General features: G+C 40.2%; 99 protein-coding genes and 1 tRNA gene (2 of these 100 running past the window's edge). 75 read left to right on the top strand and 25 right to left on the bottom strand.

Annotated features, from left to right (window positions below; all coding sequences use genetic code 11):
• Nucleotides 1-695, top strand: the 3' portion of a protein-coding gene (gene bshA / locus GSQ84_RS10295; protein ID WP_158797124.1) for an N-acetyl-alpha-D-glucosaminyl L-malate synthase BshA. Its footprint begins 475 nt before the window's first position; the window shows 695 of its 1170 coding nt (coding positions 476-1170); its start codon lies off the left edge, out of view; its stop codon occupies nt 693-695.
• Between the two features lie 89 nt (nt 696-784).
• On the opposite strand, the gene GSQ84_RS10290 is transcribed toward bshA, so the two are convergent.
• Both GSQ84_RS10290 and GSQ84_RS10285 read right to left on the bottom strand, forming a co-directional pair.
• Entirely contained in the window at nt 785-1900 is a 1116-nt protein-coding gene (locus GSQ84_RS10290) for a lactonase family protein (RefSeq protein WP_158797123.1), read from the bottom strand.
• 90 nt (nt 1901-1990) lie between these two features.
• Nucleotides 1991-3562 carry a pseudouridine synthase gene (locus GSQ84_RS10285; RefSeq protein ID WP_158797122.1) on the bottom strand — a complete coding sequence of 524 codons (1572 nt, stop codon included), beginning with the start codon at nt 3560-3562 and terminating at the stop codon, nt 1991-1993.
• Between the two features lie 271 nt (nt 3563-3833).
• On the opposite strand from GSQ84_RS10285, the gene GSQ84_RS10280 reads away from it, so the two are divergent.
• From GSQ84_RS10280 to GSQ84_RS10260, 5 genes are all read left to right on the top strand, one after another.
• Nucleotides 3834-4559, top strand: coding sequence for a lytic transglycosylase domain-containing protein (locus GSQ84_RS10280; RefSeq protein WP_371416356.1), 726 nt, complete (start codon nt 3834-3836; stop codon nt 4557-4559).
• Between the two features lie 218 nt (nt 4560-4777).
• Nucleotides 4778-5149: a hypothetical protein gene (locus GSQ84_RS10275; protein ID WP_158797120.1), complete on the top strand. Its 372-nt coding sequence runs from the start codon at nt 4778-4780 to the stop codon at nt 5147-5149.
• 133 nt (nt 5150-5282) lie between these two features.
• Entirely contained in the window at nt 5283-6209 is a 927-nt protein-coding gene (locus GSQ84_RS10270) for a hypothetical protein (RefSeq protein ID WP_158797119.1), read from the top strand.
• 154 nt (nt 6210-6363) lie between these two features.
• On the top strand, nt 6364-9204 hold the full coding sequence (gene uvrA, locus GSQ84_RS10265) for an excinuclease ABC subunit UvrA (protein ID WP_158797118.1): 2841 nt from the start codon (nt 6364-6366) through the stop codon (nt 9202-9204).
• 10 nt (nt 9205-9214) lie between these two features.
• A complete protein-coding gene (locus GSQ84_RS10260) occupies nt 9215-10699 on the top strand; it encodes an NAD(P)H-hydrate dehydratase (protein WP_158797117.1) in 1485 nt (494 codons plus the stop codon).
• On the opposite strand, the gene GSQ84_RS10255 is transcribed toward GSQ84_RS10260, so the two are convergent.
• The 3 genes from GSQ84_RS10255 to lipA form a co-directional block, all read right to left on the bottom strand.
• Nucleotides 10692-11540 (bottom strand): anti-sigma factor domain-containing protein, encoded by an 849-nt coding sequence (locus GSQ84_RS10255; RefSeq protein ID WP_158797116.1) that lies wholly within the window; start codon nt 11538-11540, stop codon nt 10692-10694. The two genes, GSQ84_RS10260 and GSQ84_RS10255, sit on opposite strands and share 8 nt — an antisense overlap.
• The gene (locus GSQ84_RS10250; RefSeq protein WP_158797115.1) at nt 11541-12092 is read right to left on the bottom strand and encodes an RNA polymerase sigma factor; all 552 of its coding nucleotides are present in this window, start codon (nt 12090-12092) and stop codon (nt 11541-11543) included.
• Between the two features lie 62 nt (nt 12093-12154).
• Nucleotides 12155-13033: a lipoyl synthase gene (gene lipA / locus GSQ84_RS10245; RefSeq protein ID WP_158797114.1), complete on the bottom strand. Its 879-nt coding sequence runs from the start codon at nt 13031-13033 to the stop codon at nt 12155-12157.
• Between the two features lie 200 nt (nt 13034-13233).
• On the opposite strand from lipA, the gene GSQ84_RS10240 reads away from it, so the two are divergent.
• Nucleotides 13234-13638: an OsmC family protein gene (locus tag GSQ84_RS10240; protein ID WP_158797113.1), complete on the top strand. Its 405-nt coding sequence runs from the start codon at nt 13234-13236 to the stop codon at nt 13636-13638.
• On the opposite strand, the gene ytxJ is transcribed toward GSQ84_RS10240, so the two are convergent.
• The 3 genes from ytxJ to GSQ84_RS10225 all read right to left on the bottom strand — a co-directional run bounded on the left by ytxJ (nt 13628) and on the right by GSQ84_RS10225 (nt 15482).
• On the bottom strand, nt 13628-13963 hold the full coding sequence (gene ytxJ / locus GSQ84_RS10235) for a bacillithiol system redox-active protein YtxJ (RefSeq protein WP_371416355.1): 336 nt from the start codon (nt 13961-13963) through the stop codon (nt 13628-13630). The genes GSQ84_RS10240 and ytxJ overlap by 11 nt on opposite strands.
• 278 nt (nt 13964-14241) lie before the next feature.
• Nucleotides 14242-14733, bottom strand: coding sequence for a 6,7-dimethyl-8-ribityllumazine synthase (gene ribH / locus GSQ84_RS10230; RefSeq protein WP_158797112.1), 492 nt, complete (start codon nt 14731-14733; stop codon nt 14242-14244).
• 77 nt (nt 14734-14810) lie between these two features.
• Complete coding sequence (locus GSQ84_RS10225) at nt 14811-15482, bottom strand: tetratricopeptide repeat protein (RefSeq protein WP_158797111.1); 672 nt, start codon at nt 15480-15482, stop codon at nt 14811-14813.
• A 200-nt stretch (nt 15483-15682) separates the two neighbouring features.
• Here GSQ84_RS10225 and GSQ84_RS10220 point away from each other — a divergent pair, with 200 nt between their 5' ends.
• Together GSQ84_RS10220 and GSQ84_RS10215 are read left to right on the top strand one after the other, a co-directional pair.
• Nucleotides 15683-16786 (top strand): DNA replication/repair protein RecF, encoded by a 1104-nt coding sequence (locus tag GSQ84_RS10220; protein ID WP_158797394.1) that lies wholly within the window; start codon nt 15683-15685, stop codon nt 16784-16786.
• Nucleotides 16779-17069 (top strand): DUF721 domain-containing protein, encoded by a 291-nt coding sequence (locus GSQ84_RS10215; protein WP_158797110.1) that lies wholly within the window; start codon nt 16779-16781, stop codon nt 17067-17069. Before GSQ84_RS10220 ends, GSQ84_RS10215 begins: the two co-directional genes overlap by 8 nt.
• Nucleotides 17070-17071: 2 nt before the next feature.
• Here the strand turns inward: GSQ84_RS10215 and GSQ84_RS10210 are convergent, their stop codons facing one another.
• From GSQ84_RS10210 to GSQ84_RS10200, 3 genes are all read right to left on the bottom strand, one after another.
• Nucleotides 17072-17257, bottom strand: coding sequence for a hypothetical protein (locus GSQ84_RS10210; protein ID WP_158797109.1), 186 nt, complete (start codon nt 17255-17257; stop codon nt 17072-17074).
• A gap of 70 nt (nt 17258-17327) precedes the next feature.
• Nucleotides 17328-18047 (bottom strand): FKBP-type peptidyl-prolyl cis-trans isomerase, encoded by a 720-nt coding sequence (locus GSQ84_RS10205; protein WP_158797108.1) that lies wholly within the window; start codon nt 18045-18047, stop codon nt 17328-17330.
• An 81-nt stretch (nt 18048-18128) separates the two neighbouring features.
• Nucleotides 18129-18548 (bottom strand): nucleoside-diphosphate kinase, encoded by a 420-nt coding sequence (locus tag GSQ84_RS10200; protein ID WP_158797107.1) that lies wholly within the window; start codon nt 18546-18548, stop codon nt 18129-18131.
• A gap of 105 nt (nt 18549-18653) precedes the next feature.
• On the opposite strand from GSQ84_RS10200, the gene GSQ84_RS10195 reads away from it, so the two are divergent.
• The 27 genes from GSQ84_RS10195 to GSQ84_RS10065 all read left to right on the top strand — a co-directional run bounded on the left by GSQ84_RS10195 (nt 18654) and on the right by GSQ84_RS10065 (nt 56181).
• Nucleotides 18654-19664: a bifunctional oligoribonuclease/PAP phosphatase NrnA gene (locus GSQ84_RS10195; RefSeq protein WP_158797106.1), complete on the top strand. Its 1011-nt coding sequence runs from the start codon at nt 18654-18656 to the stop codon at nt 19662-19664.
• A gap of 250 nt (nt 19665-19914) precedes the next feature.
• Nucleotides 19915-20916 carry an FKBP-type peptidyl-prolyl cis-trans isomerase gene (locus tag GSQ84_RS10190; RefSeq protein ID WP_158797105.1) on the top strand — a complete coding sequence of 334 codons (1002 nt, stop codon included), beginning with the start codon at nt 19915-19917 and terminating at the stop codon, nt 20914-20916.
• 67 nt (nt 20917-20983) lie between these two features.
• Nucleotides 20984-21751: a TatD family hydrolase gene (locus GSQ84_RS10185; protein ID WP_158797104.1), complete on the top strand. Its 768-nt coding sequence runs from the start codon at nt 20984-20986 to the stop codon at nt 21749-21751.
• 6 nt (nt 21752-21757) lie between these two features.
• Nucleotides 21758-22774: an asparaginase gene (locus tag GSQ84_RS10180; RefSeq protein ID WP_158797103.1), complete on the top strand. Its 1017-nt coding sequence runs from the start codon at nt 21758-21760 to the stop codon at nt 22772-22774.
• A gap of 107 nt (nt 22775-22881) precedes the next feature.
• On the top strand, nt 22882-24297 hold the full coding sequence (locus tag GSQ84_RS10175; protein ID WP_158797102.1) for a rhodanese-like domain-containing protein: 1416 nt from the start codon (nt 22882-22884) through the stop codon (nt 24295-24297).
• A 5-nt stretch (nt 24298-24302) separates the two neighbouring features.
• Complete coding sequence (locus tag GSQ84_RS10170; protein ID WP_158797101.1) at nt 24303-25271, top strand: YpdA family putative bacillithiol disulfide reductase; 969 nt, start codon at nt 24303-24305, stop codon at nt 25269-25271.
• Between the two features lie 81 nt (nt 25272-25352).
• On the top strand, nt 25353-26324 hold the full coding sequence (locus GSQ84_RS10165) for a polyprenyl synthetase family protein (RefSeq protein ID WP_158797100.1): 972 nt from the start codon (nt 25353-25355) through the stop codon (nt 26322-26324).
• Between the two features lie 53 nt (nt 26325-26377).
• A complete protein-coding gene (locus tag GSQ84_RS10160) occupies nt 26378-27829 on the top strand; it encodes a M28 family peptidase (protein ID WP_158797099.1) in 1452 nt (483 codons plus the stop codon).
• Nucleotides 27830-27895: 66 nt separating this feature from the next.
• On the top strand, nt 27896-28921 hold the full coding sequence (locus tag GSQ84_RS10155; RefSeq protein ID WP_158797098.1) for a LacI family DNA-binding transcriptional regulator: 1026 nt from the start codon (nt 27896-27898) through the stop codon (nt 28919-28921).
• 421 nt (nt 28922-29342) lie between these two features.
• Nucleotides 29343-32330, top strand: coding sequence for a SusC/RagA family TonB-linked outer membrane protein (locus GSQ84_RS10150; RefSeq protein WP_158797097.1), 2988 nt, complete (start codon nt 29343-29345; stop codon nt 32328-32330).
• A gap of 26 nt (nt 32331-32356) precedes the next feature.
• Entirely contained in the window at nt 32357-33925 is a 1569-nt protein-coding gene (locus GSQ84_RS10145; RefSeq protein WP_158797096.1) for a RagB/SusD family nutrient uptake outer membrane protein, read from the top strand.
• Between the two features lie 151 nt (nt 33926-34076).
• Entirely contained in the window at nt 34077-36518 is a 2442-nt protein-coding gene (locus tag GSQ84_RS10140; RefSeq protein ID WP_158797095.1) for a glycoside hydrolase family 31 protein, read from the top strand.
• Nucleotides 36519-36528: 10 nt separating this feature from the next.
• On the top strand, nt 36529-38376 hold the full coding sequence (locus tag GSQ84_RS10135; protein WP_158797094.1) for a glycoside hydrolase family 13 protein: 1848 nt from the start codon (nt 36529-36531) through the stop codon (nt 38374-38376).
• A 1-nt stretch (nt 38377) separates the two neighbouring features.
• The gene (pgmB, locus tag GSQ84_RS10130; RefSeq protein ID WP_158797093.1) at nt 38378-39055 is read left to right on the top strand and encodes a beta-phosphoglucomutase; all 678 of its coding nucleotides are present in this window, start codon (nt 38378-38380) and stop codon (nt 39053-39055) included.
• A 91-nt stretch (nt 39056-39146) separates the two neighbouring features.
• The gene (locus tag GSQ84_RS10125) at nt 39147-41465 is read left to right on the top strand and encodes a glycoside hydrolase family 65 protein (RefSeq protein WP_158797092.1); all 2319 of its coding nucleotides are present in this window, start codon (nt 39147-39149) and stop codon (nt 41463-41465) included.
• Between the two features lie 2 nt (nt 41466-41467).
• Complete coding sequence (locus GSQ84_RS10120; protein ID WP_158797091.1) at nt 41468-43216, top strand: alpha-amylase family protein; 1749 nt, start codon at nt 41468-41470, stop codon at nt 43214-43216.
• Nucleotides 43217-43244: 28 nt separating this feature from the next.
• Entirely contained in the window at nt 43245-44594 is a 1350-nt protein-coding gene (locus tag GSQ84_RS10115; RefSeq protein WP_158797090.1) for an MFS transporter, read from the top strand.
• Nucleotides 44595-44639: 45 nt separating this feature from the next.
• The gene (locus tag GSQ84_RS10110) at nt 44640-46190 is read left to right on the top strand and encodes a S10 family peptidase (protein ID WP_158797089.1); all 1551 of its coding nucleotides are present in this window, start codon (nt 44640-44642) and stop codon (nt 46188-46190) included.
• A 28-nt stretch (nt 46191-46218) separates the two neighbouring features.
• Complete coding sequence (locus GSQ84_RS10105; protein WP_158797088.1) at nt 46219-47181, top strand: acetyl-CoA carboxylase carboxyltransferase subunit alpha; 963 nt, start codon at nt 46219-46221, stop codon at nt 47179-47181.
• A 371-nt stretch (nt 47182-47552) separates the two neighbouring features.
• Complete coding sequence (locus tag GSQ84_RS10100) at nt 47553-47708, top strand: hypothetical protein (RefSeq protein WP_158797087.1); 156 nt, start codon at nt 47553-47555, stop codon at nt 47706-47708.
• 18 nt (nt 47709-47726) lie between these two features.
• A complete protein-coding gene (locus tag GSQ84_RS10095; protein WP_158797086.1) occupies nt 47727-47894 on the top strand; it encodes a hypothetical protein in 168 nt (55 codons plus the stop codon).
• Between the two features lie 146 nt (nt 47895-48040).
• Nucleotides 48041-48199, top strand: a complete 159-nt coding sequence (locus GSQ84_RS10090) for a class I lanthipeptide (RefSeq protein WP_158797085.1) — start codon at nt 48041-48043, stop codon at nt 48197-48199.
• Nucleotides 48200-48299: 100 nt separating this feature from the next.
• Nucleotides 48300-50717, top strand: coding sequence for a TonB-dependent receptor domain-containing protein (locus GSQ84_RS10085; protein ID WP_158797084.1), 2418 nt, complete (start codon nt 48300-48302; stop codon nt 50715-50717).
• Between the two features lie 13 nt (nt 50718-50730).
• A complete protein-coding gene (locus GSQ84_RS10080; protein WP_158797083.1) occupies nt 50731-51939 on the top strand; it encodes a lanthionine synthetase LanC family protein in 1209 nt (402 codons plus the stop codon).
• Nucleotides 51927-52307 (top strand): LytTR family DNA-binding domain-containing protein, encoded by a 381-nt coding sequence (locus GSQ84_RS10075; protein WP_158797082.1) that lies wholly within the window; start codon nt 51927-51929, stop codon nt 52305-52307. The genes GSQ84_RS10080 and GSQ84_RS10075 overlap by 13 nt, the downstream gene beginning before the upstream one ends.
• Nucleotides 52308-52327: 20 nt before the next feature.
• Nucleotides 52328-55477, top strand: a complete 3150-nt coding sequence (locus GSQ84_RS10070; protein ID WP_158797081.1) for a lantibiotic dehydratase — start codon at nt 52328-52330, stop codon at nt 55475-55477.
• An 11-nt stretch (nt 55478-55488) separates the two neighbouring features.
• Complete coding sequence (locus GSQ84_RS10065) at nt 55489-56181, top strand: hypothetical protein (protein ID WP_158797080.1); 693 nt, start codon at nt 55489-55491, stop codon at nt 56179-56181.
• Here GSQ84_RS10065 and GSQ84_RS10060 read toward each other — a convergent pair.
• Nucleotides 56178-56888, bottom strand: a complete 711-nt coding sequence (locus GSQ84_RS10060; RefSeq protein ID WP_158797079.1) for a LytTR family DNA-binding domain-containing protein — start codon at nt 56886-56888, stop codon at nt 56178-56180. The genes GSQ84_RS10065 and GSQ84_RS10060 overlap by 4 nt on opposite strands.
• A 2-nt stretch (nt 56889-56890) precedes the next feature.
• Nucleotides 56891-57985 (bottom strand): sensor histidine kinase, encoded by a 1095-nt coding sequence (locus GSQ84_RS10055; protein WP_158797078.1) that lies wholly within the window; start codon nt 57983-57985, stop codon nt 56891-56893.
• Nucleotides 57986-58106: 121 nt separating this feature from the next.
• On the opposite strand from GSQ84_RS10055, the gene GSQ84_RS10050 reads away from it, so the two are divergent.
• Both GSQ84_RS10050 and GSQ84_RS10045 read left to right on the top strand, forming a co-directional pair.
• Nucleotides 58107-60305 carry a peptidase domain-containing ABC transporter gene (locus GSQ84_RS10050; protein ID WP_158797077.1) on the top strand — a complete coding sequence of 733 codons (2199 nt, stop codon included), beginning with the start codon at nt 58107-58109 and terminating at the stop codon, nt 60303-60305.
• A 12-nt stretch (nt 60306-60317) separates the two neighbouring features.
• Nucleotides 60318-61286, top strand: coding sequence for a hypothetical protein (locus tag GSQ84_RS10045; RefSeq protein ID WP_158797076.1), 969 nt, complete (start codon nt 60318-60320; stop codon nt 61284-61286).
• Between the two features lie 75 nt (nt 61287-61361).
• On the opposite strand, the gene GSQ84_RS10040 is transcribed toward GSQ84_RS10045, so the two are convergent.
• On the bottom strand, nt 61362-64424 hold the full coding sequence (locus GSQ84_RS10040; RefSeq protein ID WP_158797075.1) for a DUF2723 domain-containing protein: 3063 nt from the start codon (nt 64422-64424) through the stop codon (nt 61362-61364).
• Between the two features lie 228 nt (nt 64425-64652).
• Here GSQ84_RS10040 and GSQ84_RS10035 point away from each other — a divergent pair.
• The 4 genes from GSQ84_RS10035 (at nt 64653) to pth (ending at nt 67092) form a co-directional block, all read left to right on the top strand.
• Nucleotides 64653-64723: transfer RNA gene (locus tag GSQ84_RS10035), tRNA-Gln, on the top strand.
• 74 nt (nt 64724-64797) lie between these two features.
• Nucleotides 64798-65742, top strand: coding sequence for a ribose-phosphate pyrophosphokinase (locus GSQ84_RS10030; protein WP_158797074.1), 945 nt, complete (start codon nt 64798-64800; stop codon nt 65740-65742).
• 76 nt (nt 65743-65818) lie between these two features.
• Nucleotides 65819-66397 (top strand): 50S ribosomal protein L25/general stress protein Ctc, encoded by a 579-nt coding sequence (locus GSQ84_RS10025; RefSeq protein ID WP_158797073.1) that lies wholly within the window; start codon nt 65819-65821, stop codon nt 66395-66397.
• Between the two features lie 134 nt (nt 66398-66531).
• Nucleotides 66532-67092 (top strand): aminoacyl-tRNA hydrolase, encoded by a 561-nt coding sequence (pth, locus tag GSQ84_RS10020; protein ID WP_158797072.1) that lies wholly within the window; start codon nt 66532-66534, stop codon nt 67090-67092.
• A gap of 1 nt (nt 67093) precedes the next feature.
• On the opposite strand, the gene GSQ84_RS10015 is transcribed toward pth, so the two are convergent.
• The 5 genes from GSQ84_RS10015 to GSQ84_RS09995 form a co-directional block, all read right to left on the bottom strand.
• Nucleotides 67094-68695, bottom strand: a complete 1602-nt coding sequence (locus tag GSQ84_RS10015; protein ID WP_158797071.1) for a response regulator — start codon at nt 68693-68695, stop codon at nt 67094-67096.
• Nucleotides 68696-68723: 28 nt separating this feature from the next.
• Nucleotides 68724-69563 (bottom strand): protein-glutamate O-methyltransferase CheR, encoded by an 840-nt coding sequence (locus tag GSQ84_RS10010; protein WP_174238641.1) that lies wholly within the window; start codon nt 69561-69563, stop codon nt 68724-68726.
• Nucleotides 69563-73033 (bottom strand): response regulator, encoded by a 3471-nt coding sequence (locus GSQ84_RS10005; protein WP_158797070.1) that lies wholly within the window; start codon nt 73031-73033, stop codon nt 69563-69565. The genes GSQ84_RS10010 and GSQ84_RS10005 overlap by 1 nt, the downstream gene beginning before the upstream one ends.
• A gap of 237 nt (nt 73034-73270) precedes the next feature.
• Nucleotides 73271-73954 (bottom strand): LytTR family DNA-binding domain-containing protein, encoded by a 684-nt coding sequence (locus tag GSQ84_RS10000; protein ID WP_158797069.1) that lies wholly within the window; start codon nt 73952-73954, stop codon nt 73271-73273.
• A 1-nt stretch (nt 73955) separates the two neighbouring features.
• Complete coding sequence (locus GSQ84_RS09995) at nt 73956-75452, bottom strand: sensor histidine kinase (RefSeq protein WP_216848902.1); 1497 nt, start codon at nt 75450-75452, stop codon at nt 73956-73958.
• Between the two features lie 131 nt (nt 75453-75583).
• Here GSQ84_RS09995 and GSQ84_RS09990 point away from each other — a divergent pair, with 131 nt between their 5' ends.
• From GSQ84_RS09990 to GSQ84_RS09980, 3 genes are all read left to right on the top strand, one after another.
• Nucleotides 75584-75934 carry an ArsC family reductase gene (locus GSQ84_RS09990; RefSeq protein WP_158797068.1) on the top strand — a complete coding sequence of 117 codons (351 nt, stop codon included), beginning with the start codon at nt 75584-75586 and terminating at the stop codon, nt 75932-75934.
• A gap of 110 nt (nt 75935-76044) precedes the next feature.
• Nucleotides 76045-76782: a hypothetical protein gene (locus tag GSQ84_RS09985; RefSeq protein ID WP_158797067.1), complete on the top strand. Its 738-nt coding sequence runs from the start codon at nt 76045-76047 to the stop codon at nt 76780-76782.
• A 30-nt stretch (nt 76783-76812) separates the two neighbouring features.
• Nucleotides 76813-78786 carry a M1 family metallopeptidase gene (locus GSQ84_RS09980; protein ID WP_158797066.1) on the top strand — a complete coding sequence of 658 codons (1974 nt, stop codon included), beginning with the start codon at nt 76813-76815 and terminating at the stop codon, nt 78784-78786.
• Nucleotides 78787-78933: 147 nt separating this feature from the next.
• Here the strand turns inward: GSQ84_RS09980 and GSQ84_RS09975 are convergent, their stop codons facing one another.
• Both GSQ84_RS09975 and GSQ84_RS09970 read right to left on the bottom strand, forming a co-directional pair.
• Complete coding sequence (locus tag GSQ84_RS09975) at nt 78934-80202, bottom strand: mechanosensitive ion channel family protein (RefSeq protein WP_158797065.1); 1269 nt, start codon at nt 80200-80202, stop codon at nt 78934-78936.
• Between the two features lie 24 nt (nt 80203-80226).
• A complete protein-coding gene (locus GSQ84_RS09970; protein WP_158797064.1) occupies nt 80227-80871 on the bottom strand; it encodes a hypothetical protein in 645 nt (214 codons plus the stop codon).
• 426 nt (nt 80872-81297) lie between these two features.
• On the opposite strand from GSQ84_RS09970, the gene GSQ84_RS09965 reads away from it, so the two are divergent.
• Together GSQ84_RS09965 and GSQ84_RS09960 are read left to right on the top strand one after the other, a co-directional pair.
• Nucleotides 81298-81993 (top strand): carboxypeptidase-like regulatory domain-containing protein, encoded by a 696-nt coding sequence (locus GSQ84_RS09965; RefSeq protein WP_158797063.1) that lies wholly within the window; start codon nt 81298-81300, stop codon nt 81991-81993.
• 171 nt (nt 81994-82164) lie between these two features.
• Nucleotides 82165-82386, top strand: coding sequence for a VF530 family DNA-binding protein (locus GSQ84_RS09960; protein ID WP_158797062.1), 222 nt, complete (start codon nt 82165-82167; stop codon nt 82384-82386).
• On the opposite strand, the gene GSQ84_RS09955 is transcribed toward GSQ84_RS09960, so the two are convergent.
• Nucleotides 82380-83366: a glycosyltransferase family 2 protein gene (locus GSQ84_RS09955; protein ID WP_158797061.1), complete on the bottom strand. Its 987-nt coding sequence runs from the start codon at nt 83364-83366 to the stop codon at nt 82380-82382. The genes GSQ84_RS09960 and GSQ84_RS09955 overlap by 7 nt on opposite strands.
• Before the next feature lie 112 nt (nt 83367-83478).
• On the opposite strand from GSQ84_RS09955, the gene GSQ84_RS09950 reads away from it, so the two are divergent.
• Nucleotides 83479-84681: a nucleotidyltransferase family protein gene (locus tag GSQ84_RS09950; RefSeq protein ID WP_158797060.1), complete on the top strand. Its 1203-nt coding sequence runs from the start codon at nt 83479-83481 to the stop codon at nt 84679-84681.
• Between the two features lie 50 nt (nt 84682-84731).
• Here GSQ84_RS09950 and GSQ84_RS09945 read toward each other — a convergent pair whose 3' ends face one another.
• Together GSQ84_RS09945 and GSQ84_RS09940 are read right to left on the bottom strand one after the other, a co-directional pair.
• Nucleotides 84732-85190 (bottom strand): lasso peptide biosynthesis B2 protein, encoded by a 459-nt coding sequence (locus GSQ84_RS09945; protein ID WP_158797059.1) that lies wholly within the window; start codon nt 85188-85190, stop codon nt 84732-84734.
• A 1-nt stretch (nt 85191) separates the two neighbouring features.
• Nucleotides 85192-85446 (bottom strand): PqqD family peptide modification chaperone, encoded by a 255-nt coding sequence (locus tag GSQ84_RS09940; protein ID WP_254070820.1) that lies wholly within the window; start codon nt 85444-85446, stop codon nt 85192-85194.
• 201 nt (nt 85447-85647) lie between these two features.
• Between GSQ84_RS09940 and GSQ84_RS09935 the strand changes: the two genes are divergently transcribed.
• Together GSQ84_RS09935 and GSQ84_RS09930 are read left to right on the top strand one after the other, a co-directional pair.
• Nucleotides 85648-86559, top strand: a complete 912-nt coding sequence (locus GSQ84_RS09935; RefSeq protein WP_158797057.1) for a serine kinase — start codon at nt 85648-85650, stop codon at nt 86557-86559.
• Entirely contained in the window at nt 86552-87400 is an 849-nt protein-coding gene (locus tag GSQ84_RS09930; protein WP_158797056.1) for a sulfotransferase domain-containing protein, read from the top strand. The genes GSQ84_RS09935 and GSQ84_RS09930 overlap by 8 nt, the downstream gene beginning before the upstream one ends.
• On the opposite strand, the gene GSQ84_RS09925 is transcribed toward GSQ84_RS09930, so the two are convergent.
• Nucleotides 87395-89248 carry an asparagine synthase-related protein gene (locus tag GSQ84_RS09925; protein ID WP_158797055.1) on the bottom strand — a complete coding sequence of 618 codons (1854 nt, stop codon included), beginning with the start codon at nt 89246-89248 and terminating at the stop codon, nt 87395-87397. The two genes, GSQ84_RS09930 and GSQ84_RS09925, sit on opposite strands and share 6 nt — an antisense overlap.
• A 254-nt stretch (nt 89249-89502) precedes the next feature.
• Here GSQ84_RS09925 and GSQ84_RS09920 point away from each other — a divergent pair, with 254 nt between their 5' ends.
• The 25 genes from GSQ84_RS09920 to GSQ84_RS09800 form a co-directional block, all read left to right on the top strand.
• On the top strand, nt 89503-91932 hold the full coding sequence (locus tag GSQ84_RS09920; protein WP_158797054.1) for an SLBB domain-containing protein: 2430 nt from the start codon (nt 89503-89505) through the stop codon (nt 91930-91932).
• Nucleotides 91933-91936: 4 nt separating this feature from the next.
• Complete coding sequence (locus tag GSQ84_RS09915) at nt 91937-92971, top strand: hypothetical protein (protein ID WP_158797053.1); 1035 nt, start codon at nt 91937-91939, stop codon at nt 92969-92971.
• Entirely contained in the window at nt 92968-94272 is a 1305-nt protein-coding gene (locus GSQ84_RS09910; protein ID WP_158797052.1) for a nucleotide sugar dehydrogenase, read from the top strand. Before GSQ84_RS09915 ends, GSQ84_RS09910 begins: the two co-directional genes overlap by 4 nt.
• A 13-nt stretch (nt 94273-94285) precedes the next feature.
• Nucleotides 94286-95290 carry an SDR family oxidoreductase gene (locus GSQ84_RS09905; RefSeq protein ID WP_158797051.1) on the top strand — a complete coding sequence of 335 codons (1005 nt, stop codon included), beginning with the start codon at nt 94286-94288 and terminating at the stop codon, nt 95288-95290.
• Between the two features lie 11 nt (nt 95291-95301).
• Entirely contained in the window at nt 95302-96570 is a 1269-nt protein-coding gene (locus GSQ84_RS09900) for a lipopolysaccharide biosynthesis protein (RefSeq protein WP_158797050.1), read from the top strand.
• A complete protein-coding gene (locus GSQ84_RS28260) occupies nt 96567-97139 on the top strand; it encodes an acyltransferase (protein ID WP_158797049.1) in 573 nt (190 codons plus the stop codon). The genes GSQ84_RS09900 and GSQ84_RS28260 overlap by 4 nt, the downstream gene beginning before the upstream one ends.
• Complete coding sequence (locus tag GSQ84_RS09890) at nt 97136-98242, top strand: glycosyltransferase (RefSeq protein ID WP_158797048.1); 1107 nt, start codon at nt 97136-97138, stop codon at nt 98240-98242. Before GSQ84_RS28260 ends, GSQ84_RS09890 begins: the two co-directional genes overlap by 4 nt.
• 2 nt (nt 98243-98244) lie before the next feature.
• Nucleotides 98245-98994: a class I SAM-dependent methyltransferase gene (locus GSQ84_RS09885; protein ID WP_158797047.1), complete on the top strand. Its 750-nt coding sequence runs from the start codon at nt 98245-98247 to the stop codon at nt 98992-98994.
• A complete protein-coding gene (locus GSQ84_RS09880; RefSeq protein WP_158797046.1) occupies nt 98991-99851 on the top strand; it encodes a glycosyltransferase family 2 protein in 861 nt (286 codons plus the stop codon). The genes GSQ84_RS09885 and GSQ84_RS09880 overlap by 4 nt, the downstream gene beginning before the upstream one ends.
• A gap of 49 nt (nt 99852-99900) precedes the next feature.
• Nucleotides 99901-101814: an asparagine synthase (glutamine-hydrolyzing) gene (gene asnB / locus GSQ84_RS09875; protein WP_158797045.1), complete on the top strand. Its 1914-nt coding sequence runs from the start codon at nt 99901-99903 to the stop codon at nt 101812-101814.
• Nucleotides 101814-103049, top strand: a complete 1236-nt coding sequence (locus GSQ84_RS09870; protein WP_158797044.1) for a glycosyltransferase — start codon at nt 101814-101816, stop codon at nt 103047-103049. The genes asnB and GSQ84_RS09870 overlap by 1 nt, the downstream gene beginning before the upstream one ends.
• 6 nt (nt 103050-103055) lie before the next feature.
• Nucleotides 103056-104123 (top strand): glycosyltransferase, encoded by a 1068-nt coding sequence (locus GSQ84_RS09865; protein ID WP_158797043.1) that lies wholly within the window; start codon nt 103056-103058, stop codon nt 104121-104123.
• Nucleotides 104124-104301: 178 nt separating this feature from the next.
• Nucleotides 104302-105492: a glycosyltransferase gene (locus tag GSQ84_RS09860; protein ID WP_158797042.1), complete on the top strand. Its 1191-nt coding sequence runs from the start codon at nt 104302-104304 to the stop codon at nt 105490-105492.
• Between the two features lie 40 nt (nt 105493-105532).
• Nucleotides 105533-106471 carry an NAD-dependent epimerase/dehydratase family protein gene (locus GSQ84_RS09855; protein WP_158797041.1) on the top strand — a complete coding sequence of 313 codons (939 nt, stop codon included), beginning with the start codon at nt 105533-105535 and terminating at the stop codon, nt 106469-106471.
• A gap of 8 nt (nt 106472-106479) precedes the next feature.
• Nucleotides 106480-108285 (top strand): hypothetical protein, encoded by a 1806-nt coding sequence (locus GSQ84_RS09850; protein WP_158797040.1) that lies wholly within the window; start codon nt 106480-106482, stop codon nt 108283-108285.
• Between the two features lie 193 nt (nt 108286-108478).
• Nucleotides 108479-109042 carry a phage tail protein gene (locus GSQ84_RS09845; RefSeq protein ID WP_216848901.1) on the top strand — a complete coding sequence of 188 codons (564 nt, stop codon included), beginning with the start codon at nt 108479-108481 and terminating at the stop codon, nt 109040-109042.
• A 40-nt stretch (nt 109043-109082) separates the two neighbouring features.
• Nucleotides 109083-109622, top strand: a complete 540-nt coding sequence (locus GSQ84_RS09840; protein ID WP_158797039.1) for a phage tail protein — start codon at nt 109083-109085, stop codon at nt 109620-109622.
• Between the two features lie 25 nt (nt 109623-109647).
• Nucleotides 109648-110193 carry a phage tail protein gene (locus tag GSQ84_RS09835; protein ID WP_158797038.1) on the top strand — a complete coding sequence of 182 codons (546 nt, stop codon included), beginning with the start codon at nt 109648-109650 and terminating at the stop codon, nt 110191-110193.
• A gap of 26 nt (nt 110194-110219) precedes the next feature.
• On the top strand, nt 110220-111143 hold the full coding sequence (locus GSQ84_RS09830) for a methionyl-tRNA formyltransferase (protein ID WP_158797037.1): 924 nt from the start codon (nt 110220-110222) through the stop codon (nt 111141-111143).
• A gap of 44 nt (nt 111144-111187) precedes the next feature.
• Complete coding sequence (locus tag GSQ84_RS09825) at nt 111188-111364, top strand: hypothetical protein (RefSeq protein WP_158797036.1); 177 nt, start codon at nt 111188-111190, stop codon at nt 111362-111364.
• A gap of 184 nt (nt 111365-111548) precedes the next feature.
• On the top strand, nt 111549-111962 hold the full coding sequence (gene rpsL, locus GSQ84_RS09820) for a 30S ribosomal protein S12 (protein ID WP_008244597.1): 414 nt from the start codon (nt 111549-111551) through the stop codon (nt 111960-111962).
• A gap of 15 nt (nt 111963-111977) precedes the next feature.
• Nucleotides 111978-112445, top strand: coding sequence for a 30S ribosomal protein S7 (gene rpsG, locus GSQ84_RS09815; RefSeq protein WP_041878496.1), 468 nt, complete (start codon nt 111978-111980; stop codon nt 112443-112445).
• 17 nt (nt 112446-112462) lie between these two features.
• On the top strand, nt 112463-114577 hold the full coding sequence (gene fusA / locus GSQ84_RS09810; protein WP_158797035.1) for an elongation factor G: 2115 nt from the start codon (nt 112463-112465) through the stop codon (nt 114575-114577).
• 61 nt (nt 114578-114638) lie between these two features.
• Complete coding sequence (rpsJ, locus tag GSQ84_RS09805) at nt 114639-114944, top strand: 30S ribosomal protein S10 (RefSeq protein WP_008244591.1); 306 nt, start codon at nt 114639-114641, stop codon at nt 114942-114944.
• Between the two features lie 188 nt (nt 114945-115132).
• A protein-coding gene (locus tag GSQ84_RS09800; RefSeq protein WP_158797034.1) for an RNA polymerase sigma factor crosses the window boundary here: on the top strand, nt 115133-115343 show its start. It continues 371 nt past the right edge of the window; 211 of the gene's 582 nt are visible here — the first part of the coding sequence; it begins with the start codon at nt 115133-115135; the stop codon falls past the right edge of the window.

Raw genomic sequence — 115343 nt, 5'->3', positions numbered from 1 at the left:
CCAAGAAACATTTCGATATTACGAATGAAATTGAGGTGATCCCCAATTTTATAGATTTTAGCAGGTTTAGTCTGAAAGCAAAGGATCATTTTAAGAAAGCTATTGCACCTAATAATGAAAGGATATTGATCCATACGTCGAATTTCCGCAAGGTAAAACGGACAGCTGATGTGATCGAAATGTTTAAACTAATCCAGCAAAAGATTCCATCCAAATTATTAATGGTAGGGGATGGTCCAGACCGTGCGAACAATGAACAACTTTGCAGGGACCTGGGGATTTGCGATCATGTGCGTTTCCTGGGTAAACAGGATGCTATTGAAGAGATTTTATCTGTGGCCGACTTATTTCTGATGCCTTCAGAGACAGAGAGTTTTGGATTGGCTGCATTAGAAGCAATGGCCTGTAAAGTTCCTGTAATCAGCTCAAATGCGGGCGGTTTACCTGAATTGAATGTAGATGGCTTCTGCGGGTATATGAGTAATGTAGGTGATGTTGAAGATATGGCGGCAAAAGCAATCAGTATTCTTGAAAATGACGAGGTCTTAAACCAGTTTAAGGAAAATGCTTTTACAAGGGCACAGGATTTTGACCTGAAAAAGATTCTGCCGCATTACATTGAATTTTATAACAGGATTATCTCAAAACATTTGGAGCTTCACCCGGCAACTGCCACTGAAGAAGTACAGTTTTAAAATAAGCTGTTCAATCTGTAAAACTGAATACCACATAAAAAGCCCAGATAATGTTAATTACCTGGGCTTTTTACTGAATAATAAATAGATTATTTTTTAGGTACAAAGACGAAACATACCGGAGCGCCGATATCTATCTTCCTTCCTGTATTGGTTAGTTCACCGGTGATCTTATTACGCTTAAAGATGACAATGTCATTGGTATACTGGTGGCCCATCAACAACCAGTTGCCGCTTGGGTCGATCACAAAAGCTCTGGGACCTCTACCACCGGTACTCATCTGGCCTTTTCTCAGCAATTTTCCGTTCTGGCCGACTGCAAAAGTGGTAATGGTATTTGCATCTCCTCTATTACTGATGTAAAGGAATTTTCCGTCAGCAGAGAACTGAATATCTGAACCACCGTTTTGTCCTTTAAAGCCCGGGGTTGCCAGATTGGTATCCTGTAATTTCTTCAGGTTTCCATCATTATAGCTAAACACAGTTACATCTGCATTTAATTCCTGGATCAGGTAGGCAAATTTCCCATTGGGACTAAATACGATATGTCGTGGTCCCCTGCCAGCTTTTACACTCACACTGTTTTTATAGACCAGAACTTTATCGTCGCCGTTTTTATTGTAGGTATAGAAGTAAACTTTGTCTTCTCCAAGGTCATTGGATACGATGTATTTATGATCAGGGGTAAAACGTACCATATGCACATGCGGTCCTTTTTGTCTCGCTGTGTCAATGCTGGAACCTGTATGCTGAACAACTTGTTTTGCTGGTGTTAGTGCCCCGCTTGCATCTCTACCAAACACGGCAATGCTTCCGCTGCTGTAATTGGCGATCAATACATTTTTATCGTCTGCGATCAGGTAACAGGGATCTGTACCTTCTGCTTTTTGCTGATTTAAAAAACCTAATTTACCACTGGCCTCATCAAAGCTGAAAGCACTTACCATACTTCGCTCGGCATCTTCGTTTACAGCGTAAACAAACCTCCTGTCCTGGGTAACGGTTAGAAAGCTTGGATTGATCACATTCTTCTCTACAGCTTCCTGCTTAAATTCTGCATTGGCCGTATTAAAATCATAGACATAAATACCCTTGCTTACACCCGGAGCCGTATAGGTTCCGATAACCAGGTGGTAATTTTTTGTCTGTGCTTTTGCGGATAGGGAGAAGAGCGCGGCGGCTAGTACATAAAGTAGTTTTTTCATGGGTAAATTGTTGTGGTTATAGGTGATGAAGCTTAGTTTTTTATAGGTAATAAAAACCCGCATAGGCAATAAGCTTATGCGGGTTGTATTTTATTTGATCAAATGTTTGATTTGGATCAGTTCATGTTCTTCTAAATAACGCCATCTTCCGCGTGGAAGATCTTTTTTAGTCAGGTTACCATAAACTACACGGTCTAATTTAACCACCTCATAACCCAGGTGTTCAAAAATCCTGCGTACAATCCTGTTTTTACCGCTGTGGATCTGGATGCCTACTTCACGTTTTGAACCTCCTGTAACATAGGAAACAGAATCTGGTTTAATTATACCATCTTCCAGCTCCAGTCCGAACTGAATTTTGTTCAGGTCGCCCTGGCTTAAGCTTTTGCTCAATTCAACATGATATATTTTAGTGATCCCGTTTTTAGGGTGCGATAATTTATCGGCAAGGTCACCATCATTGGTCATTAATAAAAGACCAGTTGTATTACGGTCTAAACGGCCTACAGGGTAGATACGTTCCCTGCTTGCTTTTTCTACCAGTGACATTACTGTGCGGCGTTCCTGAGGATCATCTGTAGTGGTAATATAATCTTTAGGTTTATTTAAGATCACATAGATTTTCTTTTCACGTTTGAGCAATTCTCCGTTGTAACGAACTTCGTCTTTTGCAGGATCTATTTTATGTCCCAGTTCTGATACGGGTACATTGTTTACTGAAACTACACCTGCAGCGATCAGTTCATCTGCCTTACGACGTGAACAGATACCAGAGTTAGCGATATAGCGGTTTAAACGGATCTTTCCATCATCAGCGCTATTGCTTTCTTTTCTGCTGCGCATGGTTGGTGCAGCTGCCGGGCGTTCTTTAGAAAAAGGTTTTCCTCCTGATAATAGGGTAGAATCTTCTCTTTTTCTGAATGGCCTGCTGTCGGTACTTCTGGAAGTACTTGTTTTTTTATCATCAAAGGTTCTGAACGGTCTTTCGCCATCAGTACCATAATTGTCTTTCTTTACATAACTGCGGCTTTCATTTCTCGGCATTTCTTTAGAACTGCCTTCTTTGAATGCGCGTGGTTTGAAGCTTGAAGGGCCTCCTGAACTTCTTGGGCTTTTAGGTCTGAAGCTGTTGCTCTCTCCATCTTTACCAGCTCTTGGTCTGAAGTTGCTGCTGTCACCTTCTCTTGGTTTATAGCTGCTTCTTTCTCCGTCTCTCGGTGGCCTGCCTTTGAAATCCTTAGCGTCGCCATCTCTTCCTGCCCTTGGTCTGAAATTGCTGCTGTCGCCTTCTCTTGGTTTAAAGCTGCTTCTTTCTCCGTCTCTTGATGGTCTGCCTTTGTAACTGCTGTCGCCATCTCTTGGTGGCCTCGCTTTGAAATCTTTATTGTCACCGTCTCTTCCTGCTCCTGGTCTAAAGCTGCTGCGCTCGCCATCTCTTGGCTGCCTTGCTTTAAAATCTGTAGGGCCATCTTCTCTTGCTGCTCTTGGCCTGTAGTTGTCTTTGCCAGCCCCAGACTTACTCTTATCGTTCCCTTCTTTCCCCTCAAACTTGCTTTTGCCTTTGTAAGAACTATCTGTTCCGCCTCGGCTACTACCTGTTGTGCTTCGGTTTCCCGGTTTGGACTTGTCATCCCGACTGTTCCTGTTGTTATTTTTTATCATGATACGCTGTTAACCACATAATTAATGCGGGGTGCAAATTTAATAAAAATCGATGAATTCACAGCTTATATTTTCATGGCTTTTAATGAATTTAAAATCGTGCCCTATAGGTGTTTAAACGGGACTTTTGACCCAAAAAAAGGTAAATAGTTGATAATTAGCTTTATATATTGTATGTTTGCAAGCGTTTTAATTAGTGTTCACCAAAAAAAGGAGGAAAATGATAAAGAAACACATCATAACATGTTCGATAATTTTAGGATTATTGGTTATGGCAAAAGTGTTTGCTTACAACTTGCCCCAAGCAACAAAAAGTCAAAAAAAAGTAGTTAATACCAGTACAAAAACCATTACCACTACCACCATAAAAGAAGAGCCGGTATCTCTGATGGCCCGGTTAAATTTTGCAGAAGAATCTTTGCCCTTAGGTGATAAAAGGGTAGAGCGAAAAATGAAGAAAGTTCTTGCTGCCCATAATTTCAGTCACCTTCAAACCACTCATTTACAGCAACTCGCAGCAGAATGGTTCCCCATCATAGAGCCTATTCTGGCAGCTTATGGTATTCCGGATGATTTTAAGTATGTACCCCTGGTTGAATCAGGTATACAAGGCGGAATGTCACCTAAAGGAGCCAATGGATTCTGGCAATTTATGCCAGGCACAGCCCGTACCTACGGACTGAGAGTAAATTCAGAAATTGATGAACGTAAAAACTTACGAAAATCTACCATTGCGGCTTGTAAATATATCAAAGAATTGTATGGCGTATTTGATAGTTGGACCCTGGTTGCAGCAGCCTATAATGTTGGCGATAATCACATGAAAAAACAGATCCACAGACAAAGTGAGGATAATTATTTCAAAATGAAGCTTAACCGTGAAACTGGTGGTTATGTTTACAAGCTGATTTCTATGAAGGAGACGATAAAAGATCCTAAACGATTGGTCGATCCTTCACCTAAGCGTGTCCTGGCAATGGATACCAACAGGGAGTAAAATCTTATCCAGGCAATCGGAAGAAGCTATTATATGCCATCTCCCGATTGCCTTTTTCTACTGTTCGTTTTCGATCTGTTAATGTTCATTAACGAACGCATGGATTAGCCTGATGGCTATTCTGATTGATTTTTAGGGGTATTTTGCTTGATTTTGGATCTGGCACATCATTAGCAGTTATCTGATTTGAAATCATTTAACACTTAAATTTTGTACTCATGAACAGTTTAAAACTTCTTTCTTTTGCAGGCCTGTTTATCCTTCAGTGGCCCAATTACACCAAACATTGGGACAGCCATGAAACTAACGGGCATAATGACGCTAAATTCGAAGAGTTTAACGGTAAACAAAAATATGAGGTTAAACTACCGGCAAACGGTGATTTTTCTTTTAAATATACTTCGGTTACCAAAAAAGGAAAGCTCCACCTGGTTGTAAAATCTTCTTCAAAAATGGTTCTGGATAAAGATCTTATAGGATCAGACTCGGGAGAGCTGAAAATTGAGAATCCAAAAGGTGAGAAATACAATTACATTTTTACTGCTGTTCATGCTGAAGGTAGTTTTGAGGTGAATTATAAGGCGCTATAGCCTGTAAATTTTCCGCCTGTCACTGTAGTCTCGCGGGCAGCATAAATTTTCAATTTTACCCAGTATTTGTTTTTAGATAAATATTTTCATTTTTTGTTAACTTCAGTAGTTCTTTTGGAATTAAGTTAGTTCCATGATTAGAAAAGAAGATAATTTATGGAAAGGTGTATTGAGTAAAGTATTCCCGGATTTCATACGTTTTGTTCATCCGGGCATAGCTGAAATTTTGGATCTGGAAAGGGGTTATGAATTGCTGGATAAAGAACTTGAACAGGTTTTTCCTCCGCATGATGAGATATATTCTTCCAAAATAGCAGACCAGCTGGTAAAGGTATTTACAAAAGACGGGCGGCAAGAGTGGATCTTAATCCATATCGAGATTCAGGGTAAGTATAGCAGGGATTTTGGCGAACGTATGTTTACTTATTTCTATCGTTTATTCGATAAATATCATAAGCGAATATCTGTTTATGCTATTTTTACCGAGGCTACACCTAAATCACGTCCTGATATTTTTAAACTGGAGTTCTTAGATACAAAGCTAAACTACCGTTTCAATGTCTATAAAATAACGGAGTTTACAGATGAAGAACTACTTGCTAATGAAAATCCTTTTGCCCTGGTGGTACTGGCAGCGCGAACAGCTTTTGCGGGTAAGGATATAAAGGATGCTATGCAACGGGAAGAATTAATGCTGAACTTAAAACTGAAATTGGTGAGAGAGTTACTTCAAAGGAAAATTGAGCGTGAAAAGGTAGGTGCGATATTTAAATTTATTAAATTTTATATCCGTTTTGAAAATGATGAAAGAAATATTACTTTTGACAATGAGGTACATATTTTAACTAAAACCATAACCAATATGACTTACGAGGAACAAGTACAAGAGATTTCTAATAGATGGGCTAGCGAAAGGGCTGTTAATAATTCTAATAAAAAATTAGCACGTAAACTTCTTTTTGAGGAAGGATTTTCCATGAGTAAAATTGCTAGGCTCCTGGAAGTGCCGGTCAAAATTGTAAAGAAGATCCGTGATGAAAAGGTCGCATTGGAAAATTAGGGTATCAGCAATTTTTTAGCTATCCACGATGGTTTTTTTATTTCTGTTTTTTTTACAAAACCTGCAACATCTGATGATAAAATTTTTAGCATTTTTGTGGCTGAAAATTTGCTATCTTAAATTCAAAAGATTTCAATTGCGTTTTTAAAAATATATGAGCAAAAATACCATCGACCTGGGCGAGCAAAAAGATGTTGAAGTATACGGTGCCAGGGTTCACAACCTAAAAAATATTGATATTTCCTTTCCAAGAAACCAGCTGGTTGTTATTACCGGACTAAGTGGCAGTGGTAAGTCATCTTTGGCATTCGATACCATCTATGCCGAAGGCCAGCGGCGTTATATGGAAACTTTCAGTGCCTATTCGCGCCAGTTTATGGGCGGAATGGAAAGACCGGATGTAGATAAGGTATCCGGATTGAGTCCTGTTATTGCTATTGAACAGAAAACCACAAGTAAAAATCCAAGATCTACAGTAGGTACCATTACTGAAATCTATGATTTCATGCGTTTACTGTATGCCCGTACGGCAGATGCTTTCTCTTATAATACCGGAGAGAAAATGGAGCGCATGAGTGAAGACCAGATCCTCAATAATATTTATAAGAAATACGAAGGCCTTGCTGTTAATATTCTTGCTCCTGTAGTTAAGGGAAGAAAAGGGCATTACCGTGAATTATTTGAACAGATCCGCAAGCAGGGATATGTTAAAGTGCGTATCGATGGAGAAATTCAGGATATCACTGCAAAAATGCAGGTAGACCGCTATAAGATACATGATATTGAAATTGTTGTTGATCGTTTATTGATAGATCCTAAAGATCACAAACGATTAATTGATTCCGTACAGACTGCGATGCGCGTAGGTAAGGGAATTATCAAAATCAGTGATAAAGAAAATAACGTTTCCCACTTCAGCCGTTTTCTGATGTGCCCTACTACGGGAATATCTTATGATGAACCACAGCCGAACAGTTTTTCTTTTAACTCACCTTACGGGGCATGCGAACGCTGCGACGGACTGGGATACATTTTTGTGGTAGATAGGGAGTCGGTAATGCCTAATCCAAAGCTGAGTATCATGAACGGCGGTCTGGCACCACTTGGAGAATACCGGGATATCTGGATGTTCCAGGTGATTAAGGCATTGGCTAAAAAATACAGTTTTTCTCTTTCTACACCAATTGAGAAGCTGAGTGAAGAACATATCGATATGATCCTGAATGGTACGCCTGAGCTGCTTTCTGTAGCTGTGGAATACAATAAATGGAATGTACAAAACTACCAGATCACTTTTGACGGAATCATCAAACTGCTGGAAGAGCAGAATGAGAAAAAAGGCGAGGGTGCTGTGGATGATATGGAAAATTTCCGAAAATTAAAAACCTGCCCTGTTTGTAATGGCGCAAGGTTAAAAAAGGAAAGCCTTCATTTTAAGGTAGATGGCAAAAATATTTTTGAACTGGCTGAGATGGACATTAGCAGTCTTAAAGGCTGGTTCGTTGATGTGGAAAGCCGCTTAAGCGAACGTCAGAATGTTATTGCTAAAGAGATTTTAAAAGAGATCAGAATAAGACTGGGTTTCCTGTCTGATGTAGGCTTGAATTATCTTTCATTAGACCGCACCGCAAGAACGCTTTCTGGCGGTGAAGCACAGCGGATACGCCTGGCTACGCAAATTGGTTCACAGCTGATGAACGTGATGTATATCCTGGATGAGCCGAGTATCGGTTTACACCAGCGCGATAATGAACGTTTGATCGGAGCACTGAAAAACCTGCGCGACCTGGGAAATACAGTATTGGTAGTAGAGCATGATAAAGATATGATCCTGGAAGCGGATTATGTAATTGATGTTGGCCCTGCTGCTGGTTTACACGGCGGACAGATTGTTGCACAGGGGACCCCTTCCCAGATCCTGAAATCAAAAACATTGACTGCTGCTTATCTGAACGGCGAGAAAGAAATTGCTATTCCTAAAAAAAGGAGAAAAGGTAATGGACACAAGCTTTCTATTATTAAAGCCAGCGGACATAACCTGAAAGATGTATCTGTAGATTTTCCATTGGGTAAGTTCATCGCCGTTACCGGTGTTTCGGGCAGTGGGAAGTCCAGTTTAATTACGGAAACCTTATACCCGATTTTAAACCATCACTTTTTCAGGGCTAAAAAACATCCTCTTGCCTATGAGAAGATTAATGGTCTTAAAGAAATTGATAAAGTAATTGAAATTGACCAGGCTCCGATAGGGAGAACACCGAGGTCAAATCCTTCTACTTATACCGGTGTGTTTTCTGACATCAGGAACCTGTACGTACAATTGCCTGAAGCAAAAATACGGGGTTATAAACCAGGACGCTTTTCTTTTAACGTTAAAGGCGGCAGATGTGAAACCTGCCAGGGAGCGGGAATGAAAGTAATTGAAATGAATTTCCTTCCCGATGTTCATGTGCCTTGTGAAGAATGCGGGGGCAGAAGATACAACAGGGAGACCCTGGAAGTTCGTTACCGTGGTAAATCTATCAGTGACGTATTGGATATGAGCATTGAAGATGCCTGTGCCTTTTTTGAAAATATGCCGGTCATTTATCGCAAGATAAAAACATTAAAAGATGTAGGCCTCGGTTATATCACCCTTGGGCAGTCGTCAACTACCTTATCCGGTGGAGAAGCACAACGCGTTAAACTGGCTACCGAGTTATCAAAAAAAGATACCGGCAGGACTTTTTATATTCTGGATGAGCCTACTACTGGCCTGCATTTTGAGGACATCAACGTATTGCTGGGTGTATTGAATGAATTAGTGGACAAAGGAAATACCGTATTGGTAATTGAACATAACCTGGATGTGGTAAAAGTGGCCGACTGGGTCATTGATCTGGGTGAAGAAGGCGGGGCAGGCGGTGGAAGGATTCTTTTTGAAGGTACGCCTGAAGGATTGATCCAGAATCCAATCAGCCTGACCGGAAAGTTTTTAAAAAAGGAAATGGAATAATAGCTTAATTATGCAAAACCTGCTTACTTCAGAACAGATGCGTTCTACAGATGCATTTACAATCAAAAATAAAGGGATAACCTCTATTGCCCTGATGGAATCTGCCTCTATTGCTTTTGCAAAAGCATTTATGGAAGAAGTGAAGGATAAAACAACAGCTATCGCTGTATTATCCGGTAAAGGGAATAATGGAGCTGATGGACTGGCTATTGCAAGATTGCTAAAAGATGCCGGTTATCAGCAGGTATCTGTTTACCTGATTTTGTTCTCTTCCAGGGAAACTGAGGAATACAGAATTAATCTTAACCTGTTAAAATCATCAGGATTAAAACCAATTGATATAAACAGCCCCGGCCAATTGTCAACCTTAAAAGATGAAGTAATCATTGATGCTGTTTTAGGTTCCGGCTTAAATAAAGCCCTGGAAGGTAGTTACCGTGAACTGGCTGAATTGGTTAACGCGTTAAACCGTAAGGTAATTGCGGTAGATGTACCTACAGGCTTTCCCACAGAAGGAATAATCAATGAAGACAACGTTTATTTAAAGGCAGATCTGGTGATCTGTTTTCAGCGTCCTAAGATTAACTTTTTCTTTCCTGAATCTGCTGCAGCATTAACCCGCTTTCAGGTAGTAGAGATCGGTTTGGATGAAGAGTTTATACAGGGGCTTGATTCTCCCTATCAGCTGATTGATGCCTCTGCTATAACTGATCTGATCAAACCAAGAAAGTCTTTTAGCCATAAAGGTACTTATGGTCATGCACTGATTGTTGCAGGTCAGGAAGATACGATGGGAGCAGCTTTGCTGGCTTCCAGGGCATGTTTGCATGGAGGAGCAGGGTTAACAACAGTTTCCATACCTGAAAGTGGCTTAACCGCACTCAATGCTGCTCTGCCGGAAGTGATGTACATCAGCAGGAATAAGTTAGCTGAACTTAAAAAATTCAGTGCTGTTGCGGTAGGTCCCGGTTTGGGTACAGCTGATGAAAGCGTCAATCTTTTACAGCATCTCCTTCAATTCAAAGTGCCTTTGATTATAGATGCAGATGCGTTGAATATTTTGGCCAAATATCAGGAATTATTACAACAGGTAACTGAAGGATCTGTGCTTACACCACATATGAAAGAATTTGATCATTTATTTGGCACCCATTCTTCCTGGTGGGAGCGCCTGCAAACGGCCAGAAAAAAAGCTGTTGAAATTAAATGTGTGATCATACTCAAAAACCAATATACCTTTACTATCGATCAGAACGGTAAGGTGACCATCAATTCTACGGGTAATCCTGCGATGGCGCAGGGTGGGATGGGAGATACACTGACCGGATTAGTTTCTTCTTTTCTGGCACAGCATTATACCGCTCATCAAGCCGCTTATATTGCCTGTTATTTACATGGGAAGGCCGGAGATGAACTTGCAATTGAGCGTGTAAGTGTAACGGCCTCACAGTTAGGAGACCAGATACCGGTAACGCTAAAAGGATTAATTAAATAGTCACGCCACCCAGAACTACCATTTTTTCCATAGTTGGGTTAACACTTCCGCCGCGTTTTTCAAGCGTTACGGCAAATGCCTGTGCATTTCCTATTTCTTTCATCGTCACTAATAATTTCTTAGGCTGCGACTGTGCATCGAAAACACCCAGGTCTACTGGTTTCCCGTTCACCATTGCCCAAAGCTGATATTGATGATCGGCATCATTTTCTGGCAGTGCCATTTTAGTATTGTCCAGCACAACATGGTGTCCGGCTTTATGCCAGTATACCACAAGATTAGCTTTTGGTGAGATTTTAGTGCCTGATAATTTAACCGGAGTCCAGGTTGGATCGGAAGAAATAGCGGCAATTTTTTGAAGATCTTTATTTTCATCAGTGATATAACTGACCGTTGAAGCAAATTTCTGTTTATCTAAACTTAAAGATGCGATTTGCTGATTGGCTAAAGTTAAGCTGGAGTGTGCAGAATAGAGTGCTCCGGTGCTAATGACCAGCAGTGCGATACAGGCTACCAATGCAAATCTGAGCGACCTGATAGTTGATGCCGAGTTATCGTTATATAAAGGAACTATTTTAGCCTCTGGTTTTTCTTTAGCAGTTGTATTGGTTGTTGCAGGAGTTATTCTTTCAAAAATTTGTTTTTCTAAACCTGAGGTAGGTTGAATGGCATGGCTAAGAGCGTAATGTTCCATAGCAATCTCAATGGCAGTAATTTCCTCTTTTATTTCCGGATACTTAGCTGCCATTTCCTCTACCTCTAGTTGTTCCAAGGCATTTAATTGCCCTAAAACGTAAAGTTCAAGTATGCCTGTTTCGATATATGCTTTTGCTTCTTCCACCTAATTAAAATGCTTTCTTAATTCCATAATAGCCATCCTTATTCTGGTTTTCACCGTACCGAGGGGTAAATTCAGTTCTTCTGCAGCCTCAACGTGCGTATATCCTTTGAAATATACCATGTTTAACACATCATTGAATTCTGGTTTAAGGGCAGTAACTAAATCTCTTAAACCCAATGTATCAGCATTAAAGGTTAGCCTTTTTTGTGAGTCAATGAAATCTACGTTATTTTCGATGTCTTGGTTTTTGCTGGAATTTCGGAAATCTTTGGAGCGAATTTTATCAATAGCCAAATTACGGGCAACATTGATCATCCAGGTGAATAAACGGCCTTTACTGCTATCGTAGTTCTCTGCAGAGTTCCATATCTTAATGAAAGTTTCCTGCAGCAGGTCTTCAGCTACTTCTGAGTGTTGTACGATTCTTGAAATTACGCCCAACAGTGCACCCGAATACATATCGTATAATGCCTGTATAGCAATAGTCTCCTGACCTTTCAGTGCACGCACCAGGTCTTCTTCTGATAAAGATATTTTTTTAGTCGCTGCCAATGTTGCTAATATACATATTGTGTAACAAGTTCAAACATTTTTTTGTTTACACTTGAAATTGATTAGAAATCAAATAAATGTTTTTCAGCATGGTATGATGAACGGACTAAAGGGCCGCTTTCCACATATCTTAAACCTTTTGCCAATCCAATTTCTTTGTATTTGGCAAATTGATCAGGATGGATCCAGTCCACTACAGGATGGTGGTTGCGTGTTGGCTGTAAATACTGGCCTAAAGTAAGGATATGAACGCCATTGGCTACCAGATCGTCCATTGCTTCGAGTACATCATCTTCAGTTTCACCTAACCCGAGCATAATGCCGGTTTTGGTTCTCAGCCCGAACTCTGAAATTCTTTTCAGTGCTTCCAGACTTCTGTCATATTTTGCCTGTACCCTTACCTGTTTAGTTAAACGGCGAACAGTTTCAATATTGTGTGACATCACTTCAGGTCTTTCTTCCAGTACGCGGTAAAGGTTATCCCATATGCCCCTGAAATCAGGGATGAGTGTTTCCAGTGTAGTACCCGGACTTTCCCTGCGAATAGCCTGTAAGGTTTCTGCCCAGATGATCGACCCACCATCTTTCAAATCATCACGGTCTACCGAAGTGATCACGCAATGTTTTACCTGCATCAACTTTACCGAATTAGCTATACGGTTAGGTTCATCCAGATCTACGGCTTTTGGCCTGCCGGTAGCAACCGCACAAAATGAGCAGGAGCGGGTGCAGATATTACCCAGGATCATGAAGGTTGCGGTACCAGATCCCCAGCATTCACCCATATTAGGGCAATTACCACTTTCACAAATAGTATGCAATTTATGGGTATCCACCAGGCTGCGCACTTGTGCATACTCTTTACCTACAGGAAGCTTAACTCTAAGCCAGTCTGGTTTACGGTTTACTGTGTTAGCTGAAACAACCGGAAGTTCGATCATGGAACAAAGTTAAGCAATAGGTTTCAATTGTTGCAAACATGAAATGTATGTAAGGTGTAATGTTACCATTAAAACGAAACACCTTTCTGTAGAGTGAGAAATTAATATGGCCTAAAAACAGCAGGATCTGCTGTGCAGCGGATTGCAGGAAGCTTGCAGGATAAAAAATTAATACCAATCTTAGCTTAAATATTTATAAAATGGCAACTTCAAAAATAACTTATAACGGTGGGCTGAGGACCAGCTCTGTACATGAAAGGTCTGGTGATGAAATCATTACTGATGCACCTGTAGATAATAAAGGCAAGGGCGAAGCTTTTTCTCCAACAGATCTGCTGGCTACTTCTTTAGGAAATTGTATGCTTACCACCATCGGTATTGCCGGTGATGAGCACGGATTTGATATTACGGGGGCAACTTGTGAAATCACAAAAATTATGGCCGCAAATCCAAGAAAGGTAGAAGAAATTATCGCAGTCCTGCATTTTCCATCCAATAATTATTCGGACAAGGATAAAAAGATGATAGAGAAAGCCGCAAATACCTGTCCGGTAATTTACAGCCTTCATCCTGATCTTAAGAAAACCGTTTCTTTTAATTATTAATCACTTCCGCCACTTCATCAGCTGAAATGTCACTATGTGAGGCATCCAGCACGCAGCTTCCGTCTTTAATCAGGAGGATCTGTGGGGATTCATGATGAACCTGAAACGTTTCGGCTATCTGTGCAGATATTGCACGGTGGCTGATCAGGTCAAGGAAAAAAAGGTTTGTACCCTCGGGGATGACTTCCCAGTCCAGTTCAAAGCGTTTTTTCGCCATCATACTTACTGAGCAGCGGGTGCTGTGTTTAAATATTAAACTATAACCCGCTGTTGATTTGATATCGCTGATCTGATTGAGATCAGTAATGTTCGTCCACTTTATCATTGTCTTAATTTTTTTTAAGATCGCTTACTTCCTCCGGCTGCCTTTTGGATACGAACTGTATGCAGGGCAGATGCGGGATCCGCAGCTCTCTAAAACTGTCATTGCAAAAAATACACCAAGCAATATTAATGCTACTTTTTTCATCTGCTTATTATTTGTTTTTGATCTTTAAACCACTATACTGATTAACTACTTACGTTAAAAGCTGATCATGATTTCATTAAAATAGATTTCTTTTTGCTAATCTACGTTATTTAAGAAAAAAAACAAACCAGAGATTATACGGTTGCCAATAAATGAGCCATTTTTATAGCTGTTATCGCTGCTTCATCTCCTTTATTTCCATGTATCCCGCCCGATCTGTCCAGCGCCTGCTGTAAATCATTGGTGGTTAATACGCCAAAAATAACCGGTTTACTGTATTTAATGCCAACCTGGGTTACTCCGTTTGCTACTGCATCACAGATGAAATCAAAATGTTTGGTATCTCCCTGGATCACGCATCCTAAGCAGATTACGGCATCGAGTTCGGCATGTTTCTTTAAAAGAATTTCTGCTGCGCCTGTTAATTCAAAACTTCCCGGTACAGCAACAGAAAGAATGTTCTCTGCGATCACGCCATGTTTTAATAAGGTTTCCAATGCCCCTTTATACAGGCTGCCTGTTACGTCGGCGTTCCATTCTGCAACGGCGATAGCAATTTTATAAGCGCTCCCATCAGGAACTGTAGTATGTGAAAAATCAGAAAGATTCTTTAATTGTGTTGCCATGGCTCAAAGATAAGTAATAGGAATAAAAAAAGACCCGCATAAAATGCAGGTCTTTGTCAAAATATATATTGGGCTATCTATTTTCCCTGTAATGCCGTTGCGCGTGCGATATACTCATCTATCATCGCAGCTTCCTGACTTGAAGGGAATTCCGTTTTGATTTTAGTATAAGCATCTTCAGCTGATTTATAGTCTTTTTGTGTCTCGTAAACCAGTCCCAGTTTTTTCAGGAACATTGGAGAAGTAAACTTATTGCTGGATTTATCAGCTGCTTTTTTGTAGTAAGTGATCGCCTGGCTGTAATCTTTCAATTCACTGTAAGCATCGCCTAACATACCTAAGGCTAAAGGATCTGCAACAGGGCTTCCGGTTTCAGAATATTTACCCAATACTTCAATTGCTTTTTTGTATTCGCCTTTACGCAGGTAAATACCTCCAAGGTACAGGTTAGCCAGGTTAGCTGATTTTGTATTGTTGTACTCATCGGCAATTTTTTCAAACCCAGGGTAACCTGAATCGCCATTAATAGCTTTATTTGACAGCGAGTCTACACCAACGTATTGTTCTGCTTTGTACATTTTTGAGGAAGCTTCTTCAGCTCTGCCTTTTAAATATACATTCTGGTACCAAAAATAGATAAGTACTAAAACGACTACTGCACCGGCAATGAATAAAAGGCTTTTAGAGTTTTCTTCTAAAAAGGAACCCTTTCTAACATTATGATTTACTTCTTTTTCTGTTGTAGACATTATTTAATAAAAATTAAGGATTGCAAAAATACATTTTTCGGTCAAAGTATCAACCTCTTTTTTCAGTATTTAACTAAAGTTTTATTCAGCCGGTCAATTTCGAACCACCTGAATGTGATAGGGATAGCCCGGAGCCATAAACAAATCTGCCGATCGCGTTATTTTAACAAAGCTAAACGGTAACTTTGACAGATAATACTATGTGGTTAAAAAATATTACTCTGCTCAACTTCAAAAATTATTCTGATGCTGATTTGCGCTTTTCTAAAACCGTAAATGCATTTGTAGGGAATAATGGTGCCGGGAAAACCAACCTGCTGGATGCGATCCATTACCTGTGCCTCTGCAAGAGTTATTTCAATCCGATTGATAGTCAGCAGATCAAAACTGAAGAAGAACTTTTCCTGATACAGGGAGATTTTGACCGGCAGGAGAAAAATGAAAAGATTACCTGCGGGGTAAGGAAAAATCAGAAAAAACAATTTAAAAGAAATAAAAAGGATTACGATAAGCTTGCCCATCACATTGGCCTTTTCCCATTGGTAATGATCTCTCCCTATGATGTGACCATTATTATGGATGGAAGTGAGGAGCGGCGCAGGTTTATGGACAATGTGATTTCACAAACGGATGCCCAGTACCTGGATGAACTGATGCTGTATAACAGACATCTGCTCAACAGGAATGCGCTGCTGAAACAGATTGCCCTTACACGGCGTTATGATCCTGCATTGCTGGAAATATTTGATGAACAACTGGTGAGTTCCGGGGAGAAGATCTTTGAGAAACGCAAACAGTTTATGCTGGATTATATCCAGCTGTTTAATAAATATTATCAGTATCTTACAGAAGATGCCGAACAGGTAAGCCTCACTTATCAGTCGCAGCTCAATGATACTGCATTTGATAAGTTATTGCTGCAGTCTGTAGAAAAAGATAAAATTCTCGAAAGAACCACGATGGGTATCCATAAGGATGACCTGATCTTTAATATCAGTGATATGCCATTGAAGAAGTTTGGTTCGCAGGGACAGCAGAAATCTTTTCTAATTGCATTGAAATTGGCACAGTATGCTTACGTTGAAAAATATAAAGGTTTTAAACCACTGTTACTCCTGGATGATATTTTTGATAAACTGGATAACCACAGGATGTTTAAACTGATGGAAATGGTTTCACACCATGATTTTGGCCAGATCTTTATTACCGATACAGGAAAAGAAAGAGTAGTAAATATTTTTAATCAGATCAAAGTTCCGGTAACTTTGTTTGAGGTGACTAACGGAACCATACAACATGCGTAAACCTAATGATATGACCATGAAGGATGCCATCACCAAGATGCTGTCCGTTTACCGTTTAAAAGGAAAGTTTGATGAAACTGGTGTGGTAGCGATGTGGCCTGAAATTATGGGCACCGCTATTGGAAACAGGACCACGCAGATCTATATTGCGCATAAGAAACTCTTTGTAAGGATAGAATCTTCAGTGATTAAAAATGAGCTCTTAATGGTAAGAACCGGCATCATCCAGAAATTGAATGAACGTGCCGGTTCCGAAGTTATTACAGAAATTGTATTCCTTTAAGGTTAGCTTTTTCCGCCGCCAAAAATTTTGCTGATTACCCAGATAATTAGTGCAAGTACAACAACTACCACAATTATTCCAGACCAAACGCCGGCCTTGAAAATGCCCTCGATCATTGAACAACTGGATAAAGTTGTCGCTAAGAGTGCAATAATAGCTAATGGGAAATTTTTTTTGATAGTGTTCATGATAGTTTGATTTATTTTATTTGAACACAACAACAGATTGGTAGAATGGTTTGCCCCGGTAGTCCCAATTTTATTTTCCGTTCACTTTAAGCAATTCAATTTCAAAAACAAGGGTACTGTAAGGAGGAATATCCTGTCCCGCACCACGTTCGCCATAAGCTAAGTTGTAAGGAATGAAAAACTTGTATTTTGCACCTGGAGACATTAGCTGCATACCTTCCGTCCAGCCTGGTATTACCCTATCCAGGGATAAAGAAAGTGGCTCGTTCCTGTCGTAAGAGCTGTCAAATTGTTTTCCGCTTAACAGCATACCTTTATAATTTACCAGTACTGTATCTGTAACTGCTGGTTTAGGGCCGCTGCCCGGTGTGATTACCAGATATTGTAAGCCGCTTGCTGTGGTTTTTACACCCGGGTTCTTTTTGTTATTCTCTAAAAAGTTTTTTCCTTCTGCAATGTTGGCGGAGAATTTAGACTGACTTACTGTTTTGAACAGGCTTTCTATTGCTTTCTGTGAAGCTTCCTGGCTCATTAAAGGAGGATTACCGGCGAAAGCATCTTTTAATCCCTTCACCATCAATTCATAATTTAATGTTTTTAAACCGCTGCCTTTTAAACTTGAAGCCATTGATAAACCGAAAGCGTAACTCGCCGAGTCCAGCAGATTTGTTGGTTTTAAGGTTGAAGAGGTAGCTTTAGTACTTTTTTTTACTGCTGGTTTGTGTTTTGTTTGTGCAACTGCTGCATAACCGCAAAGGGGGATCAGTACGGTGATCAATAATTTCTTCATGAATGTAATTGGTTGTAAAGGTTGTGACAAAAAATAAGCACCCTTTTGGGGGGTGCTTATCATATAATGAGGTTAAGGGGACTAAAAACGTTCAGCCGCAGTAAAGAAGAAATCGCCTTCAATTGCTGCATTTTCATCAGAATCAGATCCGTGAACTGCATTAGCCTCGATAGAGTTTGCATATTTGTTACGGATAGTACCTTCTGCTGCATCGGCAGGGTTGGTAGCACCGATTAATTTTCTGAAATCTTCGATTGCATTGTCTTTTTCTAAAATCGCTGCTACGATAGGTCCTGAAGACATAAAAGTAACCAGGTCAGTATAAAAAGGACGTCCTTTGTGAACTTCGTAAAATTTACCAGCAGTTTCTTCTGTTAGTTTAGTGTATTTTAAAGCAATGATTTTAAAACCAGCAGCAGTAATGTCATTGATGATAGCACCGATATGTCCGTTTGCTACTGCATCTGGCTTAATCATTGTAAATGTTCTATTTGTACTCATTTTTTTTGTTTATTTGTTTTGCAAAACTACATTTTATACTGATAATTTTAAACATCAAATATAAAGGAATCATTTATTCATTAAATTATTAGCTTTGCAGCGAATATGCTATCCCTTTCCGAACTTAAGTCACTGCTGGCTACGCCACAGAAAATTGTAATTACTACACATCACAAACCTGATGGAGATGCTATGGGCTCATCTTTGGGTTTATATGCTTATTTAATTCAGCAGGGTCACCATGTAAAAGTGATTACACCCACAGATTATCCCTATTTTTTGCATTGGCTGCCAAACAACAGCGATGTAATGATCTATACAGAACAAAAGGAAGAGGCCGAACAGCTGGTTGCTGATGCGGCACTTGTTTTTTGTCTCGACTTTAACACTTTATCCCGTATCAATGAGCTGGGTGAGGTGATACGTAATGCCTCTGCTTTTAAGATCATGATCGATCATCACCTTGATCCGGAAGATTTTGATGATTACAGGCACTGGAGTATCAATGCCTGTGCTGCTGCGCAGCTGGTTTATGATTTTATTGTCAATGAACTGGATGACGCCGATAAGGTTAATAAAGATGTAGCTACCTGTTTATATACAGGTATCATGACTGATTCAGGATCTTTCAGATTTGCTTCTGCCGGTTCGGCAGTGTACCGTATTGGTGCCGACTTGATCGATGCAGGTGCGGAGCACTGGCGCATCCATCAGCTGGTATACGATAATGCTTCAGAAAACCGTTTACGTTTCTTAGGGAATTGTTTAACAAATAAGCTGGAGATTGTAAGGGAATTGAATACGGCAATTATTTCGGTGACTGCTGAGGAGTTGAAACGTTTTGATATCATCACCGGTGATACAGAAGGAATTGTAAATTATGCACTTTCTATCAACGGTATAAAATTAGCTGCTTTTATCATTGAAAGAACTGATAAAGTTAAATTATCTTTGCGGTCGACCGGTGATTTCCCGGCAAACGAAATTTGTAAGAAATACTTTAATGGCGGTGGACACAGAAATGCGGCCGGTGGTTATTCAGATAGAAACCTGGAGGATACCATCAGTTATTTTAAATCCATTTTGCCGGAATATAAAACACAATTATTGCAATAAGGGGGATTTTGGTAGCTATTACCTATCTTCACGGCTAATTATTTAGGGACAGCGTAAAAAAATCACCAAATATATAATAAATATATAATAAACGAGAACAATAAATTTGAAATGAAACATGGGCTAATTTCATTATCATTAAAAAAAACAATTAACATTCAAATGAAACCTGCATAGCTTACAGCTTACCTTGAAAATGATAAGTAAGCTGGATGCAAGCTTCATAACCATCAAAAAACAATAAGTTAAAATGAAAAAAACATTAGTAATTCTTTTTGCAGCTTCACTTGGTTTAGCGGCTTGTAACAACTTCAAAAAAGGTCCGGGAGGCATTATGTACCAGATCATTAAAACTGAAGGAAAACCTAAGATCGTTGAAGGTGATATCATCAAAATCAATGCGGTTCAAAAAACTGAGAAAGATTCAGTAACCAGCAGTACTTATGACATTCAGCAGCCAGCTGTATTCCCTGTTTCTAAAAAACAATGGGCAGGTGATATTTCTGATGCTTTGCAATTATTGGCTGAAGGTGACAGTGCTACTTTCAAGATCAATCTGGATTCAATGGCTAAATATTCAAAACAAGCTAAACCTGTTACCCAGAAAGATAAATACATTATTTTCACTGTGAAAATTGAGAAAGTAATGCATAAAGAAGCTGGTGAAGCTGACTCTACTTTCCAGAGAAAAGCAACTGATTTCTTCAAAAAAGATTTCCAGGCTACTGTAGCTAAACATAAAGCAGCAGAAGCAGGAAAAATCAAGAATTTTATTGAAGATAAAAAACTGAAAGTACAAACTACAGCTTCAGGTTTGCAATATGTGATCACTGCTCCTGGTGATGCACAAAGAGCTACACCTACTGATACCATCATGATCAATTACACAGGTAAATTGCTGACTAAAAAATCTGACGGTAAAGAAAACATCTTCGATACAAGTGTATTAACAGTAGCTAAAGAATCAGGTAAATTTAACCCGATGGCCCAATATGGTCCTCGTCCATTTACTTTAGGAAGAGCAATTCCAGGATTTGACGAAGGTATCCAGTTAATTGGAAAAGGCGGAAAGATCACTTTGATCATCCCTTCTAAATTAGGATATGGTGAAGGTGGTATGCCTCAGGGTGGTATCACTCCATTCTCTCCTTTGGCTTTTGATGTAGAAATTACTGATATTAAAAAAGCTAAACCAGGTGCAGTTCCTGCTGCAGCACCAGTAATGACTCCTCCTTCAGCTCCAACAAAATAGTTTTAAGCTAATGATAGTTATCAGCCCTGTCCGAATTTCGGACAGGGTTTTTTTGTAACTTTGTTTTATGCTTTTAACCGATACCCACACGCATTTGTATTATGAAACAGATGAAGAAAAACAGGCATTACTCTTTCAGCGTTGTTTTGAAAACAGCGTAACCCGTTTATTTTTGCCAAACGTTGATCTTTCTTCGATTGCAAAAATTGATGAGCTGGTCAGGAAGTACCCTGAGAATTGTTTTGCCATGGCAGGACTGCACCCCTGTGATGTAAAAGAAGATTATGCGCAGGTTCTGGCTGAGATCTATCAAAGTATGGAAGGTAAGAAGATCTACGCAATTGGAGAGATCGGTATAGACCTCCACTGGGATAAAACTACTTTAGCTATACAGCAGACTGCTTTCCGTGAACAGATTAAATGGGCCAAGGCGATGAAATTGCCTATCGTGATCCATTGCCGTGAAGCCTTCGATCAAGTTTTCGAAGTTCTGGAGGCAGAAAAGGGAGATGACCTGCGAGGAATTATGCATTGTTTTACCGGGAATCTGGAACAGGCAAAAAAAACAATTGAACTTGGATTTTACCTGGGGATTGGCGGTGTGGTGACCTATAAAAAAGCAGGCTTGGATGAGGTACTGATGCATATTCCGCTGGAACATATTGTGCTGGAAACTGACTCTCCTTTTCTGGCACCGGTTCCCTACAGGGGCAAACCCAATGAAAGCAGTTATCTGGTTCATATTGCGCAGCGTGTAGCTGATATTTATAATTTATCCATCGAAGAAGTGGCGGAGATTACTACAGCAAATTCTGTCGACATATTTAACGTCTGATCATTCATGACAAAAATTTTGATTATTTATACAGGCGGAACCATAGGAATGGTTAACGATCCTTTAACAGGTGCGCTGATACCATTCGATTTTAAACAGATCAGGCAGAATGTACCGGAGCTAACCCGTCTGAATTATCACCTGGATGTACATTCATTTGATCCTATCCTGGATTCTTCCAATATGAACCCTATCATCTGGGCAGAGCTGGCCGGTATCATAGAACGTACCTATCATGAATATGATGGTTTCGTTATTCTCCACGGTTCAGATACCATGGCTTATACGGCTTCTGCTTTAAGTTTTATGCTGAAGAACCTGGCTAAGCCGGTGGTGCTAACGGGGTCGCAGCTGCCGATAGGAGAAATCAGAACTGATGCAAAAGAAAACCTGATTACTGCACTCGAAATTGTGGCCACTAAAAACAATGGTTTAGCGATGGTTCCTGAAGTATGTATTTATTTTGATTACCAGTTATTCCGCGGCAACAGGGCCATTAAATACAATTCAGAAAAATTTGAAGCTTTTCAATCGCCCAATTACCATATTCTGGCAGAAGCGGGAGTGAACTTGTCTTTTTATGGCAATTATATCCATCATCATCCAAAAGGAGCTTTTCAGGTGCAGTCTGATTTCAATCCCAATATAGGCGTACTGAAATTGTATCCGGGCATTACCCCGCAGGCTGTTCAGGCCATTACCCGGTCGTCTGTAGATGCCATCGTACTGGAAACTTTTGGGTCGGGCAATACCACTACTGCACCCTGGTTTATTCAAAGTTTACAGGAGGCGCTGGATCAGCAGAAGCTGATTATAGATATTTCACAATGTCAGGGCGGATCAGTAGAGCTGGGCAAATATGAAACCAGTAAAAAGTTGCAGCAGATGGGTATCATTAGTGGTTTCGATATGACATTTGAAGCAACAGTCACTAAGCTGATGTACTTAATGGGCCAGCGTTACAGCAATGTTGAAATCGCGGCATTAATGGAACAATCCTTACGCGGAGAGTTGACCCATTAAAGTAATCCTTCTGTAATTTGAAAAGTTAAAACAGGAGTTAAGCGATAATTACCTTATTTTTGAAGATAGAGCGTATGAGCTTAAGTATTAAATAACAAGATTTACCCATGAAGATAGAGCAAATTTATACAGGTTGTCTGGCTGAAGCAGCTTACTATATCGAAAGTAATGGTGAGGCTGCAATTATTGACCCGCTTCGTGAAGTTCAGCCTTATTTAAAAAAAGCTAAACTGGCAGGAGCAACAATCAAATATATTTTTGAGACGCATTTTCATGCCGATTTTGTTTCTGGTCACGTAGACCTGGCACAGCAATCAGGCGCAAAGATCATTTACGGGCCAACAGCGAAGACAACTTTCGCCTCTTATATTGCCAAAGATGGCGAAACCTTTAAAATAGGCGATTTAACTGTCACTGCGTTGCATACACCCGGCCATACTCTGGAATCTACTACTTATCTGCTGAGTGATAAAGACGGAAAACCTTACTGTATCTTTAGTGGTGATACGTTATTTATTGGTGATGTAGGAAGGCCGGACCTGGTACAAAAAGGAGCACAGTCTATGGAAGATATGGCAGGTACGCTGTATGATTCCCTGCAATCTAAAATTCTTTCTTTGCCGGATGATGTGCTGGTTTATCCGGCCCATGGTGCCGGGTCTGCCTGTGGTAAACACATGAGCAAAGAAACCTTTGATACTTTAGGACACCAGAAAGAAGTCAATTATGCTTTAAAAGCAGTTGATAAAAACGACTTTATTAAACAAGTGACCAGCGGAATGCTGCCTCCTCCTCAATATTTTGCAAAGAATGCATTTATCAATAAACATGGTTATGAAAGTTTTGCTGCCGTACAAAAAAAAGGGTTAATTCCAATGGACCCTGCAGATTTTGAAGCCACAGTTAATCATATGGGTGCTTTGATCCTGGATACCAGGGATGCCCAGGATTTTGCAAAAGGCTTTATTCCTTCATCCATTAACATTGGGCTTAACGGACAATTTGCCCCATGGGTAGGCGCTTTGATCACCGATCTGAAACAGCCGCTGCTTTTAATTGTAGAAGATGGAATGGCAGAAGAAGCCATTACGCGTTTGGCAAGGGTAGGCTATGATGAAACGATCGGTTATCTGGAAGGCGGAATTGCCGCGTGGATAACAGCCGGTAAAGATATAGAGACGATCACTTCTATTCCTGTTAGTGAGTTTGAAAAGATCCTGAATGCCGATCCTCAGGTAAAAGTGCTGGACGTCCGTAAGACAGGGGAATATGAAACCGGTCACCTTGAAGTTGCAGCTACACGTCCACTTGATTATATCAACGACTGGACAAATGAAATAGATCCTGCCGGAACTTATTATGTGCATTGTGCAGGAGGATACCGCTCGATGGTTGCTGCTTCTATTCTTAAAGCAAGAGGAGTAGAACATGTAATTGATATTGCAGGGGGGTATGCTGCTATAAAATCAACAGATTTAAAACAAACCGACTTTACTGTCACCTCGAAAGAATTAATACGCTGATCCTAATGGAAGAATACGATGTACTCATTGTAGGTGCCGGCCCTATAGGGATGGCTTGTGGTATAGAAGCCCAGAAAGCCGGACTTACTTATATTATTGTAGATAAGGGTGCACTGGTAAATAGCTTATACAATTATCCTGTTTTCATGACTTTCTTCTCTACTTCCCAGAAGCTGGAAATAGGAGGGATTCCCTTTGTGAGCATTAATCCTAAACCGAACAGAAATGAAGCGATAGAATACTATCGCCGGGTGGCAGAGAAGTTTGATTTAAAGATCAATCTTTTTGAAAGGGTGGAAGATGTGAAGAAGGTAGCCAAAGATCATTTTGAGGTAACGACTTCTAAAAGGAACTATAAAGTAAAAAATGTAGTAATTTCTACAGGTTTTTATGATGTGCCTATTCTGATGAACGTTCCCGGAGAAGAGTTGCCTAAAGTAACCCATTATTATAAAGATCCGCATTTGTATGCTTTTCAAAATGTAGTGGTCACCGGAGCAAATAATTCAGGTGTGGATGCCGCGCTGGAAACTTACCGTAAGGGGGCGAAGGTTACGATGGTAATTCGCGGTGCTGAACTGGGGCCTCATGTAAAATACTGGGTACGCCCGGATATTGAAAACCGGATTAAGGAAGGAAGTATTACGGCCTATTTTAATTCGGAGATAGTTGCTATAGAGAAGGACAGCGTGACCATCAAAACCCCTGACAGTACGTTTACGATAGCTAATGATTTTGTAATTGCCATGACAGGCTACCGGCCTGATTTTGATATGCTGAAAAAATTAGGCGTAAACCTGGCCGCTGATCCGTCCGATCTTCCTGCCTATGATCAGGAAACGATGGAAACGAACCAGTCGGGATTGTACCTGGCAGGTGTAGTTTGCGGTGGCATGGATACACATAAATGGTTCATTGAGAACTCCAGGGTACATGCAGAACAGATTTTTAAACATATTGCTGCACAGCATTAAGATGAATTTAATTTTAAACTTTTATTAAAGCCTGCTTTTAGCCGAATTTAATTAAGTTTGCACACAAATTTTAACACCTGAATGCCAGGAATAGATCAGATTAAGAAACCCATAGCCGCAGATATAGAAGTATTTGAAGAAAAATTCAAAGCTTCAATGCATAGTGATGCACCATTGCTGGATCGTATCACCCACTATATTGTAAAAAGAAAGGGTAAGCAGATCAGACCGATGTTTGTCTTTTTTGCTGCCAAACTTTGCGGGGGAATTATTGAATCTACCCACCGTGGTGCTGCCCTGGTAGAACTATTGCATACCGCTACCCTTGTTCACGACGATGTAGTGGATAATGCTTATGAGCGCAGGGGATTTTTCTCTATCAATGCTTTATGGAAAAATAAGATTGCTGTGCTGGTTGGTGATTACCTGCTGGCCAAAGGGCTGCTGCTTTCTGTAAATAATAATGAATTCCGTTTGCTGCAAATTGTTTCTGAAGCCGTGAAACAGATGAGTGAAGGAGAGTTGCTGCAGATAGAAAAAGTAAGGAGAATGGATATCGGGGAGGCTTTATATTTTGATGTCATTCGCCAGAAAACCGCTTCTTTAATTGCTTCCTGCTGTGCCTGTGGTGCAGCTTCAGCCGGTGCTGATGAGGAGACTGTAGAAAAAATGCGCCTGTTCGGTGAAAAAGTAGGTATCGCTTTTCAGATTAAGGATGATACCTTTGACTTTGGTACCGATGATGTAGGTAAACCTTTGGGGATAGATATTAAAGAAAAGAAAGTTACCCTTCCACTAATCTATGCTTTAAACCTGGCCGATAAGGCAGAAAAAAAGAAGATGATCAACCTTGTCAAAAACCACAATGACGAACCTGCCAAAATTCAGCAGATCATTGATTTTGTGAACAGTAAAGATGGTGTACATTACGCCAATCAGAAGATGTCTCAATATCAGCAGGAGGCATTTGATATCTTATATACTTTTGAAGAAAGTGAAGCCAGAACGGGGCTTGAACAGCTGGTTCGGTATACCACAGAGAGAAAAAAGTAATTATTTCTTTTTTTGAAGCTAATATTTCGATATATTTTCAGAAAATATCGCTCATGAAGACTCTTTTCTCTTTTTTGCTCACCCTAGTGGGTGTCTCTGCCTACGCACAGGATAACTTTAGTGCCGCTTTTACTCAAATCAATACCGATGTACAGCAGCACTCCAAAGCTTACAGCACACTAAAAGCAGCCACAGAAAATATTGGTCATCGTTTAACAGGTTCTCCAAATGGAGCCAAAGCAGAAGCTTATGCTTTTAGCCTGTTGAAGTCCTATGGTTATGAGGTCCGTTATCAGCCTTTTGAAGTAGAGAGCTGGAGCCGCCTGACCAATGAAACTAAGATTGGGGATACAGAAAGCAGTTTAAAAACGGTGAAGTCAGTTGCCCTGGCCTATTCACCTGTTAAATCATCTGTTACTGCCGCACTGGTGGACATGGGAAATGGTCTGGAGGAAGATTACGTAAAAGATACGGCAAAGGTAAAAGGTAAAATTGCACTGGTTTATTTAGGTGTACTGCCTGGTTCTGCACCAGGAACGCCCGGCCTTCACCGTTCAGAAAAAACGGCTATCGCTATTAAACATGGTGCTGCGGGTATCATCATTATCAACGGGGTAAAGGGTGGCGTGCTGCTTACAGGAACAGCTTCTGTGAATGGCAAGCTGATCACCATCCCGGCGGTTTGTATCGGCCTGGAGGATGGAATGCAGCTTAAAGAATTGCTGTTAACAAAACCTCAATATGCCAGTCTGAACATGACCAACTTTTCTGGTCTGATCAAAGCAAGAAATGTGATCGCTACTTTAAAAGGCAATTCGCTTCCTGAAGAGAAGATTGTTATTGGCGGCCATTTAGATAGCTGGGACCTTGCTACCGGAGCGATAGACAATGGAATAGGGTCTTTTGCCGTTATAGATATGGCAAGATCATTTAAAGCGTTGAACTTAAAAACAAAACGCACAGTGGAGTTTGTGCTGTTTATGGGAGAAGAGGAAGGATTACTGGGTTCTGCGGCTTATATCGCAGCAGCAAAAAAACATAACGAACTGGATAAAGTGAAATTTATGCTCAATTATGATATGGTTAATGACCCTAAAGGATTTTCAACCAGTCGTGAGGAGATGAAGGAATTATTTACAAGCTGGGGAAGCCAGATCACACCTATAGATACAGGATTTAAAAATCTTTTTTCTGCAGCAGCAGGTTTACATAGCGACCATCAGTCATTTATGCTGGAAGGCATACCTGTAGGTACAGGAACAGGTGGAGAACTTCCTAACCATTCCGGACAATTTTATCATTCTGACGGGGACAAATTTAGTTTGGTGGATGAACAGCAGTTAAAAAATACGGTTCGCTATAGTGCAATGCTGCTTTATGCGCTGGCTAATACACCGGTTATCCCTGTCAGTAAACAATCTGATGAAGAGCTAAAAGCTTTTTTGATCGCTCACCAACTGGAATTGCCTTTAAGGATTGCCGGAGAATGGCGATGGAACAATTAAAGAAAATCAGGTCATTACAGATTTTCATCTATATTTATCACGATATAAAAATATTTCAGCTGCATAATGCGTAATATCAATATAAAAGAACTGGCGAAATCGCTTAATTTATCTACTTCAACTGTCTCCAGGGCTTTCCGGGACAATAGTGATATCAGCAAGGAGACCAAAGACAAAATATTGGCTGCTGCGAAAGAGTTGAATTATCAGCCCAACCATTACGCCAGTAACCTAAGAGAGCAACGGAGTAAGACCATTGCGGTAATTGTTCCTGAACTGGGTAATAATTTCTTTTCTCAGGCGATTCACGGGATTGAACGTATTGCAAGGGATAAGGGTTACCATATCCTGATCTATGCCACTGATGACGATCATGAGAAAGAAGCTTCTTTTATCAGACATTTACATAATGGCCGGGCCGATGGAATCATCATGTCCGCTTCGGGCGAAGCCAATGACCATAATTATCTGAATGAACTTAACCAGGAAAGACTTCCCCTGGTATTTTTTGACAGGGTATATGAAGATATTATTACGCCCCGCGTAATAACGAATGACTATGACAGTAGTTTTGCCGCTACAAGGCACCTGATCAAACAGGGCTGCCGTCGTATAGCTTACCTCGTGATCAATAAAAACCTGTCTATTGGAAAGACCCGCATGCAGGGCTATCTGGATGCCCTGGCAAAATACAATATTCCCTTTGATGATCACTTAATTGTGGATTGTACCAATAGCTATCAGAAGAACAGTGTTATTCTTAAAGAGATGCTGAGCCGGCTAAAACCAGACGGGGTTTTTACTTCGGTAGAGCGTTTGGCTTTTGCAACTTATTACGCCTGCGGTGAGATGAACCTGGCTATCCCGGAACAGGTAAAAGTAATTGGTTTCTCCAGTCTGGAAATCGCTCCTTTATTGAGTCCTTCTCTTACTACGATTACGCAGCCCGCCACTAAGATAGGCATAGAAGCGGCCTCACTTTTATTCAAAATGCTGGAATATCCCGACCAGGTGGATGTCAATGAAAAGGTGGTGCTGGACTCTAAACTGATCAAGCGAAACTCAACCGCTTTAACGGCAAAAACCTACTGATTTTTCCTGCTTAAAATGCAGGTCTTTTTTCAAAAAAAAATCCCGTTTTACTAAAAACGCGCAGAATTCCCGATTTTATTTCTGACTAATGACTAGTTTAAAGTCAGTATTTACGGGAACGTTCCCGGTATCGTTCCCGTAAAACCACTGAAAATGTACTTAGTGTAAAACAAACACTCTTATTGTTGTTTAAATAGATGTAATATGTTGTTATACAGGTGTATGTGATGTTAAAATTATGTTAGGTGTAAGAAAACACTGAAAAAAATAAGATGAAATCATCAAATTTTAAACGGTAAAAAATGGTGCTAAAATGTTTTTTTATATAAAATTTTGAAATATCATCCCCATATGTACATTTACCTGGAGTGTAATAAGCACTATTTATTATCCAAATATAAACTTTAAAAGAGTCTTAAATATGAGAGTATTTTACGTGATGAGGCACTGTCTGCTGTTAGTTTTGACACTAACCGCACTTGCAGTACAAGCACAAACCGGTTCCATAACCGGTAAAATTGTTGACGAGACTGGAGTAGGCCTTCCCGGCGTTTCAGTAGTAGTTAAAGGCCAGAGTAAAACTACCAGTACTGATGTAAAAGGTAACTATAGAATTACGGGGGTGCCAAACGGACCAGTAACTTTAACAGCCAGTTATATCGGCTATAAAGCCACTGACTTCGACGTTACAGTAAAAGGAAACACGGTCGCCACTTTCTCTATCAAACCTGATGCGCAGAATCTGAGCGAGGTAGTTGTTATCGGTTATGGTACAGCGCAGAAGAAAGATTTGACCGGGTCTATTTCTACAGTAAGTTCAAAAGATTTTCAAACGGGAAACATTACTTCTCCGGATCAATTGATCGCAGGTAAAGTAGCAGGTGTTTCCATTACTTCTAATGGCGGGCAGCCAGGTGCAGGAAGTACGATCCGTATTAGAGGTGGTGCTTCATTAAATGCCAGTAATGATCCTTTGATCATTGTAGATGGTGTTCCTTTCGGCAGTAATCTACTTCCCGGAGCTACCAGCAGTAATGCGATCGCAGGTGTGGGCAATCCATTGGCTTTGATTAATCCAAATGATATTGAAACTTTTACTATTCTGAAAGATGCGAATGCAACTGCTATTTATGGTTCAAGGGCATCGAACGGGGTAATTATTATCACCACTAAAAAAGGTAAATCAGGTGCACCTTCTATCAACTTCAGTACCGTTACTTCTTACGCGACAGTTGCGAGTGAAGTAAAAGTTTTAAATGGAGATCAGGTTCGTGCTTATGTGAATGCAAATGGTACACCGGCACAAATCGCTTTGCTGGGTACAGCAAATACGAATTGGCAGAATCAAATCTACAGCGGCGCCTGGACTACAGATAATAACGTTAGTCTTGCCGGTACCTTTGAGAAAGTTCCTTACCGTTTTTCTGCTGGTTACTTAGATCAAAAAGGTTTATTACTTACTGATGAAATGAAGCGTTCATCTATGGGACTGACATTAAATCCTACTTTTCTTGACAACCACCTGAAAGTGGATTTAAACTTAAAAGGTACCTTAAGTGATTCCCGTTTTGCTAATCAGGCTGCTATACCTGCAGCACTTCAATTTGATCCTACACAGCCTGTTTATGCTAACAATCAATTTGGCGGATATTATGAATGGATCAGTAGTGGACAATTAAACCCCAACGCACCAAGAAACCCATTAGCACTATTGGAGCAAAATGACAACGAAGGTCACGCAGACAGAAGCTTTGGTAATTTAAGATTAGATTATTCCTTCCACTTCCTTCCTGAACTTCACTTAAATGTGAATGGCGGATATGATGTATCGAGAGGATATGGAAGTGACAATGTTCCTGCTTATGCTGCACAAAGCTTTACCACCTTAGGAACAGCTTCGCAATATAGTTCATCCATCCATAACAAACTGGCAGAGGTTTATTTCAATTATACTAAAGATCTGAAAAGCATTAACAGTAATATTAACGCCACAGCAGGTTACGGTTATTATGCCAATGCAACAACTACTTATAATTATACCAGCTACAATGCAGTGGGTACTGTTTTAAGTACGCCTGTTTTCCCTTTTGATATACAGCAAAACAGATTGTTATCATATTACGGTCGTTTGGTTTATACATTGGCTGATAAATATATTTTATCAGGTACAATGCGTGCAGACGGTTCTTCTAAATTCGGTCCTGATAACAGATGGGGTTATTTTCCTTCTGCAGGTTTCACCTGGAGAGCAATCAGTGAAGATTTCCTTAAAGACAGCAAAGTATTGTCTGATTTAAAACTTCGTATAAGCTACGGTGTAACTGGTCAGCAGGACGGTATTGCCAATTATGGTTACCAGCCAACTTACTATAACAGTGTAAATGAAGCACAATACCAGGTTGGAGGTCAATATTACCATTTTTATAGCCCTGTTGCTTATGATGCTAATCTAAAATGGGAATCTTCAGCTACCTCTAACGTAGGTATTGATTACGGTTTATTTAAAGGAAGGGTTTTTGGTAGCATAGATGCCTATTACAAAAAAACTAAAGATCTGTTAAGTACTGTACCAATTGCAGTGGGAACCAACTTTAGTAACCAGTTATTAACCAATGTTGGTAATATGACCAATAAAGGTGTGGAAGCCAGTATCAATGTAGGCATTATTAAATCGGCTGATGTAAACTGGGATCTGGGCTTTAATGCTACATATAACCAAAGTAAGATTACTAACCTTTCTTTGAACACAAATCAGATCCAGAACTACATGGTGGGCGGTGCAAACGTTACCGGTGCAACAGGTACAACTTTGGAGTGGAATGAAGCAGGTTATGCCCCTAATTCATTTTATGTTTACAAACAATTGTACAATTCTGCAGGTAAGCCAATTGAAGGTTCTTATGCTGATTTAAACCATGATGGTGTAGTGAATAGTGAAGACAGGTACATGGACCATTCTGCGGCCCCAAAATTTATCATGGGTTTTACTTCTTCATTTAACTACAAAAAATGGACGCTGAGCACCGTACTTCGTGGAAGTTTGGGTAGCTATATTTATGATAATATATCTTCTAATCTTGGGGTAGCTCATAATATATTAACCCCTAGCGGATTGCTCAATAATGCTCCTGCGACTATCTATGACAGCGGATTTACAAGCAATCAGTTCCTGAGCGACTATTATGTTCACAAAGCAAATTGGGTTAAGATGGATAATGCAGGCCTTGCCTATAACGTTGGCCGTCTGTCACCTAATTCTACCACCACCATGCGTATTACTGCAAACGTTCAAAACGTCTTCGTGATCTCTGGTTATAAAGGCGTAGACCCTGAGAATAGTACAGGAATTGATTACACACTTTACCCAAGACCAAGAACTTACAGCTTAGGTGTAAACGTTGGATTTTAATAAATTATAATTTAAGAGATAAAGAGATGAAAAATCTATCTAAAATATTTACAGCAGCCTTATTACTGGCTACCTTCTCGTCTTGTAAAAAAGACCTGAATGTTACAGCTACCAATAATATTACCGGTGATCAGGTTTATGCTACTGCTGATGGCTATAAATCGGTACTGATCAAAACCTACGCAAGTTTTGCCACAACAAGTGGTAATGGTTCAGGATCAAGTGACCTTGGCGGTATTGATGCAGGGTCATCAGATTTTATTCGTTTGTACTGGAATGCGCAGGAATTAAGTTCTGATGAAGGCCTGTGCGTTTGGGGTGATCCGGGAGTTGCTGATATGGATTATTCGGCTTATACTGCTGATAATATTATTTTGCAGGGTCTATACACCAGAAGTTTATACCAGATCACGATAGCCAATTTGTTCCTTCGTGAAAGTACACCTGCAATGCTGGCTTCACGTAATATTACCAATCCTACTGATGTGGCTAATATCGCCATTTATGGAGCGGAAGCAAGATTCCTGCGTGCTTATCAATATTGGGTATTGATGGATACATTTGGTAATCCTCCATTCATTACAGAGACCAGTGAAATTGGAACTACCGCACCAAAACAAATTAAACGTGCTGATTTATTCAAGTACGTAGAGTCTGAGTTATTGGCTGTTGAGCCGATGCTTCCAGTGACCAATGATTATGGAAGGGCTACCAGAGGTGCTGCTGACATGTTATTGTCCCGTTTGTATCTGAATGCGCCTGTTTACAGTCCTGGTACAACAAAATATACTGAGTCAATTACCTATGCGAACAAAGTAATCAACGGTCCTTATTCCCTGGAACCATCTTACCAATACTTATTCCTTGGTGATAACAATGTAAACAACAATGAAACTATCCTGTCTATTAATTATGACGGAGCAGTTACCCAGAATTATGGAGGTACAACATTTATCCTTAATGGTTCAATCAGCAGCGATATGAATCCAGCTTCTTTTGGTGTTCCTGGCGGTGGATGGGTTGGTCTGCACATGCGTTCTACAGTTTCTTCTTTAATGAATGATCCTGCCGATAAAAGAAGAATGTTATATGGTACTAAAGCTACAAATGATACATTAGCTATATTTACTGATGGGTTGCGTGTTACAAAATGGAAAAATATTACTAAGGCTGGTGTTACTGTGCCTTCTGTTAATGGAACTTTCAGTTCTATAGATTTCCCGTTGTTCCGTTTACCAGAAGCTTACCTGAATCTTGCTGAGGCTGTTCTGAGAGGCGGTACCGGTGCATCTATGGGAGACGCAATAGCCGATGTGAACAAACTGCGCGTACGTGCTTATGGCAATACCAATGGAAATGTTACTGCTTTAACGCTGGATGATATTCTAACAGAAAGAGCAAAAGAATTTTATTGGGAAGGTTACAGACGTACAGATTTGATCCGCTTTGGTAAATATACTGGTGGTTCTTATTTATGGCCATGGAAAGGTGGTACGTTTGCAGGAAGTGCTATTCCAGATACAAGAAGTATCTTCCCTTTACCTACTGCTGATGTAATTGCTAACCCTAATTTAGTTCAAAACCCTGGGTATTAGTATGAATCAACTTAAAGCTCTCCTGCCTGTTTTAACTAGTGTACAGCTTGCTGGCAGCTTATATGTTATATTAAAATAATAATTCTGAAATGCCCTGAAGATCATTCAGGGCATTTTTTCTAACCTCCTGATTCTAATTATCCGTTCCCATATGAGAAAACCGACTACCATCTGCCAGCTGTTACTTCTTTCCCTTTTTCCTCTGCTTTCACAAGCCCAAAGCAGCCCGGTGACGGGTGCTGGCAATATCACCGCCGTCGCTATCAAAGGGCAAACCGTAACGTTTACCACCGAACATGCACAGGGTGAGATAACGGTTTACAGTCCTTCTATTGTTCGGGTAAGATTAGATAAAAAGGCATTGGGCAGAGATTTCTCTTATGCCGTGATCGCAAAACCGGTTGAAACTAAAGTTGTGGTTACCCAGAATGATCAGGAGATCACCATTACTACCGATTCTTTAAAAGCCGAAATCACTAAAAAACCTTATAGCATTACCTTTTTTACCCCTGATGGAAAAATTATCAGTCAGGATGAAAAAGGATTGACCACCTCCTGGGTGTCTGAAGATGTGACCACCTATAAAAAAATGCAGGAAGGCGAACGTTTTGTTGGTCTTGGGGAAAAAACCGGGAACCTCGACCGTAAAGGAAGTGGTTATACCAACTGGAATACCGATTCTTACGGTTATTCTGCTTCCGCTGACCCAATCTATTCTACCATACCTTTTTATATTGGCATTCACCATCATTTAAACTACGGAATATTTTTAGATAACACTTACCAGAGCGATTTTAATTTTGGTGCCAGCAACGACAGATTTTCATCTTTTGGCGCACAGGGCGGTGAGATGAATTATTACTTTATTTATCACAAACGCCTGGCAGATATCATCACTTCTTATACTGCTTTAACCGGCCGAATGCATATGCCTCCACTTTGGAGCCTAGGTTACCAGCAGAACCGATACACTTATTATCCCGATACGGAAGTTTTGCGTATTGCGCAAACTTTGAGAGAGAAAAAGATTCCGGCAGACGGGATCACGCTGGATATCCATTATATGGACCAGTATAAATTATTCACCTGGGACAAAACACGTTTCCCTGATCCACTGGCCATGAATAAGAAGCTGTCGGATATGGGCTTCACTACCACTGTTATTGTAGACCCGGGTATTAAAGTAGAAAAAGGATATGAAGCCTACGAAAGCGGGCTGAAAGAAAATATATTTATCAAATACCCTGATAGCGTTAATTATTCCGGACAGGTTTGGCCGGGCTGGGTGAATTTCCCCGATTTTACCAGTGAGAAAGGAAGGGCCTGGTGGAGAAATAAAGTGAAGTTCTTTGCGGATAATGGCGTTTCAGGAATCTGGAATGACATGAATGAAATTGCTACCTGGGGAAATAAAATGCCCTCTAATGTATTGTTTAATTATGACGGTGCCATAGCCAGTCACCTGCAAGCGCATAATATTTATGGAATGCAAATGGCCCGTTCAAGTTATGAAGGAGCCCGGGAGTCTATGAATAAACGTCCGTTTATTTTGACTCGCGCAGGTTATGCAGGTTTACAGCGTTACACAGCGATCTGGACAGGGGATAACCGTCCTGAAGAAGAGCATATGCTCTTAGGCGTACGTTTAATCAATAGTTTAGGATTAAGCGGGATGCCATTTGCCGGAATGGATATTGGTGGTTTTATTGGAACACCATCTAATTCTTTATTTGCCAGATGGATAGAGATCGGTGCGTTTAATCCTTACTTCCGTAACCACGCTGCGGTAAATACCCAATCTTCAGAACCCTGGACACACGGAGAAGAGGTGACGGAGATTTCCAGGAATTATATCAGCCTTCGCTATAAACTGATGCCTTATTTATACTCAACTTTCTTTGAAGCCACCCAAAGCGGAATGCCGGTAATGAGAAGTTTAGCTATTGATTATACTTTTGATCCAAAAATATACGATACCCAGTTCCAGAACCAGTACCTTTTTGGTAAAGCGTTTTTGGTACTTCCTTTTGAGAGTACTAAAGAATATGCCAATGCCTATTTTCCTAAAGGGTTATGGTATGATCTGTATACGGATGAACAACAGCAGGGCGGAATGGAAAAGATACTTCGTGTTTCGATGAATAAACTGCCGGTATATGTAAAAGAAAGTAGTATTGTGCCGATGCAATCTCTGGTTCAATCTACCCAGATACAGCCTACAGATACGTTGATGATCAATATTTACAAGGGAAACATCAGTAACTCCTTTGTATATTATGAAGATGATGGCAAGAGTTACAATTATGAAAAAGGCGATTCTTATAAAAGAACCATCAGTTATGATCCTGTAAAACGCAGTATTACTTTCGAAAAAGCCGAAGGTACTTTTACCTCAAAGTTCAACCATCTGAAGCTCGTATTCCATGGTTTTGCCAAAGGGGATAAGCTGAATAAAACCAATGATGAAACACTATCATTCCTTTCCGCTATTTCCAAGTTTGATCCACAGGGCACTGCGAATGGCGTAGAAGGCACTGCAGTAAAAACAATGACGCTAAATAATAGCTCAGGGAAATTTGCTGTCACTTATTAATTTTAAAAAAATGAAGAAATTAATTGTTATATTATTTGTTCTGCTTTCTGCCAACGTATGGGCGCAGGCCAAGTTCGATCATGTAGAGCCCATGTTCTGGTGGGTAGGCATGAAAAATCCTAAGCTGCAGCTTATGGTTCATGGAAAAAACATTTCAGGTTATACAGCAAAGCTGGATTACCCTGGCGTAAAACTGGTAGAAGTTCATCAGGTAGAAAATGCCAATTATCTGTTCATCGATCTGGAGATTGCTCCTGATGCGCAGGCAGGGAAATTTCCGATCACTTTCCTGGAAAATGGAAAAAAGAAGTTTGATTACAGTTATGAACTGAAAACAAAGGATAACTCAGCTGGCCGTATTCAGGGCGTTACAGACAAAGATATTATCTACCTGCTGATGCCCGACCGTTTTTCTAACGGAGATGTATCAAATGATAAAGTTAAAGGACTGAGAGAGCAAACCCTTAACCGTGATTCTGTTTATTACCGTCATGGCGGAGATATACAGGGGGTGATCAATCACCTGGATTATTTCAAGGAATTGGGCGTAACAACGATCTGGATGACACCGGAGATTGAAAATGATATGCCTCATGCTTCCTATCATGGTTATGCAGTAACGGACCATTATAAAATAGATCCCCGGTATGGTACCAATGAATTGTATAAAACTTATGTGGAAAAAGCACATGCCAAAGGTTTAAAGATTATCAAAGACGTTGTTCATAACCATTTGGGAAGCGAACACTGGATGTTCAGGGATATGCCAATGAAAGACTGGGTAAACCAGTGGCCGGTTTTTACCCAAAGCAGTTACCGCGATGAACCGGTAATGGACCCTCACGCTTCAGCAGCAGATCTTAAAAAGATGGTAGATGGCTGGTTCGCAACCACCATGCCCGATTTTAATGAGAGAAATCCCTATGTACAAAATTACCTGACCCAAAATCACATCTGGTGGATAGAATATGCAGGAATTGACGGATTAAGGTTAGACACCTATCCTTACAACGAACCTTCTTATATGGCCGACTGGGCTATGAAGTTAAAAGCAGAGTTTCCAAACTTGTCTATTTTTGGAGAAACATTGGTAAATTCTGTAGCCTCACAGGCTTATTTTACACAGGGAAATACAGTGAACAGAGGTTTTGATACCCACTTACCTGGTGTAACGGATAACATGATGAAAAATGCGATCTATGAAGCCCTGAACAGTAAACCGGGATGGACTGAAGGCGTGTTCAGGTTATATACCGTTGTTTCCCAAGATTTCCTTTACCAGGACCCAACAAGGAATACCATTTTCTGGGATAACCACGACATGAGCCGTTTCTATTCGCTGGTGAATGAAGATTTTGCAAAATACAAAGAAGGTATGGCCATTTTATTGACCATGCGCGGTACTCCTCAGTTATATTACGGTACAGAAATCCTGATGAAGAATTTTTCTAATCCCGATGGACTGGTACGTTTTGATTTCCCAGGAGGATGGAAAGGTGATAAAGCAGATAAATTTACTGCGGCTGGCCGCACAAAACAGGAGAACGAAGCCTGGAACTTTGTCAGTAAACTGGCACACTACAGGGAAAGTAATCCTGCTTTACAATCAGGTAAAATGATACAATACGTTCCTGAAGATGATATGTATATTTATTTCAGGTTAGCCACTGATGGTGGCAAAAGCGTTATGGTGATTTTAAATCCTGAAGAAAAGGTTAAAACGCTCGATACATCCCGCTTTGCGGCACAGCTGAAAGATGCTGGTTCATTGGTTAATGTAATGACCGGTGAAAAATTAAATATCCTTAAAACGATTACTATTCCAGCTAAAACAACACTGGTACTAGAACTGAATTAATATGAATGAAATAACTATTGCCTGCATTTTTGATTTGGATGGCGTATTGGTTGATACTGCTGTTTATCATTATCAAGCCTGGAAAAAACTGGCTAACTCTCTCGGATTTGATTTTACCCATGCCCAAAACGAACAGCTTAAAGGTGTAAACCGGATGCGTTCATTAGATAAAATACTGGCCTGGGGAGGCATTACCAAAAGCGATGCTGAAAAGGATGAATTGGCTGCTTTAAAAAATACATGGTATGTAGATATGATCAGTAAAATGTCGCCCTCAGAAGTATTGCCGGGTTCACTGGAACTGCTGCAGCAGCTGAAAGACAAAGGGATTAGAATTGCGCTGGGTTCCGCCAGTAAGAACTCCGGATTGATCTTAGAAAAGACTGATCTTACTCATTTTTTTGATGCTATCGTAGATGGAAATGCAGTAACCAGCTCCAAGCCAGATCCCGAAGTTTTTGTAAAAGGAGCAGAACTGCTGCATACATCGGAAGAAAATTGTATCGTATTTGAAGATGCATCAGCAGGCGTTGAAGCAGCAATTGCAGCAGGTATGGCTGTGGTTGGCGTAGGTGAGGCTGAGAATTTACCTGGTGCAGATCTGATCGTTAAAGATCTCGCCGGTGTAACCGTACAGCAGCTGATCGATCTAACAGAACAGAGGAACGCAAGAAAATAAACGTTAATACATTGGTGTGAGCCAGCTTGGGTTTGATGATTTAATGTTTATCATTAAAACAACGACAAACTCATGAAAATACTTTTATAGGATGAAGAATTATATACAAGCAGAAGAGTGGAATATTATAGAGGAAGGTTTTGATCCTCATTTGAATAAGGTATCTGAAAGCTTATTCAGCCTGGGTAACGGAAGGATGGGCCAGCGCGCCAATTTTGAAGAGACTTACTCAGGAGAAACTTTACAGGGTAATTATGTTGCAGGTGTGTATTACCCGGATAAAACCCGCGTAGGCTGGTGGAAAAACGGTTACCCTGAATATTTTGCCAAAGTATTAAATGCAGCCAACTGGATGGGGCTTGAGCTTACGCTGGATGCTGAAGTGTTAGATCTCAGCGTTTGTAAAGTAACAGCCTTTAAACGGGTGCTGAATATGAAAGAAGGTTATCTTGAACGTACCTTTACTGCAGAGTTATCTTCAGGCAAACAGGTTAAAGTAGCTGCCAAACGTTTTTTCAGTATTGCCAATGATGAAATTGCTGCTTTACACTATCAGCTGATACCCCTTAATTTCTCAGGGCAGTTATCGGTCAAATCATTTATTGATGGGGATGTGAAAAACCAGGATTCTAATTATGATGAGAAATTCTGGGATGAAGTAAACCGTATGCAAAATGATCAGGGTTCTTACCTGATTCAGCGCACCAAAAAAACGGAATTTGATGTCGTGACCGGCGTAAAAACCCTGGTTTATCAGAACCATAAGGCCGTAACGCTTAGTCCGGTGGTTACGGTTAAAGATAAATATCTGGATGAGGTGGTTTTACTGGATGTTGCTGCCAATGAGGTAATCGATATTTATAAAGTAGCGACTAACTTATCTTCTCAGAATTATGCTGCTGATCAGTTATTAGATACTGCATTTAAGGTGATTGGCGCAGCGGTAGCAAAAGGCTTTGATGAACTATTAAGAGAGCAGGCAGAGGCCTGGGCTACAAAGTGGAATGAAGGTGATATTATCATTGAAGGAGATGTAGCTGCACAGCAGGCTATCCGCTTTAATATTTTCCAGCTCAATCAAACCTATACCGGAAAAGATGCCCGTTTAAATATTGGCCCGAAAGGTTTTACCGGCGAAAAATACGGAGGTTCTACCTATTGGGATACCGAAGCTTATTGTATTCCTTTCTACTTGTCTACTGCTCCGCAGGAAGTGTCCAGAAATCTGCTGATCTACCGTTATAAACACCTGGAAAAAGCGATTGAAAATGCGCAGAAATTAGGCTTTAATAAAGGAGCAGCTTTGTATCCTATGGTGACCATGAATGGCGAGGAATGTCACAATGAATGGGAGATCACTTTTGAAGAGATCCACCGGAACGGAGCCATCGCTTTTGCCATATTCAATTACATTAGGTACACTGGAGATCAGAGCTACTTAAAGGAATTTGGCCTGGAAGTACTGATCGGTATTGCCCGCTTCTGGAAACAGCGTGTAAACTGGAGTGAGGATAAAAAACAGTTTGTTATGCTGGGGGTAACCGGGCCTAATGAATATGAAAATAACGTAAACAATAACTGGTATACCAATACCCTTGCGGCATGGTGCCTGAGTTATGCAATAGAAGCTGCTAACATCGTTAACGCAGAAGATCCTGCACAATACCAGCTGATCGTCAATAAAACAGCATTACTGGAAGAAACGGAATTTGCCGACTGGAAAGCAGTAGCAGAAAATATATATCTTCCTTATGATGAGGAAAAAGGTGTATTCCTTCAGCAGGATGGATTTCTGGATAAAGAACAGATATTGGTACATGACTTGCCTGCATCCGAACGTCCGATCAACCAGAAATGGAGCTGGGACAGGATTCTGCGCTCTTGTTTTATCAAACAGGCAGATGTTTTACAGGGAATATATTTCTTTGAAGACAATTACGACCTGGAATCTTTGCGCAGGAATTTTGATTTTTATGAATCCCGTACCGTACATGAGAGTTCTTTATCGCCCTGCGTACATAGTATTTTGGCCGCTAAATTAAACGACGGCAAGAAAGCATATGAGTTTTACCTGCGTACTTCCCGTTTAGACCTTGATGATTATAACAATGATACAGAAGATGGATTGCACATTACTTCTATGGCAGGAACCTGGATGAGCATTGTGGAAGGATTTGCAGGAATGCGCGTGCGTGATGGTAAGTTGTCATTTACCCCTTTCCTGCCTGAACAATGGAGTTCTTTCTCCTTTAAAATAGGCTTCCGTGGTATTCAGCTGAAAGTTACAATCACAAAAGAGGAAATAACAATTGTTAATCCTGCGAAAGAAACACTGGACATTAATATCTTTAACCAATTGTACAACATTGCAACTGGTGAAAAGGTGATTACTTATAACGTATTGTCGTAGGTATGAAAACCTTCTCCCGTATTTTTGTTGTAGGAGTATTGATTTCAGGATTTATGAATACAGGATTGGCACAGGAAAAAAAAATAATGATCTATCAGCTTTTGCCCCGTTTATTTGGCAATAAGCAGCAGAATAATGTTCCCTACGGAACTATTGAGCAAAATGGAAGCGGCAAGTTCGCAGATATCAGCGATAAAGCACTGGATGGAATTAAAGAATTGGGTACTACCCATGTGTGGTTTACCGGGGTGATCTCACATGCTACGCTAACGGATTATAGCAGTGCCGGACTGCCGGCTAACAATGCCAATGTGGTAAAAGGCAGGGCAGGTTCTCCTTATGCAGTGAGGGATTATTATGATATTGATCCGGATCTGGCTGCGGATGCTAAAAACCGGATGGCAGAGTTTGAGGACCTGGTTAAAAGGACGCATCAAAAGGGGCTCAAAGTAATTATCGACTTTGTGCCGAATCACGTAGCCCGGCAATACCAGTCCCGGATGAAACCTCAGAGAGTGAAAGATTTTGGTGAAGACGATAACGTAAACCTGGCCTTTAGCGCTGCGAATGATTATTATTATGTGCCGGGAAAGGACTTTGTTGTTCCTGCACCTCAATCTGCTCAGCAAACGCCGCTTTCTCCGCTGCAGCACATAGCTTATGTTGAGTCGCCGGCCAAGGCTACGGGGAATAATGTGTTTTCAGAAAGACCTGCTGTTGACGACTGGTACGAAACCGTAAAGTTGAATTATGGGTTAGATTACCAGGACCAGGAAAAAACTTATTTTGATCCTGCACCTGCGGTATGGACAAAAATGCGTGATATTTTAACTTTCTGGACCAACAAAGGTGTAGACGGTTTCCGCTGCGATATGGCAGAGATGGTGCCGCTGGCTTTTTGGGCCTGGGTGATACCAGAAGTGAAAAAAGTAAATCCTGATTTGATATTTATTGGTGAGGCTTATGATCCTGCTAAGTATCAGTCGTTCCTCACCACTGGTAAGTTTGATTACTTATATGATAAAGTAGGATTGTATGATGGTTTAAAGAGATTAATCAGAAGTGAAGACCAGGCTGATGTAAATGATATCCGTAAAGTGTGGCAGGCGGATGCCGGCTTTAACAATCATTTATTGAATTTCCTGGAGAATCATGATGAAGAACGTATCGCGTCGGCCGGATTTGCAGGCAGGGCCGAATTGGCTTTGCCTGCAATGGTGGTATCTGCAACTTTATCCGGCGGCCCGGTGATGACCTATTTTGGTCAGGAAGTAGGAGAGCCTGGAAGAGGCGCTGAAGGATTTGGCGGAGAAGATAACCGCACCACTATATTTGACTATTGGGGTGTACCTGAACACCAGAAATGGATGAACGGCGGTGCATTTGATGGCGGCCGGTTAAGTGCAGAACAAAAGGAATTAAGGGGATATTATGCACGTTTGCTTCAGCTCGCGGGAGCGTCGGAGGCCATAGCCAAAGGCCAGTTTTGGGAAATACCTGTTGCAGGTAACATGAACAAACGGATGTATGGTTATGTAAGGTACACCAGAACGCAGAGATTGCTTGTTCTGGTAAATTTCGACCGTCATTACCGTATGGAAAGCCAGGTACAAATACCAGAATCTATTTTGCAGGGTAAACCTATAACAGGGGTGCAGGACAAGCTGTCTGACCTTAAAATTGATGATATAAAAGATAATACGATACCTGTATGGGTATTGCCTATGAGCGCACAGATCCTGGCGTTCTAGAACAACATATAGCAAACCAAATATATTTATGGAACAGAAATTTTTTGCCGTTGCGAAACCAAGATTAACCAATATCCAGATCTTTAATCTGAGTGCCGGCTTTTTTGGTATACAATTCGGATTTGCCTTGCAGAATGGTAATGCATCCAGGATACTGCAAACTTTTGGTGCAGATGTAGAGCATCTTTCACTTTTCTGGCTGGCAGCCCCCTTAACAGGAATGATTGTGCAGCCGATTATCGGTTATTATAGCGATAGAACATGGAACCGTCTGGGCAGAAGAAGGCCATATTTCCTTGTTGGAGCCATACTTACCGCAATTGCATTAATTCTGATGCCCAATTCGCCGGCGCTGGCCAGCTTTATGCCGCCTATCATTATCGGGGCAGGAATGCTGATGATCATGGATGCCTCTATTAATGTGGCGATGGAACCTTTTCGCGCGCTGGTAGGGGATAAATTGCCCGACAGTCAGCGGAGCTTTGGTTTTTCCATGCAAACCTTCCTGATCGGTGCAGGTGCGATTTCGGGTTCATGGCTGCCTTATATCTTCTCAGAATACCTGGGTGTTTCTAAAGTTGCTTCAGCGGGGCAAGTACCCCATAATGTGATCTATTCTTTTTATGCCGGGGCAGCAATTTTGCTGTTGACTATTTTATGGACGGTGTTAACCACTAAAGAATATCCGCCGGAAGAGATGGCATTGTATCATGGTGCCGAGCCGGAAACTGAAGAGCAAAAGGGTATTTTAACCATTTTCTCAGATTTTTCCAATATGCCGCTGACCATGAAACAGCTGGGTTTGGTACAATTTTTTTCCTGGTTTGCTTTGTTTTCCATGTGGGTGTTCACTACACCAGCTATTGCACAGCATATTTACAAGGTGCTTCCCGGAGATACTTCTTCCGTTAAATTTGCGGATGCAGCAAACTGGGTAAGCTTTTTATTTGGAATATATAATGGGGTATCGGCTATCTATGCCCTGATCTTACCTTCCATCGCGAGGGTAACCAGCAAAAAGGTGGCACATGCTTTTTCCTTAATGGCCGGAGGGGCAGGTTTGTTATCTTTCTATTTTATCAGTAACCCGCATTACCTCATTTATTCTATGATCGGTATCGGTCTGGCCTGGGGAAGTATTTTGTCTATGCCATACGCTATTTTATCCGGTGCCATTCCTGCCCGTAAAATGGGTGTTTACATGGGGATATTTAACTTTTTTATCACCATGCCGCAAATTGTAAATGGCTTGTTTGGCGGATTGATTGTCAAAGAGTTTTACCATGGCGAAGCGATCTATGCGATTGTACTGGCGGGAATATTTATGATATTGGGCGCAATTTCAGTACTTTACATACAAAATGCCCGGGAAAAGTAAAATCTTATTTCCATCTTTAGAGGTCAATAACCTAAACTGATTTTAATGAAGAAAATTTTTACTCTAATCCTTGCGGGCTGCTGTACTTTTGGTGCTGTGCATGCCCAGAAATGGAAGCCTACGCCGCATCCTGTAGTCGCTCAATCTACTGATACAACAGTAAATAAGGAAGTTAATTCCCGTAAAATAGTTACCGAAAGTACGGTGATTACCAACCATGAGATGACCATTAAAGGACAGCATGTGTCTTATAAAGCCATCACAGGAACATTACCTGTATGGGATGAAAGCGGTAAAGCCATCGCAGGCCTGTTTTATACGTATTATGAAAGAACTGATGTCAAAGACCGTACAAACCGGCCTTTGGTGATCTCTTTTAACGGAGGTCCTGGTTCTGCTTCGGTTTGGATGCATATTGCTTATACAGGGCCTGTAGTCCTGAATCTTGATGATGAAGGTTATCCCGTTCAGCCTTATGGTTATAAAGAAAATCATGCCTCTATTCTGGATGTTGCCGATATCGTTTACATCGATCCGGTAAATACAGGTTATTCCAGGGCAATTAATAAAGATATTCCGGGCAGTAATTTTTTTGGTGTCAATGCTGATATCAAGTACCTGGCCGAATGGATAAATACCTTTGTAACACGCAACAACCGATGGTCTTCTCCTAAATTTCTGATTGGTGAAAGTTATGGAACAACCAGGGTGTCAGGACTAGCGCTGGAACTTCAAAATTCACAGTGGATGTACCTGAATGGAGTAGTACTGGTTTCTCCTACAGAACTTGGGGTAGTAAGGGGTGAAGCAATGAATGGGGCACTCTATCTACCTTATTTTGCTGCAACGGCATGGTATCACAAAGTTTTAAGTCCTGCGTTGCAAGCTAAAACGTTAAATGAAATGCTTCCCGAAGTAGAAGGTTTTACAATGAATGAGCTGGTTCCTGCATTGAGCAAAGGCAGCCAGCTGAGCGATACAGAAAAGAAGGCCATAGCGGCAAAGATGTCCCTGTATTCCGGACTGAGTGAAAATGTGATCCTGCAACACAACCTGATCGTTCCTACAGATTTTTTCTGGAAAGAATTGCTGCGCGATAAAGGTTTTACTGTTGGGCGTTTAGATTCAAGATATAAAGGTATAGACAGGCAGGATGCGGGTGACGGACCCGACTATAATGCCGAACTGACCTCATGGCTTCATTCTTTTACTCCGGCTATCAATATGTATATCCGCAAAGAGCTGAATTATAAAACAGATTTGAAATATAATATGTTCGGATCCGTTTATCCATGGGATAATTCTAATGATCATACCGCAGAGAACCTTCGTCAGGCAATGGCATCAAATCCATACCTGCACCTTCTGGTACAATCAGGATATTATGATGGTTCATCCTGTAATTATTTTAATGCAAAATATGATATGTGGCAGCTGGATCCGGCCGGGAAATTGAAAGACAGAATGAGCTGGGAAGGTTATGAAAGCGGGCATATGATGTATCTGAGAAAAGATGATCTGGTGAAAGCAACTGACAACCTGAGGGAATTTATTAGTAAATCTTTACCTAAACCCGGAGTAGCCGCAAAGTTTTAAATAAAATGCCTATTTTTACCGCCCACTTATGGAACAGATAAAAACATCATTTGATTTTGAAAAACCTATTACCGAATTGCAACAGCAAATCGAAAAGGTTAAACAGGTTGCCGACAAAACAAAAGTAGATATGTCTGCAACGCTGATCGAATTAGAAGATAAACTGGCTAAAACCCAGAATGCTTTATATACCAATTTAACGGGCTGGCAGGAAGTTCAGCTGTCCCGTCATGCGGAAAGACCTCAGACCCTTGATTACATCAGTATGATCTGTGATGATTTTATTGAGCTTCATGGTGACCGTACAGTAAGGGATGATAAAGCGATTATCGGAGGATTTGCCACTATTGGCGGTCAGTCGGTCATGATCATCGGACACCAGAAAGGTAAAAACACCAAGGAACGCCAGTACCGTAATTTCGGAATGGCCAATCCCGAAGGTTACCGTAAAGCATTACGATTGATGCGTCTTGCAGAAAAGTTTAATAAACCTGTGATTTCTTTTATTGATACGATGGGGGCTTACCCGGGTTTGGAAGCAGAAGAACGCGGACAGGGTGAGGCTATTGCAAGGAACCTGCTGGAAATGTCAGTGCTGAAAGTGCCAATCATTTGTTTTATTGTTGGTGAAGGTGCTTCCGGTGGTGCATTGGGTATTGGTATCGGTGATAAGGTATATATGTTGGAACACACCTGGTATTCTGTAATTTCACCGGAATCCTGCTCTTCTATTTTATGGCGCAGCTGGGATTTCAAAGAGAAAGCCGCAGAATGCCTGAAGCTGACTTCAACAGATATGTACCGCAATAAGCTGATCGATGGGATCATTAAAGAACCTCTGGGCGGTGCACATCAAAACCCGGCTTTAATGGCTGAGACGTTGAAAACTCAGATCCTGAAGGATATTAAAGAATTAGGTAAAGAGAAAACAGAAAAAATGATTGCTACAAGGATTGACAAGTTTTGTTCAATGGGCGTAGTGGTGGAATAAAATTGAATGTTGTTTCAGGGACATTCAATTTTACTGGAATATCCGAAGGATAATCTAATAGGGTGCAAACCTGTATAGCGTAAAAGGCTTAAATATCTAAGATATTTGAGCCTTTTTTTTGCCGGAAAATCTTAAAAACCCGGGCATCTTAACTGATGTCCGGGTTTTTTTATGCGCTAAAACTTAGATAGTTCGCTCAATTTAATTTCTAATTATCCCTCTCCAAATAGAAAATTTTGGCCATTAATAATATTATTTCGCAGGTGATTCCTTGATTTAGTCATACAAAACTATCATTTGGTCGAATAAATAATTACTTGCAGAAAAAAAAGGAAATGTTTGTATCATAATCAACAAACAAACTTGCTCTCATGAAAAAAAAACTACAAGATAACGACGAACTGTTAATAATGAAAGAGATTATTTGCTTTGAAAATGAAAGATCCCAGGTGATGGGAGGTAAAGAAACTATAATTGTTTTAGATACACTTACCCAGACGGGTACGATGACTGGAACCTTACTATAAAATTTAATTTACAGGATCATGAATACAACAGAATTTAACACTGAAAAAAATGATGAGGATTTTCGCCCCTTTGTTGAAAACGAACTGATTATGGTTCTTGGAGGAGGAGGGGATGAACAATTGCTCCACCAGTTAAAAGAAGAATACAGGTACGATTTGAATCAGGATAATCGAACCCAATTTTAAAAAGCTTAATCACTAAAAGCATTGGCCACGCATTTAGAATTAATAAATCTCAGCGGTAAATCATAAGGGTGAACTAACGAGGAAAAATCAATCAATCAATTAATCAACCAACTAATCAATCAATTTAACCACTTAATCTTAACAACATGAAAAAGGTAAACTTATCAGAAAAAGTACAATTAGACAAAGAAATCATCTCAAAATTGACAGAAGAGCAATTAAAACAAATTGAAGGTGGTAATGCAGCAGAACTTTCTTGCTGGTCAGACTCATGCAAAAACAATAGTGTAGAAGAAGCTAACTAGTCTGCTACTTATAACAAGAGTGTATCATGACTATGATACACTCTTGTTTTTTAAACAATAGCCCTAACCGGATTTAATTTAAACAGCTAATCAAACTTATATGAAACGAAGCAATATCTGGAAGGTCTGGGAAGTCTCTATAATCTTTTTTATGCTTTCAATAGTTACCACTAGCGTCTTCGGACAAAGCAAAATCAAAGGAAGAATTGTAGACGAAAAAAAGTTGGGTATACCTTATTCAAGTGTTGCTTTATGGGACGAAGCTAAAGGTCATCTGTTAGTGAAAGGCGCTATGTCAAATCAAGAAGGCATATTTGAGGTGACACTTTCTGCAGGTGAGTATAGTTTAGTGGTAAGTAATATAGGTTTTGTTAAAAAGACGCAAAAGATTACGCTCACTGCCGGCCGGGATTTAGATCTGGGAGATTTGCTGCTCTTAAATGATAATCAGAATTTAAAAGAAGTGAAAGTTGTTGGCAGCAAGCCATTTATTCAGCAAAAAACAGATAGAATAGTGATGAATGTGGCTGAAAGCGTACTTTCTGCGGGAAATGATGCCTTTAGCATTTTAGGTATGGCACCGTCGGTTCAAATTGTAGGTGGTAACCTGAGCATGGAAGGGAAGTCTAATGTCCTGATCTTAGTGGATGGCAAAAAAATCCCTAATGCAACTTTATCGAGTATTCTGGGTTCCATTCCGGGCGATCAAATTGATCATATTGAACTTATATCCAATCCTTCATCTAAATATGATGCCAGTGCGAGCGGAGGTGTAATTGAAATTTATACCAAAAGGAGTAAGAAACTTGGATGGTCTGCTAATGCCGGAGGAAATCTTACGCAGGGTTATAAATTTGGCGGTGGAGCAAATGGAGGTATCAGGATCAGTACCCCAAAACTAGACTTTACGCTCAATGGAAATTATACAAACAGGGGACAAATTGAAAAGGGATACGACAATAGGGTTTTGTTCCAGGGACTAACTCCTGTAGGTAACTTTAAGCAAACTGTAGATCTGTCAAAAGGAGCTATAATTGATGGAGGTGTTAATTCCAGCCTTAATTATTATATAGATAAACGCAATACTGTAGGTGTTGATTACGCTTTGGTAAAAGCACACATGTATGGCAGTGGTTTTATCGATGCTGTTATCAATCAGTCAGGAAACCAGGATATTACAAATACATTTAATAATTTGGATTTGCGGGTGAACTTCTCTAACTATAATGTTTTTTATAAAAGAAGCTTAGATAGTTTGGGTTCTAATTTATTAGTAACTGCAAACTACGCTAATTATACCAGTGATCAGCAACAGTTATTTAATCAAACGCTGTTTACTGATGGAGCTGCCAATGGTGTAAATTCTTTATTCAGAAATAAAGCATCATCAGATTATGATATTTATACCGCATCAATCGATTATACGCAAATTCTAAGCTCAAAATTAAAATTAGAAACGGGTTTAAAATATGCCAGTACAGATAATACAAGCCATCAAAATCCTGCTAACTTTCTAAATAATCAATGGCAGGAGGAAGTTACAAGTTTCAATGACCTGGGGTATAAGGAACAAATTGCCGCAGCTTATGTGAATGTCAATTATGGAATTGGGCCTGTTAATATACAAGCCGGTTTAAGGGGAGAATTTACCCAATATAAAGTCGTATCTGGCTTAGATTCCAACTACTTTAACATTTTTCCAAATGCCCGGCTGGACTACAAAGTGACCAAAGCTTATACCACTTCGGTTGCCTATTCCAAAACCATTAACCGTCCCTCTTATGATGATTTAATTCCATATGAGCTTTACATTGATAATTATACCATAACACGGGGCAACCCCTTCCTCAAACCAGAATATCAGAACTCCTTTACCTGGAGTAATATATATAAAAACTATAGTTTTCGCTTTGGGTACACGCAGACAGATAATGCCATTATGAGCACTATTTTGTATGATCAAAATAATTCTATATTTATAAAAACTAAAGACAACTTCTTAAATAATATACTTTTAAGCGCAAGTTTAGGTGCTTCTTCTAAAATTGCCAGCTGGTGGAGTTCTAACAATCGTTTATCCGGATTTTACCAGAAAATTCATTTTCCAAACCTTGCTGAGGGTACAGACGATCTGATTAGAAGTAAATATTACTTTACAGCGAGTTCAAGTAACACTTTTAAAATATCGGAATCACTTGCGGCGGAATTATTTGGTTCCTATAGTTCACCCTCTATATCAGGGATTTATAACTACGGGAACTTCTCCAATGTGTCTGCCGGCCTGCGCAAAAAAATACTTCATAATCAGGCATTTATTAAAATCGATGTGAGTGATATATTTTATAATAATAATGTGCTTTTATCAACTAACGTTCCTCCCCTGGTAACCGAAAGTATTCACCGTGTAGATACCAGGAGGTTTAGGGCTGCCTTTGGTTACACATTTGGAAAAGTTAAAAAAGATAACAGGGTAAAAACGAGTGGTAACGACCAGGAATTAAATAGATTACACTTATAATAAATATAAAGCTATGGAAAATTTTGCAACTGATACCCGCAATTATACAGCCGAGCTATTACTATCGGATATTGTTAATTTGGTGAACAAAGACGCTATCCGGGTTCTGCCAAACTTTGGTGTAGGCCATGGAAAGGGAGGAGCGATTTTGTTAAATTGTCTTTATGCCGCTTATACCGGAGATGACAATTATTATGCTGAAGCCGAAAAATTGCTGGAAGCAGCCTTTAAAGAGTTAAATCCAAGCCAATATCAATCAGTTTTGACGTCTAATTTTTATTTAGATATTGCCGAATTTGCCGGCCTATTGATTTATCTGGAAGAGAATGGTCATTTAAGTGATAAATATGAGACTTTACTGAGCCAGGTGGATGATCTTCTGGCAGAGCGTCTAATTCAAAATATTGAAGAGCAAAATTTCGGAATGTCAAAAGGGGCCATAGGCATCGGATTTTATCTGATTAAACGTTCCGGTGTCTCTCTAACGGCATTAAATGCGATTGATCATTTACTGAATGCCTTAGATCTTGCTAAAGAGGGCAATCAGATCACCGGCTACTACTGGACCTGCAAATATTTTAAAGAGCCGCGTGTATATACTGGATTGGCGCATGGAAATGCGATGATGATTAGTTTTTTCTGTTCGCTTTACGAAGCAGGGTACCGCCAGGAAAAGTGTAAGGAACTCGTCACGCATAGTGTGCAATTTTTATTACAAAATCGTATGGATAGCTCTATATATACCTCTGTATTTCCACTTTGGATTAAGGAAGCTGAAAAAACTACTAACCACTGCCTGGTTTACGGGGATATAGGAACTGCCTATGCAATAATCAGGGCAGCGGTGATTTTTAACCATAAAGAATACCTGAAAGAAGGGATTGAAATCGCTTTACTTTCCTTAAAAAGAAAAACGCACGAAGAGACATTTTTGAATGATGCCTCTGTAAAATATGGAGCTGCGTCACCATGTTTAATTTATAACCGGATATATCAGCTCACGGGTATTACGTCTTTTAAACAAGCCTCTGCATACTGGGCAGAACAAATACCAGTTTATGCTGTCCACAATAACGAATCCCTTGGATTTAACTCCTTTTTTTTTGGAGAGTTTGAAAATGCACAGCTGGATCTAAACTTTGGCCTTATTGGAATTGGCTTAACTATTTTACAAGCTATTTCTGATCAATACGCTATAAACAAATTTATATGGCTTCATTAGATAAAACACTAAAATGCATCATTTTAGATGATGAACCTCTTGCACAAGAGCAGTTGGAAGCGTATATTTCAAAATGCGAAGAGCTGGTTTTAGTAGGTAAAGTAAAGAGCTTACCTGCGCTGGAGGAATTGCTGGCAAATAACAAAGTTAATTTACTTTTTTTAGATGTAAAGTTTAAAGGTGGTGATATCAATGAAATTGGAAGATTAGATCTGGATGAATATGTTATCATTGTTTTCACTGCATTTTCTCACAAGTATTTAAAGGATTACAATTTAGATTATGCCAGGGATATACTGTTCAAACCCTTCTCTTTCGAAAGTTTTAGGGAGAGTCTTGATAAAGTGATTCTTGATATGGCCAAATAAAATATTTAATGGTTTAACCAATGGGAAACACAATAAAACCTTTTGATTTTTACCTGCTGCGTCTTCCTGCCAGAAGTATGGGATCTCTTGCTGAACTGAACCAGATAAAGGATCATGATATTTTTGTGCAGGAGATCAATAAAAGGTACCAGTCTGTAGAATTGCAGGAAGCAATTTATCTGGCGAGTCCCGAACTGCATCAGGAATTATTAAAATGGCTTGCAGGACCGGCTGAAGATATTGAAGATAAACTCTTACTGACACTATATAAATATCTGATCAGAATGAGTAGCCGGGCTACCCCATATGGATTATTCTCTGGATATAATACTGGAAATATCAGCAATGCAGTATCCGAATTAACGCTTAGGGAGAAGACTTTAAGAGATACCCGGTATACGCGTTTGGATATGAATTATGTTGCTGAGCTTGTCCGTTACTTCTCTGAAAATGAAGAAATAAAAGTTAACCTCATTTTTAATGTAAATAATAGCCTGTACAGAACGGGGAATACTTACAGATACTACGAATACAAGCTGGTCAATAAAAAGAGACATTATTATATTGTTGCGATTAAAAAATCAAAATATATACTTTGTATTCTGGAAAAAGCTAAAAATGGTACAAGCTATCAATCCTTAATTGATGAATTACTCAACATGGGATTGAGTGTTCTGGATGCTAAAAATTATCTTGATCAGGTGATCAATGCCCAAATATTGGTTTCAGAATTAGAGCCCACTGTTACAGGCGAGGAGTTTTATAAAAAATTGATCACTATACTTCAGCGTCACAATCCGGAACATCCTTATATACAATGGCTTTTGGCTATTGAAGCCCAATTGCTTAACCCGGCAGATTTTGTAAAAACATGCACTAACATTCATCATATCATCAAAGCCAACTTTCCATTATCCCAGATGAAAGATTTGGTTCAGACTGATCTCCATATCGGTATGGAAAAAAATAATCTGAATAGTAATGCGGTGGATATTCTGGCACAGGATATCACACAGCTTGCTGTACTTAGTGAGAATAAAACACCTGTAAGGGTTCAGAATTTTATTAAAAAATTTACTGAACGTTATGAAGATCAGGAAATCGATTTATTAGAAGCACTGGATAATGAAGCAGGTATTGGTTATGACAGGGTAGGCGCAGGCGCTAATAACCATGCACCATTAATCAGCGATTTGGTCTTCAATCACACGGATGAAGCCAAAACAATCAACTGGACAAAATACAGGCAGTTAATCTTTAATAAATTTCTCGAAAGCTCCAAAAACCGGGGGGCTCATATTGATTTAACGGATGCAGATCTGCTACCTCTTGATACAAGAAGGACGAATAAAATTCCTTCAACTTTTTATTTGATAGGCAGTTTTATTGCGCAGAATACCAATGATCTCGATCATGGAGATTTTAAGTTCGACCTCTCTGCTTGTTGTGGACCTTCCGCTTTGCCTTTATTAGGTCGTTTTGCACAAAACGATCCCCTCTTAGCTAAAAAGCTAAAGGATTGCGCAGGTTATGAGCAGGATCTATCCGCTGATACCCTCATTGCAGAAATTGTTCATTTGCCCGATTCCAGAGTTGGTAATATTCTGCAGCGTCCTCAGCTTAGAGATTATGAAATACCTTTTTTGGGAAACTCGTCCCTGCCATCTGAACGGCAGATTCCTGTAACAGATTTAATGATTTCTGTAAAGAATAACCGGGTTATCTTACGTTCAAAACGATTGAATAAGATAGTTGTTCCACGGCTTTCTTCTGCCCATAATTATAATGGAGGGATAGCGGTGTATAAGTTTTTATGTGATTTACAGCATCAGCAGGGAAATTTTGTGATCAACTGGGATTGGGGAGTGTTAAATGATCAGCCTTATTTACCCCGTGTTGAATATAAGCATATTATTTTAACCAGGGCCAGATGGAAATTGACACCTGATATTTATACTGAAGTGAACAATATTAAGTCGGAAAATGAGCTTGAAGTTTTTCTTGCTAAATACAGGCTGCCAAAACGGGTGGTCAGTATAGAAGGCGATAAAGAATTACTCTTAGATTTTTCCAACCCCTTTGGATTAAGATTGCTGGCGCAAATGGTAAAGAAGAATACGCTTATCCTGTATGAATTTATGCATGAGGAGCATTCACTAATAGTTAAGGGGCCGCAAGAGGATAAATTTGTAAATGAGGTTGTCATACCCTTTTATGCGGTAGAAGTTTCAAAAGAGAAGAGTAAAAACCCAACGGTTAATACGCCTCTTTTAAGGCGTAAATTTAACCTGGGCTCGGAATGGACTTATGTGAAAATATATTGTGGAGCAAGGTGGTCAGAGAAGATTTTAACAGCGTATATTCTTCCGCTGGTAACTGAGCTGAGTGAAAAGAATTTGATCCAGAAATGGTTTTTTATACGCTATCACGATCCCGAAAGTCACTTAAGAATACGTTTTCTCCATCCGGATCATCCGGATACGATGGCTCAGATTATCCAGTCACTAAATACCGGCCTTAAAGGTTTAATTGGGGAAAGAATTATTCAAAAGATTCAATATGACACCTATAATCAGGAGCTGGAACGATATGGAACAAAAACTATAACCTTTAGTGAATCTGTTTTTTATCATGATAGCAAAGCAATCATCAACTTCTTAGATCTTATTGAGGGAGAAGAAGGGGAGTATTATCGCTGGCTGTTTGCCATGACAAGTATAGACCGTATGTTGGGCGACTTTAATCTGAACCTTGATCAGAAACATGATGTGGTCAATAAAATGCAAAAAGCTTTTTTTGCTGAATTTAATGGCAATACGGCATTAAACCAGCAATTAAATAATAAATACAGGCTAATCAGTAAGGAACTGAATACCTTTTTTACGGAGGAAAACGAAGAGCTTTCGGAAGCAATCAGTTTCTTTAAAGTCAGGTCTGTGGAAAACACTTCCGCCTACCATCATTTAAAAACACAATATGAGCAGGAATATCCAGATGAAGATTTAGATGCAGTTTTATCCGAACTCCTTCCAAGTTTTCTGCACATGTCTCTCAATCGGATTTTTGTGACTAAGCAGCGTATGCACGAACTGGTTGTTTATCATTATTTAACTAAGTATTATCAGGGCTGTATCGCCAGGGGTAAACAAGTACAATTAATAAAAGTTTAAATCTACCGACAATGGAAAATCAGGAACATCAATACAGTGCCGAAATCAATGAAATTGTGGGACAACCACCAAAATGGTTGTTAAAGTCGGGCGGAAGCAGCTTGTTATTGCTCCTGTTGATTCTCCTTGCTTTATCGGCCTTCACCAGCTATTCTGATAAACATGTGATCCCGGTAATAATATTTCGGGAAAAAACCATCTTTCCTATTACCGGAAATATGAGTGTGATACGCTTTTTAAAAGCATCAGGTGAGCAGGTGAAAAAAGGTGATCCTATCGCTTTAACAAAACAGAATAACAATAGTCAGATGATTAATGCCCCATTCACGGGCAAAATATTCTATGACCGCGACGCACTTAAAAACCGCCATCCTGCAGACACTCTTGCAATGCTGGTTCCGTCAAATGGTGTTTTTGGATTTAAAGGGGATGTAGGTTTAGATTATGCCAGGTTTCTGTCTATTCATAAAGGAACTGTCTTTACCATAATTCCCGATGATCAAATAGAAAACAATAGGAATATTATTGGCAAAATCACTTCATTTGGTCTGCCAAAGGCCAACAATATCCTTGGCTTTTCAGGTATCATAGAACCCCAATCAGGTAAATCACTTGAAGAAACATATTTGTCAATCTTAACAATCAAGGGAAAACTGGTCTTAAACCTGGACGATAAAACCATTTTAAGGCATATTTTCAACTAATCATTATTTAAACCGAATTTTTCAAAAATCAGGTCTTTGTATTGTTTTCCAATAGGAAGTTTTTCACTGATGTCGTGAAGCTCAGCCATATTCCCGCTGATAAACTTCAGGCGGTTAATATTAATTATGTAAGACTTTTGAATACGGAAAAAGCGATCTTCAGGCAATTGGTCTTCCACTCTTTTCATCGTGAGGTGGGTAATAATGACACGGTCTTTAAGCACTACTTTAATGTAGTCTTTCATGCCTTCTATATAACATATTTCATCAAATAGTACCCTGTGTAATTTAGCGCCATCCTTTAAAAATAAATATTCGGATTGCTCATTACCCAATTTATTGGTTTTTTTCTGGCTCTGGTTTAAACATTTATTTACAGCCTTCATAAAACGCTCAAAAGAGAAGGGCTTAACAATATAGTCTACAATATCCAGGTCAAAACCTTCTACTGCATAATTAGGGTAGGCAGTGATAAAAACCACATAAGGGCGATATTGTAACATCCTGATTAACTCAATGCCATTTACTTCGGGCATGTGGATATCAGAAAACAAGACATCTATTTTTTCATGCTGCAGAATTTCTATGGCTTCGAATACATGTTTACAACTTTTTACCAGTTCGAGATAAGGTATTTTTGAGATATATTCTTCAAGCGTTTCCCGCGCGAGAGGTTCATCATCCAGTATAAGACATTTGAGAGCCATAGTTATTTATTTAAGTCGATTGTAAGTTTTACTAAGTACTGATCTGTTTCGTCATGGATAGTAAGTTTATGTCTATCCGGATAATGTATTAACAGTCGTTTTTTTATGTTGGCAATTCCAAGACCTCCAAATTTCCCTTTTATTAAGTTGCCCGACTTACTATTTGAAACCTCAAATTGAAGCTGGTTTTGCACTGTTTTCAAATGTATTTTTATCCAGGCCGACTCTATACTTGCATCAGGTCCATGTTTAAAGGCATTCTCTATAAACGGGAAAATAATCAGGGGGACAATAAGCTGTTTTTCTAAAGGTTTTTCAATCTGGATATCAATATTTACTTCATCGCCATAACGAATACTTTCCAGCTCCAGATAGTCCCTTATAAATTCAATTTCCCTGGAAAGTAAAACTTCCTGATCATTAGATTCATAGAGTGTGTAACGCATCAACCCGGCTAAATGCAAAACCATGGGGCCGGTTTGAGGATCTTGTTTATTGATCATCCGGTATATATTGTTTAAGGTATTAAACAGGAAATGGGGATTGATCTGGGCCTTCAAAAAATTGATTTCTAAATTCAGGTTGTCCCTCTCCAGCATGATCCTCATATTACTTTGTGCAATAATTGATTTGATCAGCTTAATACTTAAAGGCGGGAAAATAAGATATAAAAAATCAAGAAAATTAAATGAAAGCATTTTGAAGGATACAACCCCGCTTAATCCGCTTTTATATACAAATTGAACATATGCATATAGTTTTGAGGAAGATGTAACAATGTCTTTTAGGTACAGGCAAACTAGGTAAGTAAGCAGGGCCCACCAGATATAACAGCATACAACAAATAAAAAACTCCTGAAAAACTTTCCCGTAAACAAATAGCGGTCTAAAACGAAATAAGAGCCAACGTAAAAAATGCTCATTACAGCTATCAGGTCTTTAAATACCAGGAACCAGCCCAGATTTTCGTCAAACTTCCTGTATCCCCGGTAATACATGCAGCCCAATAGAACCCATAGTGAAAGATGTAGTAAAATCCGCACCGGCAAAGTATATTTTATTTGCTGCAGGATGTTCGGACTCGGCGTTGAAATCATATGCTTCACTTGGTCATTGTATTTTGTGATTTGGTCGAAAAAAGGCTGGTAGATAAATATATAATTTTTCCTTTGATAAAGAAAGTTTTGATTCCTGAATAACCCTTTATAATTAACTAAGATGATACTCGCTAATTTTCCGCATTATAAGCAACATGATGTAATGGACTGTGGTCCTACGTGCCTACAGATCATCACAAAGTTTTATGGTAAATTCTTTTCAATTAATAAGATCAGAACCCTGTCCCAGATTGGAAAAACGGGTGTTTCCTTATTGGGTATCAGCAGGGCGGCCGAAAAAATCGGGATACAGTCTGTAGGAGGAAATATCACCTTCGAAAAGCTGGAAAAACGCGGACAACTGCCCTGTATTGTCCACTGGAGGAAAAACCACTTTGTGGTAGTCTATAAAATTACTAAAAAGAAGGTTTTTATTTCCGACCCGGCCAATGGTCTTAATATTTATACACATGAAGAATTTCTAAGCAACTGGGCATATACCCAGATTAACCAGAAGGCTGCAGGTATTGTGCTTTTACTCAGTCCAACTCCCGACTTTTATCTTACTGAAGACGATAAGATCGAAAAAAAAGAGAGTATGACGGTCTTACTCAAACATATATGGCATTATAAGAAGCTCGTGAAGCAATTAGGTGCAGGTTTGCTGGCAGGAGCGGTCATCCAGCTGATCTTTCCTTTTTTAACTAAATCTTTGGTGGATGTAGGTGTAAAAGGAAGTGACGTCCATTTCATTTATATTATTTTGTTTGGACAGCTGTTAATGACCCTGGGACAAACCTCCGTTGAATTACTTCGGGGCTGGATTTTATTACACATTACTTCCAGGGTTAACCTGTCTATACTTTCAGGCTTTCTCGGTAAATTATTGCGTTTGCCGCTGTCATTTTTTGATACTAAACTCAATAGTGACATTCTGCAAAGGATAGAAGACCATAACCGCATTGAGAATTTACTAACAGGAACTACTTTGAATACCCTGTTTATGATGATTGCTTTTTTCGTATTCAGCATTGTGTTGTTTATTTACAGTCCTGCTATATGTATCATATTTATTGTTGGAAGTCTTATTTATTTTGGATGGATTTATCTTTTTCTTGAAAAGAGGAAAAAGCTGGATTTTAAAAGGTTCGAACTGCTGGCGCAGAACAGGGCGAAGACCTTACAACTGGTTAATGGCATCCACGAAATTAAAGTTAACGATTGCGGCACAAAAAAAATATGGGAATGGGAGGGTATTCAGGCTAAACTATTCCGCTTAAATGTAAGTACCCTTTCCCTTAACCAATATCAGCAGGTTGGCGCTACCTTCATTAATCAGGCAAAAAATATATTTATACTTTTTTTAGCTACCCGTTTGGTTATTGATAAACAGGTTACCCTGGGTGATATGATGGCCATCCAGTTTATAATTGGTCAGATGAATGCACCCATTATTCAGCTGGCTACATTTCTGCAAGCCTATCAGGATGCGCAAATCAGTATGGATCGCCTGGCACAAATTGAATATCTCGAAGATGAGGAGTCAGTTAATAAAGATTATCTGCATGAGCTTCCTCCGGGCAGAAGCCTTCATATAAAAAACATGAGTTTTGTTTATCCGGGAGCCGGAAATAAACCAGTTCTGAAAGATATTGATTTTACCATACCCGGTGGTAAAACAACAGCAATTGTAGGCAGCAGCGGGAGCGGTAAAACAACCATCCTCAAACTCCTTCAAAAAATCAGTACCCCAACTTCGGGTGATATCTATTTGGATAATATGTCTTTTAGTCAGATCAGTCCCCGCTTCTGGCGTCAGCACTGTGGTGTTGTGATGCAGGAAGGTTTTGTTTTCTCTGATACGATAGCCAATAACATTGCATTAAATGAGGAATTTAACAATCCAAAAGCAATGGAACGGGCCATTCATATCGCCAACATCGACGATTACATCAAAAGCCAGCCATTGGGGCTTTATACAAAAATAGGCGAAGATGGAAAGGGATTAAGCGGAGGGCAGCGTCAACGTGTTTTAATTGCCCGGATGGTATATAAAAATCCTGAGTATATATTTTTAGATGAGGCAACAAGTTCGCTGGACTCTTCAAATGAAAAGGTAATTATGGAAAGATTATACACATTTTTTGAGGGAAAAACGGTGCTAATTGTTGCCCACCGGTTGAGTACAGTAAAAAATGCAGACAATATCCTGGTCTTAGATAATGGCAATGTCATTGAACAAGGCAATCATACCACCCTGGTAGAAAAAAGGGGCTTTTATTACGAGCTCATAAAAAATCAGCTTGAATTGGGAAATTAAATCAATAACTATATGAAGAACAACGTCATCACCTTTATTGATAGATTAAAGGTAGAAAGAAATACTCCGGAGAATACAGCGCTCCTTAAATCTCAGCGCGGAACATTTAGCATCCTTTTGAATATGGTTGCTACTCAAAACCTGGGTGCTGAAGTTAATAACCGGATATCGGCAGTAACTGATGCTTACTTTAGAGGGGTGGTAAAATGCCGTAAGAATGATATTCAGGAAGCGCTGGATACACTTTGTCTGGCAGATCATTTAGATGATACATTGGATGGCGAGGCGCTTCGGTTAACCAACCTTTTTAAGGTCTCTGCCTGGGCCAACTATTATTACAAGACAAATGAATTTGATAAGGCCATTCATTTACTGGTGGGTGGACTGAGTAGGAGTATAGAACTTGAAAAAGAAGGATACTACGTTTTAATCTTCAGAAGAATTGAGCAGTTACAAAATATTTCCAGGATACTGATCTCTGCAGGGAGGTACATGGAGGGGTTCAATTTAATCCGGAATATCATCCGGTTTTTAATTACCGGATCTGCTGAAGGCCTGTATGTAGCAGACTGGGACCATAAAAAAATAGTCAAAATCCGTCAGTTAATGGAGAGCACATGTGATGCTGTATTCATTCAGCTGGCCATGCTGAATACTAAAACTATGGAAAGCAATATATATGATGATAGATTTTATGATGAATTTTTCTTTAAAGAGTTTTTGGAAACTTTACCTGTAGATACTTATAACCGTACTATTATATATAACTGGATGTATGTAAAAACATCATATGCTGAAGGAGAGGCAGGTTTTTTTAACAATATGACCGATTTTTTAGTAGACGCTGATATTTCTTCAGAATACAATGTGTTGAAGAAAAACCTGTTACATCAGGCTGTTTATGTGCTTAAAAATACGCATAACAGTGAGTTTGAAAATTATGAATCGGTAATCTCCGATTACATAAATAACAAACTTTAAAAAATAACGAATAAAAAAGAGGGCTGCGATTTTGAAGTCGCAGCCCTCTTTTTTATTCGTTATTTGCTAATCAGCTTACTGATCTCCACCGCCCTGAGGCTGCTGGCCTGGTTGTGGCTGTTGAGAGAAGTACATCGCGAAATCTGATTCCAGTAACTGGAACTGCTGATTCAACTGCTGAGACAGTTTTGTTTGTTTCTGTTCTGAAGTGGTTTTAACCATTTGGTTTAAGAATTGCAGTCCTAGCTGAACATTCTGTCCGCCAACAAATCTGCCTTTGCTTTTGGATACATCAGAAAGATAAACAAGTTCTTTCTGGATATAATCGGCACATTTTACAACCAGTGCATTTGCACGCTGGGTATCACCTAAAGCATATAAGTTCTCGGCCAGGAAGTAAGTTCCCATCATCGAGCGCATGCCGTAGAATCTATCAGGCATTACTTCGAAATAGCGGGCTACTACTTTTTTGGCATCTACAATCTTTCCTTCTTTGATCAATCCGCTAATAGCAGTATTGAATACATTGTTAAAGATAGAGATATCATCTGCAGACTGCGGATCCAGGTATTTAGCATTTTTTACATTTCCCCACTTAAATTTAGTGTAAAGGTTATGGTAAAGGATATCCGTATTTACCAGTTCTGCCCTGCCGCCAGCTGAATCAATTTTAAGTGGTAACAGGCGCATGGCCAAACCTTCTGTATATAAGTAGTTGTCCAAACCATTAAACTGATCTGAAGGTACTGTACTTGCAAAATAAATCGGTCTTTTCCAGTGGTTATGAACCAGGATGTCCAGCATGGCCAGTGTACCTTTGGTTACATATCCTTTATTAAAGGTCCATGTCATTGCAGGGATGATCTTCGCAGAATCGGCAGCTTTTACAGTTCCTGTACTTAATACTTCAGCTTTGTTAATCGTTAACTTGAAGTTTTTAGTCGGGATAAAGTTTTCTTTAGTTCCATTCTGCAATGGGATTTTGTCAGCATCATCATCTGATAATAACACATCAAGGATGTTTTGCAGTTCCACCGGACCAGCAATTTTATAATCCTGATAATACATCACGTCCCTTACACCCTGTACGTACTGTGCAGGTTTCATGCTGATTGGAAGAGGGGCAGATTCATTCTGCTTGCGTTTCATTCCATCAATATACCAGTCAGTGTCAAACAAACTCAGGTTCACTAAACGAACATCAGGTCTGATTTGCTCTACTTCCTGTGCATACCAAAGCGGGTAAGTATCATTATCTCCGTAAGTAAACAGGATGGCATTTGGTGCGCAGGACTCTAAATAATCCAGTGCAATATCATGTGCTACCAGTTTAGAAGAACGGTCGTGGTCATCCCATCCCTGCTCGCCCATAATCAATGGAGCTCCGCAAAGGGAAACCACTGTTGCAGCAATTGCTCCATTCTGTGCATTCAATTTATTAAACACCCAGTCCTTCAGGGCAAATACGGCAAAACCTATCCATATAGAGAAGGCATAAAAAGATCCGGTATAAGCGTAATCACGTTCTCTTGGTTCCAGGGGTTTCTGGTTCAGATACAATACGATAGCTATTCCCGTAAAGAAGAACAATAATCCTACGATACCTGCATCTTTCTGGTTACGTTTGAAATGCCAAACAGCTCCCAGCAATCCAAGGATCAATGGAAGGAAGAAAAAGCGGTTGTATGCACTGCTATCAACGATAGACGGAGGTAAGTGGCTCTGATCTCCCAGCATCATGGCATCAATAGGTTTAACCCCACTCAGGAACTGGCCCTGGTAGACACCGGCACCCTGTTCATCATTCTGACGACCTACGAAATTCCACATGAAATAACGCATATACATATTACCAATCTGGTATTTAAACAAGTAATTGATGTTGTCAATTAAACCCGGGAAATGGGTGTCATCAAAGCCCATCAGGCTTTTATACTCTTGTACGTGTTGTGGTTCGTCACTATACATCCTTGGGAAAGGAGTAGTTCTGTCATATTCGTAATCTGTTTTCTTACCGGCAACTTCATACTTGGTATCACCTTTTCTATAGATGTTTTTACCTTCAGTAATGTTTGTTTTTTCGGAATTGTAATTCGGTCCAAACAGCAGAGGACGGTCTCCATATTGTTCCCTGTTCAGGTAACTTAAAAAAGAGAAAGCATTATCAGGATTACTGTTGTTCAGGTTAGGATTTGCTTTAGAGCGGATAATGATCATCGCAAAAGAGCAATAACCAAAAATGATCAGTACTGTAGACAGTAAAACCATGTTTAGGATCTTGTTCTGATGTTTGATGGAATACCTGATTCCCAGGGTAAAACCAACAATCAGCAGGAGGACGAAGAAAGTTACGCCAGATCCGAATCCCATTCCTAAAGTATTCACGAAGAAGAGGTCAAAATAGGCACCAAAAGAGATGGTATATTGTATAATACCATACTGCACAAAGGCCAGGATCAATACACCTACAAAAAAGGTCTTGATCACACCCAGGTTGGTAGGATGTTCGTTTTTCTTAAAGTAATATACAAAAGCCATTGCAGGAATGGTCAGTAAGTTCAGTAAGTGGATACCAATGGATAAACCCATGATATAAGCAATGAAGAGCAGCCATCTGTCGCCTCTAGGCTCATCAGCATTTGCTTCCCATTTTAAAATACCCCAGAATACTATAGCTGTAAATAAAGAAGAAAGGGCATAAACCTCAGATTCTACTGCCGAAAACCAAAAACTATCAGAATAAGCATAGGCTAATGCACCAACTGCTCCTGCACCCATGATCGTGATCATATTGGTCATGGTTAATTCTTTACCACTCTTAATCACCATTTTCTTAGCCAGTGCTGTAATTGTCCAGAACAGGAATAAGATAGTTGCCCCGCTGGCCATCGCTGAACCAACATTCATGAAATAAGCTATTTTATGCAGATCGCCGAAAGCAAATAGCGAAAAGAAGCGCTGTATCATTAAAAATAGGGGGGCACCGGGTTGATGCACTACCTGCATTCTGAGTGCAGACGCTATAAACTCTCCACAATCCCAGAAACTAACGGAGGGCTCCAGGGTGAGTATATAGGTGAGTGTAGCTATGAAAAAACATAGCCATCCGGTAAGGTTATTAATTTTTGAGTAGTTCATTTTAATCTTAATCTAATTTTTGGCTCTAAAAATGCGCTCGAAAATAATCAAATAGATTGATAGTTGTACATAACTGCTCTCACATTAACAAAAATTAACCTGCTGGATGCCCATAAAAAATGCGATTTGAATTATTTTCATTTTTTTTGCTGAAGGATTTGCAAATATGAAAAATCTGCGTAGATTTGCATTCCATTCAAAACAACCCACGGTTAGTTTGAAGAAGATTGCCCGATAGTATAAAGGTAGTACAACGGTTTTTGGTACCGTTTGTCTAGGTTCGAATCCTGGTCGGGCAACTAAACAATATTCGGATTGTGAAGAAAAACACAATCCGATTTTTTTTTAACCAAGCATTGATACCCGTCTAATCATGCCATTGCAATTCAATCCAGTTAAACTTTTTGCCGGCAGCGGTACAAAAGAATTAGCACACAAGATTGCCGAATCTTACGGCAAGCCTCTTGGAGGTGTAACCTTAAGCAGATTTAGCGATGGTGAATTTCAACCTGCTTACGATGAATCCGTAAGAGGATGTGACGTATTCCTGATTCAGTCAACCTATCAGCCTTCAGATAATTTAATGGAATTGCTGCTCATGATTGATGCCGCGAAGAGAGCTTCTGCGCATTACATTACGGCTATTGTTCCTTATTATGGTTTGGCCAGACAGGATAGAAAAGACAGGCCGCGTCAGGCAATTGGTGCGAAACTGGTAGCTGACTTGCTTAAAACTGCCGGTATCCATCGTATCATGACCATGGACCTGCATGCAGCACAAATACAAGGTTTTTTTGATGTTCCTATGGATCACCTTGATGCGTCAATCATCTTTGTTCCTTATATCAAAAGCCTGGGCTTAACAAACCTGACCATCGCTTCTCCTGATATGGGCGGATCTTACAGGGCCCGTACATTTGCAAAATTCTTTAATGCAGAAGTAGTAATCTGTGATAAACGACGTAAACGTGCCAATGAAATTGAATCCATGTCAATTATTGGTGATGTAACAGGAATGGACATTGTACTGATCGATGATATCATTGATACAGCAGGTACATTGGCTAAAGCTGCGGCACTGATCATGGAAAAAGGTGCAAGAAGCGTAAGGGCAGTTTGTACACACCCGGTATTATCGGGCAATGCGTATGATACGGTTGAAAACTCTATGCTGACTGAACTGATTGTAACGGATACCATTCCTTTAAAACAGGTAAGTTCAAAAATCAGGGTATTGAGCACGGCAGAATTATTTGCAAAAGCAATTGCAATTGCAAATGAACATGGTTCACTGAGTGAACTTTTTAAAGTAGAATAATTAATAACAATAAATAACAGATGAAAGCCGGTTGGTCAATTCAGATCACGAAAGCTTCATCACAATTAAAAAAAAGATGAAAATAATCGCAATTAGCGGTTCTCCAAGAGAGAACGTAGGGAAACGCGATGCTAAAGAGCTTCGCTATGAAGGCAAGGTTCCTGCAGTATTGTATGGTGGTAAAGAACAAGCACATTTTGCTGTAGTAGCAACCGATTTAAAAGATGCTATTTATACTCCTGAAGCCAACTATTTAGAAATTGATATCAATGGTACAAAAACCAAAGCGATCATAAAAGAATTACAGTTTCACCCATTAACTGAATTATTATTACACGTAGATTTTCTTCAGTTGTTTGACGACAAAGAGATCATCATGGAAATCCCTATCAAATTAACCGGAACTTCTCCAGGTGTTAAAATGGGTGGTAAATTAGTTCAGAAATTACGTAAACTTCGCGTTAAATCTTTACCAAAAGATATGCCGCAAACAGTTGAAGTAAGCATTTCTAAATTAGAAGTAGGAAACTTATTCCGTGTACGTGACCTTGCAAAAGGCGCTTATGCAGTTACCAACACTCCTGAAGATACTATCGTATCTGTAGGTATGTCTAGAGCACTGAAACAAGCAGAGCAACAAGGCGGTAAAAAATAAGCTGATCTGTATCAGAAATTTAAAAACAGTACTGATCTCAGTACTGTTTTTTTATGTCCGGGCTTTTTGCTGGATGGGAGATACAGAAGAAAAGTTATCTTTGAAAATTGAGGAGTATATAATTAAGCATAAGAATGAAATATTTAATCGTTGGACTGGGAAATATCGGACCTGAATATGCCCATACAAGACATAACATTGGTTTTGATATTGCAGATGAACTGGTTAAACAATTGGGAGGATCATTCTCCAATATACGCCTGGCCTACTACTCAGAAGTTTCCTGGAAAGGAAAAAAACTGCATGTCATCAAACCTACTACTTTTATGAATTTAAGTGGCAAGGCTGTCAATTACTGGATGAAGGACTTAAATATCCCATTGGAAAATGTATTGGTAGTAGTAGATGACCTGGCGCTGCCGTTGGGTAAATTACGGCTTAAATTAAAAGGCAGCAGTGCGGGCCATAACGGCTTAAAAAGTATTGAAGAACTCTGCGGAGGGCAAGCTTATCCGCGCCTTCGCTTTGGTATAGGTGATAATTTTGCCAAAGGCCGTCAAATAGATTATGTACTGGGAACCTTTGACAAGGACGAAAAACTCGAAATACCGGCGCTGATCGATAAAAGTGTTGCACTGATCCAGAGTTTTGTAACTATAGGACCAGCGCAAACCATGACGGCTTTTAATCAATAAACTAAAGCGTTAATGTCTTTTTGTCTTTATACTGTGTAATTTTCTCATGTAAAATTCCCAGTTCAAAAGGCTTGCTCAGCACATCATCTGCTCCGGCATCTATCGCTGCTTTTTTATCATTCTCCATCACCGCTGCCGAAAAAGTAATGATAGGGATGTCTTTTTTACCTTCTACCTCATCCTGTCTGATCAGTTTTGTTGCTTCCAGGCCATTCATTACCGGCATAAAAGTATCCATCAGGATCAGGTCGTAGTCATTCTCTCTTAGTTTATCTATTGCTTCTTTTCCGTTTTCAACTACATCGGCCACAATATTCCAGCCCTTTAAAATCTTAACGATCAGAAATTTATTAATTGGATTATCTTCCGCTACCAGTATCCTTACGTTTTCAAAAGGCAGGAGTTTTTCCGTTGTCCTTCCCTGATTTTCGGGGTTATCATCCAGAACTTCATACCAATTGCTAAACTTGAAAGTACTGCCTACACCTTCTATACTGTCCAGCGTTAGCTCGCCTCCTTTTAAATGGGCCAGATTCTTTACAATGGACAAGCCAAGGCCTGTTCCTCCAAAATTAAGTGTCGTGTTATCATCTGCCTGTTCAAAAGATTCAAATATTTTACCCATCCTGTTTTCCGGGATACCTATGCCGGTATCTATAACAGAAATTCTGATCTGTATACTGCTGCCTCTGCGGGCAAGGATATCAACTTTTAAGGTCACGCTGCCACTGCTGGTAAATTTAATGGCGTTGCCAATCAGGTTCATCATGATCTGATTCAACCGGAGTGAATCTGCCAGGATGGTTTTTGGCAGATCCGGATGAAACTGTGTAATCAGCTCCAGGTGTTTTTCTTTTGCCCTGATCCGTAACAGGTTGATCACCGAATGGCAGATCATCACCAGATCTGTAGGCGCACGGTTGATCTTGAATTTTCCTGCCTCTATTTTGGATAGGTCGAGGATATCATTGATTACCCCCAGTAGAGAGTTGGAAGAAATCTCCATTAAAGCAATCATTTCCCGCTGTTCGGCATTCAGCTCACTTTGCTCCAGCAGGTGGGTTAAACCAATGATCCCGTTAATAGGGGTACGAATCTCATGGCTCATATTGGCCAGGAAGTTTTCTTTTATCTTTTTCCCCTGTTCTGCCAGTTCTTTAGCCTTGATGAGTTCCTTCTGATAAGCTTCCAGCTCTTTATTCTTTTTAACAATATCACGCTGGTTTCTTACAAATTGTATAAAGGAATCTACCTTAGCAGAAGTAACATAGGGGTTGAGAGGTTTATATAAATAGTCAACGGCACCTGCATTGAGGCCTTTAACTGCATATTTAGCATCCGTAGAAATAGCGGTCACAAAAATCACCAGAATGTCTTTGGTCCTGGGATTACTTTTTAAAATCTCTACCAACTCAAAACCATCCATTTCCGGCATCTGCACATCCACCAGTGCGATAGCAATATCCATTTCCCAGGCTAAGCGCAGCGCTTCATTAGGCAGGGTAGTGGAAACAAGGTTTACATCGTCCCGCTGCAATAGTGCCTCTAAGGCTACAATATTTTCGGGTCTGTCATCAACAATGAGGATGTTAATCTTTTCCATAGTTTTCAATGCTCCTTTTAAAGAAGGCTTATGCTATTTTTTGATATATATTATTTTTTTGATCGATAATCTTAAACCGGCCAATTTCTGAACTTCTCAGGGTTTCTTTGGAGCCCAGGCACAGGAATCCGAAGTTGGCCAGGCTATGATAAAAGAGATCGATCACTTTTTCCTGTAGTTCTGTGTTAAAGTAGATCAGTACATTACGGCAGGAAATTACTTGAAACTCATTAAAAACGCCGTCCGAAGCTAAATTATGTGTGGAGAATAAAACGTTCTTTTTTAAAGAATGGTTAATGGTAGCTGCGCCATAACGTGCGGAATAATAATCAGACAGGGTATGCAGTGCACCTGTTTTTTGGTAATTTTCAGAATACAACTTCATCTTTTGTAAATCATAGATCCCGTTTTTAGCAAATTCCAAAACATCTGAATTGATATCCGTACCATAAAAAAAGCTCCTGTCATAGAGCTTTTCTTCGCAAAACAGTACTGCAAATGAATACAATTCTTCTCCTGTTGAACAGCCTGCATTCCACACTTTTATCCTTTGATAAGATCTTAAATAAGGGATGATGTTTTTCTCAAGAGATTTGTAAAAAAGCGGGTCCCGGAACATTTCTGTCACATTTACCGTGATTTCAATTAGAAAATTTTCAAAATAATCCTGGTCATTCGTCAGCAAAGTTCGTAAATCAAAAAGGTTTAGTTTTTGCAGTTGCATAATTCTGGTTACCCTTCTTTTTAGCGACGCTGCCGAGTAATTACTAAAATCAAAACCATGTATATTCCTGATGAAAGCGGTTAGTGCTGCCAGTTCTTCGTAAGTGATCAGTTCCTGTATAGGATTGTTAGGCAACTGTTCCATTAGCTTAACCAAACTCTTAACATCGATAATAACTGATCCATATCTACGGGTTTAGAGACATAATCATTAGCTCCTGCCTCAATACATTTTTCACGGTCGTTCTTCATTGCCTTTGCAGTTAACGCAATAATTGGCAGCTTCTTATATTCTTTTTGCTGGCGGATGAGTTTCATCGCTTCATAACCATCCATTTCGGGCATCATGATATCCATGAGCACCAGGTCTATATTCTTAAATTCCTCCAGTTTCTCTAAAGCTTGTTTTCCGTTATTGGCAATAATGATATGCATATCATATACCTGCAGGGCGCTCGACAAGGCGAAAATATTTCTCATATCGTCGTCAGTGATCAGGATAGTTTTATCCTTCAAGGCCTTTTCAATTGTTGATACGGTTTTATTTTTAGCAGCTCCGGCAGTATTAGGACTAAAATTCTCTTCTTTTTTTAATTTATTCATGAACAGGCTTACTTCATCGATCAGCCTGTCGTTAGACTTATTCGATTTCAGGACCATGGCCTCCGAATATTTCATGATATGGGCAATTTTATCCTGGTCCAGCTCCATGGCGGTATTAATGATCACGGGAACATGAGCAAACTTATCCTGTGTTTTGATATTGTCCAGCAGATCAAAGCCGGAGATATCGGGGAGGTTTAAATCCAGGATGATGCAATCGAAGGTACGTTCCTTGAGTATATCCAGTGCTTCCTGGCCGGTAAAAGCCTGTGCAACTTCAATCCCTTTACTGATCAGTTGTTCTTTGACTACCAGGCTTTGGAGCTCGTGGTCTTCAACAACCAATACCGTTTTAAAATCATAAGCTAGCTGCTGATCAGTATTCATCCTGGAGAAAGCCTCATCCAGATCATCCTTTTCAATGGGTTTTTTCAGGAAACCGATGGCACCTTCTTTTAAGGCCTTATCGGCCTTAAATTCCCCGGCAGACATCATGTGTACCGGAATGTGTTTGGTTAGCGGATTTGCTTTCAGCTGTTTCAATATGCTCCATCCATCCATTACAGGCAGCATAATATCCAGGATGATCGCGTCCGGGAATAGAGACGAAGCCATTTCCAATCCTTTATCCCCGCTATGGGCAAGTACAGGTTCAAACCCTTTTTCTATGGCATAATCTTTTAGTACATCGGCAAATACCAGGTCGTCTTCTACAATCAGCAGGGTTTGTTTTCCATTTTTCCTTAGGGGTACCAAAACGGGTTCAGGAATAAGCGGAACTACCACTGCTTCCTGATGTGCTTCAGTTAAAACATCATCAGGCTTTACCGCCGGGATATATAGTGTAAAACAACTTCCCACTTCAGGTTCACTTTCTACCTGGATCTCTCCGCCTAATATATTGGCGAGTTCTTTACTGATGGAAAGCCCCAAACCTGTACCACCGTACTTCCTGCTGGTGGTACCATCTGCCTGTTTAAAAGCTTCAAAGATAAGTTTCTGTTTATCTGCGGGAATGCCAATTCCAGAATCCTTTACGCGGAACGCAATTACCTGCAGGTTTTTATCTTTTAGATGATCTGAATAAAATTTCACCTGCTTGTCGGCAGTACCAATCTCCAGGTTGATCTCCCCATCTTCAGGTGTAAACTTAAAAGCATTTGACAGCAAGTTTTTAACAATCTGTTCTATTCTCGACAGATCGGTCATTATTTTTTCAGGAAGTTCAGTATTAACAGTAGTTATAAAACTGATCTTTTTGCTGCGGGCGATCTCTGTGAAAAGAGATTCCATATTGTTTTTTATCTCCTGGGGCCTAACCGGTTCAATATCCAGGTCAACCTTACCCGACTCAATTTTTGACAGATCAAGAATGTCATTAATTAAGGTCAGCAGATCATTACCGGCATTGTGGATCACACCTGCATACTTGATCTGTTCATCATTTAAATTGTCGGGCCTGTTCTCTTTTAAAATCCTTGCCAGGATAAGGATACTGTTTAAGGGGGTGCGCAGCTCATGGCTCATATTTGCCAGGAACTCCGATTTATATTTACTGGATATTTCCAGCTCTGCTGCTTTTAAACTAATTGCTTCACGGGCTTCATTGATCGAGAGGTTACGCTCTTCCAGCTGACCTGCTTTTTCTTCCAGTTCGGCATTGGTTTCGCGCAATTCTTCCTGCTGTACCCGCAGTTCCTCTTCAGAAGCCATGAGTTCCTCCGACTTATGAATCAGTTCTTCGTTGGTGGTACGTAATTCTTCCTGCTGGCTTTCCAGTTCTTCTGCCTGCTGTTGGGTATGCAGGAACAGGTCGCGCAGCTGTGCCCTGGCAATACTCCTGTTGATACCCACACCAATGGTAATCGAGATGCGGTTAAAGAAATCAACTTCAATTGCCGTAGGCTGCCGTGGCAAGCCAAACTCCATCACCGCTATGGTTTCATTTTCAAATGGGATAGGTAAAACGACCAGGGTATTCGGAATGGTACTGCCCAGTCCTGAGCTTACTTTGATGTAATCTGAAGGAATATCATTCAGCACTTTAATCCGTTTTTCAATCGCCACCTGGCCAACCAGGCCTTCACCTAAAGCGATAGCTATTTCCTTTCCTTTTTTCTTTTCAAATGCATAACAGCCTGTCAGGTCCAGCAACTGTGTTTTTGGATTAATCAGGTACATCGCACCAACAGGTGCCTTGACATAATCACACATGGCGGTAATCACGTGGGTACATAACTCTTCTACCTCCTGCTCCCCGCGCAGGGCTTCATTAATGGCCGAACCACCGGATAACATCCAGTTTTTTTGTTCATTTTCTGAAGAGATCTTTTCCAGCTTTTCGTTGTTCTCCCTCATCTTTATCTCCGTTAGCTTTTGCTCGTCAAAAGTTCTTTTGATAAAGCTGGACAGATAAAGTACCAGGCCTAAAATGATCAGGGAGCTGATCACTACAATAGCGGTTGACCTTATACCACTTTCAATTCTTTTCTCTTTTCGAATTTGAAGTAATTTTAGTTCGGTAGAAATGATCAGATTATTTATTCTCAGCATCTGGTCTTTGAGGATTTTACCCTTATCTGTAAGCACCAGATTGGTAGCCGCTGCTTGTCCTTTAGATTGATTGAGCTGAATAACCTCATGCATATGTTTCACCTTTTCAGCAGCATACATTTTCAGGGAATCCAGCCTTTCCTGTTGAATAGGATTATCACTAGTTAGCCGCTGCATTTTCTCTATCTGGGGTACTATTTTATTAATATTGTTAGTAAAAGGCTCAAGATAATTCGCCCTTTGCGTAAGGACATATCCCCTCATTCCGGTTTCGGCATTCAGGAGGGTTACCTCCATGTTCCTCGCATTGTCAATCACTTCATAAGTATGGCTTTCCCACGAAGAGTCAGTATTCATCGATTGAATGCTGAGGTAAGAAGTAACAGCCGAGATGAGAACAAAAAGTAAGGAGAGTATAAATCCTACTAATACTTGTTGTTTAAACGTGTATTTAGCCATATATATAAATCAAAGCGTTTCGTATGATGTGCTTTATTGTCCAATCAAACTTCGTTAACATTGAAAATCAATGTTATTCAACTGAATCATGTGACAATAATACTGATAAATATATGTATCCAATCTACAATAGACGCAGATATGACTGATTATTTTTTATAAATCATGTATAGGGGTAAATGAGGATTCTTGAAAATGCAGATCCCCGATTTTGATAAAAGGTTTTAATGCTTTGAATTATAGCTCCTGCAAACATTGGGCGTAGGTAGGGCCTACGGGAATAATCTTTTCGCCAATCCAGATCTGGTTGCGGTCAAATTTAGTTACTGCTTTTTTCGCCACAATAAATGCCCGGTGTGTTCTGATGAATTGTTGTGCAGGCATCAAAGCATACATCTCGCTAATGGGCATACGGGTGCTGAGGGAAGTGTTGTTCTGCAGATGGATCAGGGTATAATTTCCTGCAGCTTCAATATAGGTAATCTCATCAATGGCTACTTTGATCTGCTCATAACCATCTTTTATAAAGAGATGTGCAGAAGGACTCAGCGTGTCTGCTTTTTTACGCAGGCTATATAACTCTTCGGCCTTGTGGCAGGCTTTTAAGAACCTCGACAGGGAAAAGGGTTTCAGCAAATAATCCAGGGCATTTAGTTCAAATCCTTTTACCGCATGTTCTGCATAAGCTGTGGTAAAAATAACCAGCGGGGGATGGTGGAGACTGTGCAAAAACTCAATGCCGCTGATATCGGGCATTTTAATATCCAAAAAGATCAGGTCTACCTGGTTTTTCTGTAAATAAGCGATAGCCTCAAAGGCATTGGTGAATACAGCCTGCAGGGTTATAAAAGGAACTTTGGAGGCATGTGATTTTACTACATCCAAAGCTATGGGCTCATCATCTATCGCTATTGCAATCATTTCAATCCAGATTCAACGTTAAATGTACGAAAAACTCTTTGGCACTTTCACGTATCAGCAGTTCATGTTTTTTAGGATACAGCAAACCTAAACGTTGTTTAACATTGGGCAGGCCTATACCGCTATGCATTTTTTCCGGGTCGCCATCTGCTTTCAGATGAATGCTGTTGTGCACATCAAAATAAAGCATATTGGCTTTGGTTTGCAGGGTGATTTTGATATGTGAAGGCGATTGCAGGCTTATCCCATGTTTAAAGGCATTTTCTACAAAGGGAATCAGCAGCATAGGCGCAATATTTGCCGAGGTAAACTGCTCTTCAATCTCCGTATGGATCAGGATATCCACTGAGGTAGATGTTCTCAGTTTTTGCAGTTCGATATAATTATTAAGGTAGTCGATGTCCCTGCTCAGGGATATTTTATCCTGCAGGTTTTCCTGTAACATGAAGCGCATCATGTCTCCCAGTTTTTGTATGCCTTCACCGGTGCGTTCTGCATTTTCCTGCAGTGCTGTACCGTAAAGCGTATTCAAAGCATTGAACAGAAAATGAGGGTTGATCTGAGATTTTAGAAAGCCTAGGTTTGCATCAGACTTTCCGAGTTCTTTTTTAAGGGAAGAGATTTGTGTTTCAGTTTCATTCCTTCTTTTATACATATATAAAGCGAGGGGCCCACTAATCCCCAGCTGTACACCAAAATTGACAGTCATTATAACGGGAAAAAAATCTCTGCCAACGCTTAAAATAGCACCGGTGATACCCAATGGAATAGTTAGTATTGCAGTGATCAGGGTGATCCTGCCATAATAAAAACGAATTGGTTTAGGCTTTTTGTAAGCTAATGGAATCAGTTCATACAGGGAATAGATCACCATGAACACAGCAGCAGCAATGACCAGGGTAAAACACAGGATGGCATCAAAGTCGGCCCCGGTAGCAATCAATACCAATACAATGATAAACCAGAAGCCTGCACCAAAAGCAATTTCAAGTTTCATCTGATGGTTACTTTCATTTTCTTTATTTTCTATCAGATGAAGGACCAGTTGTTTAAGCAGTACATAAATAGAGATCAGCAGGATCAGCCAGGCTGCATAAGTGAAGCCATTAAAAAAGATCCGATCATACGCATCGTCTATGGTATCGTATTGCACTAATAAATAGGCCCTGCTATAGGTTCTGCCTATACTGATTACCAGACCGGAAAATAGATAGACAAAAGCAAGAATCGTGATGTTCAAACCCATATTCACCTTTTTATACAATGGGGGCAGCAGGCAGAAATTAAGCAGCATGAAGCTGAAATAGATAATGGAATAGCGGAAAAGCTCAGGAAGGAAATAACTGGAGAAATAACTGAAATTAATGTGGGCATCTTTGAATTCATAGGGGATGTCATTGCCATAACCCGAACCATGGGAAATTAACATCAGCACGGCAAATCCATAGAGGAAACTCACTGACCAGAATTCTATCTTACTTAAATCTTTTATATTCATAGTGTTTATATTGAAGAACGTGGTACAATACTACAAATGCTTTTTGTTTGCCAGGATAAAATGTGATGAATGCCTAAAAAAATGTGATGAATGCGGAAATATAGGTAACTTCGGGTCTTTATAAAATAACAATGATCGTTTACGGAATCCCAAATTGTAATACAGTAAAAAAAGCCAGGACCTGGCTAAGTGACAACGGCCTCAACTATGAATTTCATGATTTCAAAAAACAGGGGATTACTGCCGAAAAATTAAATGAATGGTGTGCTGCTTTTGGCTGGGAGCGTGTGCTCAATAAAAAAGGGACTACCTGGAAAAAACTGTCTCCGGATCAGCAAAATAATGTAAAAGATCAGGAAACGGCAGTTGCTATCTTATTGGAGTATACTAGTGCCATTAAACGCCCGGTAATAGAATTGAACGGAAAACCCGTACTGCTGAGCTTTGATGAAGAAGCCTACAATAAAAGCTTGTTCAGCTAAACTATTAACGTTAATTTTTGTTAAATAGTAACACACCATATCAAACTAAATTATATTTGAAACCTGCATCTAATGCAAGCTTCAAAGCCATCAAATCAAAATAAATTCTAATGAAAATGCTTAAAAGGTTAGCTATCGTCTTTCTACTCTCCATACCCATTTACACCTTCGCCCAAACCGGGATCACTGGAGGAGTATTTGATTATGACAACAAGAGTTTCCCGCTTCAAAAAGTTAATGTAAGAAATATCAATACCAGCAGAACCACGGTTACTGGTGCCGCCGGACAATTTACTATCCTGGCCAGTAAGGGCGATTTATTAGAGTTCTCTTTACCAGGTTATCATACTGATACTTTGTATCTGACCAATATGGAATCGAAGACTATCTATTTACCTACCCAGTCTACAGCGCTGAAACAGGTAGATGTGAAAGGAGCCAGGATTTCTGATGACCTGAATGTAGTGGACCCGAATGCCAAGACATCCAAACGTGTATCCACTATACAGCCAACAGGTAACAACAGCCGTGCAGGCGGTGTAGGACTTTCCTTTGGTGGCGATGGCAGAAAAGAGCGTGCTAAAGTAGCAGCGCTGGATGAGAGGGCCGGTTATGAAGAAGAGATCAGCAGAAATTTCAGTGCTGAACATATTACTGATCTGATTAAGATCAAAGGACAGGAATTAAAAGACTTTATGAACATGTTCCGTCCGTCTGTAATCAAGGTGAAAAGTGATTCCCCTTTTAATTACGATTATTATATTGCCCAGGCTTACCAGACCTGGTTAAAGTTACCCCCTGAAGGAAGAAAATTATCACCTGTACCCGCAGGAAAAAGTAGTAACTAATTACTTAGACAACATATAACTTTAAAAAGAATGAATAACCATCTCATTCAAAAAACACTCCTTTTGGCAGTGTTTTTTGCTTTTAGCATCCGCAGCCAGGCCCAGGAAACACCTCCGGCCAGTAATTACGATCAGCACGACGCTTTCAGTCCGCTGTTTTATACGCAAAACGGGAATGAATTCCGTTCAGCCAGCGGATACCCGGGGCCTAAATACTGGCAGAACAGGGCAGATTATACCATCTCTGCAAACCTGGACGACCAAACCAATACTGTTTCAGGTACAGTAACCATCACCTATAAAAACAACAGCCCCGATCAATTGCCATATATCTGGCTGCAGCTGGATCAAAATCTTTTCGATCAGCATTCAAGAGGAGCTTCGTTGATCAAAGCAGGAAGCCGTTATGGCGCCCGTGGTGAAAAGATTAATGGAGGATATAAAATTACCGGCCTTACGGTATCTAAAAAAGCATTGCCTGTAAAATTCACTTCAATTATTGAAGATACCCGTATGCAGATCCGCCTGGATCAGCCTCTGGGAGCCAATGGCGATCTGATCACCTTAAAAATGAACTTCTCTTTTGTTGTTCCTATCAACGGATCAGACAGGATGGGGCACTTAACTACTCAAAACGGAGAGATCTTTACCATTGCACAATGGTTTCCAAGATTATGTGTGTATGATGATGTGATTGGCTGGAATACGCTGCCTTACTGGGGCGCAGGAGAATTTTACTGTGAATATGGTGATGTAAACTATTCGGTTACCGCACCTGCAAATCATATTATAATGGGTTCGGGAGAATTGCTGAATCCACAGGAAGTATTTACACCTGAACAATTGAAAAGATGGAATGCCGCGAAACTAAGTGATAAAACGATTTCTATCCGCACTGCGGAAGAAGTAACCGATCCAAAATCACGTCCTGCGAAAGATAAACTGACCTGGAAATTCAGGATGTTTAACACCAGGGATGTAGCCTGGGCTTCGTCGAAAGCTTTTGTATTGGATGCAGTAAGAATTAACCTGCCAAGTGGTAAAAAATCACTGGCTGTTTCTGCACAGCCTGTAGAAAGTTATACAGATAACAGTTATAAAAGAGGTGCAGAATTTATTAAAGGATCTATTGAGCACTATTCTAATAAATGGTTTGAATTTCCTTACCCAATGGCAGTTAACATTGCTTCCAATGTAAGTGGAATGGAATATCCGGGGATTGTTTTCTGCGGATGGAAAGCTAATGGATCTTCTTTATTTAACGTAATTGACCATGAATTTGGTCATACCTGGTTCCCAATGATTGTAGGTAGTAATGAGCGTAAATATGGCTGGATGGACGAAGGTTTTAACACGTTTATCAATACCTTATCTACAGATGCCTTCAACAATGGAGAATTTAAACCGGCTAAGCCTATGGATGTCCACGGCATTGCCAAATATATTGCTAAACCAGAAGGAGAATATATCATGCTTAGCCCTGATGCTATGGGAGAGAGAAATATAGGTGCTAACCTTTATTTTAAACCAAGCTTGGGTTTAACACTGCTTAGAGAACAAATATTGGGACCCGACCGTTTTGATTACGCATTTAAAATGTATATCAAGGAATGGTCTTTCAAACATCCAACGCCATTTGATTTCTTCCGCTCTATAGAAAATGGTGCCGGTGAGGATTTATCATGGTTTTGGAAAGGCTGGTTCCTGGGGAACTGGAAAATGGATCAGGCTATCACCAGCGTAACAGCATCTAAAAAAGATGGTCGGATTGAAGGATACCAGATCGTAGTTTCTAACCTGGAGAAATTACCAATGCCGATTATTGTGAAGATTACTACCAAAAGCGGTAAATCTGAAACCCTTAAAATCGGCGTTGATGTGTGGATGAGAAACAAGAACTGGACGATAGATTATCCAACTAACGAGGAAATAACTTCTGTGGTGTTAGATCCGGATAATGTATTACCAGATGTAGATGTAACCAACAACACCTGGACAAAATAATTACTGAAGAGGCTGATGCTGTTTTTAATAGCTTAAGTCTACAGCTATTGCTTTTTATATAAGGTGATGGTAATGATGATCACGCTGAGATGTATCAACCTGTTTGGTTATTGCATTTCAGCGTGATTTTTTGCTTACAAGCGTTATTTAAACCACATCTCCCGATGCCGAAGTCTCATAGATCTGCAAATCAAAGGATGTAGCCGCTGCGATAACGTGATCGAAGATATCTGCCATAATGTGTTCGTAATCCAGCAGTTTTGTAGTATTGGTGAACAAATAAAGTTCTATGGGTAAACCTGTGGGTGTAGGGGCAAGATGCCTTACCATCACAGTCATCTTTTTATTGGTGCCAGAATGATTGGCTAAATAATTATCGATGTACTTTCTGAACAGTCCTGCATTGGTGAGGTTTCTTCCGTTAATCAGCAAGGTCTTATCGGCACCCAATGTTTTATTCGTTTTGTCGATATCTGTTTGTCGGTGTATAATGTAACTGGTAAGTAACTGTATTTTTTTGAACTGCTCAATTTCTTCAGGTTTGAGAAATCTGATGGTATGCTGTTTAATCAATATAGCTCTTTTAATCCTACGGCCACCGGATTCATTCATTCCCCGCCAGTTCTGAAAAGAATCTGAGATCAGGGAATAGGTAGGAATGGTGGTAATGGTCATATCAAAGTTTCGCACTTTTACGGTAGTCAGGTTAATTTCCAATACATTTCCATCGGCACCATACTTAGGCATTGTAATCCAGTCGCCAATTCTTACCATATCATTTGCTGTTACCTGTATACTGGCTACAAAGCCCATAATGGTATCTTTAAACATCAGCAGCAAAATAGCTGATATTGCGCCCATTGTTGTGAAAAAGGCCAAAGGCGATTGTCCCGTCAGGTTAGAAAAGATTTCGACGGCACCGATCATAAACAGGATCAGCCTGATCACCTGTAGATAACTGTCTAAAGGTTTTTCGCGGAAGGCCGGTTTCATCCGCAGATCGTCCCCGCCTGCCCTGATGACAGCCATAATCATCCAGATCACTACCAGTACAAAATATACGTCGGTAATACTGTTCATTGGTTTGATCAGGTCGGGAAAATCTAAAAAGATAATTGGAATGGCCGCCTTAACGATAATGATCGGTCCGCTTAGGGCAATGTAATGGGGGAAGCGGTTATTTAATAAATGATGGTAGAAAATAATATTGGAATGTTTACTGATACGGATCAGTACAATACGCAGAAATCTTTTAACCACATAATGTGCAACATAAACCAATATGCCCAACAGGATGAGTAAGGCAAAGAGGTTTACATAAGCGGCAAAACTATCAGGCACGCCCCACTTCACCAGCAGGTCATAGGTCCAGCGGCTGATGGTATTGACAGAATAACTAATTCGTGTTCCTTTCATTCCAGGTTAAAATAAAAGAGAAAGTTAGCGGGCTTTGAAAAAGCTCTCTTTTAATTTTTCTGCATCTATGAGAGGTTCAGGCTCGTCCAGTCTGATTAACCATCCTTTTTGTTTTAGTAAGGTGATATCTACCTTCGCCACAGAAAGATCTTTTCCTTTAATGTGTTCTTTATAGATTAGTGGTGCTGGTGGTTCTACGTTGGCTGCAGTAGAGAATAGGATCTCTATATTAAACTTTGGCCAGAGTTGTATGTCGCCCAGATTTGCAGAGAAGATCTTTTTTGTGCTGTTTGGCGCAATGGCCGCAGCAAATTCTCCTTTGTAATTTCCGCTTTTTTCTGTTGTCAGCGCTGCGAGTAACTGAAAAGATGTTTCATTCACCAGGTGAAAATGTGCTACTGCGGTACTGTGCTGGTCGGTGATTAATCCCAGGTAAACACCTTCTTTTTTAAATTCTTCTACAGGAACAACTGTTGCCTGTCTGTTAGAAACAACGGTATTGTCATCAGGGATCTCCCCATGTACAAGGGTTACCTTTGAAGCCAGAACCGGGATCTCAAAATCGTTGGCATCAGTTACACCAATCATATCTTTATCGATAATGCGGGTAATATACCCCTCTATATTTTCGTCTACAAAACGTACAAAATCACCTAAATTCAAATTCATATTAATTTTTCTAAAAGAGTAAGCATAACTGTATATACAAACCTAAGTAATAATATACAATTAACAGGCCAATTAAGCGGTAATCAACTCTTTCCATAGTCGGACTTGACTTTGCGCAAAGTTCGTGTGAAACGATAGGAAAAGGTCTGTAAAACGACCTGTGGGGACGGGTTGGTAAGGGGCTGGTAAGGGATTGATAAGGATATTTGGCTGATTATCCTTACCAACCCCTTACCAACTCGTCCCCAGACCCTGGTGAGATGTTGCTTTACAGGCACTTCAGTGGCGCTTTATGGTTGATTTCCTGTTATTCATTCCCGATCATGAAAAAGGGCCGTTTCTCCATAACAGAGAAAGTGCTTAGGTGATAATTATTAAATAACTAAAACGAATAAGCTAAACTGGTTAAAATAATTACCTTTAAACATGTTTCAAAGACTATTCATACTTTGCATTATTCTATTTTTTGTTCAGCAGGCAAGCGGTCAGGTATTAGAGGGTACCGTATCCGACAGAACAACGCAGGTCAAACTGGATCAGGTAGAGGTATATAATCAGCAGACCAAACAAAAAACGCTGACCAATGCTAAAGGTGAATTTAGTATCCGTGCTTCGGTAAATAACGTAATTATCAGCACCAGGGTAGGTTATAAGCCTGATACTTTATTTCTGGTAGACATGAAACCTGTAAAAAGGTATATGGAGCTGAACAATACCTTGTTGAAAACAGTAAATATTAAATCGGGGGCTTTTGATCCTAGAACGGAATATTCCGATGTTTACGTGAAAGCAAAAATAGTCAATATAGCACAGAATGAACCTTTAGCTATTTCCCCTTCACATATCTTTGGTAAAGAAGGCAGGGATGCCCGAAGGTTCAAGCGTAAGCTGGAACGGGAGGTGTCTGAACGTAAAATTGATGCCCGGTTCAATGAAGCTGCGGTAACAGCCCTCACGCCGCTTAAAGGCACAGAGCTGGATTACTTCATGGTATTGTACAGGCCAAAATTAAAAGCACTTGATGAAATGGATGATCAGGATTTTAAATTTTATCTGATGAATTCTTATAAGGAATTTAAGGCGTTGCCTCCTGAGAAAAGAATATCACCTCCGCTCCATTAAAAGCCACGCTATTAAAATTACCTTGGTCTGCTCGTTTCCGTTAACCGCTGAACAGATTGTTTCAGGAACATAACAAACAAGGGTGTTTTACTGCCAATGACCAATGTAGCTCTAAAATATATCTTTCTATAAGACAAGTTTTTTATCTTTGTGTATTCACAGGAAGATCTTATGGCAGAAGAACAACAAGTTAATAATCCTTTACATGGAAAAACACTGGAATTTATTCTTAAACAGCTGGTTTGGCATTATGGCTGGCCGGAATTAGGTACCCATGTGCGTATTGCCTGTTTTACCAATGATCCTAGTTTAAAATCGAGCCTCACCTTTCTCAGAAAAACGGAATGGGCACGAAAAAAAGTAGAGAAACTATACGTGAATACCTTTCATTGATTAACAGATACCCGGTCAGACTGTCTGACCAATTTGTTCTTGTAATATTGGGAGAGTATTATAGCGATATGATAAAGCCCCAAAAAGAGCTGAGGGCTAACAGTGACCAGCATGTATTTTAACCTGAAGGATAGAGAGGGCTTCCTGTTAAATTCTGTTTTTAAGATTTTGATAATTTCTGAATAAGCCATTTTACTTGTTCCAAAACATTTCCGCCAGACATAAACACCTTCTGCATAATTGTAAACCATGTCGGCAGCAGAGGCGCCCCACTTTTTAATCAGAACATCTTTGAAATCATAACTGACCAAATGGTGTGAAGAAATTCTGGTTTCTGGATGCAGGTTAATTAGCACCAATGGCTGAGGGATGGATTTTACCTTTAATCCCAGCTCAATTACATTTCTGCAAAGGTCATAATCATCCATGCGACTTTGATCATTATCAAAATAAAGATTATTCTCTTTAAAAATATCCCTGTTGATCATTATCGAAGAACAGGACATCATCATCAATTGGGTTTTGTGTAATTGTTTATTGTAATGGTAATAACGGTACATTTTAAAAGGATAAGGATATATCCTGGAATATCCCGCACAATATAATAGTGCCAGTAAAGGGTCATTTGCCATTTCCTTCATTCTAATAATTAAACTGTCATTCAGCAGTTCATCATCGTCATCTAAAAAAACAATATAATTCCCTTTTGTTGCATTCATGCCGTCGTTTCTGGCACCGGAAGCGAATTTTTGCGTACTATGAATATAAATCCAGCTGATCAGCGGGTACTGTTGCTCAAACGTAGTTACCATTGCTTTAACCTGCTCGCTGATCGCCGCATTGGTATTGTTATCTACAACACAGAGTTCAAAGGAGGTGAAATTTTGCAGGGCTACGGAAGCCAATGCTTTTTGGAGCAGATGCGGCCGGTTTTTAGTGGGAACAATAACAGATAAGGTAAGATGACCGTGGTCATTCATAAGAGCAGCATTTGATCTATTTGGTATGGCAATACCTGCGAATATAGTATATTGGGATGCTCCTGTAATTGATCGCTAAATTTTTTACTAAAAAAAGAATAACCAAATATTCATGTTAAAAACACCTTACTTAAAGACAATTTATGGTAATGAGCAGGTCTTATTGGTTCTCTTTTCCAGGCTTTATTTTTCATCGGCACAAAAATCAGACGTAGAAGATTTTATAACAGATCATCAGATCGACTGGAATACTTTATATGAGATCGCCAAAGCGCATGGTATTCGTTCATTTCTCTATTATGTGATCAGTACACATCGGCTTGTTGTAGATCATGGCTTTGAAGAGCTGCTGAAAAAACGTTATCAGGCCAACAGATTTAAAAACTTCCAGCAGGTACAATCAGCTGCTGGATTGATCCGTGAATTTAAAGAACGCGGCATCACTTTGATCCCCTATAAAGGGGCAATCTTTTCACAGTTTTATTATGCAGATATTGCCCTCCGGGAAAGTATCGACATTGATTTTTTAATCGCTAAAGAGGATATCCGGGAGGTAGAAGATTATTTTAAAATAGCATCTTACCATCCGATAACAGCAGTACCACGCCCTTATCTGGTTTATTACAGCAGATTTTTTAAAGACATTGTCTACCATCAGCCTGCAACAGCCAGTATTGAAATGCACTGGCGGTTAATGGACCGTTATTCAGGAAAGTACCCGTCTTATCGGTTCTTTTCACCACACTTAAGTCCTCATCAGATCGGAGGATTAACGATTGATAAACTATCGCCAACTTACGATTTCCTGGCTGTGGTCTCCAACCATTTTGTGAAGGATATGGGAATAAAATTTAAATATCTGATCGATATGGCCTGTCTGATTCATAAGGAGCGGTCTGTGTTGGATACTACTGTAATTTTTTCCTGTGCACAGCAGTATGGATTTGAAAAAAAGCTAAGCATAGGTATGGAACTGGTGAAGCAATTTTTAGGGATAAATCTCACTCAAACGGATCTGGAGGTTTTACCAGAACAACTTTTAAAAACGCCGCTGGAATATCCTGTTCATTTGTCGCGGCTCTATATCGATGAACCTAAATTTATTAAGCGGTCGCTGCAGCTGCAGGATAATTTCCTGAACCGTATAAAATTTATACTGCGCTGTTGTTTTTATATTTTTCTGCCTACTTATGCAGATATCAATCAATTTAAGCTACCAGTATACTGTCTTCCGCTATTGGTTTTAATGCGGCCTGTAAGATTGCTTTGTCAGGTGATAAGACCTGGACGCTTAAAGTTTTTGTGTTTCGTATAATTGTTTAAATCATCAAACCGATTGACTGTTCATTCATGGGGATGAATAGATCAGCTAAAAATAAAGTTTACCGTAAATCCTATCGATTCTTTAAAACCTGAGATATACAAATCGTTTGCCCTTAGCCAGGCATGGCCTTTAAAAATCCCGGTTTCGTCTTTTTTAAAGCCGATGTATAAGGTACTGCTGAGGCTTCTCCGACGGAGCATTAGCTTACCGGTAAGGGACATTGTATAACATTCGGTTCTCCATGGGGCATATTTGCGGCATAGATCCAATGCACTTTTGATCTCCCTGCGCAAAAGCAGGGTTTCTTCCTGCTGGCTACGACTGGATTCTGCTGTATTGGTACCCAACCAGCCCATAATTCTGTGAAAGGGAAAAAGTATGAGGCTTATTTTTACCCAGGCAGAGGTGAACAGGGCTTCTATAAATAATAGCCGGGTTGTAATTGGTAATTCTTTGAGCGTATGTAATTTGCCAGCCCGTTTTTTAAAAATGCTTAACATCTTACTGTGCGGATAACAATCCCTGCGTTAGCATCTTATCCAGACATTGGAGTGTCTCTTGCACACAGCCATCAAGGTTTACTTCAAAATCAGATAATAACTTTAAGATTAGTTCTTCAATTGTTTGTTCAATTTCCAGGTAATTCCATATCGAACTGCTTACTTCATTCAGTCCTATATAGTTGCCATTTAACGTATCCATCATCACGATCTCATTTCCAAGCGTACTGGCCAGAAACCGGTCGCTTGTTCTCACAATTTTTTGATTAAGATTTAGCATATGTAAATATAACAGGAGGGCTAAGCAGAAGCCATGAAGTGCGATTTATTAATCATAGTGATACCGCAGAGTATTAAATATTAATAAATGAAATTCTTTGAGTAAAGAATAAAATATTTGAGATACTTATAGCAGAAATAAACAGGTTTGTCTCTTTATTTATTTAAAACGCACATCATGTACTCCTATTGGGGCTTCGGTCTACATATTAAATCGGACATTGAATTTCCGGAACTCCTGCCAGTAACATTTGGATCAGCAGACCTCAGCATCTATCAGGGTAAAGTGCCCCGGCAGCTGGAAGGAGAAAACCTGGTGAAAATGGTTAAGGTGTCTATGAATGAGAATGAGTACCTGCATGCTGTTCCCGGAGTAGCCGATTATTATGCGTCAAATGGCCAGGAGATCTGTGTAGAAGCACATCCTGGAGCAGATGAAAAAAGCATTCGCCTGTTTTTGCTAAGTAATGCCATCGCAGCTATTTTACATCAGCGTAATAGGATACCGATGCATGCCTCTGCCATTTGCCATGAAGATGGGATAGTGCTTTTTTGCGGCCGCTCCGGTGCCGGGAAATCAACTACGGTAACTACCTTCCAAAAAAAAGGAAGTATCGTTTTTTCTGATGATGTATGTGTACTGGAAAATGATAATAATGGCGAGCTGGTAGCTTTGCCTTCCTATCCCATGATCAAATTATGGGAAGACAGCTTTGCCAAGATTGGGTTGGAAACGGCGGAAGAAAAATACAAGATCAGACCCGAACTGGCTAAATATGCCCGTTTTTATCATGATGAATTTGATATCTCTCCGCGAAAAATAAAACAGGTATATATTTTAGATCCGGAAAACAGAACGGATAACGTGGAGATCAAAAAACTAGGACCTCTTGCAGGTTTTAAATTATTACAGCAAAACACTTACCGTTATGTGCAAATGAACGGGATGAAAAAGCGGAATATTCACTTTGCCATGATCTCTAAACTGGCGGCCGAAGTTCCTGTTTTTCAAATTAGCAGGCCTTCTCATGGAAACACAATTGATGCAGTGATCGATTTGATCAATGCTAACCTGCTGCACCATGATTAACACAGAAAAGATTGTTTGGCTGGCCTCTTATCCTAAAAGTGGTAATACCTGGTTCAGGGCTTTTTTGACGGCTTTACTGGGTGACGGTGATCTGCGTATCAATGAGATGAAAACGGATGGTATTTTTTCTTCAAGGGGAATTTTTGAAAATTGTACAGATACAGATTCAACTTATCTTTATGATAGCGAAGTGAAAAATATGATGCCCGAGGTATTTGAGCACCAGGCTTGTTGTTATGAAAAGAATAAGCTTTTTATAAAAATACATGATGCCTATACGGTAAATAGCAAGGGAATGCCTGTGGTGCCCAGGCAGCCAACATTATGTGCTTTATATTTTATACGTAATCCCTTGGATGTTGCAGGTTCTTTTGCAAACCATAACAACGGTACGATTGACGAGGCCATTTCATTGATGAACGATAATCAGGGTTGTCTGGCCAGACAGAGAAAAAACCTGAATGTGAATAATCAGTTTAAGCAATTGATGCTCAGCTGGAGCGGGCATGTGCTCAGCTGGACACAAATACTTCCATTTCCGGTATTGGTAATCCGCTATGAAGATATGCTGGCAGATACCTACCGGATTTTTGCAAATGCTATTGAATTTATGAATATCCCGGTGGCTCCCGGGCAGATTGAAAAAGCAATTGCGGCAACACAATTTGAAAAATTGCAGCAGCAGGAAGAGGCTGATGGTTTTATGGAGAAGAATAAAAAAAGTAAAAGTTTTTTTAGGAAGGGTATTGCCGGAGGCTGGGAAAATGAATTAACTGCCGGGCAGATTAAAGAAATTATTGACCATCATGGGGAGGTAATGGCCCAATATCACTACCTATAATTGTTCCAGCCAATCCTGGTTTTTGATTAGCCATAGCCATATTTCCACAGGCGGGCGATGAACCAATTTATTTTTTAAAAAGCTGGTTTTTGGTATCTGGCTCATCAGCCGGGCTATTTCTGCTTCTGTTATTTTTTTTTGCTGAGATAGGAAAGGTGCAACGCTTCCATATTTATCATTACGTTGCATCAGCAGGGGAGGAAGGTATTTGCTGACTGTATTACGGTAAAAGGTACGGCTTAATTCACCCTCATATTTATAGGCATTGGGCATGGATAAATAGAATTGGGCAAGTCTGATATCTGCCATTGGAAACCTGGGTTCCGTTCTAAAATGGATACCATATCGGGTTTCGCTTTCCAGCCTTTGATTTACCTGTGGCTTTAATAACCGGTAACGCTGAAAATGACGGTAGCTTTTGAACTGCTCCTGGTGCATCGGATCCAGCCAGAGGCAATCCCTTAGATGTTGTTTATAGTAAGATGGAATATTAAACTGGTCAAAGGCTTTCCGGGTATGACGGTCATTAAAAACAGATAAGTAACGTTTGATCTTGCTGAGCTGATATTTTACCTGGTGCGGAATAAAGGGCTCCAGTTTGCTGAATCCCGGGTATTTCTTTTTAGCCAGCCAATAGTTGAGGTATTGCTTTTTATCCAGAAAATCAAGGAAGTAATACTTACCGCGATAAGTGACCAATTCATCACCGGGAAAGCCGGACAACAGCGTACGGGTATTGTAACTCTTTGCTGCCTTTTTAATGGGGATTTGCCATAGCGGGTTCCATCTTTCCAATCCATCGTTTACTTCCAAAGCAAAATTAAGTTCATCAATGGGATGGTCGAAGGCAGTTTTAGTGATATAGATAAAATCTTTAATGTCATTAAACTCCAGTACGGCATCAATATAGCTTCGTTCATCCAATTTTGTAATTTCGGGATCAGTGATGCCCGCTGCCAGTGTATTGGAAAAAGTAAGGAGATGCTGCCCGTTTTTTTTAAGCTGGTTGTTGGCTATGGCGGTAATTGCCGATGAATCCATGCCCCCGCTTAGCTCTACCCCAAGGGGGTAAGATGAGCGTGTACGGCATTCTACTGCCTGCTCGAAATGATAAAGCAAACCTTCCTCATAGGATGATTTATTGCCCAGCCGGGTTTCGGTATGTACATCAAGATCCCAGTATCTTTGCAGGCGCAAATTTTTCTTAGCAGGTTCTAATATCAGGGTATGCGCCGGCTGGAGCCTTTTGATATGCCTATATAAAGTTGTATCTATTGCCTGTTCTACAGGGAATACCAACTGATTGTACAAAAATTGCTTGTTGATCTTCAGGTCAATTCCGGGAATGGCCATGATCCCTTTTTTTTCTGAAGCAAAAGCAAAGAGGTTGTTGTGGCAATAATAAAAAAAGGGCTTAACCCCCAGCTGGTCCCGGGCACAAAAAAGCTTCTGCCGGTGTTTATCCCATATGGCAAAGGCAAAATCGCCAATTAAATGTTCCGCACAGTTTTCACCATATTTTTCATAGGCTTTTAAAATGAGTAAGCTATCTGGCAGGAGCAGCCTTTCGGCTGGTGGAATGTCCAATTTTCTGTATAGGTCTTCGCGGTTATCGATGCGCGCATCTGCGGTAATAGTAAGACCGCTATCGGGTTGGTAATAGGGTAATTGTTCTGCCAGCGACTGTGGGGTATTGTGCAACATCAAATGTCCCAGGCCAATAAACCTGGCAGACCATATAGCTTTTTGATCAGCTTGCCAATGGTTAAGGCGATTTTCCATAACGAAAAGCTCATCAGGCAAAATGGGTTGAAGATCCAGCCTGCATTTTCCGAAAATGACACTCATAGGTGATACTTGGTTAAAACGCAATATACAATGTCTTGGTATTTTAATAAATAAAATGCTATAAATATCAAAATATTTCGTTTTTAATCTATTTAGACGTGGTTTGTGAAAATGAAGTATTGCTACGTAAGAAATACATAATATAAAACGATTTGAGGGTTAGAAACTATTTATTTGCAATGTTTCCTAAAATTTTGGGAGGCTAGATAACCAAATTATAAACTAGACAGCCAATAAGTGATTATTGGATCAGCATGTATTTGAATAAAAAAATTATACTTTTCTTCTTCGTCGCTCTTATTTGTTTAACGGTTTCAGGAACCTTTGCCCAAAGTTTAAAAGGGGCCGACTGGAGCCAGGTGAAAGTAGATCAGCTGTCGGATGCTGATCTTTCAAAAATTCAGGATCAATTACAGGCCAATGGAATGTCTGTTGCCCAGGCGCAGCAAATGGCTTTGTCTAAAGGCATGTCGCCCATAGAATGGAATAAATTACAGATGAAATTAGGCCAGGCGGGTCCGGGACAGAAGAAAGATGATACGGCGCCAATGCTGATTGCCCCACCCGTCAGGGAAACGGTAACCAGCGATTATAAATCTGCACCGAAAGCCAGTAATTCTAAAGTTTTTGGCGCTTCTCTTTTTGATTCAGAGTCGCTGTCATTTGAACCCAATTTACGCATTGCCACACCTTCCAATTATATACTTGGACCAGATGATCAATTGGTTATTACTGTGTCGGGCTACCAGGAAACAAATATTCAGACACAGGTTGACGCCGAGGGTGCTATTTTTATACCACAGATAGGCGCTATTCATATCATTGGATTATCTATAGAACAGGCCACGGCAATGATCCGGAACAGGATGTCGCAAACGGTTTACCCATCTTTAAAAAACGGGTCTTCCAGGCTGGTTCTTTCGCTGGGAAAGATAAGAAGTATCCATATCACGATTATTGGTGCTGCCAAACCGGGGAACTATACCGTTTCTTCCTTGTCTACCTTATTCAATTCACTGTATCTGTGCGGCGGCCCGGGGGACATCAACAGTTACCGTAATATTGAGCTGATCAGGAATAACAAAATTTATCAAAAGATAGATCTCTACCAGTTTTTAATCCGGGGAGATCAAAAGGACAATGTGCTGCTCAAAGAAAATGATGTGATTAATATTCCTGTTTATAGTAAACAGGTTGTGATCAAAGGACAGGTAAAGAGAGAAGGTATTTTTGAATTGAAAGACGGGGAGACACTGGAAAATCTACTGTTTTTCTCTGGTGGATATACCGCTAAGGCCTATAAAGCCAGTGTAAAAGTGAAACAGATCACCGATGTAGAAAGAAAGATCAGGGATATACCCAAAATAGAAATCCCTGCTTACCAGCCAGCGAATGGCGAAGAGTTTCAGGTAGATTCTGTAATGAACCGCGTTGAAAATGCTGTGAGTATCAGCGGAGCCGTTTATATGCCCGGCCAGTTTGAGCTTACGCCCGGTATCACCATCAGCGGATTGATAAAAAAAGCGGGAGGACTGCGTGATAATGTTTTTACAGACAGGGCTATCTTAAGCCGGACGTATCCAAACGGGATCAGGGAAAATATCACCTTCAACGTAAGCAGGGTACTGGACGGAATTGCCGCTGATATTCCCCTGATCAAAAAAGATTCCATCATCATCGCTACAGCCAGCGAGTTTAAAAGTGATTATAAAGTTACCATCAGGGGGGAAGTAAGAAAACCGGCAGATTATCCTTTTGGAAACCACCAATCATTAAAAGATGTGCTGTTTCTGGCAGGTGGGTTTACAGATGCAGCTTCTTCCTATCATATAGAAATTGGCAGGCGGATAGTGATTGAAGGCGCCGATAAAAGTATCGACTCATTAGCTAAGGTATTTGATTGTAGTACAGAAAAAGACCTGACTATTGAAAGTAAGCAGTTTATACTGGAGCCTTATGATATCATCACCGTTCGTAAAAATCCAACTTATACCAAACAGCAGAAAGTTATCATTGTCGGGGAAATCAATTATCCGGGAACCTATACCATTGAATCTAAAAAGGAACGTATAAGCGACCTGTTGAAACGAGCAGGGGGCGTAACCTTACAAGCGTATCAAAAGGGAATATTTTTAGTGCGGCAGGATGCAGACACGATCTCGCAAAAACAGGTGGTGAAGAATATCCAGACCAGTATAAAAGATACGAGTGCTAAGGTTATTGAAGATGTTACAAAGAATAACGTCAGGATAGCGGTTGATTATGAGCAGGTTTTACAACATCCGGGATCTATACAGGACTATGTATTACAGGATGGCGACTCCCTGCGCGTATTAAAACTTGACCCCTTGGTTAAACTGAGCGGTGAGGTACTCCTATCCACTAAGACCGGGTTCATCCAGGGAAAATCATTACGTTATTACATTACACAGGCTGGTGGAGTGACAGACGAGGCCAGGCGGTCAAAAATTTATGTGCTCTATCCCAATGGCCATATTAACAGGGCAAAAAACAGGTTATTTGGTTTGATCCATTCTTATCCAAAAATAGAAACCGGTGCTGAAATCGTTGTTCCCAGAAAATCAGCATCAAATGGTTTATCTACTACACAGACTATTGGTTTAACCTCGGCAATCACGTCAATGGTATCGCTGATCATCGTTACCATATCTACTTTAAAATAAGCATATGGCAGCAACCGGTGATCACAATGCAATTGCCCTTTGGCAAACGAGAGGGATGGATGTTTTATTCTACCTTTTAAAAAAGTGGTATTTTTTATGTTTAGCTGCGGTTGCAGGCGGATTGGTGGGATATCTGCTCTTCAAAAGGGCTACCCCAATTTATAAGGCCGATATTAGTTTTGTGCTCTCTACCGATCAGAAAGACCGCAATAATTTTGCGGGGCTGGCTTCCCAAATGGGTTTTGATGGTATCGCTCCCAGCGCAGACAATATATTTTCTGGTGATAATATTGTGGAGTTGTTTAAGTCCAGGAAACTGATCGGATCGGCACTGCTTTCTGTTATTGACAGCCCTACTCATCAAAGTCTGCTCAATTATATCACTCAAAGTCAGTATCGTAATTTATACCTTCAGTTGGGCCCCTTTAATCAACAGCCCAATACGTATTCCGCAAAACAGAACAGGCTTTACAGAAAGATCATTACCGAGGTTGGGAAATCTTTTTTTGTGTTTAAAAAAGATAAAAAACTAGTTTTTTTTATCATCAGCGCACAGTCCTCAGATCCCAAGATAGCCTATCACGTGTCGAAGTGCCTGCTCAATGAAACAGCCAGATATTTTATCGAAACTAAAACTAAAGTGGCTGCAAAGAGTGTGAATTTATTACAGCATGAGGCGGATAGTATTGCTACCGTATTGCGCACTATTTTTAGTTCTACCGCGGTGATGAACGATCAGACCTATAATTTAAATCCTTCCATCAGCGTTCAGCGCTCTGGTTCAATGTTTAACCAGGCAAAAGCAATGGCTTTTTCTGCCGCCTATACCGAGGTGATGCGTAACCTGGAAATTTCTAAAATCACACTGCAAAAAGAAACACCATTATACAGGATCATCGACGAGCCGGAACTTCCGCTGGTTCCTGTTACAGGAAATCTTTTAAAATATATCCTGCCCGCATCTGCCTTTGGGTTTTTATTAATGGCTGTACTGCTGGCAGGTAAAAATTTATCTACATCATCTAAATCGCTCCAATGACAAATACACCAGACAATTTATTGTCGCCCTCCATTGCTGTAATCGGCCTGGGTTATGTTGGCTTACCCCTTGCCGTAGAGTTTGGGAAAAAATACAAAGTTTTAGGATTTGATATCAATGTTAACCGTATTCAGGAACTTTCTGAAGGAAGAGACCACACCCTGGAAGCCGATCAGGAGGAATTGAAAAAGTTAATCTGTCTTGATGATAAAACTACAGGCCTCAAATTTACATCAGATCAGCATACGCTGGGAAACTGCAATGTATATATTGTCACCGTGCCTACACCCGTGGATCTCTATAATAACCCGGATCTTACCCCTTTAATTAAGGCTACAGAAACTGTGGCCAGGGTATTAAAACACGGAGATATTGTAATTTATGAATCAACAGTTTATCCCGGCTGTACGGAAGAGGTTTGTATTCCTATTTTGGAAAAGGTTTCAGGATTGATATTTAATACCGATTTCTGTTGTGGTTATTCTCCTGAGCGTATCAATCCCGGCGACAAGACCAGAACTTTGCCCAATATTAAAAAAGTGACCTCAGGCTCCACGCCTCAGTCGGCCGTGTTTATTAATGAACTATACCGTTCTATTATCCCCGCAGGTACACACCTTGCTCCTTCAATTAAAGTAGCTGAAGCAGCCAAAGTAATTGAAAATGCGCAGCGGGATATCAATATTGCATTTGTAAATGAGCTGTCGAAGATATTTTATTTGTTAGGCATCGATACCAATGAGGTGTTGGAGGCGGCAGCTACAAAATGGAATTTCTTACCCTTTAAGCCTGGTTTGGTAGGTGGGCACTGTATCGGCGTTGATCCCTATTATCTGGCACAAAAGGCCATTTCTGCAGGGTATTACCCGGAGATTATTTTGTCCGGCAGGCGCATCAATGATGGCATGGGGGCCTATGTTGCCGATGCGGTGATCAAACTGATGGTTAAAAAGGAAATTAATGTATGGGCAACAGAGATACTGATCCTGGGCATCACTTTTAAGGAAAATTGCCCTGATGTGCGGAATACCAAAGTGGTAGACATTATCAAAGAGCTGCAACAGTATAAAGCCAATATTACCGTCTATGATCCATGGGCAAATTGCGGGCAGGTAAGATATGAATATGGTATCACCTGTTTAGATGAGCTTCCTAAAGGGAAAACTTATAATGCGATCATCCTGGCCGTAAACCACCAGGAGTTTATCTGCCTGGATTTTAAGTCGCTATTGAAAGATCCCGGTGTATTGTATGATGTAAAGGGAATACTGGATATGGAGTTAACTGATGGAAGGTTATAATTATTGAACAACCATGTACGAAAAAATATACCATAACAAAGATATCAATCAGTTTAGCTTTTTGATCACTGGCGGAGCAGGTTTTATCGGGTCTAACCTGGTTGAATATCTATTGAAATACGGGGCAGGGAAGGTGCGGGTGCTGGATAATTTTTCAACAGGTTTTGCTGATAATATTGCCGCATTTAAGAACAATCCTGCATTTGAATTGATTGAAGGGGATATCCGCGACCTGGACTGCTGTAAAAAAGCCGTTGAGGGAATGGATTATGTGAGCCACCAGGCTGCATTGGGCTCCGTACCACGATCCATCAATAACCCTATCACCACCAATGAGGTAAATATCACCGGGTTTTTGAATATGCTTTGTGCGGTAAAAGACAGCGGCAGCGTGCAGCGATTTGTATATGCAGCTTCTTCTTCCACCTATGGGGATAGCAAAGAGCTGCCTAAAACGGAAGAGCGCATTGGTAAACCACTGTCGCCTTATGCGGTAACCAAATATGTGAATGAGTTATATGCTGAAGTATTTGCCAAAACCTATGGCTTAAAAATGATAGGGCTGCGGTATTTTAATGTTTTTGGTCCCAGGCAAAGTCCTGAAGGGGATTATGCCGCTGTGGTGCCCCTTTTTATTCAGGCAGCAAAAGAAAGAAGGGCCGCTACAATTAATGGGGATGGATACCAGAGCCGTGATTTTACCTTTGTTGAAAATGTGGTACAGGCCAATATTAAATCTTTTTTTGTGGCCACACCTGAAGCTGTAAACCAGGTTTATAATGTTGCCTGCGGTGATCAGATCTCCCTGAACCAATTGTGGGCAGAAATTAAAGCAGCTTATAGTTTACAGGTTGATGCCTTATACAGAGAGATTAGAAAAGGGGATATCAAACATAGCATGGCCAACATAGATAAAGCGAAAAATTTGCTGGACTATGAGGTATTGATAGACTTTAAAAATGGGATTCAGACAACGATCAATTCCTTTAATTCATTGTCTGGTGAGCAGATACTTTAACAAAATGGCGGATGAACTTTTATAGATCTTTTGGTATTTATGCGATTGCCGGATTTATCTCCAAAGGTTTTGCTTTTTTATTATTGCCATTTTTTACGCATTACCTCTCACAGCGGGATTATGGATTAATTACTATTTTCTGTAGTTCGATTTATTTTATTGCCCCCTTGATGAATATGGGCATCGGCGAGACGCTGACAGTGGAATATCCCCTGCTCACTAAAGATGATGTCAGTTCTTTTATCAGTACGTCAATGGTAGTGCCCCTAACAGTGCTGTGCACAACTTTACTTTGTGCGCTGCTCTTCCATAACTTCTTTTCCTCATTGACGGGCTTATCTGAAAATCTGCTGTACCTGATCTGCCTGATCAGCTTTTTTAATTTTTTCTGTGAGTATTTGTTTTCCATTTTAAGAAACCAAAAACGGCCGCTTAGTTTTGGCAGTTTGGCAATCTCTAAAACTATAATGGAGCTGTTGCTGGCAGTATATTTTATCCGGTTTTGTAAAGAGGGTTATCTGGGGCGAATAGGCAGTATCTTTCTGACGGCCTCTTTGATCTCACTCTTCGCCTTGTTTTATTTTATAAAAAATAGGCTCATTATTTTTGAGTTTTCAAAAAAATGGATCTCCCTGATCTTAAAACGGGGGTTGCCTTCTATTCCCTTGTTTTTTATGATGTTCACCATGTACAATTCGGACACTTTTATGGTGAACTATTATTATGGCCCCGCAAAGGCAGGTTTATATGGTTTAGCGGGACAGTTTGGCTTTTTATTAACCGTGATCAATTCTTCATTTGTTACACCTTTTTATCCTTTTATGTATGAAAATCTAATGAAGGGTAACCATTCAAAAGTTATTTCGCTGGTTGTTAAATATATATTGCTGATTAGTGGCATCTTTTTATTGATCGCATTGTTTACACCATTGGTCTTTCAGTTTTTTATCGCCCCAAAATTTCATCCTGCACTTTATTATTTAGTTCTGTTACTCGCAGGACAGTATTTTAATACTTTTTATCTGTTGTTAGCAGGATTGGTATTCTATAAAAAGCAAAATCATATTTTTTATTATATCTGCCCGCTGGTCATCACTTTTACCATTGGCATCAACTATTTTCTGCTGCACATTATAAAGGTGAACCAGTTTGCCTATACTTCTGCACTCTCTTATTTTTTCTGTTTCATGGTTTTGGCGACGGTTTGTCGCCGGTCTATAAAAACAGGTTTACTGATCTATATCAGGTCATTTACTAAACAAACTGTGATTTCCCTATGATGGCCAAAACTATCCGGTTGATCGGGCGGATCTTACACCGGCTGTCAAATACCTGCAGGAGATACTACCTGCAATTAAAGTATCCTGGTTTGAGCATAGACAGGCATACTGTGATGGAAAGGGGCTGTAAGATTATCTGCATAGATGGGGGAAAAATGGAACTCGTTCATTCCTTTATATCTGCGGGTGCTTATTTGTTCGCCGACAAAGGGGCAAAAGTGATGTTGGACCATGTCCATGTAGGCCGGTATAGCCATATTGTTTCAAAAGCATCCATCACCCTGCAATTTGGGGTCTCCATTGCTGAAATGGTGGTGATCCGCGATCAGGATCATGTGATTCATCCTGATCATACGGCAGCGGGTATTGTATCTTATCGATTAGGGGCGATAGTGATTGGCAAACATGCCTGGATAGCTGCTAAAGCCACCATTTTAAAAGGAGTTACGGTTGGGGATCATGCCATTATCGCCGCCTCTGCCGTGGTTACTAAACCGGTACCCAGAGCGGAAGTATGGGGCGGTATCCCCGCTAAATTTATAAAAAAGATAAGCAACAGTATACCATGAAAATCCTTGTTTATTATCCGAGCTCCTATAACTCTGTCTTCATCTTAACTGCAATTGATGATCTGATCAAACAGGGGCATGTGGTTTTTTTGTTAACTACTACAGCTTATGGCGTTTTACAGCAGGGTGCGGAAAAATTGGGTGCTGAAGTATATAGTGGCGCCAGGTCAAATGATATACGCGGGCTCTTTCAAGAGATGTATGTACTGATCAAATTTTGCAGGAAGCATAAAATTGATTTTGTTTTTCCCCATTTACAGTACTTAAACCTGGTCGGCGTACTCAGCCGGTTTTTTATCAAGGCTTTAGTTTTTCCAATGCGGCACCATTCTGATAATGTTTATATCTCAGGCAATAAAAATGCCCGCTTACTGGATCAGCTGGTAAACCTGTTTTCAAGCCAAATATTAGTGGTATCCCCGCCTTGTAAAACACAGATGATGAACTATGAAAATGTACCGGCTAAAAAGATCATTGTGCTCCCATTATATTATAATTTCCAGTTTTATGATTTGTCTTACCTAAACGTAGATAAGTACCTGGCAGAGCAACCTGAAAGCGGTTTACAGTTGATCAACATTGGCAGGATGGTGAAGAGCAAAAATCACATGGGTTTGTTAAACGTTATGCAGCGGTTAGTAACCGAGGGCGAGGATGTTAAACTGACGCTTTTGGATACGGGGCCGCTGGAACCTGAACTAAGGGACTTTGTACAACATGCCGGATTGAGAAAAAATGTGGTGTTTCTGGGTAGAAAAATTGATGTGCTGAGTTATATCCGGGCGGCTGATCTGCTTGTTCATACCTCAATCTCTGAGTCTGGCGGACAGGTGATCAAAGAATCGGGCATATGCCAGGTACCTGTTGTAGTGGTAAAAGGTGTAGGCGATTTTGATCAGTATATCATTGATAGGTTTAATGGCTTTTATTTATCAAAAGATAATGTAGAGCAGGAACTTTATGAAACGCTTAAATCGATCTGCCGGAACAGCACTGCACTTAAAGCCATGGGCAGGGAACTGGACAAAAGTGTTAGGGCAAACTTTGACGTCAGCGCAGTAAAAAAAACTTACATGAATATTATTAACGGAATTATTGAATAAATATGTCTTTAGAACGCTATCTCAACCTTGAATTAACCCCCTGGATCGGGGAACATTTACACCGTTATTTTGAAGCGAAAAAATATATCAGGACCAGGGATATTGTGCTCGACCTGGCCTGCGGATCTGGTTACGGGACGAATATTTTAAGTCAGGGTACCGGTGCCGAAATATACGGCGGGGATATACAGCCTGATGTAATCAACTATTGTCAAAAAAAATGGGCAGGCAATCCATCCCTACATTTTGAAGTGATGGATGCTACGGCGCTGAGATTTAGTGCTGGTTTTTTTGACAGGATCATTTCATTAGAAACCATTGAACATTTAACTGCCTATAAAGAAATGGTGTCTGAATTTTGCCGAGTGCTAAAACCAGGTGGTGTTGTTATTGTCTCTACACCAAATATCAGGATTTCCAGCCCGGACGGAATCGTTCGTGATCCATACCATACACAGGAGTTTACCTATGACGAACTGAAAGGGATTTTAAAGACAGCGTTCAGCGAGGTAAGCATTTACGGACAGCGGTATACCAGATATTTTTGCAAGCAAGCCCCCGGGATGAAGGAGATGGAAAAGCTGTTGTTGGCACGGGGTGTAAGAAAGCTTCCCTATAAGTTGCGGAATCTATTGTTCTCGAAACAATTTGATTACCCTTTATATCCGTCGGCCAGTGATTTTGATCTGTTTGAGATTAAGAAAACTGTTGAGAAGCACTGTCATGTTTTATTTGCTGTATGTAAAAAATGATAAAATCCCCTCAGATAAGCATTGTTATCCCTGTATTTAACGGACGTAAATTCCTGCAGGATACGGTGCGATCAGTTGTTGAACAGCTGTTTGAAGATTTCGAGCTGCTTATAGTAAATGATGGAAGCACGGATGATACTGAAGAGATAGCCTTAAGCCTGTCGGAAATTGATCATAGGATTTTTTATTACAAAAGGGCCAATGCGGGTGTATCGGCTTCCCGTAATTTTGGACTGGAAAAAGCGCGGGGAGAATTTGTAGTCTTTTTAGATGCCGATGATCTGCTGAAACCAGATTTCCTGCAATCGCGGGTAACTTATTTATTGGCTAACCCGCAAGTAGGGGTTTGTGGTTCATTTGTTCAGCTGATTGATGAGCATAGCCAGTTAAAACAGGAAGCTGCGGTGATGCACGCCCCGGGAGAGCATATGCTGGAAGAAATCCTGTATTATACGCCTAATATTACTACTGTACCGTCAAATCTGATGCACAGGAGAGCTTTGTTAGCGGATCACCTGATCACTTTTGATACCCGTTTAAACAGTAGTGCAGATAAGATGATTTTATGTCGTTTATCTGCTGTCACAACAGCCCACTGCCTGCCTCTTGTAACTTTATTTTATCGTGTACATTCCCATAGTATGTACCATGACCCTCAATACAGGCGGATGAACTTTAAAGACAGTGAGTTATTTATCCGGATACTGATAAGGGAGCATATTATCCCTAAAAATAACAGGCATCTTTTCTTAGTGAAAAATTATTATATGCTGGCGGGTGCGGCATGGAAGACACGCGTTTATAGCCGCATGATGTGGTATGGAATGAAGTATTTTTTAGTCAAATCGGGATTTTGATAAACAGATTTAAAATGAAATCGGGTAAAAGATTTCTAAACCTTGTAACATGTGTGGAATAACCGGATTTATAGATTTTAGTCATAAAAGCAATAGCGTCATTTTAAAAGACATGACCGCTACAATGGGGCATCGCGGGCCTGACGGGCAGGGAATTGATTTTTACCAGCTGGATAACTGTCAGATAGGTTTTGGGCACCGCAGATTGTCTATTATTGACCTGAGCACTGTTGCCGGGCAACCCATGACCTATGATGACTTGCACCTTGTATTTAATGGGGAAATCTATAATTATCAGGAGATACGCAATCAGTTAATCGAATTGGGACATCAATTTATAACCCATTCTGATACAGAGGTTATTTTACATGCCTGGCGACAATGGGGAGAAGATTGCATTAAACAATGGCGGGGTATGTATGCCATTGTATTATATGATGAAAGATCGAATGAGGTGATCTGCGTCAGGGACAGGGCAGGGGTAAAACCTTTGTATTATTATTTTGCCGGCGGACTGTTTTTATTTGGTTCTGAGTTAAAGGCTATGTTGCGGCATCCTGATTTTAAAAAACAGGTTGATCCCGGTGCTGTAGCTTCTTATTTACAATATGGTTATGTTTCCTGGCCGCATTGTATTTATAAAGATACTCTAAAGTTAGCCCCCGGTCATTTGCTGAAGATTAACCTCCAGACCAGAGCCACTTCATCCATTCAATACTGGAATGTTTACGATTTTTATGACCGGCCAAAATTAGCTGTTTCATTGCCCGATGCCATTGTAGAAACGGAACGTATTTTACAGGAGTCTTTTCAGTACCGCATGGTGGCCGATGTTCCGGTGGGTGTTTTTTTAAGCGGTGGTTATGATAGCACCTGTGTTACTGCGCTGCTGCAAAAGAACAGTACGCAGCCTATTCAAACATTTACGATCGGCAGTATGGATAACCAGCTGGATGAGGCGCCTTTTGCCAGGGAAATTGCTGCACGACTGGGAACAGATCATACAGATTACTACTGTACCGCAAAGGAAGCATTGGCTATTATACCGGATCTTCCTTATTATTATGATGAACCTTTTGCCGACAGCAGTGCTATTCCAACGATATTGGTAAGTCGTATGGCAAGGGAAAAAGTAACGGTAGCCCTTTCTGCAGATGCAGGGGACGAAATATTTGCCGGTTATAACCGCTATGATTATATCGCAAAATTCGGGGCTAAAATAAATGCTGTACCTAAATCGCTTCGGAATATACTGTTGGCTGTGATGGATCAGATCCCGTCAGACCGGCTTCCATTTATGCGCAATCAATATAATTTTCATGGCAGATATAATAAACTAAAAAATCTGCTGCGTGATCCTTCACCGGCAGAATTGCTAAAGAACCTTACCCAGGTTTTTACCGTTGCAGAGATCGGGTTTATTTTTAACAAGCCGGTACATGAATTATATACTGCTCACCGTACAGACAAATTAATGGAAGGTTATGATGACCTCTCTTATATGATGGCAGTGGATTACCAGACCTATATGGTAGACGATATCCTGCAAAAAGTAGATCGGGCTACCATGTCTGCCAGTTTAGAAGGCAGAGAACCTTTTCTCGACCAGCATATTATTGAATGGGCGGCACAATTGCCAACAGCATATAAGTACCACAATAAGGAAAAGAAGTATATCCTGAAACAGATTGTTCACCAGTATATTCCAAAAGAATTAATGGAAAGGCCTAAAATGGGGTTCAGCGTCCCTATAGAAAAGTGGTTGCAGCATGAATTAAAAGATATGGTGAATAGTTATCTGAACCTGGAAAAACTACAGCAGCATGGGCTATTTAATAACCAGGTGGTGCTGGCAATTGTTGGCAATTTCTATAATGGCAGAAAGGAAAATTATTTGCAGGTCTGGTATCTGCTGATGTTCCAGATGTGGTATGATCAATGGTTTAATCTGAGCATCATCTAATGGATACAGCTAAACAAATAAACGTTTTATACGTTTCTTATGATGGAATGACAGATCCTTTAGGGCAGTCGCAGGTCATACCCTACCTCATTGGCCTGACGAAGAAAGGGTTTTCATTTACCATCCTCAGCTGCGAGAAAGAGGAGCGCTACACTGCAAATAAAGAGGTGATTAGCCAATTATTAACCGCAGCTTCGATAATATGGGAACCGGTATTGTATACCAAAAAGCCTCCCGTGTTCTCTACTTTATTTGATTATTACAAGCTTAGAAAAAAGGCAGTGCATTTAAATAACCGGCTTCACTTTAAACTGGTTCATTGCAGAAGTTATATCCCGGCATTGCTGGGTTTATGGATGAAAAGGAAATACCAGGTTCCTTTTTTATTTGACATGAGAGGTTTCTGGGCAGATGAAAGAATAGATGGTGATATATGGAAAATCGAAAACCCTGTGTTTAGAACCATTTATCATTATTTTAAACGTAGGGAAATCGACTTTTTAAGGGATGCAGATGCAGTAGTTTCCCTTACTGAAGCAGGGAAAAATGAAATTATGCGATGGAAAAGTTTAAACATCAGCGCGCAGAAAATTTCGGTTATTCCCTGTTGCGCAGATGTGGAAACCTTCGATCCGGATAAAATATCAGTTGCCGAGCAGCATAAATTAAGGCTCCGCTTAGGTTTAGGGGGGAATGACTTTGTAGTAGGATATTTAGGCAGCATTGGCACCTGGTACCTGCTGGATGAAATGATTCGTTTTTTTTTCCTGCTAAAAAAAGAGATGCCCCATGCGAAGCTGCTTTTTGTAACGCATGATGATCCTTCAGTTATACTTCTTAAAGTGCAGCAATACGGCGTAAACAGTAGTGATGTTATCATGACCAGTGCCGAAAGAAAGGAAGTTCCCCTGATGATTAGTCTGTTTACTTACGGCCTGTTTTTTATTAAACCAGCTTACAGCAAGATGGCAAGCAGCCCTACGAAACAAGGCGAATTGATGGCGATGGGTGTTCCTGTGATCTGTAATTCTGGGGTGGGCGATACCGATCAGATTGTTAGCTGTTATGATTCGGGTTTAACTGTTATGGGGGATCATTTTGAAGAAACCATCCGGCAGCTGGCTGCGGGCAGGAACTATCAGAAAAATAAGATCAGGGCTGGTGCCCTTGATTTCTTTTCGCTGGATAATGGCATAGCGCAATACCACCGTATTTATAGCCGCATCTGTAAATAAATTAAAATGAGTACTAAAATTCTTTTTGTTGTTCCCTATCCCCATGATACCGCACCTAGTCAGCGGTTGAAGTTTGAACAGTATTATACTGCGCTGGAAAAGGCAGGTTATGAGATTACCATTGCCCCATTCATAGATCTAAATTTTTGGAAGATCATTTACAAAAGCGGGTTTTACAGGCAAAAAGTTATGTATACGCTGCTTAATTATGCAAGACGGCTTAGCTTGTTAAGCAGGCTGAGTCGTTACGATTTAGTTTATGTTCATCTATGGGCAACACCATTTGGACCGCCTTTATATGAGCGGCTCCTCAGAAAGTTTTCCAAACGGCTCATTTATGATATCGACGACCTGATTTACCAGGGAGGTTCCAGCCCAAATAACCGGTCGATCAGGTTTTTGAAAACCAGTGCAAAGGTTGATTTCCTGATGAAACATGCCGATCGGGTATTGGTCAGTACTGAGAAGCTAATGGACTACACGCGGCAATTCACTACGCGGGTAAGTTTGATCCCCGCAACTGTTGACGTAAAGAAATACGGTATAACCAGTGCTGGTGCTTCGGCTCCTGTGGTGATTGGCTGGAGCGGTAGCCATACCACGAGTAAGTATCTTCATTTACTGGATGAAGTTTTAAGAACGCTATCGGAAAGACATGACATTCGTATCCTGGTGATGGGCGATCCGGATTTTGCTATTGAAGGACTTCCTATAGAAATCCTCACCTGGAGCGCAGCTATGGAAACGGAAAATCTGTTGCAGTTTGATATTGGCTTGCACCCGGTACCGGATGAGGAGTGGGTGTATGGAAAAAGCGGTGGAAAACTGGTTCAATATATGGCCGCCGGTATCCCGATTGTGGCATCGGCTGTTGGCCCTAATTTTAAGGTAGTTCAGGATGGCTACAATGGCTTTCTGGTAAACAGTGCTAAAGAATGGATTGACCGTTTGGATACACTCATCACTAATAAAAAATTAAGGAACGAAATGGGGCAGCACTCAAAAAGATGTGCAATTGAAATCTATTCTGTGGAAGCGAACCTTAGTAAATATTTGCAAGCGCTAAAGGAATGACTATTAATCGTTCATAAAATTCTCCTCACAGTTATCCGGACTAAAGTGGCTATTAATAACTGCTAGGAATTTGGGTTTCTGAACGATCTGCTTTATCATTGATGTTTAACCAAATATAAACTTGCGGTCTCAATTGAGGTGCTGTTAATATATTTATTTACCTAACTATATTTATTGAATGCCTAAAATCTTAAGGGTACTGAACAGGCTCAATGTTGGAGGTCCTACTTATAATGTTGCTTATCTTGCTAAACATATGGCTTTGGGATATGAAACCAGGGTTTTGGCGGGAATTAAAGAGCCGCAAGAGGGTAGTTCGGCCTATATGCTGGAAGATCTGGGCGTCCCTTATGAGTATGTACCCGATATGTTCAGAAGCATCAATCCTAAAAAGGATTTTCGGGCCTTAAGGCATATTCAGCATGCAGTTAAAGAATACAAGCCTGATATCGTTCATACACATGCTGCAAAAGCGGGTGTATTGGGCAGACTGGCAGCCTATCATAGTGCCCATCGGCCAAAAGCCATTTTACATACTTACCACGGAAATGTTTTTGATGGTTATTTTTCACCGGTTAAGACTAAAGTTTTTCTGGCTATAGAAAGATACCTTGCCGGAATCAGTAATGCCATTATTTCAATTAGTGAGCAGCAGAAATATGATTTGGTGAATACTTATCATATTGCCCCTGCCAGCAAAATACATGTGATCAAACTTGGTTTTGACCTGGAGAAATTTGCGGATAATCAGGCTTCAAAACGGCTGAGTTTCCGTCAGTTTTACCATTTAGCAGAGGATGATGTGGTGATTACCATTACAGGCAGACTTGCGCCCATTAAAAATCACTTTTTATTTTTAGATACCTTAAAAGTATTAAAGGATACTCATCCTGAGTTGCGGTTTAAAGTTTTCATTGTGGGGGATGGAGAGCTGCTGGAACCCATTATTACTATGATCGGACAATTTGGATTTACCTGCTGCAGGGCGAATGAAAATTATTATGCGGCAGATATCATCTTTACGTCATGGCGTAAAGATATCGATGTGATTAATGCTGGTTCTGATATTATAGCGCTGACTTCGCTGAACGAAGGTACGCCGGTAAGCATTATTGAAGCGATGGCGGCACAAAAAGGTGTGATCTGTACAGATGTTGGTGGTGTGCGGGACGTGGTAAAAGATGGACATAACGGTTTTATTTGTGAACAGCAACCAGCAGCTTATGCTAAAAAGCTAAGGGAGCTTATTGTTAATAAATCACTTAGAGAAGAAATGGCCGCAAATGGCAAAAGGATAGCGTTTCAGAATTATTCTTATCACCGGCTGGTACAGGAAACAGAAGATCTATATAAATTTTTAATGCAGTAAATGTTTTGATGAGTGGGATGCAGACTATAACCTTATAAAAATGATCAATATTTTAATTACCGGAGGTGCTGGTAACGTAGGCGGGGCTTTAGCCTGCCGACTGGTTCAAAGCAAGAAATATCAAATTGTTGTTGTCGACAATCTGATCACGGGTTCAGTGAAGAACCTTCCCGAAGATTGCGACAATTTTACTTTTATTAAATGTGATGTCAATAACTACAATGACCTGTCGGCTATCATGCTGGCTTTCAAATTTGATTATGTATTTCATTATGCTGCCCTGGTTGGGGTAAAGCGGACGTTAAGTAATCCGATGACAGTATTGCAGGATATCGAAGGGATCAAAAATATACTGAACCTTTCAAAAAATACGGGCGTAAAAAGGGTGTTTTATTCTTCTTCTTCAGAAGTGTATGGAGAGCCTGTAGAATTCCCCCAAAATGAGCAGACTACGCCATTAAATTCGAGATTACCTTATGCGATTGTGAAAAATGTTGGAGAGGCTTTTTTTAAATCATACCAAAGAGAATATGGTCTTGATTTTACGATTTTCAGGTTTTTTAATACTTACGGGCCAAAGCAGAGCAATGATTTTGTGATTTCTAAGTTCATCGATACAGCATTAAAAAACGAGCATTTAACCATTTACGGAGAAGGTAACCAAACCCGAACCTTTTGTTATATAGACGATAATATTGAGGCAACAAGCAGGATTTTTGAAGAATCACTTTATTTAAATGACGTAGTGAATATTGGTAATTCAAAAGAGATCAGTGTGGTTGACCTGGCTAAAATGATCATTTCTATTACAGGGTCAATGTCTTCAATTGTTCATCTGGAAGCCTTAACAGAAGGGGATATGACACGCAGACAGCCTGATAATTCTAAAATGCTAAAACTGCTCAACAGGGAGTTGCTCAGCATAGAAGAAGGAATAGCGCAAATCCTTCACCTTAACCACCGTTTAATCCATAAATAATTATAGAAATGAATGTATTATTCAATCCGGCAGTAACAAGTCTTCTCTCTTTTCTGATCGGCCTTGCAATTATACCATTGATTATCAAGTTGGCCTATTTTAAGGGCTGGGTAGTTTATCCGCGCAGTGACAGGTGGCATCAAAAGCCTACTGCCTTAATGGGAGGCATTGGGATTTTTGTTTCTTTTAGCCTGGCGATGCTGTGCCTGAATTTTTCTGCGATCAACTGGATGTTGTGCAGTGCTGCGGGTGTTATGTTTTTGGTGGGCTTAGTGGATGATATATGGGAGGTGAAACCTGTCATCAAGTTGCTTGCTCAGATTGTTAGTTCATTTGCTTTAGTTTACAATGGCTTTATGTTTGGCGGCGGTCTGCTTGGCTGGGCGGGTATACCATTAACGTTTATCTGGGTGATCGGAATTACCAATGCGATTAATCTTTTAGACAATATGGACGGACTGGCAGCTGGTATCGCTGGCATTGTTGCTGTCATTTCCGGAATTATAGGCCTGCTGAACGGGGAGTATGGCCTTTCGGCGATGGCATTTGCTATTGCAGGTGCTGCAGGAAGTTTTCTGTTTTATAATTTTAAACCCGCAAAGATATTTATGGGTGATTCCGGGAGTTTGTTCCTGGGCTTTTCCCTGTCGTTTTTAAGCATCGCCGTGCAAGGGAAATCAGGTTCTTCGTCTGCTGTACTGGTTTTATTGATACCAATCAGCCTGATGGCTATTCCCATTATGGATACTACGCTGGTAATTATTAAAAGGCTTGCTGCAGGCCGTCGGATTGATCAGGGAGGAAAAGACCATACTTCACACCGGCTGGTAAATTTGGGGCTTAGTGAAAAAAAAGCTGTGCTTACTTTATATTGTATTAGCGGCATTTGGGGGCTGCTGTGTATCTTAATTTATAAAGCAAAGATCAACGACTTGTTTTTGTGTATCCTGATGCTGGCTGTGTTTTCCGTTATCTTTTCTACGGTACTCTCTAAGGTAAAGGTTTACAATGAATCAGAAGAGAAACTTTCTTATATGCGCAGCAAGGGGAAAAAAACAGACACCCATTTAATGCTGCGGTTTTTCCTTTACCACAAAAAATTACTCATTGGTATTTTTACGGATATATTAATTATCTACTGTTCATTTTTGATTGCTGCAGAATCGATGCACGTAACTATGGATAACGGTTATGTGGTACTGGCTACCTTTATCTGTGTAAAGATATCCCTGTTTTATGTAACGAATCTTTATTACCGCATGTGGCGGTATATGGAGGTGATGGAGATTGCTGGTTATTTTATGATCATTGCTATTTCTACCCTGATATTGATCATCACTTTGTTTTTTAAAGGGAAGAGCGAAATGTACTCCTCTTACTTTTTTATGGTCGACTTTCTGCTGACCTTTATAGGCATTGTAATTACCCGTTTATTTTACCGGTGGATTGCAGAGCTGATCAGCAGGAACAGGCATGCTCAGAAAAGGGTAATTATTTATGGGGCTGGTGACAGCGGATATTTGTTGATCAAAGAATTGCTGCAAAATCACCGGCATGAATTAAGACCGGTAGGCTGGATAGATGATGATGAGTCTAAACATCATATGCTGTTGTATGGATATAAGATTTATGGGGGTAAAGACCAGCTGCTGGATATATGCAAAAAAGTTAAACCTGATCTGGTTTTGATCTCCACCAATGCCATTGACCTGCCTGGTGAAGATGAAATTAAAACGATGCTGACCGCTCAGCATGTGGGCGTTGGACGCTTCACTTTAACACTATCTTACAATCTGAATATTGCAGGCTTATAGTTTTCCACCGTCAGGCACATCCTTGTAGCGCCGGGTAAAAAAAAGATGTTCTAACTCTTTTTTTATTTTTTCTTACTTATTTGTATGGGTCATTAATAGTGGATAAAGAGCTCTTTATGGGCTTTTTACACCTTATTTCTGTCTATTAAACCAAATATAAACTAACTATTTTTTTAACCTAAAACAAAAAATTATGGACGCTTTTATTGGCGAAATCAGGGCATTCGGATTTAATTTTAATCCACAGAATTGGGCCCTTTGTCAGGGGCAAATTTTGCCTATCCAGCAGTATTCTGCACTTTTTAGTATTCTGGGAGTTACTTACGGGGGCAATGGGACAACTAATTTTGCATTGCCAAATATCCAGGGCACTGTGCTTAACAGTGCGGGACAATTACCAGGCGGGCAGAATTATTCGCTTGGAGAGGTTGGTGGTGCCGCGGGTGTTACCCTGGCAACTACTGAAATCCAGGCACATAGCCACAGTTTTAGCGGAGCGGCTCCTGCTGGTGGCCCTATTAATGAGGTTACTGTACCGGTAACGGGTTCTTATATTGCAAATAGCTTTGCTAAAGCCAATGCTAATTCTGGAGTGGTAGGACGTTCCTATGCACCAGTTAATCCGGCACCCGGGGCTACATTGAACCCCACTTCAATAGGTATAGCGGGAGGCAGCCAGCCACACAACAATATGATGCCTAACGTAGCTATCAATTATTGTATATGTCTGCAAGGTATATTCCCTTCACGCCCGTAAAAACGACAGTAAAATAAATTAAGAACTTAAAGAATAAAATATGGACCAATATCTTGGTGAGATAAGAACATTTGCATTCGGTCAGGTACCGCGTGGCTGGCTGGCCTGCAGCGGGCAAGTTGTAGCCATTAATCAAAATCAGGCTTTGTTTTCGCTTTTAGGCACACAATTCGGTGGAAATGGTATCACTACTTTTAACCTGCCTAATCTCAATGGCGCAGCGATGCTTGGATACAGCAGTAGTAACCCTATGGGTGCGTCAAGCGGTACAGAAAGCGTAACACTTACTACCCCGCAGCTCCCTGCGCATAACCATAATGTACAGGTAGTGAACGCACTGGGAACTCAGGCGCTGAATAACTCCGACGATTACCTTGCCCAAATTTGTGTTTTTGTAACCAACCCTCAGTCTACTAATTATGCTGTGAACGGGTATGCGGTTACGCTGAGCGCACCTGTTGTGCTTTCCCTCGCTTCGGTGAGCCCTACAGGAGGTAATACGCCTCATGAAAACCGGGGACCCTTTTTAACCATGAATGTATGTATTTCCACAACGGGTATCTTCCCGTCGAGGAGTTAACCGCTTTTTAAACAAAAATAAAAATATGGAACCTTATCTAGGAGAAATAAGAATATTTGCCGGTAATTTTGCTCCGGTAGGCTGGGCGAATTGCGATGGCTCTTTACAATCAATAGCACAAAACAGTGCATTGTTTGCATTATTGGGAACTACCTATGGTGGTGATGGGGTAACTACATTCGCTTTGCCGGATTTAAGAGGCCGTGTAATTTTAAACCAGGGAAGAGGCCTGTCTGGTACCACTTATGTAATGGGAATGAGTGGCGGTGTAGAGAGCGTAACGCTGCTTAATCCTAATTTGCCGTCCCATCAGCACACGTTAAGCGTAAGTTCCCAATCGGGAACCACTACTTCGGCAGCCAATAATTTTTTAGCGGCCCCTGCCGATCCGACAACAAACAACCATACGGTTCTTTTTTATGCGCCACCCGCTACCGGAATAGTGCCTCAGCCATTATTACCGAATTCCTTAACACCAACAGGAGGCTCACAGTCGCATGAAAACAGGATGCCTTATTTGAGCATCAGTTACATTATAGCCATGGAAGGTATTTTTCCAAGTTTTAGTTAATCCGTTAAAAAGAATATCTAGCGCAGATGAAGATTGGAATCGTTTCTGGCGCAGCATATTGTATACCCCTTTTACAAGCACTTGTTAACGGGCATTTACAGGCATCTGTTTTTACAGATGCCTGTTCCGGAGCTGAAGATTTGATGGTGATCAGGCATTTTTGTAATGGCAGCAGGATTCCTCTTCAGGAGGGCAACCATGAGTTGTTCCATTTCTGGCTGAGGGAGGAGCAACCCGACATGGTTTTTATCATGGGTTTTAAGCACCTGATTGATACCGCCAGGCTGCCGGTTAAGATGAGGGAGCATGTATATAATATTCATTTTGGCGCGTTGCCTGCTTACAGAGGGCCTAACCCGGTATTCTGGCAGATCAAAAATGGTTCTTCTTCGCTTACGGTCACGATACATCTCCTCAGTGAGCAATTTGATGCGGGTGGCGTTATCTGGAGTAGGGAGATGAAAAGAGATCCTCATTTAAGTTATGGAACAGCTCATTTGGTATTGTCGCAGGTAGTAGTGGAGGGTGTCGGTTTTATCATGCAGCAGGTGTTCCAGAAAAAAAGACTATCAATACGATCTCAAGACAATAACAAATCGTATTACTATAAAAGGCCTGAACTGAAAGATGTGCTGATCCAATGGGAAAACATGGCGGCTGCGGAGATTGTTAACCTGATATTGGCCTGTAATCCATGGAATAAGGGGGCGATTACTTCTTTTAACGGAAATGAGTTGAAGATACTTGATGCAGAGATCATGGAAAATACGGCCACATCACTTAACCTGGAGGAACCCGGCCTGATTATTAATCATCATCATGGGCTTCAGGTGACCTGCAAGGACAAAATGATCATTAATATTACAATGCTGAACCTGAATGACACTTTTATACCTGCCAGACATGCAGCCCTGTTTGGTTTTATACAGGGGCAATTTTTTGGCAGATAGGAGCATAAATTATTAAACAATATTTATCTATTAACCACTCAACTATGAATATGAACGGATCTGAATTAAACACCTCTCCAGAGGGACATGGTGACATTAAATCTAAAAAGGCCTGGGTAAAACCTGATATTGAAATCATCAGTAAGGATATTATCCATGGAGGATTTATTGCATTTCTTCCTGAAGGTATGACATCCTCCGGTTTCCCCGGAGCTTCATAAGCTACCTTATGCAACCCTGGTAATAGGCCCGAAGAGGTTTATTTTCAAATATTTGAAAATAAACCTCTTCGGGCCTATTAATTTTGCGTTAACCCCTTGATTTATAAAATGTATTGTTCTACCTTTGCAGTCCCTTAGTGAGGGGTAAGAGTTTTTAATAATAATATAGAAAAACAAAAAAACAATGCCAACCATTCAACAATTAGTTAGAAAAGGTAGAGTAGCACTGGAGTTCAAGAGTAAGTCTCCGGCGTTGGACAGTTGTCCACAGCGAAGAGGTGTATGTACACGTGTATATACCACTACCCCTAAAAAACCAAACTCAGCAATGCGTAAAGTAGCGCGTGTACGTTTGACCAATGGAAAAGAAGTTAACGCTTATATTCCTGGAGAAGGTCACAATTTACAGGAACACTCAATCGTATTGATCCGTGGTGGCCGTGTTAAGGATTTGCCAGGAGTACGTTATCACATCATCCGTGGAGCTTTAGATACTTCAGGAGTTGCTGGTCGTAACCAACGTCGTTCAAAATATGGCACAAAACGTCCTAAACCAGGACAAGTAGCTGCTGCCCCAACAAAAGGTAAAAAGAAATAATCAGGAGGAACAAAAATGAGAAAGTCAAAACCAAAAAAGAGAATTATCCTTCCTGATCCGAAATTTAACGATGTTCAGGTAACAAGGTTTGTAAACAATATGATGTACGATGGAAAAAAATCTATCGCTTACTCTATTTTTTATGATGCAGTAGAATTAGCTGAGAAAAAAGCTGGTGAGAATGGTTTAGAAGTATGGAAACGTGCTTTAACAAATGTAATGCCTGCAGTAGAAGTAAAATCACGCCGTGTTGGTGGTGCTAACTTCCAGGTTCCTACAGAAGTTCGTCCTGACCGTAAAATTGCTTTAGGCATGAAATGGTTAATTTCTTATGCACGCAGACGTGGTGAAAAAACCATGAAAGAAAAATTAGCAGGAGAAATCGTTTCAGCAGCTAAAGGTGAAGGTGCGGCAGTTAAAAAGAAAGAAGATACGCATAAAATGGCTGAAGCCAACAAAGCGTTCTCACATTTCCGTTTTTAATTATTCGAAATCATAAAATGTCAAGAGACTTAAGATTTACAAGAAACATAGGGATTGCTGCGCATATTGATGCTGGTAAGACCACTACTACAGAGCGTATTCTTTACTATGCAGGTGTTAGTCATAAAATTGGTGAAGTGCACGAAGGTGCAGCAACAATGGACTGGATGGCACAGGAGCAGGAACGTGGTATTACCATTACTTCTGCTGCTACTACTGTTGGTTGGAAATACAGAGGACAGGATTACCATATCAACATCATCGATACACCGGGTCACGTGGATTTTACCGTAGAGGTAAACCGTTCACTGCGTGTGTTGGATGGATTGGTTTTCTTATTTTCTGCGGTTGATGGTGTTGAGCCTCAATCTGAAACTAACTGGCGTCTGGCTAACAACTACAACGTTGCCCGTATAGGCTTCGTCAACAAAATGGACCGTTCTGGTGCAGATTTCTTGAAAGTTGTTGGACAGGTTAAAAGCATGTTAGGCAGTAATGCAGTTCCATTGCAATTACCAATCGGTTCTGAAGACAGCTTTACTGGTGTTGTTGATTTAATTAACAACCGTGGTATCGTTTGGAATGAGCATGATAAAGGTATGACCTTTACTGAAGTGCCAATTCCTGAAGATATGCTGGATGAGGTTGCTGAATGGAGAGAGAAATTATTAGAATCTGTTGCTGATTATGATGAGTCGTTGATGGAGAAATTCTTCGATGATCCTAACTCTATTACAGAACGTGAAATCTTAGATGCTTTACGTGCAGCTGTATTGGATGCTAAAATTGTACCGATGGTTTGTGGTTCATCTTTCAAAAACAAAGGTGTACAAACTATGCTGGACTATGTGATGGAATTATTGCCTTCACCAATGGATTCAGCAGGTGTAGTTGGAACTAATCCTGATACAGGTGAAGAAGTATTGCGTAAACCAAGTGAAAAAGAACCTTTTGCAGCTTTAGCATTTAAAATTGCAACAGATCCTTTCGTTGGTCGTTTGTGCTTTATCCGTGTTTATTCAGGTAACCTGGAAGCAGGTTCTTATGTATACAATGCACGTTCTGAAAACAAAGAACGTATCTCCCGTATCTTCCAGATGCATGCAAACAAGCAAAATCCTATTCCTAATGTTGGAGCTGGTGATATTGCTGCGGTTGTAGGTTTCAAGGATATCAAAACAGGTGATACACTTTGTGAAGAGAAAAACCCAATCATTCTGGAGTCAATGAACTTCCCTGAACCGGTTATTGGTTTAGCTATTGAGCCTAAAACTCAGGCTGATATTGATAAATTAGGTATGGGCTTATCTAAATTAGCTGAAGAAGATCCTACATTCAGGGTTCAAACTGACGAGGAAACTGGTCAGACTGTAATCTCTGGTATGGGTGAGCTTCACTTAGATATCCTGATTGACCGTCTTAAACGTGAGTTTAAAGTTGAGGTTAACCAGGGAGCGCCACAAGTTGCTTACAAAGAAGCAATCAATGGAACAGTTCAACACCGTGAGACGTATAAAAAACAATCAGGTGGTCGTGGTAAATTTGCGGACATCCAGGTTATTATTTCTCCAATTGATGCTGACTGGGAAAAAGGTGGTTTACAGTTTGTAAACGAAATTTCAGGTGGTTCTATTCCACGTGAATTTATTCCTTCAGTTGAAAAAGGATTTGCAGCATCTATGGCCAATGGCGTATTAGCTGGATATCCTCTTCCTGACATGAAAGTTCGTTTGATTGATGGTTCATTCCACGCAGTCGATTCAGATGCTTTATCATTTGAATTAGCAGCTAAAATGGCTTATCGTGAAGCGTTACCAAAATGTAACCCGGTATTGATGGAGCCAATCATGAAAATCGAGATCCTTACCCCTGAAGAAAACATGGGTGATGTAATCGGTGACATGAACCGTCGTCGTGGTCAGCTTTTAGGAATGGATACACGTGCTGGTGCTCAGGTAATCAAAGCAACTGTACCTCTTTCTGAAATGTTTGGTTATGTAACGCAACTGCGTACCATTACTTCTGGTCGTGCAACATCTACTATGGAATTTGATCACTACGATCCGGCTCCTAAAAATGTTCAGGATGAAGTAATTGCTAAATCAAAAGGTAGAATCAAATCTGCAGATTAATAAAAATAAACCGGCCGCCTGTTATTAATAGCTCTAACAGGCAGCCTTAAATAAACACAACATGAGCCAAAGAATCAGAATTAAATTAAAATCTTACGATTACAACTTAGTAGATAAATCTGCTGAGAAAATCGTTAAAACTGTAAAACCTACGGGTGCAGTGGTTAGCGGACCAATTCCGTTGCCAACAGAAAAGAAAATCTTCACTGTTTTGCGTTCACCACACGTAAACAAAAAAGCACGTGAACAATTTCAATTATGTGCATACAAACGTTTGTTAGATATTTATAGCTCTAACTCTAAAACAGTTGATGCCTTGATGAAACTTGAATTACCTAGCGGTGTTGAAGTTGAAATCAAAGTTTAATGAACTGATACGTTGATAGAAAAGGCCTTCGGATTTCCGGAGGCCTTTTCTGTTTTACAGGAATTGCAGCTGTAATTATTGTTTGTTGTCTCGTTATTTGTATGCTGATTCGTTTAAATTGTTAAATTTTATTTTATATTAATTTAATTGATGTTAAATTTACATAGGCCCTTTTACGCTCTTCAACTATGTCTATCTATAGCAAACTTTCAGACAACGAACTGGCTTCCCTGATCAGGGAGGGAAATGAAGCTTCATTTGCTGAAGTTTATGAACGCTTTTATGGCATTTTGTATTTGCATGCGCATAAACGGCTAAATAACGAAGAAGAAGCCAGGGACGTTATCCATGAATTGTTTGCCGCGTTATGGAGCAAACATGAATCCCTTGAAATTGCCA

Source organism: Pedobacter sp. L105 (assembly GCF_009765875.1).
Lineage (GTDB): Bacteria > Bacteroidota > Bacteroidia > Sphingobacteriales > Sphingobacteriaceae > Pedobacter.
This window is presented reverse-complemented; position numbering and strand designations above follow the sequence as displayed.

Excerpts from the sequence above, each read along its gene's own strand:
- GSQ84_RS10290 (WP_158797123.1), bottom strand. The coding sequence starts at position 1,900 with ATGAAAAAACTACTTTATGTACTAGCCGCCGCGCTCTTCTCCCTATCC.
- GSQ84_RS10285 (WP_158797122.1), bottom strand. The coding sequence starts at position 3,562 with ATGATAAAAAATAACAACAGGAACAGTCGGGATGACAAGTCCAAACCG.
- GSQ84_RS10280 (WP_371416356.1), top strand. The coding sequence starts at position 3,834 with ATGGCAAAAGTGTTTGCTTACAACTTGCCCCAAGCAACAAAAAGTCAA.
- GSQ84_RS10275 (WP_158797120.1), top strand. The coding sequence starts at position 4,778 with ATGAACAGTTTAAAACTTCTTTCTTTTGCAGGCCTGTTTATCCTTCAG.
- GSQ84_RS10270 (WP_158797119.1), top strand. The coding sequence starts at position 5,283 with ATGATTAGAAAAGAAGATAATTTATGGAAAGGTGTATTGAGTAAAGTA.
- uvrA (WP_158797118.1), top strand. The coding sequence starts at position 6,364 with ATGAGCAAAAATACCATCGACCTGGGCGAGCAAAAAGATGTTGAAGTA.
- GSQ84_RS10260 (WP_158797117.1), top strand. The coding sequence starts at position 9,215 with ATGCAAAACCTGCTTACTTCAGAACAGATGCGTTCTACAGATGCATTT.
- lipA (WP_158797114.1), bottom strand. The coding sequence starts at position 13,033 with ATGATCGAACTTCCGGTTGTTTCAGCTAACACAGTAAACCGTAAACCA.
- GSQ84_RS10240 (WP_158797113.1), top strand. The coding sequence starts at position 13,234 with ATGGCAACTTCAAAAATAACTTATAACGGTGGGCTGAGGACCAGCTCT.
- ytxJ (WP_371416355.1), bottom strand. The coding sequence starts at position 13,963 with ATGATAAAGTGGACGAACATTACTGATCTCAATCAGATCAGCGATATC.
- ribH (WP_158797112.1), bottom strand. The coding sequence starts at position 14,733 with ATGGCAACACAATTAAAGAATCTTTCTGATTTTTCACATACTACAGTT.
- GSQ84_RS10225 (WP_158797111.1), bottom strand. The coding sequence starts at position 15,482 with ATGTCTACAACAGAAAAAGAAGTAAATCATAATGTTAGAAAGGGTTCC.
- GSQ84_RS10220 (WP_158797394.1), top strand. The coding sequence starts at position 15,683 with ATGTGGTTAAAAAATATTACTCTGCTCAACTTCAAAAATTATTCTGAT.
- GSQ84_RS10215 (WP_158797110.1), top strand. The coding sequence starts at position 16,779 with ATGCGTAAACCTAATGATATGACCATGAAGGATGCCATCACCAAGATG.
- GSQ84_RS10210 (WP_158797109.1), bottom strand. The coding sequence starts at position 17,257 with ATGAACACTATCAAAAAAAATTTCCCATTAGCTATTATTGCACTCTTA.
- GSQ84_RS10205 (WP_158797108.1), bottom strand. The coding sequence starts at position 18,047 with ATGAAGAAATTATTGATCACCGTACTGATCCCCCTTTGCGGTTATGCA.
- GSQ84_RS10200 (WP_158797107.1), bottom strand. The coding sequence starts at position 18,548 with ATGAGTACAAATAGAACATTTACAATGATTAAGCCAGATGCAGTAGCA.
- GSQ84_RS10195 (WP_158797106.1), top strand. The coding sequence starts at position 18,654 with ATGCTATCCCTTTCCGAACTTAAGTCACTGCTGGCTACGCCACAGAAA.
- GSQ84_RS10190 (WP_158797105.1), top strand. The coding sequence starts at position 19,915 with ATGAAAAAAACATTAGTAATTCTTTTTGCAGCTTCACTTGGTTTAGCG.
- GSQ84_RS10185 (WP_158797104.1), top strand. The coding sequence starts at position 20,984 with ATGCTTTTAACCGATACCCACACGCATTTGTATTATGAAACAGATGAA.
- GSQ84_RS10180 (WP_158797103.1), top strand. The coding sequence starts at position 21,758 with ATGACAAAAATTTTGATTATTTATACAGGCGGAACCATAGGAATGGTT.
- GSQ84_RS10175 (WP_158797102.1), top strand. The coding sequence starts at position 22,882 with ATGAAGATAGAGCAAATTTATACAGGTTGTCTGGCTGAAGCAGCTTAC.
- GSQ84_RS10170 (WP_158797101.1), top strand. The coding sequence starts at position 24,303 with ATGGAAGAATACGATGTACTCATTGTAGGTGCCGGCCCTATAGGGATG.
- GSQ84_RS10165 (WP_158797100.1), top strand. The coding sequence starts at position 25,353 with ATGCCAGGAATAGATCAGATTAAGAAACCCATAGCCGCAGATATAGAA.
- GSQ84_RS10160 (WP_158797099.1), top strand. The coding sequence starts at position 26,378 with ATGAAGACTCTTTTCTCTTTTTTGCTCACCCTAGTGGGTGTCTCTGCC.
- GSQ84_RS10155 (WP_158797098.1), top strand. The coding sequence starts at position 27,896 with ATGCGTAATATCAATATAAAAGAACTGGCGAAATCGCTTAATTTATCT.
- GSQ84_RS10150 (WP_158797097.1), top strand. The coding sequence starts at position 29,343 with ATGAGAGTATTTTACGTGATGAGGCACTGTCTGCTGTTAGTTTTGACA.
- GSQ84_RS10145 (WP_158797096.1), top strand. The coding sequence starts at position 32,357 with ATGAAAAATCTATCTAAAATATTTACAGCAGCCTTATTACTGGCTACC.
- GSQ84_RS10140 (WP_158797095.1), top strand. The coding sequence starts at position 34,077 with ATGAGAAAACCGACTACCATCTGCCAGCTGTTACTTCTTTCCCTTTTT.
- GSQ84_RS10135 (WP_158797094.1), top strand. The coding sequence starts at position 36,529 with ATGAAGAAATTAATTGTTATATTATTTGTTCTGCTTTCTGCCAACGTA.
- pgmB (WP_158797093.1), top strand. The coding sequence starts at position 38,378 with ATGAATGAAATAACTATTGCCTGCATTTTTGATTTGGATGGCGTATTG.
- GSQ84_RS10125 (WP_158797092.1), top strand. The coding sequence starts at position 39,147 with ATGAAGAATTATATACAAGCAGAAGAGTGGAATATTATAGAGGAAGGT.
- GSQ84_RS10120 (WP_158797091.1), top strand. The coding sequence starts at position 41,468 with ATGAAAACCTTCTCCCGTATTTTTGTTGTAGGAGTATTGATTTCAGGA.
- GSQ84_RS10115 (WP_158797090.1), top strand. The coding sequence starts at position 43,245 with ATGGAACAGAAATTTTTTGCCGTTGCGAAACCAAGATTAACCAATATC.
- GSQ84_RS10110 (WP_158797089.1), top strand. The coding sequence starts at position 44,640 with ATGAAGAAAATTTTTACTCTAATCCTTGCGGGCTGCTGTACTTTTGGT.
- GSQ84_RS10105 (WP_158797088.1), top strand. The coding sequence starts at position 46,219 with ATGGAACAGATAAAAACATCATTTGATTTTGAAAAACCTATTACCGAA.
- GSQ84_RS10100 (WP_158797087.1), top strand. The coding sequence starts at position 47,553 with ATGAAAAAAAAACTACAAGATAACGACGAACTGTTAATAATGAAAGAG.
- GSQ84_RS10095 (WP_158797086.1), top strand. The coding sequence starts at position 47,727 with ATGAATACAACAGAATTTAACACTGAAAAAAATGATGAGGATTTTCGC.
- GSQ84_RS10090 (WP_158797085.1), top strand. The coding sequence starts at position 48,041 with ATGAAAAAGGTAAACTTATCAGAAAAAGTACAATTAGACAAAGAAATC.
- GSQ84_RS10085 (WP_158797084.1), top strand. The coding sequence starts at position 48,300 with ATGAAACGAAGCAATATCTGGAAGGTCTGGGAAGTCTCTATAATCTTT.
- GSQ84_RS10080 (WP_158797083.1), top strand. The coding sequence starts at position 50,731 with ATGGAAAATTTTGCAACTGATACCCGCAATTATACAGCCGAGCTATTA.
- GSQ84_RS10075 (WP_158797082.1), top strand. The coding sequence starts at position 51,927 with ATGGCTTCATTAGATAAAACACTAAAATGCATCATTTTAGATGATGAA.
- GSQ84_RS10070 (WP_158797081.1), top strand. The coding sequence starts at position 52,328 with ATGGGAAACACAATAAAACCTTTTGATTTTTACCTGCTGCGTCTTCCT.
- GSQ84_RS10065 (WP_158797080.1), top strand. The coding sequence starts at position 55,489 with ATGGAAAATCAGGAACATCAATACAGTGCCGAAATCAATGAAATTGTG.
- GSQ84_RS10060 (WP_158797079.1), bottom strand. The coding sequence starts at position 56,888 with ATGGCTCTCAAATGTCTTATACTGGATGATGAACCTCTCGCGCGGGAA.
- GSQ84_RS10055 (WP_158797078.1), bottom strand. The coding sequence starts at position 57,985 with ATGATTTCAACGCCGAGTCCGAACATCCTGCAGCAAATAAAATATACT.
- GSQ84_RS10050 (WP_158797077.1), top strand. The coding sequence starts at position 58,107 with ATGATACTCGCTAATTTTCCGCATTATAAGCAACATGATGTAATGGAC.
- GSQ84_RS10045 (WP_158797076.1), top strand. The coding sequence starts at position 60,318 with ATGAAGAACAACGTCATCACCTTTATTGATAGATTAAAGGTAGAAAGA.
- GSQ84_RS10040 (WP_158797075.1), bottom strand. The coding sequence starts at position 64,424 with ATGAACTACTCAAAAATTAATAACCTTACCGGATGGCTATGTTTTTTC.
- GSQ84_RS10030 (WP_158797074.1), top strand. The coding sequence starts at position 64,798 with ATGCCATTGCAATTCAATCCAGTTAAACTTTTTGCCGGCAGCGGTACA.
- GSQ84_RS10025 (WP_158797073.1), top strand. The coding sequence starts at position 65,819 with ATGAAAATAATCGCAATTAGCGGTTCTCCAAGAGAGAACGTAGGGAAA.
- pth (WP_158797072.1), top strand. The coding sequence starts at position 66,532 with ATGAAATATTTAATCGTTGGACTGGGAAATATCGGACCTGAATATGCC.
- GSQ84_RS10015 (WP_158797071.1), bottom strand. The coding sequence starts at position 68,695 with ATGGAAAAGATTAACATCCTCATTGTTGATGACAGACCCGAAAATATT.
- GSQ84_RS10010 (WP_174238641.1), bottom strand. The coding sequence starts at position 69,563 with ATGGAACAGTTGCCTAACAATCCTATACAGGAACTGATCACTTACGAA.
- GSQ84_RS10005 (WP_158797070.1), bottom strand. The coding sequence starts at position 73,033 with ATGGCTAAATACACGTTTAAACAACAAGTATTAGTAGGATTTATACTC.
- GSQ84_RS10000 (WP_158797069.1), bottom strand. The coding sequence starts at position 73,954 with ATGATTGCAATAGCGATAGATGATGAGCCCATAGCTTTGGATGTAGTA.
- GSQ84_RS09995 (WP_216848902.1), bottom strand. The coding sequence starts at position 75,452 with ATGAATATAAAAGATTTAAGTAAGATAGAATTCTGGTCAGTGAGTTTC.
- GSQ84_RS09990 (WP_158797068.1), top strand. The coding sequence starts at position 75,584 with ATGATCGTTTACGGAATCCCAAATTGTAATACAGTAAAAAAAGCCAGG.
- GSQ84_RS09985 (WP_158797067.1), top strand. The coding sequence starts at position 76,045 with ATGAAAATGCTTAAAAGGTTAGCTATCGTCTTTCTACTCTCCATACCC.
- GSQ84_RS09980 (WP_158797066.1), top strand. The coding sequence starts at position 76,813 with ATGAATAACCATCTCATTCAAAAAACACTCCTTTTGGCAGTGTTTTTT.
- GSQ84_RS09975 (WP_158797065.1), bottom strand. The coding sequence starts at position 80,202 with ATGAAAGGAACACGAATTAGTTATTCTGTCAATACCATCAGCCGCTGG.
- GSQ84_RS09970 (WP_158797064.1), bottom strand. The coding sequence starts at position 80,871 with ATGAATTTGAATTTAGGTGATTTTGTACGTTTTGTAGACGAAAATATA.
- GSQ84_RS09965 (WP_158797063.1), top strand. The coding sequence starts at position 81,298 with ATGTTTCAAAGACTATTCATACTTTGCATTATTCTATTTTTTGTTCAG.
- GSQ84_RS09960 (WP_158797062.1), top strand. The coding sequence starts at position 82,165 with ATGGCAGAAGAACAACAAGTTAATAATCCTTTACATGGAAAAACACTG.
- GSQ84_RS09955 (WP_158797061.1), bottom strand. The coding sequence starts at position 83,366 with ATGAATGACCACGGTCATCTTACCTTATCTGTTATTGTTCCCACTAAA.
- GSQ84_RS09950 (WP_158797060.1), top strand. The coding sequence starts at position 83,479 with ATGTTAAAAACACCTTACTTAAAGACAATTTATGGTAATGAGCAGGTC.
- GSQ84_RS09945 (WP_158797059.1), bottom strand. The coding sequence starts at position 85,190 with ATGTTAAGCATTTTTAAAAAACGGGCTGGCAAATTACATACGCTCAAA.
- GSQ84_RS09935 (WP_158797057.1), top strand. The coding sequence starts at position 85,648 with ATGTACTCCTATTGGGGCTTCGGTCTACATATTAAATCGGACATTGAA.
- GSQ84_RS09930 (WP_158797056.1), top strand. The coding sequence starts at position 86,552 with ATGATTAACACAGAAAAGATTGTTTGGCTGGCCTCTTATCCTAAAAGT.
- GSQ84_RS09925 (WP_158797055.1), bottom strand. The coding sequence starts at position 89,248 with ATGAGTGTCATTTTCGGAAAATGCAGGCTGGATCTTCAACCCATTTTG.
- GSQ84_RS09920 (WP_158797054.1), top strand. The coding sequence starts at position 89,503 with ATGTATTTGAATAAAAAAATTATACTTTTCTTCTTCGTCGCTCTTATT.
- GSQ84_RS09915 (WP_158797053.1), top strand. The coding sequence starts at position 91,937 with ATGGCAGCAACCGGTGATCACAATGCAATTGCCCTTTGGCAAACGAGA.
- GSQ84_RS09910 (WP_158797052.1), top strand. The coding sequence starts at position 92,968 with ATGACAAATACACCAGACAATTTATTGTCGCCCTCCATTGCTGTAATC.
- GSQ84_RS09905 (WP_158797051.1), top strand. The coding sequence starts at position 94,286 with ATGTACGAAAAAATATACCATAACAAAGATATCAATCAGTTTAGCTTT.
- GSQ84_RS09900 (WP_158797050.1), top strand. The coding sequence starts at position 95,302 with ATGAACTTTTATAGATCTTTTGGTATTTATGCGATTGCCGGATTTATC.
- GSQ84_RS28260 (WP_158797049.1), top strand. The coding sequence starts at position 96,567 with ATGATGGCCAAAACTATCCGGTTGATCGGGCGGATCTTACACCGGCTG.
- GSQ84_RS09890 (WP_158797048.1), top strand. The coding sequence starts at position 97,136 with ATGAAAATCCTTGTTTATTATCCGAGCTCCTATAACTCTGTCTTCATC.
- GSQ84_RS09885 (WP_158797047.1), top strand. The coding sequence starts at position 98,245 with ATGTCTTTAGAACGCTATCTCAACCTTGAATTAACCCCCTGGATCGGG.
- GSQ84_RS09880 (WP_158797046.1), top strand. The coding sequence starts at position 98,991 with ATGATAAAATCCCCTCAGATAAGCATTGTTATCCCTGTATTTAACGGA.
- asnB (WP_158797045.1), top strand. The coding sequence starts at position 99,901 with ATGTGTGGAATAACCGGATTTATAGATTTTAGTCATAAAAGCAATAGC.
- GSQ84_RS09870 (WP_158797044.1), top strand. The coding sequence starts at position 101,814 with ATGGATACAGCTAAACAAATAAACGTTTTATACGTTTCTTATGATGGA.
- GSQ84_RS09865 (WP_158797043.1), top strand. The coding sequence starts at position 103,056 with ATGAGTACTAAAATTCTTTTTGTTGTTCCCTATCCCCATGATACCGCA.
- GSQ84_RS09860 (WP_158797042.1), top strand. The coding sequence starts at position 104,302 with ATGCCTAAAATCTTAAGGGTACTGAACAGGCTCAATGTTGGAGGTCCT.
- GSQ84_RS09855 (WP_158797041.1), top strand. The coding sequence starts at position 105,533 with ATGATCAATATTTTAATTACCGGAGGTGCTGGTAACGTAGGCGGGGCT.
- GSQ84_RS09850 (WP_158797040.1), top strand. The coding sequence starts at position 106,480 with ATGAATGTATTATTCAATCCGGCAGTAACAAGTCTTCTCTCTTTTCTG.
- GSQ84_RS09845 (WP_216848901.1), top strand. The coding sequence starts at position 108,479 with ATGGACGCTTTTATTGGCGAAATCAGGGCATTCGGATTTAATTTTAAT.
- GSQ84_RS09840 (WP_158797039.1), top strand. The coding sequence starts at position 109,083 with ATGGACCAATATCTTGGTGAGATAAGAACATTTGCATTCGGTCAGGTA.
- GSQ84_RS09835 (WP_158797038.1), top strand. The coding sequence starts at position 109,648 with ATGGAACCTTATCTAGGAGAAATAAGAATATTTGCCGGTAATTTTGCT.
- GSQ84_RS09830 (WP_158797037.1), top strand. The coding sequence starts at position 110,220 with ATGAAGATTGGAATCGTTTCTGGCGCAGCATATTGTATACCCCTTTTA.
- GSQ84_RS09825 (WP_158797036.1), top strand. The coding sequence starts at position 111,188 with ATGAATATGAACGGATCTGAATTAAACACCTCTCCAGAGGGACATGGT.
- rpsL (WP_008244597.1), top strand. The coding sequence starts at position 111,549 with ATGCCAACCATTCAACAATTAGTTAGAAAAGGTAGAGTAGCACTGGAG.
- rpsG (WP_041878496.1), top strand. The coding sequence starts at position 111,978 with ATGAGAAAGTCAAAACCAAAAAAGAGAATTATCCTTCCTGATCCGAAA.
- fusA (WP_158797035.1), top strand. The coding sequence starts at position 112,463 with ATGTCAAGAGACTTAAGATTTACAAGAAACATAGGGATTGCTGCGCAT.
- rpsJ (WP_008244591.1), top strand. The coding sequence starts at position 114,639 with ATGAGCCAAAGAATCAGAATTAAATTAAAATCTTACGATTACAACTTA.